This window comes from Aeromonas sp. 603079 (genome assembly GCF_049172135.1).
Taxonomy (GTDB): Bacteria; Pseudomonadota; Gammaproteobacteria; order Enterobacterales; family Aeromonadaceae; genus Aeromonas; species Aeromonas veronii.
Genome location: NZ_JAAKPX010000017.1, coordinates 1 through 115,343, shown reverse-complemented (window position 1 = coordinate 115,343; position 115,343 = coordinate 1). Strand labels below are relative to the sequence as shown.

The window sequence follows — 115,343 nt, the reverse complement described above, 5'->3', positions numbered from 1 at the left end:
TGTGCTTCAAGGTATCGATGCGAATGGCGTCAACCCCCATGTCGAGGTACTGGCGGATGGCGCCGTTGAGGTAGTCCTTGACGTTCTGGTTGCCGGTGGCGAGATCGATGCAATCCCCCGCCATGTGTTTGCGCTGCAGGGCGAGCGGGCTCTCCCAGTCACCGCCTGACATGAAACCGTCCAGGTGATACCAGGCGGGATCCAGGGTCTGGGCGTCGATGCCGAAGAAGCGGTTGGGGTTGTAGCCAGCACTCGGCACGGTGGCGCCTGTCTTGGGGTCCACCAGAGGCTGGGTGCCCGCCGGATCGGACTGGCAGCGGGCCTTGTACCAGTCGGGAGCCACCGGGTTGTCGTCGTCACAGCGGTTGGCGCTAGCGTAGTCCCCGAGGTTGCCCTGATAGGGGCCGTTGTTGATGAGCCCCTGGCTCGACCCCGCCGGTACGTAGTATTTGACGGGCAGGCGATCGATCCAGGTCTTGCCGCGCAGGCCGTACTGGCTCGAGTGGTTGAGCACCACATCCTGGATCACCTTGAGCCCCTTGGCGTGGGCCGCCTGGATGAACTCCCGGTAACCCGCCCCCGACGACTCCAGACGGGGATCGACCCGGTAGAAGTCGTAGGCGTGGTAGCCGTGGTAGTCGAGGCCGGAGCGGTTCTCCACCGGTGGCGTCACCCAGATGGCGGTGAAGCCGAGATCCTTGATGTAGTCGATCTTGGCGATCAAGCCCTTGAAGTCGCCGCGCCAATGGGGATCCCCCGCTTTGTAGCGATCCCGGTTATGGTAGTTGTTGCTGGGATCGCCATCATAGAAGCGGGCGGTCAGCAGGAAGTAGATGCTCTCGGCACGAAAATCGCCGCTCGCCACACCCTGCTCGCCGATACGGTACTCGAAGCGCTGCTCGCGCTGATTGCCGCTGGCGTCAATGGCAAGGGTGCGGATCACCAGATCGGTGCCGCTCCCCTTGTCGCTCGCCACCAAGGGCTGGCCTGCATAGCGGGCCGACGCAGTGGTGGGCTGGCTGCCGTCCGTGGTGAAATGCACGGCGGGGGCGCTGTCCTGATCGTCGCTCACCCCCAGGGTGATGGACTGGCTGTCCAGATAACTCCCCGGGGCCGGGGTGGCCGTCACCGTGGGGGCCTGCAGATCGGCCCCGGCCAGCGTCTCCACCTCGATGGCCTTGCGCAGGCTGTCAAAGCAGATGCGATAGCGGGTGTTGGCGCTAACCAGGTAATCCTGGGCCGGATACGCCTCGGTCCAGTCCCCCTTGTGGTCAATCTTGAAGCGGGGGTTGTTACTGCCAAAGGCCTGCTCGGTGCAGAAGGTGGTACCATCCTCGATGGTCATGGGGGTGAGCCCCCAGTTGTTGGTCGTGCCCCGGAAGTACCAGCTGTCGCTGCTCTGTCCTGCCCCAACCACCACGCTCACGCTGCTGCTGCCCTTGGCGCCCTGATCGTCGGTGACCGTGAGGCCATAGGTGAAGGTGCCGGTCTGGGTGGTGCTGACGACGATGCTCTCCGTGGTCTCGCCGCTGCTCCACAGATAGCTCGTGATCTGGCCGTCGGGATCCGTAGAGTCGCTGCCGCTCAAGGTCAGTGACGCCCCCTGGGTCACATTCACCGTGCTCCCCGGGGTGATGACCGCGAGCGGCGGCTGGTTGTCATCCCCAAGGGGGGTGATGCTGTAGACCAGGGTCTGGTCGTTGACCTGGATGCGCACCGTACCCACGGCGTTCCAGAAGATGTCGCCGCCACTTTTCTCCAGCACGCCGTCGCCGTTGCTGTCGCCAAAGTTGACGGCCCAGTCGCCAGCCTGATCAAACTTGAGGCGCTGGCTCGCCTTGCCATCCATGTAGGCTTCCACCTGCCACAGGTGATCCCCTACCAGAGTCATGGGGAGGCTTGCCCAGCCGTTGAAGGTGCCGCGTACGTTGAGTTGCGGCAAGGTGCTGGCAAACCCCGAGGCCTCGCAACTGGCCACCGCCGTCGCGCTCACCGCCTGAGTGCTGGCGTTGATGCGGATCTGGTACGCCGTGTTGGCATTGACCCCGTAGTCGGCCGCCGGGTAGCTCTGCTGCCAGTTGCCGTACCTGTCTATCTTGAAGCGCGGTCCGCCGCTGGCATCCCCGCTCACGAAGCGCTGGCAGGTATCAAAATTGACGCCGTCCGTCGACGTCATGGCGGTCGCCGCCCATCCATTCGCGGTGCCCCGGAAGAACCACTCCGCCGCCGACGTCGGCGCCGTGATCAGGGTTCCCAACAATCCGGCCGCGAGTATCCATCTAGCCATTGATAGTCCTTTATTTTCATTGTTTTGTGTGTGATGCCGGTGTGCCCCGGCATTCCCCCATCCGCTACAGTCCCGCCTTCGGATGAGCCCGATCAGTCTAGAGTTCCCCATAACCAATTCATGGCGAATACGCGCAAAATGTGACCACCATCGACTTCGCTATTGGCTGTATGTGATTGATAGCGCTTTCATTTCCATGCAACACCGATTTGCAGGGAGGAGTGACCAACCTGATCCATTGACTCGGCGGACGAGGTGAAGTGGGGTAAGATGGCGACATTGTTTCTCTCCTCCGCCTTCGCTGGCGAGGAACCGTGCGCAGGAACCGCCTTGAACTATCGCAACGAATCCGGCCAAAACAGGCAACAGCAGGTCTTTACTGTCACCCGCCTCAACAGCGCCGTGCGCATGATCCTGGAGCAGGATCTGGGGCTGGTGTGGCTGACCGGCGAGCTCTCCAATCTGGCGATGCCAAGCTCCGGCCACTGGTATTTCTCGCTCAAGGACATGTCGGCGCAGGTGCGCTGCGCCATGTTCAAGGGCAACAACCGGCGGGTGGCGTTTCGCCCGCAGGATGGCATGCAGGTGCTGGTGCAGGCGCGGGTCTCCCTCTATGAGCCGCGCGGCGACTACCAGCTGATCATCGAATCAATGCAGCCGGCAGGCGACGGCGTGCTGGCGCTGCGCTTTGAAGAGCTCAAGCGCCGCCTCGGCGCCGAGGGGTTGTTTGACGAGAGTCGCAAGCGGCCGCTGCCCCGCGAACCGCGGGCGGTGGGCCTTATCACCTCCACCACCGGCGCGGCTTTGCACGATATGCTCACCGTGCTCAAGCGGCGTGCGCCGGATCTGCCGGTCTTTATCTACCCGACTCAGGTACAAGGCAGCGCTGCCATCAGCCAGATCGTCGCGGCGATCGCCAAAGCGAACCGGCGCGCCGAGGTGGATGTACTGATCGTTGGCCGTGGTGGCGGGTCGCTTGAAGATCTCTGGTGCTTTAACGAAGAGGCGGTGGCGCGTGCCATTGCCCACTCCGCCATACCTGTGGTGAGCGCGGTGGGCCACGAGGTGGATGTCACCATCAGCGACTTTGCCGCCGACTTGCGTGCCCCTACCCCGTCGGCTGCCGCCGAGCTGGTTGCGCCGGATCAGAGCGCCCGTGCCCAGCGTCTGGTTCACCTCAAGCAGCGGCTGCTGCAGGCGATGAGCCGCCAGCAGACCGCCGCCCGCCACGATTTCATCCTGCTGCAAAAGCGGCTCGACCATCAGGATCCGAAGCGGCGGCTGGAGCAGCAATCCCAGCGCCTCGACGAGCTCTCCACCCGTTTGCAGCAACTGCTGCGCCAGCGGTTGCATCAGGGGGAGCGGCGCCTTACCAACCTTGAGCTGCGCCTGCAGAGCAAGAGCCCGGAACGTTTGCTGGCCGTGGGCAAGCGCCGCCACCAGCTGGCCGAGGAGCGGCTCTATGCGCTGATTGCCAAACGCCAGGATCTGGCGAGCCACCGCCTCGCCATGCTCACCGCCCGCCTCGACGGGGTGAGCCCACTCGCGACGCTGGGGCGCGGTTACTCCATCACCCGTACTGCGCGTGGTGAAGTCATCAGCCGCGCCGATCAGGTCAACAGTGGCGATCAGCTCATCACCACCCTGGCACAAGGGAGCCTGCAGGTACGGGTCGAGGGAGTTATCAAAGACTCTGCGCAGTAGAACGGCTACATCAAACCACCAGCCAATCTGCCATTCAGCCCGGCAATCTGCCAAAAACAAAGGCCACCACCGCAAACACGGTGGTGGCCTTTTTAATCTCGGGTGCTTGCGCCTGCTCACCCCTTGGCGCGGCGAGCGACCAGGGTGAACTTGTAGTCATCGCTCTTGAAGAAGTTGCGACTGAACTCGAACACGGTGCCATCTTGCAAAAAACCGCGGGAGACCTTCTCGATAATGGGCTTGGCAGGGTCAATACCAAGCGCCTCCACCACCTGCGCCGAGGGGAGCACCGGAATGATCTCCTGCTCGCTGCGGTCAATCACCAACTGCTTCACCTCTTCGATGTAGTGGTACTTGGAGCCCTGCATCACCGCATAGCTGAGGTCGGGGAAGAGGGCGAGCGGCATCCAGGTCTCCTCCAGCGTCACTGCAATCTGGCGAATAAAGCGCACCCGCTTGACGTAGTAGACCAGCGCCCCCTCCAGCAGATTGAGCCGCTCGGCCAGCTCGCTGCTTGCCTTGATCACCTCGAAGGCGAGAATGTCGCTGTGGGTCTCGGCCGCCGGATCGGTCACCTTCTCATAGAGGCTGGTGAGCTGATAGATGTCGTAGTTCACCTTCTCCTGCCGCACATAGCTGCCGCTGCCCTGAATGCTCTCGATGACGTTGAGTTCGGTCAGCTGCTTGAGGGCCTGACGCACCGTCACCCGGCTCACCCCGAACTGCTCGCGCAGCTCGGCTTCGGTGGGCAGGGCATCGCCGGGGGCCAGCTCCCCTTGCGCAATCCACTGCTGGATGGTGTCGGCTATCTGGCGATACATGGGTTTTTTCGACACGAAAGGCCACCTCGTCGGCTCTGCGCCATGATAAATGGAAGAGGCGCCATTCTACCCCAGTTGCCCGGCAGACAAAACGGCTTGGCCCCATTTGACCTAACAAATCGCCTTGACCAAACAATACAAAAACAATACAAATAGCGAATTGTATGATACCACTCACAAAAATCAGTCGGCCGGTTTGTTAGCATCGCTGTCACTTTCACCATGACGGCTTGCTGGCAAGCCAACCTGACAGAGGATCATCATGAATCTGACCAGTCTTACCGGCCCCCATCTCATCACGCTGCAAACCCGGTTTGCCGATCGGGATGCGGCCATTCATGCCCTGGCTGATCGGCTCGATCAGGCCGGCAAGCTGCACGACAAGGCCGCCTTTCTGGCTGCGGTCATGGCCCGCGAGGCGCAGGGCCCCACCGCCCTTGGCGAAGGGCTGGCGGTACCCCACGGCAAGTGCGATGCGGTGCGTGAAGCAGCCTTTGCCGTCGCGACCCTGAGCGAGGAGCTGGGCTGGGAGGGGATCGACGGCCCCGAGCCGGTCAACCTGATCTTCATGCTGGCGATCCCAACCGATCAGGCGGGCTCCACCCATATGCAGCTGCTCACCACCCTCACCACTGCTCTGGTGGATGACGATACCCGCGAGGCGGTGCTGGCGGCTCAAAGTGCCGAGCAACTGATGGCGCTGCTTGATGGTGAAGGGGATAGCGGCAAGCAACCAGCAAAAGAATACAACCTAGATACAAATCAACCCACTGTGGTCTGTGTCACCGCCTGCCCGGCGGGGATCGCCCACACCTATATGGCTGCCGAGTATCTGGAAAAGGCGGGGCGCAAGCTGGGCATTCGGGTACTGGTCGAGAAGCAGGGTGCCAACGGCATCGAGGATCGCCTGCCGCAAGAAGCGCTCGATGCTGCCGTGGCCTGCATCTTCGCCGCAGAGGTGGCCATCAAGGAGCAGGAGCGTTTCGCTGGCATCCCCCGGATCGAGACGCCGGTGGCCGAGCCCATCCGCCATGCCGAGCGGATACTCAATGATGCGCTGGAAGCGGCCAAGGCCGGGCGCACCGCCCCGACGCCCAACCCCAGCCAGAGCGACGCGCAGACCGGCAAGAAGGTGAGCCTCAAGACCGAGCTCAAGCAGGCGCTGCTGAGCGGTATCTCCTTCGCCGTGCCGCTGATCGTGGCAGGCGGTACCGTGCTCGCCGTCTCTGTGCTGTTGGCCCAGATCTTCGGCCTGCAACATCTTTTTGATACCGAGAACTCCTGGCTCTGGATGTACCGTAAGCTGGGCGGCGGCATGCTGGGCACCCTGATGGTACCGGTGCTGGCGGCCTATACCGCCTATTCGCTGGCAGACAAACCGGCGCTGGGCCCGGGCTTTGCGGCGGGACTGGCCGCCAACATGATTGGCTCCGGCTTTCTCGGCGGCGTGGTCGGCGGCCTGATCGCCGGTTACCTGATGCGCTGGGTCAAGCAGCATGTGCGCCTGAGCCCCAACTTCAACGGCTTTCTTACCTTTTACCTCTATCCGGTGATCGGCACCCTGGTGGCGGGCAGCCTGATGCTGTTTGTCATCGGCCAGCCGGTAGCCTGGCTCAACAACAGCCTCACCGAGTGGCTCAACGGCCTCTCCGGCACCAATGCGCTGGTACTGGGCGCCCTGCTCGGCTTTATGTGCTCGTTTGACCTGGGTGGCCCGGTCAACAAGGCGGCCTACGCCTTCTGCCTCGGCGCCATGGCCAACGGGGTTTACGGCCCCTACGCCATCTTCGGCGCGGTCAAGATGGTCTCGGCCTTTACCGTCACTGCCTCCACCCTGCTGGCGCCACGCCTGTTCCAGACCTTCGAGATCGAGACCGGCAAGTCCACCTGGCTGCTGGGGCTGGCGGGGATCACCGAGGGCGCCATTCCGATGGCCATCGAAGATCCGATCCGGGTGATCGGCTCCTTCCTCGCAGGCTCGGTGGTCACCGGCGCCATGGTGGGAGCCATGGGGATTGGTCTCTCCACCCCGGGGGCTGGCATCTTCTCCCTCTTCCTGCTCCACGATGGCGGCCACGGTGCCCTGATGGCTGCCGCCGTCTGGCTCGGTGCAGCGCTGGTGGGCACCCTTATCTCCACTGTGGTGCTGATCGGCTGGCGCCGTCACGCCATGCAGCGCGGCACCTATCAGGTGGTCACCGCAGAGTAAGGCTCATCTTCACCACCACTTTTTCAACAGACTATTTTTCCGCACGGCAGGCAAAGGCCGCCGTGCGTCAGCAAAGGATCATTGTCATGACAGTTTCACGAGTTCACATCACGCCGCACATGCACTGGGATCGGGAGTGGTACTTCACCACCGAGGAGTCCCGCATCCTGCTGGTCAACAACATGGCGGAGATCCTGGCGCGGCTTGAATCCGACCCCGACTACAAGTTCTATGTGCTGGACGGCCAGACCGCAGTGCTGGAGGATTACTTCGCCATCCAGCCCGAGAACAAGGCCCGGGTGAAGGCGCTGGTGGAAGCGGGTAAGCTCATCATCGGCCCCTGGTACACCCAGACCGACACCATGCAGGTGAGCGGCGAGTCCATCCTGCGCAATCTGCTCTACGGGATGCGCGACTGCCTGAGCCTTGGCGAGCCGATGAAGATCGGTTATCTGCCCGACTCGTTCGGCATGTCCTCCCAACTGCCCCACATCTTCAACGGCTTCGGGATCGAGCGGGCCATGTTCTGGCGCGGCTGCTCCGAGCGCCACGGCACCGACAAGACCGAGTTCCTCTGGCAAAGCAACGATGGCAGCGAGGTGACCGCCCAGGTACTGCCGCTCGGCTACGCCATCGGCAAGTACCTGCCGGAAGACGAGGCGGGCCTGCGCAAGCGGCTCGAATCCTATTTCGAGGTGCTGGAGAAGGCCTCGGTGACCCAGGATATCCTGCTGCCCAACGGCCACGACCAGATGCCGCTGCAACAGAACATCTTCGCCATCATCGACAAGCTGCGTGAGATCTACCCCCAGCGTGAATTTCACATGAGCCGCTTCGAGCAGGTCTTCGAGCGCATCGAGGCGTGCCGCGATCAGCTGGCCACCCTCAAAGGGGAGTTCAACGACGGCAAATACATGCGGGTACACCGCACCATCTCCTCCACCCGGATGGACATCAAGCTGGCCCATGCCGCCATCGAGAACAAGATCGTCAACATCCTCGAGCCGCTGGCAAGCATCGCCTGGGCGCTCGGCTTTGAGTACCACCACGGGCTTTTGGAGAAGATGTGGAAGGAGATCATGAAGAACCACGCCCATGACAGCATCGGCTGCTGCTGCAGCGACAAGGTGCATCAGGAGGTGATGACCCGCTTCATTCTGGCCGACGACATGGCCGAGAACCTGATCCGCTTCTACATGCGCAAGATTGTCGACAACATGCCGGTGGCGTTGTGTGAAGACGGGGTACAGGTGGCCGACAAGCTCTGCCTGTTCAACCTGATGCCCTTCCCCCGTCAGGAGGTGATCAATACCAGCATCCGCATTCGCGCCCAATCCTTTGCCCTGAGCGATGAGGCGGGCCAGCCGGTCCCCTACTTCATCCGCGCCAGACGCGAGATTGACCCGGGACTGGTAGACAGACAGATCGTGCACTACGGCAACTACGACCCCTTTATGGAGTACGACATCCAGCTCTGCCATCCGCTGCCGGCCATGGGCTACTGCACCCTCCATATTGAGGGCAACCAGCCGGGAGTGGAGCAGCCGGTGACGGCCAGCGGCGAGCTGCTGGAGAACGATTTTTACCGCATCGCCCTCAACGACAACGGCACCTTGCAGATCCTGGACAAGCTGCGCGGCACTCGCTTTGATCAGGTGCTCACGCTGGAAGAGGGCTCCGATGATGGCGACGAATATGACTACTCGCCATCGCGGGACGAGTGGCTGCGTTACTCCACCGAGTTTGCGGTGACCCGTGAGGTCACCCATCAGGCGTGGCAGAGCATCGCCACCCTCAAGCTTCGCATGGCCTTGCCTGCCAACCTCGCCGAGCGGGCCAGCCGCCAGTGCAGCGGCCACCTTGATGTCACCTGCCGCATCACGCTTGCACATCAGAGTCCGCGCATCGACATCGAACTGGAGCTCGACAATCAGGTCGATGATCACCGGGTGCGGGTGCTGATCCCCACCCCCTTCCCGAGCGACACAGTGGTCTCCGACAACCAGTTTGGCTGCATTACCCGCCCCACCCGCGACAGCGCCATGGCGAACTGGGAGGCTGAAGGGTGGAAAGAGGCCCCCATTCCGGTCTGGCAGCTGATGAACTTCGTCGCCCTGCAAGATGGCAAGCAGGGGCTGGCGGTGCTGAGCGATGGCCTGCGCGAGTTTGAAGTGATCGGCGAACAGTGCGACACCCTGGCACTCACCCTGCTGCGCGGGGTCGGCGTACTCGGTAAAGAGGAGCTGTTGCTGCGCCCGGGTCGCCCCTCCGGCATCAAGCTGCCGACCCCGGACTCTCAGGTGCGCGGCAAGCTCAGCTGCCGTTTCAGCCTGCTGGCGTTTGCCGGCGATCACATCAGCGCCAACGTGATGCAGGCGGCACGCAGCTATCTCACTCCGGTGCGTTGCTACAACAAGATCCCGTTCGATGCCATGAAGCTCAACAAGGCAAGCTTCACCACCCCGCTCCACTTCAGCCTGCTCACCATGGACCCCTCCGGTCCGGTGCTGAGCGCCCTGAAAAAGGCAGAGGATGAAGAGGCGCTGGTGATCCGGGTCTACAACCCGAGCGAGCAGGCGCGGCTGGAGGGTGGCAAAGTGAGCTGCAAACACGCCCTGAACGACTGGCAAGCGGTGCGGATGGACGAGCAGCCCTTGCCCCTTGAACTGGCCGCTGGCGAATTTGGCGAGCTGGCGCCGTGCCACTCCCGCAGCGTACGCTTTCGGGTGGCTCGCGGCTAACCGCCGGTAACCCCCACAGCTAGCAACAGGCGGGGAAGAGTCATCCCCTCCCCGCCTGTTTATCCCTTCAAGCTGGCCTGCCCCGCTTGATAAAGGCATAAAAAAATCCCCGCCGATTGGCGGGGATTTTTTTATTGGGTTCTGCTTCATCCCGCGAGCGGGAGAGCACGCTTAGCTGGCCTTGCGCAGGATCTGCTCAAGGTAGTCGGCGAAGCGGTGACCGTGATGCTCCAGCAGTTTCGGGAACATGGAGATGGAGGTCATACCCGGGAAGGTATTGATTTCATTCAGCAGGATCTCCCCCTCCTCAGTCAGGAAGAAGTCGATGCGCGAGAGATGGGTCAGTTTCAGCTGACGGAACGCCTTGAGGGCATACTCGTGGATCGCATCGGCCTGCACCTGGGTCAACCCCTCGGCACGCAGTGCAGTCTCGGTATGGCTGGCGCTGCTGTACTTCTCTTCATAGGTGTAGAACTTGTCCTGCGGCACGCAGATCTCGCCCGGATAAGTCGCCACCAGCTCGTCACCATACTGGTAAACCGCCACTTCCAGCTCGCGCGGCTTGACCGCCTTCTCGATCAGAACCTGTTCGGAGTAACCGAAGGCGTCGGCAATGCCCTTTACCAGATCCGCTTCGTTGCTGGCGGAGTAGCAGCCAACGGAAGAACCCTGGGAGGCCGCCTTGATAAAGACCTTTCCCCACTTGGCCAGCGCAGCTTTGGCCTCGGCCAGCGCCGCCTCATTTTGCTCAGTCAGGAACAGGTACGGGGTGTTGGGAATGCCGATGGCGGAGAGCCACAGCTTGGTGCTGATCTTGTTGAAGCAGATCTTGCTCGCCTCGGCATCGCAACCGAGATAAGGCAATCCGGCCAGCTCGAGGAAGGATTGCAGATCGCCGGTCTCACCCGGGTAGCCGTGGATGCAGGGCACCACGTAATCCACCGGACGGGCCACGCTGTCAAACGAGAGCAGCTTGTCGAGCCCCAGCTTGCACTCGCGGCCATCGGCACTGAGCCAGCGATCGGCGAACATCTCGACGCGGGTCACTTCGACACCGGGCAGAAGGCCCAGTTGTTGCTCGAGGAAATTGGCGCTGCGCAGAGAAACCTCGTGCTCGGAGCCACCGCCGCCGCACAGCAGCAAGACATGCATGTTCTTCATTAGATGTGATCCCTTGGGAAAAGCGGCCTCGTCATGACCATTTGATAAGCCAACCACCATAAAAACCGGACGAAGCCAGATACGAACATAAGTGCGCGCCAGTGTAGCAAGGGAGATCAACCCTTGTCAGCTGATGGGAGACCCATGACCCCACTTCTTGCAGTGAAAAGTCTCCCCTGTGTCAAAATCGGGACACATTGCCCCTCAGCGCGGAGGATCGACCCTTCCCATGCCGTTGCCATTGACCCGAAACCAACCGGCAATGCTGTAGCGCTCGCGATTGGCAGGCAGCACCTCATGGGGAAACTCCTCGGAGAGAAACATGACCAGCCGCCCCCCCTTGGGGCTGACATCCATCAGAAACAGCTCCTTGTCGTCATACATGCGCAGCACTCCACCCGCTTCGGGCAGCCAGTCGTTGTTGAGGTAAAACACGGTGGTAAGACGGCGGTTGGAGCGACCGGCAAAGGCATCCCGATGGGTAGCGTAAAAATCCCCGCTGCGATAGCGGGCGAAGTGGGCCTCGTAGTCGAACAATCCCAGCATCAGCATCCGGTTGGCGGCAAGACGCAGGGACTCCATCCGGGCGAGGTAGTCAGCCACCGGCGCACCGAGGGAGGGCTCCAGCCAGTGGATCTGGTCACGGCGAATGTCGGGATTGCCCTGGTGCAGGGCGTCACGGCCGATCCCGGCCGGTTGCCATTCGCTTGGCAAACAGGCTTTGAGGGCATCCACCTCGGTGGCGGTCAAAAAATCATCCACTATCACCCATCCCCAGGTGTAAATGGCATCCATGGCAGCTTGATAGTCCAAGATTGGCTCACAATGAGTAGAAAGAGGGCGCTTTGTAGCGACTTACCGGCAAAGTCACAAACCGGTTTGCTTCTCTTGAGAAGTCCCAACATCAATACGCGAGTTGCTGACCGCCGCCCCGCATTTTTGTCGCCAGTTGTGATCCCGCGCTGCCATGGAGCGTATTGGCTGTCGAAACTGTGATGGCCCTTGCAATCAAGGGGACGGATCCTTGCTCTCACCTTGCCGTTAAAAGAGCCAACCGATACCGTAGCCACATCACCATCATGTCGTTAGGCTGGCGCTCATCGCCACAACCGACCTGACACCCCACGGATAACCACGAGAAGGATCTGCTTATGCCTCTGCCCGACCTTATTTTGCAACAACTGGATGGAAGCCCCTACCCGCTGACTCAACTGGCGGGCAAGGTGGTACTGGTGGTCAATGTGGCTAGCCGATGTGGCTTTACTCCTCAATACGAGGGGCTGGAAGCCCTCTATCGCGAGCTGGGGCCAGAGGGGTTGGTGATCCTGGGCTTCCCCTGCAACCAGTTCGGCAATCAGGAGCCGGGGGATGCGGACGAGATCGCTCGCTTCTGCTCTCTCGATTATCCGGTCAGCTTCCCCATCATGGCCAAGTGCGATGTCAACGGTGAACAGGCCCACCCCCTCTATCAATGGCTCAAGAAAGAGCAACCGGGGCTGCTGGGGCTCGAAAACGTCAAGTGGAACTTCACCAAGTTCCTGATCGACCGTGATGGCAAGGTGGTTGACCGCTTTGCTCCCACCACCAAGCCGGAGAGTCTGGTCACCCCCATCCGCGACCTACTCTGATTGCTTTTCGCGATACAAAAGAGCGGCCGGTACAACAGCTACTGCGCAGCGGCCGCTCTTTTGCTATATTACGCCCCCGTTATCATTTCCATATCGTGGCTGGCCCCAATACGCTGGCTGCCCGTTGAGCCAAAGGCTCATCTCAGGAGTTTCTCTCGAACATGTCATTCAACGAACTGGGTCTGTCCCCGCACATCCTGCGGGCCGTCAAGGAGCTGGGTTACGAACAGCCAACCCCCATCCAGCAGCAAGCCATTCCGGCTATTCTGGCTGGTCAGGATGTGCTCGGCGGTGCCCAGACAGGCACAGGCAAAACGGCCGGTTTCACCCTGCCGATGTTGCAGCGTCTGCTGGCCAACCATGGCCGCGGCCGACGTCAGGTGCGCGCCCTGGTGCTCACCCCGACCCGCGAACTGGCGGCACAGGTGGGCGAGAGCATCATAAAGTATGCCCACCACCTGCCGTTCAAGACTCTGATCGCCTATGGCGGTGTCAGCATCAAGCCCAATCTGGACGCCATCAAGCTGGGGGTGGACATTCTGGTCGCCACCCCGGGCCGTCTGCTGGATCTGCTGACCCAGGGCGCCCTGACCCTGAGCCAGCTGGAAGTGCTGGTGCTGGATGAAGCGGATCGCATGCTCGACATGGGATTTATCGTCGACATCCGCCGCATCATGAAGGCGCTGCCTGCAGAGCGGCAAACCCTGCTCTTCTCTGCCACCTTCTCAAACGACATCAAGGCGCTGGCGGATGACCTGCTGAACGACCCCACCCTGATCGAGGTGGACCCCAGCAATACTGCCGCCGAGCAGGTGACCCAGCGCATCATTCAGGTGGATCGGGAACGCCGCCGCGAGCTGCTCTCCCACATGATTGGCCGTGGCAACTGGCAGCGGGTGCTGGTGTTTGTTCGCACCAAGCAGATCGCCGACCGCCTCGCCCAGCAGATGCAAAAAGATGGCCTCAATACCGTGGCGATCCACGGTGACAAGAGCCAGGGTGCCCGCAACCGGGCGCTGGCCGATTTTCGCAGTGGCGAGGTGCGAGTGCTGGTAGCGACCGATATCGCCGCCCGCGGTCTCGATATCGATCAACTGCCCTACGTGATCAACTTTGAACTGCCCCAGATGGCGGAGGATTACATCCACCGTATCGGCCGTACCGGCCGCGCCGGTCGTGGCGGTGAGGCCATCTCGCTGGTCAGTCAGGACGAGCTGGGTCAGCTCAAGGCGATCGAAGCCCTGATCGGCCAATCCCTGTCCGTGGAGATCCTGGAAGGGTATGAGCCAAGTGGCAAGCCGAGTCGCCAGACTCTGCCGGGCAGCAAGCCGGTGCAGAACCCGCCTCGGGCTCGCGGTCATGCCAACGCCAAGAGCAGCAATGCCAAGGGCAAGCCAGCCGCGGGCAAGGGCAAAGCCAAAGGTGACGCCAGCCAAAATCCCGCCCAGTCTCCTCAAAACAAGTCCCGCAAGCGCGAAGTGGTGGGCGAGGATATCGGCTTTGCGCCGATGCGCCGCTTGCCCAAAGCAATGCGCGACAGCTATCAGGAGAGCAGCGACGAGTAAGCTCGCGCGACGCTGACTGCCAAGCCAAAAGAGGGAGCCTGCAAGGTTCCCTCTTTCGTTATGGATCGCTCGGAGCCATGCAAGTGCTCCGTGCAAATGCTCCGCTCGGGCTCAAACCAGCGAATGGCGTACCCCGGCAGTACCATGGCTGGGCGGCGCTGAACCATCGAGCGGATTGAGCTGCAGGAACTCGAACAAGCCAGCCTGCATATTGACGTTCCAGAAGCGTCCGGCGAGGGTGAGTTGCAACCGTGCGTTCTCGATCTCGGCCAGCCCGTGCTGCTGCCAGGCGGCAAAAAGCGGCATCAGATGGGTCAGCAAAGGCGTTGGCAGACGATCCAGCGCCAGCACGCCACTGTCGAGGGCGCCACGCAGCAGACCGTCCATCCTTGCATTGGGATTGCGCCCCATCACCATCCCGGGCGCCCGCTTGCCGCTGGCCAGCGCATCGTGCCAGGGGGCCAGATCCCGTCCATACATCAAGCCATGGCCAAGAATGTTGCCTCCTGCACCGGCGCCAAAGGGGAGGATCTCCGCACCGCGCTTGGCCATCTGGTTATAACGACTCTGCTCGGCCGGACTGCGCCGCCAGTGACTGCAAGAGAGGCGCTCCCAGCCGTGGGCTTCCAGTTGCGCCCCGCCATAGGCATACATGGCCGCCCGCTGCTGGCCATCGGCGAGCCAATCCAGGGTGCCCTTCTCCTGCGCCCGCTCCAGATTGGTGCCCTGCATGGCGATGAGCTGGTAGAGATCGACCCCGTGTACACCGCTCGCCATCACATCGCGGATATCCTGCTGCCACACGGCATCATCCTGACCGGGCAGACCAAAGATGAGATCCGCCACGATCACAGCCGCATCATCCCGGGTCAGCTCACCCAGACGGGTCAGCAAGGTCTCCCTGTCATCGAAACGGGCCGCCTGCTGACGCACCCGGGTATCAAAGCTCTGCACCCCGAATGAGAAGCGGTTGAAGCCCCCCGCCAGCGCCACCTGCCATTTCTCATCATCAAAGCCGTTGAGCCGCCCCTCCAGCGTCACCTCGGCATCCGCCGCCAGAGGAAAACGGCGGATCACGGCGGCCAGCATGGCCAGCTCGTCGGCGCTCATGTCGGTCGGCGTACCGCCCCCCACATAGACGGCTGAAAATGGCATGCTCTGCGCCAGCGGGGTGTCAGCCGCCTGCGCAAGGGAGGCGCACAAGGCGTTGACATAGCGGTTGATCCGCGCCGGATTGGCGCCATTTTCAAAGAAATTGCAGAAGCTGCAGCGCTTGCGGCAAAACGGAATATGGATGTAGAGGGCGCGCTCCTCAGCTTCACTCTCTCGCTGCCACCAGCTCTGCCAGCCAGCCTCATCCAGCGGGAAGGGGCGCATCCCTCCCCGACTGGCGTGGGCCGAGGTCTTGGCGCTAAAGGCAAACTTGAGGGGATCCGGCGAGGAGATACCGGTCATGGAAGGGGTCAGATTCATGGTGGTCACTATTTAGCAAATAATGACAATGATAACGATTATCGTTACTGGCATTTTGTTCTGGATCAACCCGCAGAGCCGTGCAGCTCGTCGAAGTCATTTTGGCAACCAGCATTACCGATCCGCTTAACAGATTATTTACTAAAGAGCGGTTATGGTGTGCCGATAGAGAACCATCATTCTTGCTCTCCTCGCCTACGCTCAGATGAAGCTGGAACAGATAAAACACAACAACGCATGGAACGCCCCGACTATGCATAACCTCTCCCTGAACTGGAAAATCTTTCTCCCTCTTGCGCTGGTCATCAGCACCACCTTTGGCCTCAGCTTCGAGCTCTCTGCCTGGCTGCAACGGGATCTCGCCATCCGGCTGGCAGAGGAGAAGGTTGAGAGCATGGCCAACACCTATATGGATCAGGTCAACGTGCTGATGATGACAGGTGGCATGGCCAACCGGCAGATAGTGCAGACCAAACTCAAGAGTGAAGCGGGCATTGTCGAGGCTCGTCTGATCCGCGCCCCGGCCGTCAGCAACCTGTTTGGCCCGGGTTTCCCGGACCAGAAAGCCCAGGACAGCTTCGACGAACGCGCCATCAATCAGGGGGAAACCATCCTGCAGCAACAGGGTAACCAGCTCACCCTGATCAAGCCATTCAAAGCCTACAAGGAGTATCGCGGTACCCAGTGCACCACCTGCCATCAAGTGCCTGAAGGCACTGTCATGGGAGCGGTGCGGATCAGTTACGATCTCAGCCATACCTTCGGCGAGATCCGCCACAACAACCTGATCCTGAGCGGCAGTCTGGCCCTTGTCTTCAGCCTCGGTTTCGGCCTGCTGTGGTGGGTATTGCAACGCTATGTAAAACACCCGCTGCGGCAACTGCAACGTACCATGCTCCAGATGGCCAAAGAGCGTAACCTCGCTATCCCCCTGCTCAACCAGAGTCAGGATGAGCTGGGCCAGATGACCCGTGCCGTCAATGAGATGGTGCAGGGCTTCAGGCACAGCCTGCAGGAAGTAGAAGGGGCGACCCATCAGCTCTATCAGGAGTCGAGCCAGATCCGTCAGGTGGCGACCCAGACAGAAAACTCGGCCCGTCAGCAAGAGTCGATGACCACTCAGGTTGCCGCCGCTGTAAGCGAGCTTGCGGCAAGCTCCCACGAAGTGCGCGAACATGCCCGCAAGAGCGCCGAGCTCTCCGCCCTCACCAATCAGGATGCCGCCAATACCAGCCGCCTCGCCCAGCACTCCATCATAGATATGGGCGAGATGTCGGCAGAAATTGATCGGGTGGATCAGGTGATCCAGCAACTCGATAGCCGCTGCCTCGCCGTTGACGGTGTGCTTGAGGTGATCAAGGGGATTGCCGATCAGACCAACCTGCTGGCCCTCAACGCCGCCATTGAAGCGGCCAGGGCCGGCGAGCAAGGCCGTGGCTTTGCGGTGGTAGCCGATGAAGTGCGGGCCCTCTCCAACCGTAGCCGTGCCGCCAGCGAGGAGATCTCCCAGATGATCGCCGCCCTGCAAAACGAGGCCCAAAGCGCCGTTGTGGTGATCGGGGATGCAAAAAGCAAAGCCGGTGAGAGCATCAGCAAGACAGAGGCGACCCTGGCGGCCATGCAAAACATCATTGGACGCATCGCCAGCATCAATGACCTCAACGCCCAGATGGCACAATCAGCAGAAGAGCAGGACAGGGTCTGCAGCGAAGTGGATCACGCGGTCAGCGACATTCGCAATACGTCCAATGACACTCTGGGTCAGGCCCATGCCGCCAACCTCGCCAGTATCCAGCTGGTCGAGCAGTGTCAAAAACTGGAGGCCTTGCTGAAAACCTACCGCTGGTAATCCAGCCAATGGCAACAAGCGCGCTCCCGAGTCGCGCTTGTTGCCGCAAACTACCCTTGATGGGCGGTGTCGAGCATTCATCAATCCTCTTCAGCACATAGCATGTGTGCTTCATCTCCCTTGGCAACATAGCCTCAACAGTCATCCCACCAGGGATCCAGCAAGGTGAGCTGCTGGCGGTCGAGATCGAGCGCTACCTCGATGCCCAGCGGCAGCGTCAGCATGGGGTGGGTATGGGCGCAGTCAAACTCCGCCAGAATGGAGAAGCTCGGCTCCCCCACCACCTCCAGCAGGATATCGAGGGGGCGCTTGCCGCTACCCTGATCGTTGAACAACTCGTGCTTGCCGAGGATAAGCGCGCCGATCCGATCAAACACCCCGCATAGCTTGAGGTGGGCAAAGGAGCGCTCCAGCGTCTCGGCAGATTTCAGGCTGTCCTCGAGCAGCAAAATGTCGCCGCACTCGATGGCTGGCATATAGGGAGAGCCCCAGATCCCCGCCATGGTGTTGAGGTTGCCGCCCATCAGCCGTCCCTCAACCCGGCCTGAGCCCACCGAGATCAGCCGATTGGGCTGGCACTGCTTGGCCCGGGTTTGGTTCTCCCAATCCAGCCGTTCATCGCTCCACTGCGCTGGCGTAGGCAGCGTGCAGGGGACGCCAGCTTCATCGGCCAATGCAATCTGCAAAAAACTGGCCAGCGTCTCATCCACCAGCGGCGGCAACTCGCCAAAGGAGGCCACCAGCGCCGGGCCATAAAAGGTAACCAGGCCAGTTTGAGCATGGATGCCGAGCAGCAGCGCCGTCACATCGGAGTAGCCGACGATGATCTTGGGGTCGCGCTTGAGCGCATCAAAATCGAGGTAAGGGAGCAGGGAGTTGGAGTTGCTGCCACCAATCACCGACATGATGCAGCGTACTTCTGGGTCGCGAATAAGGGCGTTGAGCTCCTCGGCCCGCGCGGCAATGGAGCCGGAGCGCCAGTGATCCTGCTGGCCGGTGAGGCTGCCCGCCTTGAGCCTAAAGCCCTGCCCCTCAAGAAAGGCTTTTGCGCGGGCAAAACGGTTGGGTGCCCAGGCGGTCGCCGCGCTGGAGGGGGAGTAAAAAGCGATGGTATCGCCACGTTGGAGCAGCGGGGGAACCAATAACGTCATGACACACTCATCCTTGCCAATATCCAGCCATCACAGAGTCGTTGAGACTCCTACACAATCCCTTTGATCACAACGGGTTTATCACCATCGTTTAGAAATACAAAACACTTGATTCATTATTAACAGATATTCTAAACACCATCCCCTTCCTAGAATGACCTCATTGCGATGGCCAACCCCGGTTGGTTGTCAGAATGGTCGGCCTGACAGCCCGGACATTCTCTTTCCCACTTTTTCTCTCTGACTTATCAATGAGGTGCCTGTCATGAACAAAAACGCATCCCCCAGCGCATTGGTTGTAGAAGGCGGTGCCATGCGCGGCATATTTGCCAGCGGCGTGCTGGATGCGTTTATCGAGCATGACTATCGCCCCTTTGACTTCGCCATCGGCGTCTCGGCGGGAGCTACCAACTTGCTGGCTTATCTCGCCAGCCAGCATGGCCGCAGCCACGAGATCCTGACCAAACTGGCGTGCAGCCAGCAGTTTATGGATCCCCTGCGCTTTGCCAAGGGGGGCAATCTGGTGGATATCCACTGGCTGTGGAACACCAGCTGTCGCAAGTATCCCCTCGACATTCACGCCTACCGGGAGACCGGCATCCCCTTCTATGCGGTGGTGACCAATACCCTGACCGGCAAGGCGGAGTACATCCGGGTAAAGCCGGAGAACATGAACGAGGTGCTGCCCGCCAGCTGCGCCATTCCCCTCGCCTCCCACGAATACCCGGAGGTACACGGGGTACCGATGACAGATGGGGGGGTGGCCGACTCCATCCCGGTGATCGAAGCCTACCGCCGCGGTGCCCGTCACCTGACGGTGATCCTCTCCGAGCCCCTTGGCTATCGGCTCAAGCCGATGCCTTTCCCCTGGATGATCCGTACCCTGCTCAAGACCCGCCCCGCGCTGGCACAGGCGCTGGAGCAGCGGGATCGCAGCTACAACGAGGCGCTCGATTTTATCGCCAATCCGCCGGAGGACTGCCAGATCGAGGTGATCGCCCCGGCTGACTACTTCCCCGTTTCCCGTTTTACCCGCGATATCAACAAGCTGGAGATGGGATACGTGATGGGCAAGTGCGCAGGCTATCAGGCCGCCCTGCTCAATTGATAAGGGTTTTACAGGCATGACCCGACCTGCCGCGACGCACGCGCCGCCAACACAATAACAATCGGGTCAGTTGAGCAACATGAGTCATAAAAACAGACCGTGGCGAGGCAAGCGCGGCCAGAACCGGTGCCAGACATCCTGACCGGCCCGCTCCTCATCCCTATGCCAGGGCATCTCACCCTCATACAAGGTGTTTATTTATGTCGTTTCTTCTCACCCATCCCGCGCTGGCGCAGCTGTTCGAGCGGCTGCTGCCCGATTACCGGATCATGGCGCCCGCGGCCGAATATCGGGGCGGCCGCTTCTCCGACACCGACAACGTCACCTACCACAGCATCCGCCATCCGGCCGAGCTGGTGTGGCAGGAGAAGTCCCACTTCTCCCCGAAAGAGGTGGTGCTCCCCATCACCCAGACCCTGTTCCACTTCGACAATCTGGAGCTGCGCGAATCAAAGGTGGAGGCCAAGCCCACCCTGCTGTTCTTGCGCAGCTGTGATATCCACGCTCTGCACAGGCTGGATCAGGTCTACCTGAAAAACGGCCAGAACAGCGACGTCTACTACGCCAGACTGTGCAGCAAGCTCAAGCTGGTACTGCTGGAGTGCCGCGAGAGCTTCGAGAACTGCTTCTGCGTCTCCATGGGCAGCAACGAGACCCAGGACTACGCCGCCGCCATTCGTCTGAGCGATGAGGGTGCCCGTATTGAGGTGAAGGATCCCGAGCTGCTCGGCTACTTTGCCGAACTGGGTGAATCCGATGACTTCACCCCGGAATTTGTCCAGAGCAACCCGGTCAAGGTACGCACCCCGGACAGCGTCTGTGACGACCCCCAGCGGATCCGCCAGATCCTCACAGCTCATCCGGTCTGGGCCGAGTACGACAGCCGCTGCATCGGCTGTGGCCGCTGCACCACCTCCTGCCCGACCTGCAGCTGCTATAGCGTGCACGACCTCACCTATGCGGAGAATCCCCAGCAGGGTGAGCGCCGTCGCCAATGGGCTAGCTGTATGGTGGATGGCTTCAGCGACATGGCCGGTGGCCACGGTTTTCGCGCCAAACATGGCGAGCGCCTGCGTTATCGCGCCCTGCACAAGGTCAACGACTACAAGGCCCGTCAGGGAGAGGAGCACATGTGCGTCGGCTGCGGCCGCTGCGACGATCGCTGCCCTCACTACATCTCCTTTAGCAACATCATCAACAAGATGGCCGATGTGGTCGAACAGACCATCGCAGCCGACAACGCGCAGGGGGCGAACTGATATGTGCCAGTGCCAGCAAACCGCAACAGCAGAACCGCAGCAGGACGTGGTCGAAAACCGCCTGCTGCCCAAGGCCTACACCATTCTGGCCATCGAGCGCCACACCGAGCTGGAGTGGAACTTTCGGGTCTCCCGCGACTTTGATGTCCACTACGGCCAGTTTGTGGAGATCTCCCTGCCCACCGTTGGCGAGGCGCCCATTTCGGTCTCCGACTATGGCGATGGCTATGTGGATCTGTTGATCCGCAAGGTCGGCAAGGTAACCGATGCGCTGTTTGCCCTCGATGTGGGCGACAAGGTGTGGATGCGCGGCGTCCACGGCAACGGCTATCCGCTGGAGACCTACCGCAACCAGCACCTCATCGTGGTGGCGGGCGGTACCGGCGTCGCCCCGGTCAAGGGGCTGCTGCGCCGCTTCAGCAAACATCCGGAAGAGGTGAAATCCCTCGACATGATCCTCGGCTTCAAGAACGAGCAGGCGGTGCTCTATCGCCACGAGATGCCGCTCTGGGCCGAGCAGCAGAACCTCATCGTCACCCTGGACGAGGGCAAGGAGAGCGAGCAGTTTCGCATTGGCCGGGTCACCGACTACATCGACCAGCTGGATCTCGCTGACAAGGAGGATATCCAGGTGATAGTGGTTGGCCCCCCCATCATGATCCGCTTCGTAGTGCTCGCCTTCCTCGAGCGGGGCATCCCCAAGGATCGCATCTGGGTCGACTACGAACGCCGCATGGCCTGCGCCGTGGGCAAATGCGGCCACTGCCGGATGGGCGACACCTATATCTGCGTGGATGGACCTGTCTTTCGTTTTGACCAGGCCCAGCATCTGATCGACTGAGGAAGAACACCATGAGTCTCGATATCGACATCATCAAGGCCCGCGCCAAGAACGAATACCGCCTCTCCAAGGTGCGCGGCGAAGCGATGATCAGCGTACGCATTCCCGGCGGGATCATGCCCGCCCACCTGCTGGCGGTGGCCCAGCAGATCGCTGAACAGTATGGCAACGGCCTGATCCACCTCACCACCCGCCAGAAGCTGGCGATGCCCGGCATCAAGTATCAGGACATGGACAAGGTCAACGCCGCCCTCGAACCCTTTATCAAGGAGATCGAGGTGGAGACCTGCGGCATCGAGGTAGAGGACACAACAGCCGGTTACCAGACCATCGGCGGACGCAACATCGTTGCCTGTCAGGGCAATACCATCTGCCAGAAGGGCAATATCGACTGCACCGGGCTGGCCCAGCGGATGGAGAAACACCTCTACCCCAACCCCTATCACCTCAAGATGGTGATCGCCGGCTGCCCCAACGACTGCGCCAAGGCCAACATGGCCGACTTCGGCATCCTCGGCATCGCCAAAATCCACTTCAATGCCGAGCGCTGCATCGGCTGCGGCGCATGCGTCAAGGCATGCAGCCACCACGCGGTGGATTGCCTCGCCATCAAGCATGGCAAGGCGGTCAAGGAGGAGAGCAAGTGCATCGGCTGTGGCGAGTGCGTGTTGGCCTGCCCGACCCTTGCCTGGCAGCGGGATCCCAAGCAGCTCTACATGGTCAAGCTGGGGGGACGCACCAGCAAGAAGACTCCCCGTACCGGCAAGCTTTTCCTCAACTGGGTCACCGAAGAGGTGCTGCACGCGGTGATCAAGAACCTTTTCGAGTTCGAGGCCGAGATGCTGGATGGCAAACCCATCTACCTGCACATGGGTCACCTTATCGACCGGGCCGGTTATCACAAGTTCAAGGAGCGGGTGCTGCGCGGCGTCACCCTCAACCCGGAAGCCATGGTCGCTGACCGCATCTTCTGGGCCGAAGATCAGTACGTCGCCAACATGCACGTCAAAGCGCTGCAATAGGAAAAACCTCGTTTGGGGAAGCGTGATCAAGTGGCCGACACCGGTGGGGATCTGTCGTTGGCCCGGGCGAAGATCACCCTTCCCCTTTTTTATTCCCGTCGGGGGATCTTTCCCCCAACCATCCGGGTACGTCACGGCGCACCCTGCTATCTCGCCCGGCGCGGCATTGCGAACGGGCCAGCATCCGGAGCCTGTTATGGACTTTCTCCCTCTCTTCTGTCAGCTGCAAAACAAGCCGGTCCTGATCGTCGGCGGCGGTGAGGTGGCGGTGCGCAAGGCGCGTCTGCTGCTCGATACCAAGGCGAAGATCACCATTAATGCCCCCCATCTGGAACCCCAGCTGATGAGCTGGGCCGAGCAGGGTCGCCTGACCGTCTGCGCCGCCGATTTTCATCCCGAACTGCTCGATGGCAAGTGGCTGGTGATCGCCGCCACCAACCAGCAAGAGGTCAACCAGCAAGTCTTCAACGAGGCGAACCTGCGCCAGATCTTCTGCAATGTGGTGGACTCTCCGGCCCACTGCAGCGCCATCATGCCCGCCATCATCGACCGCTCGCCGCTGATGGTGGCCATCTCCAGCGCAGGCGCGGCGCCGGTTCTAAGCCGCCAGCTGCGGGAAAAACTCGAAGCCATGCTGCCGCAACACCTCGGCCAACTCGCTACCCTGGCGGGCAAGCTGCGTGAGCGGGTCAAGGCCATTCCTGACAAACTGGCCCGCCGCCGTTTCTGGGAGCGGCTCTTTAGCCATGAGCGACTGGCATGCCAACTGGCCCGCGGCCAGCAGCAAGCTGCCGAACAGAGCGTCGCCGAGCTACTCGATGAGCAACAGCAGAGCAAGGGAAGCGTAACCCTGGTGGGCGCAGGCCCCGGCGATGCGGGACTGCTTACCCTAAGCGGTCTGCAACAGTTGCAGCAGGCGGATGTGGTGGTCTATGACCGACTGGTCTCGCAGGAGGTATTGGCGCTTGTTCGCCGGGATGCCGAGCGGATCTTTGTTGGCAAGGAGGCGGGCCGCCACTGTGTGCCCCAGCAGGCGATCAACCAGCTGTTGCTGGAACAAGCGCAGCTGGGCAAACAGGTGGTGCGGCTCAAGGGGGGCGATCCCTTTATCTTTGGCCGGGGTGGCGAGGAGCTGGAAACCCTGGCCGAGGCGGGCATCCCCTTCTCGGTGGTACCGGGCATTACGGCAGCCTCAGGCTGCGCCGCCTACAGCGGCATTCCCCTCACCCACCGCGACCATGCCCAGCGGGTGCAGTTCATCACCGGCCACGACAAGGAGGGCAATATCGCCCAGGAGTGGTCAGCGCTGGCGGCCCCACGCCAGACCCTGGTGTTCTACATGGGGCTGGCCCACGCCACCCGCATTCAGGATGCGCTGCAAACCCACGGCATGCCCGGCCACACCCCGGTGGCGCTGGTGGAGCAAGGCACCCAGCTCAGTCAGCGGGTGGTGCGCGGCGAGCTGCAGCAATTGGCCGAACTGGCCCGTCAGGTGAAGAGCCCGAGTCTCATCATTATCGGCTCGGTGGTCACTCTGGCCGACCAGCTCGACTGGTATGGCAACGACAGAAATTGATCAATAAACGAGAAGGGCCGACAACCGGGTTGTCGGCCCTTGGGCAGCCAGCAGTTATCCACTTTATCCGTGACCCTGCCTGCGACGGCAGTTGTCGGCAACCCTTGCGTGGCGCATCACACCAGCACGGCAGTACCACTGATGCTGACCATCAGCATGCTGCCGTTTTGCCCCACCACTTCGTAGTCGATATCGATACCGACCACCGCATTGGCGCCAAGGGCGGCAGCGCGCTCTTTCAGCTCATCGAAGGCGATGTCGCGGGCACGGGCCAGCTCTTTTTCATAGGCGCCGGAGCGGCCGCCGATGATGTCGCGGATCCCGGCAAAGAGATCCTTGAAAATGTTGGCGCCGAGAATGGCTTCGCCAACCACGATGCCGCGGTATTCACGAATGGTTTTGCCTTCCAGCGTGGGGGTCGTCGAGAGGATCATCTTGAACTCCTGTGAGTAGCAGAAGGCCCCAGACTACCCCAACTGACAGCAAATCCCAACCGGGTGGTGGCCTGTACGACGCCGTCATTAAAAATCACGACGGTCAGATAAAAAACACCGCGCACGGGGCGCGGTGTTTGTTTCAGAGGGCCATTGCAAACGGCAACGCCATTACGGGTTGTAGGAGACCACCGAGCCACTGAGGCCGGTCATCTGGGAGATCCGTCCCTGCATCCCCTGCAGTTTGGCCTTGGAGACATCCGGCCCGATAAAGACACGGTTGAGCTGACCCTGCACCGGTGTGCGCGGCGAGGTGTGGGCAGAGTAGCCCGCCGCCCGCAGCTTGCTCACCAGCGCGTTGACGCTGTCGACGTTCTTGAAGGCGCCAAGCTGAAGGATCCAGCTGCCCTGCGCCGGTGCCGCAGCAGGCGCGGGAGTGGTCGGCTGGGTCATCTTGCTTTCAATCAGATCGTCGAGGGACTTGATCTGACCCGCCTGCGGTTTGGTCGGTGCGGGTGCCTTGGCCACTTCAACCGGTTTGGCTGGCGTCGGCTTGGGTGCTGGCTTTGGCGGTTCGACCGGTTTTTTGGCCACCACTTCCGGCTTGGGCTGTGGCTTGGGTTGGGCATTCTGTTGCGGCTGAACCGGTGCCGGTGCGGCAGGGGTTGTCGCCAGCTGCGCACCGTTGCCCTGACCGGCGAGGGTCATGGGGTCAGCCACCTCTTCCACTTGCCACTGCTGGGCCGCAGAGGCCTGTTGCTGGCTGGCCAGATGATCGGCGGGCAGGCTGCTGGCTGCCGAGACCTGCAGCGCAGGCTTGGCAGGCTCCAGCTCGGGGCGCAGCGGGATCTTGGCAAAGGCCTCCTCCTTTTGTGCCAGCTTGTGACCATCCAGCAAGTCCGGCAGGAAAATAACAACCAGGGCCACCAGGATGACGGTGCCCACCAGACGGTTTTGAAACTTCGAGGCCAAGTTGAATCCTACCTTTACGTAACTCAATATGCGATTTGGCTCCCCGCCAAAGGGCTGGGGAGCCGGGGTGTGGCCTAGACGGCGACACCCGCCAGAATGTCGGCGACAGTGTAAAACGAACCAAACACAATGACCATATCGTCCGGACTCGATGCGGCCAACGCTGCCTGATAAGCGGCGCTGACATCATCAAACTCCCTGGCAGGCCCCTTGCCCTCCCCCAGCGCCGCAGCCAGTTGCGCAGCGGTGGCGGCGCGCGGGCCGGTGAGGCTGGCCAGATACCACTCGCCGATCAGACCGTCGAGCTCAGCAAGTGACCCCGCCATGTCCTTGTCTTTGAGCATGCCGACCACGGCACGGCGCACACCCGTGCAGGGCATCTTACGCAATTGCGCGGCCAGATAGGCTGCCGAATGGGGATTGTGGGCCACATCGACGATCACCAGCGGCGCACTTTGCAACTGCTGCATCCGGCCAGCCAGCCGGGCATTGGCAAGCCCGTCACGAATGGCGGACTCCGGCAGCGGCAAGCCGAGGGATTCCAGCGCCGCCAGCACGGTCACCGCGTTCATCAGCGGCAGCGCCGGTTTTGGCAGATCCCGCCACTGGTTGAGGCCGTGATAATCCCAACCGCTCTCGTGCTCATCACCACGAAAATCGAGACCGACCTGACGCAGGTTGGCGCCAAGACGCTGGGCTTCGCTCGCGATAGTCGCAGGTGGATTGGGCTCACCGCTGATGGCGGGTTTGCCGGCGCGATAGACCCCAGCCTTCTCCACCGCCACGGCTTCACGGGTATCACCCAGCCAGTCGCAGTGATCGAGGGCAATGGAGGTGATCATCGCCACATCGGACTCCACCACATTGGTGGCGTCGAGCCGGCCACCCAACCCCACCTCCAGCAGCAGCACATCGGGCGCGGCGCGGCGAAACAGCCACAGCCCAGCCAGTGTCGCGAACTCGAAGAAAGTGAGGGCAATCTCGCCGCGAGCCGCTTCCACTTCGGCAAAGGCGGCGCAGTGATCGCTGTCGGCCAGTTCGGCCCCGTTGATCCGCACCCGCTCGGTAAAGCGCAGCAGATGGGGAGAGGAGTAGACGCCGACCTTATAGCCTGCGGCCATCAGAATGCTGGCCGCCATGGCACAGCTGGAGCCCTTGCCGTTGGTACCCGCCACCGTGATCACCTTGAACGGCAGTTGGGTCAGCCCCATACGCCGGGCAACGGCACCGACCCGATCCAGACCCATGTCGATATTGACCGGATGGATCTGCTCCAAATAAGAAAGCCAGTCGACAAGCGACCGGCTTTGGGATTGTTGCATGTTTGAACTCATCTTCACTCTTCGATGACGTGAGTATTCAGCATTTTGGCGAGCAGGCTGGCCAGACGGTTACGCATGTCGCGACGATCGATAATCAGGTCGATGGCCCCCTTCTCCAGCAGGAATTCGGAGCGCTGGAAGCCTTCCGGCAGTTTCTCGCGTACGGTCTGCTCGATAACGCGCGGGCCGGCAAAACCGATCAGCGCCTTGGGCTCGCCCACGTTGATGTCACCCAGCATCGCCAGACTGGCGGAGACCCCCCCCATGGTGGGGTCGGTCAGCACAGAGATAAAGGGCAGGCCAGCCTTGGAGAGTCGGTCTAGCGCCGCGCTGGTCTTGGCCATCTGCATCAGGGAGAAGAGGGCTTCCTGCATGCGGGCACCACCAGAAGTGGAGAAACAGACCAGACCGCGGCCCTCCTTGATGCACTCCTCGACAGCGCGCACGAAGCGGGCACCGACCACGGAGGACATGGAGCCACCGATAAAGGAGAACTCAAAGGAACAGGCGACAACCGGCACCCCTTTGAGGGTCCCTTTCATGACCACCAGCGCATCTTTTTCTCCTGTCGCTTTCTGGGCGGCAGACAAACGATCCTTGTAGCGCTTGGAATCCTTGAATTTCAGTACATCCTGCGGCTCCAGCTCGGCACCGATCTCGGTACGACCCTGCTCGTCGAGGAAACTCTCGAGACGGGCGCGAGCGCTGATGCGCATATGATGATCACACTTGGGGCACACTTCGAGGTTGCGCTCCAACTCTGCCCGGTAGAGCACCTGTTCACAAGCACTGCACTTGGTCCACACCCCTTCCGGAATGTTGTGACGACGGGGTGCAGTGATCTTGCTCTTGGGAAGAATCTTCTCAAGCCAGCTCATGGAATTCCTTAATGCTTTTGTGCCTGACAAAACGCATCGAGCCTAGATTGTTCAATGACTTAATAGCTCGATGGCAACAAATGACGGGTCATTAAACCACAATTTTTCGGGCGCAGTTACTAAAAACTGGTCGTACCCGGTGCCGAGTCCGGCAGCCACAGCGGGCCGAGCGGCAACTGCGGCAGAGCAAACTCGGCCGGGTAATCCACGTCGACCAGATAGAGGCCACCGGCCTTGGCGGTCGGCCCGGCCAGATTGCGATCCTTGGCAGCCAGCACCTCGGCAATCCACTCCACCGGTTTGAGCCCCTGCCCCACCAGCAGCAGGGAGCCGGTGATATTGCGCACCATGTGGTGCAGGAAGGCGTTGGCCTTGATGTCGAGCACGATGTAGGGGCCGGAGCGGCTGACGCACAGATGGGTCACATTGCGCCACGGGGTGTTGGATTGGCAGGCAACGGCACGGAAGGTGCTGAAGTCGTGCTCCCCCAGCAGGCTCTGGCCCGCCTGGTGCATCAACTCGGCATCGATGGTCTCGTGGTAGTGACTGACGCCACTGCCGAGGATCGCCGGACGGAAGTTGTGGTTGTAGATGACGTAGCGGTAGCGACGGGCGGTGGCGCTGAAGCGGGCGTGGAACGTTTCGTCCACCTCCTTGACCCAGCGCACGGCGATATCCGGCGGCAGGTTGGAGTTGAGCCCCAGGGTCCAGGCCCCTTCGGCACGGTTCGCCTCGGTATCGAAGTGGATCACCTGGCCGGTCGCATGGACGCCGGCATCGGTGCGCCCGGCACACTGGATGGAGACAGGGTGGTTGGCGATCCGGCTGATGGCCTTCTCCAACTCCTCCTGCACGCTGATCACTTCACGCTGACGCTGCCAACCGAAATACCGGCTGCCGTCATATTCAATACCTAGGGCAATTCGCATGGATAAACTTGTCTTGTTGTGAAACGCAGTGAAAGAAACGGGGCGGATTATACGCGCTCAACTCGAAAAGTCCCACAAACCGCCTGATTGGCTTGCATGGGCGGAGAATTCACCCTGTGCAAATTGCCATGAAGAAGGGGGCAGCCAATGGCTGCCCCCTTCTTGCTGATCCCGCAACAGGGACAATTTTACCCCAACCGCTTGAGCAGTTTTTCTGCCTCGGCACGCTGATGCTCGGTGCCCTGCTCTGCCGCTTCTTGCAGCAGCTCGCGGGCGCTATCCTTGTCGTCGATCTCGAGGTAGGCGCGGGCCAGATCCAGCTTGGCCCCCACACCGCCGTCATCGGCATCCACATCAAAGCCGGTGGATTCAGGCAACACCTCGGGGAAACCATCGAGCCCCACGTCCAGCGAGAGACCCTGATAGGGCTCCTGCTCCGGCGCGGTGGCATCCGCATCGGCCAGCAGCTTGTCGATCTCGACGTAACCGCTTGCCTGGGCCTGTTCCCTTGGCTGCAATTCTGCCGGATGAGACTCCACTTCGGTAAAGGCATCCTCGAAATCGGAGAGCGCCAGTTCGTTGGGATCCCACTCAAGATCGAGCTCGGTCTCCTTGCCTTTGGTTGGCTCAAGCCCCAACTCGGCCAACATATCATCAGCCGAACCATCCACGCTCAAGTCGATGGCATTATTGCCCTCGCCCGCAGCCGGTTTATCCAGCTCATTTTCAAAATCACCCAGATCAAAACTGGCCAGATCATCAGCAGCCGTACTCTTGCTGCTTGCACTCAACTCCGGTTCCAGATCAGCCGAAAGATCCGCATCCAGCTCGGCAAACAGGGCTGCCTGCAGCTCCTCTTCGCTCATGAGCTCATCAGCATCCCTGGACTTGGGATTGAACTCGCTGGCCAGATCCATGTCGGGTTCATTGGCCAACGCGACAGGCTCATCCAGCGAGAGATCGAGATCCGGCACCAGATCCGGGTCACGACTGGCTGACTGGGCAGCCATTCGCTCCGGCTCGAAACCTTGCAGATCGATCTCACCATCGTCGCTGAAAACCAGATCAACATCCGGCTTTTTAGCCGGTTCATCTGGCTCGACCGGCATAAAGCCATCAGGGGTATTGAGATCCGGCACCGGGCGTACCGGCTCGTTGTCGGTCACATCGACACTCAGCAGATCGTCAAACTCGCTCTGCTCCTGATCCATCATCATGGCGGTGGACTCGGAGAGGCTCTTCTCCTGCTCCTCCAGCTCGCGACGGGCACGGGCCCGCAGCCACAGGGTCACCAGCGCCAATACCAGCAGCACCGGCAGCAGGATGATCATGGCAAGGTTGAGCGGTGAGGAGAGCAGCTCCATCAGCCAGTGCTGCTTGGGTTCAGGCTCTGCCACCACGGGGGGGACAGGTCTGGCCTTCAGCTCGGCGAGCTCTTTTTGCAGCGCGGTCTGATCCTGCAACTGGGCCTTTAGGGTCTCGACCTCTTCGGTCAGGGATTGCAGACGCAGCTTGAGCCTGTGGTTCATCTCGGTCACCTGACCGAGCTGGGCATTGGCATCTTCCAGTGCCAGCGCCATCTCGGTGGCCGGTTTGCCCACCGGTTTTTCCAGATCGGAAGGCAGAGGTGCCGGTGTGGTGCTTGCTGCGGCGCTCGTCGCCGGGACTGGGGCCACCGCCTCTTTTGGCGCAGGCTCGCTCGCCTTGACAACATCTTTGGTTTCAGCAGACGGTTGCGGTGCTACGACAGGAGCAGGAATGGGTGCCGCTTTTGCCGCAGGCAAGGGAGCTGGCGCGGTTTTCACCGGTTCGGCTTTGGCAGTCTCAACCTTCACGGGCTTGGCCGCTGGTTTGGCGCCATGGGCATGCTTCTCGGCGAGATACTTGGGACTCAGCCCCTTCCAGCTGGCGTTGTCACTGCGGAATCTGGCTCGCGCCTGGGCATCGGTGATGACGCTCGCTTCAGCCACGGTCGGCAGCAGGATGCGTGACCCCACCAGAATGTGGTTGATATTGCCATCGGCAAAACTGCGGGGGTTTTTCTCGTAGATCGCCACCATGGTCTGGTAGACGCTGACACTACTGGAGGGACGATATTTGCTCGCCAGACTCCAGAGGGTATCGGTTGGACGAACAGGGCCATAACTACCGGCATTGGCCGTGACCTGACGTACCACAGGCTGGGCGGTTGCACGTACCGGTTGCGCCAGCGGCTGGGAATTGACGGCGGGAGGTGCGGGCTCGTCAGGGCCTTTTAGCTCGACAAAAAAAGGCTCCCGCGCAGCGTCTTCAGCCTGGACGGAGCCCAGCAGACCCAATGCGAGTAGCGTTGCCAATGTTATGCGGGAATGTCCCATATTCGTTCCTTCGTATGACGGCCCTATCACATTGAAAAATCTGGATAGTTACCCCAAAACAGTCGGTTCAATATAAATCAGGCTCGCGTCGCAAGCCAGTAGTCCGACACATTTAGCACCCGACTTGACTCTGAGTGTAGGAAAAAACTTAATCAGTTGATATCGCAACAGAATCTTGATGTAGCGGAGTGCGGCATGGGTCACACCCCCGATCTATCACAGTCCGGATGGGCAGCACTCCCTGCTGCCCATCTGTGGCAGATGTCTAGCCTTACAGATAGTCGCGAACCAGCAGCTCGGCAATCTGTACACTGTTGGTTGCCGCGCCCTTACGAACGTTATCGGCCACGATCCACATATTGATACCACTCGGGTGAGAAATATCCTGACGCACCCGACCCACCAGCACCTCATCCTTGCCGGTTGCGTCGCGCACCGGGGTCGGATAATCCCCTTCGTCATCAAACAGGGTCACGCCCGGCGCACTGCGCAGCAGATCCTTGACCTGTTCGGCATCGAGCGGCTGGTGCAGTTCGACGTGTACCGCCTCGGCGTGGCCGTAGAAAACCGGCACCCGCACGCAAGTCGGGTTCACGGCTATGCTGGCATCCCCCAGGATCTTCTGGGTTTCCCACACCATCTTCATCTCTTCACGGGTGTAGCCGTTGTCGGTGAAGCTGTCGATCTGCGGGATCAGGTTAAAGGCGATCTGCTGCGGATAGAGGGTGGGCTCTACCGGACGACCGTTGAGCAGATGAGCGGTCTGGCCTGCCAGCTCGCTGATCCCCTCTTTGCCGGAGCCTGACACGGATTGATAGGTAGCCACATTGATACGGGCAATGCCCACTTCATCGTGCAGCGGCTTCAACGCCACCAGCATCTGGATAGTGGAGCAGTTGGGGTTGGCGATGATGTTGCGATTGCGAAAATCGGCCAGCGCATTCGGGTTCACTTCCGGGATAACCAGCGGGATATCTTCGTCGTAACGGAAGCAGGAGGTGTTGTCGATGACGATGCAGCCGTGCTCGGCAGCAATTGGCGCCCACTTGGCAGAAACCTCGGCACCGGCGGAGAAGAGTGCGATCTGCACCTGGCTCCAGTCAAACTCCTCCACATCGAGGATCTCGAGGTTCTTGCCGCCAAAACGCACGGTATCACCGGCACTGCGGCTGGAGGCCAGCGGATAGAGGGTCGCCACCGGGAATTCACGCTCTTCCAGGATCTCGATCATCGCCTGACCCACGGCGCCACTGGCACCCAATACCGCTACGTTAAACTGCTGGCTCATTCTGTTCTCCTCTGATAATGCTGCAATGGCGCCGGCTGGCGCCATGGTCGACAGGCTCACGCGCTGCGAGATGACGCTGCCAGATATGGCTGAACCGCCGCAATAGCATCTGCGCCAGCTCAGTAAAAAAGGGGATTGGTGTGGCCAGCTCGGCTCACCCCTTCCGGTTATCTTCCAGCTCTTGATCCCCGATTCAGGGACGTGACCGCGCAAATCCCAACGCACCGAGATCCTGACTGGCAAACGCGCCCTCGATCTGCAGGGAGGATAGTTCACGGCGCTCGGGATAATGTTTGCGCTGCTCGTCAAAGCTGCCGGACAGGCCGAGTCGGGCCCGGAAACGGGCATCATCGCGACGCACGTCGTAAACCAGATGCACCAGCTGCTTGATCAGCGCCTGATCCGGTGCGCGGCCCGGCACCACCACCTGCACATCGGGGGCAGGCAACAGCCGACTCAAATCCTGACGAGGCTGGCGCCCCAGCTGCTGGCAGAGCGCCTGATAGAGCATCCAGGTACCGCGAGCCTTCCCCTCCAGGCTGTAACCGGCGATATGGGGGGTGGCAATCTCGGTATGGGGCACCAGCGCTGCCAGTGGCTCGGGCTCGTTCTCCCACACATCCATCACCAGTCGCAAAGGCGCATCGCCCAACTGACGCGCCAGCAGGGCCCGGTTATCCCACACCTCGCCACGGGATGCGTTGATCAGGATCTGCCCGGCAGGGCGCGCGGCAATCTGTTCGGCATCCAGCAGATGGTAGGTGGCATCCTGCCCTTCACGGGTAATGGGCACATGGAAGCTGACGATATCGGCGCCAAGAGCGGTCTGATAATCGACAAAGCCCGCATCGGGGGTATTACGCGCCTTGGGTGGATCGCAGCGCAGTACCCGCATGCCGAGCGCTTCGGCCTTGCCAGCCACACACTCGCCGGTATTGCCCGCGCCAATCACCGCCAAAGTCATGGCCGAGAGCTCGAGTTCGTAACGCTCCGCCAGCACCAGCAGGGCTGAGAGCACATAATCCCCCACCGAATACTTGTTGCAACCGGGGGCGCTGAAGAAGGGAATATTGCGGCTTGCCAGCAACGCCTTGTCCACATGGTCGGTGCCTATGGTGGCGGTGCCGACAAACCCGAGTTTGGGGCTGGTCGCCAGCAAATCGCCATTGACGCGGGTGACCGAACGCACCAGCAGCACATCGGCATCCAGCAGATCGCGGGCCTGCATCTGCCGTCCGGGCAAGGGGATCACCTCGCCAAATTCGGCAAACAGCTCCACGGCATGGGGCATATTCTCATCAACGACTATCTTCATCGGGCTCTCTTTGGTCACAACCGCCACGGGGGCGCCATTCTAGCGCAAAGCCGCCTGAGATTTCAGCCTGTGATGCAATCCGGCGCGAAACGGGACCACATTGCGCGGCAGCCGCTCCATCCGCCCGCTCAAACAGAGGATATCGCCACAAATGTGTAAGCAGAGGTAACAAACGTGCTGCTCGGCTTTGTCCGGGCATGTCACGGTGGCACAATGCCCCTCTTTTTTCGCGATCGCCCATACCCACCATGCCGCCACACGCTCCGCCGCTCCCAATGTCAACCGCCTCACTCACCCGCAGTCAGGTGCTTGGCTTCACAGCCCTGTTAATCCTGCCCCTGTTACTACTCGCCACATTGCCCTGGCAGCCTTTTCTGACCGGTTCACTTCAATCAGGCTGGCTATGGTGGTCATACGCCCTCACCCGCATGGTCGATATTCCCGGGATCGGGGTCAGTGGCGCCCTCTTGCTGTTGCTGACCCGCTACAAACTCAAACTGGAGCTGTCCCCCTTCATTGCACTGGGGTGTGCGCTGGCAGCCCTGCTCGCCAGCGACTGGGTGCTCAAGAGCCTGATCAAACACCTGACCGAAGAGCCCAGACCCTATCTGCTCTGGCTTGAGAGTCAGTCGCTGATCCCGGCCATCAAGCACTTCTACGCCAGTAGCATCAATGTGCGCAGTGAACAGGTTCATGCCGCCAGCCAGTTGCTGGCCCTTCCAGAATGGCTCGGCCACCACTGGCAAAAGGAGGTCAATTACGCCTTCCCCTCCGGCCACAGCATCGCCGCCATCAGTCTGGCCCAGTTCTTCGGCCTGATCTGGCTGGCCCGCGCCCCGGCTGGCGTCTGGCTGCTACCACTGTGGGCCTTGGGGGTTGGCCTGTCGCGCATGGTACTCGGCATGCACTGGCCGGTGGATGTGCTGGCCAGTGCCCTGCTTGGCACTGTCACAGCGCTGATTGCCGCTCGCTGGTGGCTGCACAGATACTGAAGCCTGCGCCATCCTGCAGCGGCTTCCTGTAATGGGATGGGAGGACAAGCCTGTGCTTTTTTGCCATAATGCCGCCTCATTTTATCCCGACCGAGATCCCATGACCGACGCAGTTCATACCCTCAAGGGCCGTTTTCGTGGTTTTTACCCCGTCGTCATCGATGTTGAAACAGCCGGGTTCAACGCCAAGACCGATGCCCTGCTCGAAATCGCGGCTTACACCCTGAAAATGGATGAGCAGGGCTGGCTCGTTCCCGATCACATATTCCACTTTCATGTCGAGCCCTTCGAAGGGGCCAACCTGGAAAAGGCCGCGCTGGAGTTCACCGGCATCGACCCCTACAACCCGTTGCGTGGCGCTGTCTCGGAAAAAGAGGCGCTGACCGAGATCTTCAAGGGGATCCGCAAGGGGATGAAGGAGCAGGATTGCGGCCGCGCCATCATAGTGGCCCACAACGCCACCTTTGATCACGGCTTCGTGATGGCTGCCGCCGAGCGCGCTGGCCTCAAGCGCAATCCGTTCCACCCGTTTGCCACCTTCGACACCGCTGCTCTCTCCGGATTGGCGCTGGGGCAGACCGTGCTGGCCAAAGCGTGCCAGAGCGCCCGCATCCCGTTTGACAATAAAGAGGCGCACTCTGCCCTCTATGACACCGAACGCACCACAGAGCTGTTCTGTCATATCGTTAACCGCTGGAAGAGCATGGGGGGTTGGCCGCCTGCGCATCCGGATGATGACACAACCGATGCCCCTACCGATGATGAGGGACAAGAATAAACGGATGAAGGCTGCCACTGGCAGCCTTCGCTTTTTGGGGAAGTGATTGATTGCACAGCGCACCGGAAATCGCTATCAAGGTCACTATCCACCGCTGCGCACGGGACACACGGAGTCAAGTAGGTCACAAACCCTCAGGTTGAGCAACCTTGTGCCACATGCTGCTGCAATATGAGGGGTTTGACTGATTTTTTTCTCGACATTTGTCACATTTTTCGCAAACTAACTCCCCTTCACATGACAGACAGCAATAACAAACTATAAGGAAATCAAATGAATCCAGTTGTTATCGCAGTCGGGCTGATGCTAGTGCTCAGTCTGCTGCGGATCAATGTGGTGGTCTCGCTGGCGCTGGGTGCCATTGCGGGCGGTCTGGTGGGCGGGTTGTCGTTGACAGATACCCTCACCACCTTCAGCGGTGGCCTGGGCGGTGGCGCCGAGATTGCCCTCTCCTACGCCATGCTGGGCGCCTTTGCAGTTGCCATCTCCCGCTCCGGGATCACCGACCTGCTGGCCCGCAAGGTGATCAGCCAGTTGGGCAAGGATGCCAGCTCGACCCGCATCATGTGGGTCAAAACCCTGCTGCTCTCTTCCGTGCTGGCCGTGGCTATCTCGTCCCAGAACCTGATCCCGGTTCACATCGCTTTTATTCCCATCCTGATCCCGCCGCTGCTGCATGTGATGGCGCAGATGCAGATCGACCGTCGTCAGGTGGCCTGTGTCATCACCTTTGGCCTGACCGCCACCTATATGGTGCTGCCGGTCGGCTTTGGTGGCATCTTCCTGAATAACATTCTGGCCAAGAACCTGATCGATAACGGCGTGCCCATCACCACCAGCCAGATCCCGCTGGCGATGGCCATTCCGGTTGCCGGTATGGTACTGGGCCTGCTGATTGCGGTATTCATCAGCTATCGCAAACCGCGCCAGTACGATCTGGCCAAGATCCTGGATGCCGAGCCCGAAGCGGTCGAGCTCAACCTCACCCACATCTGGGTGGCCCTGCTGGCCATTGGCGTAGCGCTGGGGCTGCAACTGATGACCAACAGCATCGTACTGGGTGCGCTAGCCGGTTTTGTCATCTTCACCTGCGGCGGCGTCATCAAGTTTCGCGAAAGCCAGGATGCCTTCACCCAGGGGGTGCGGATGATGTCGCTGATCGGCTTCATCATGATCTCCGCCGCCGGTTTTGCCGCTGTGATGAAGGCGACCCACGGGGTCGACTCTCTGGTTCAGGTGGTCGCCTCCGGCATCGGTCAGCACAAGGGGATCGCCGCCTTCCTGATGCTGCTGGTTGGCCTGCTCATCACCATGGGGATCGGCTCCTCCTTCTCCACCGTGCCCATCATCGCTACCATCTATGTGCCGCTCTGTCTGCAGCTCGGCTTCTCACCGATGGCGATCATCGCCCTGGTCGGTACCGCAGGCGCGCTGGGGGATGCGGGTTCACCTGCATCTGATTCAACTCTGGGCCCCACCTCCGGCCTCAACGCCGATGGCCAGCATGACCATATCTGGGACAGCGTGGTGCCCACCTTTATTCACTACAACATCCCGCTGGTGATCTTCGGCTGGATTGCCGCCATGGTGCTCTGATAGCCACTCTGGCATCGAACCATGCTCTGCAAAATACGAAACAAGAAGGCGACCTTATGGTCGCCTTCTTTATAAGCACGTTCACCTAATCACTAGGACATGGTCCCGAGAGGAGAAGCTCTTTATTGGGCGACATGGATTCCCGGATCTGGATGATTGCGCACTGCTTGTTTCGCTCCTTGCTCTTATGGGATCAGTCTCTAGCCACAGATGCCATAACAGCACTCAGCACCCCCAGCGTTGTGCGCCACACCCGTTGCCACATACCACGCCGATTAATTGCTCAGCGATTGGATATCATTTTGAAAAACTGATACTTAACTAGCTACACTAGCGATTATCACCATACAGGGACGTGTAAAAAATGAGCTTGATTGGCTTGGTGCTGGCGTTGATCGCCATCCTTGGCGGCAACATGATCGAGGGGGGGCACCCCAGTGCACTGCTCGATCTGCCCGCATTCCTCATTGTGATCGGTGGCACCATAGGTGCTGCGCTGACCCAGTTCCCTTTCTCCGTCGTCGGCAGCACCATGAAGCGTTTCAAATGGCTGCTCTCCCCCCTCAAGCTCGATATGCATGAACAGGCCCAGTTGCTGGAGACCCTGGCAGGCAACGCCCGCCGCAGCGGCATGCTGGCGCTGGAAGGGATGATCGACGAGATCAAGGATCCTTTCCTGAAGAAAGGGGTGCAGATGATGGTTGATGGTTACGAAAAGACCAAGATACACGAGGTGCTGGAGAACGAGATCGAGTTCGAGCAGGAAGATCTCGAACAGACGGTCAAATTCTACGAAGCCATGGGCGGCTACTGCCCGACCATGGGGATCGTCGGCGCGGTGTTTGGCCTGATCCACGCCATGGGTCTGCTGGATGCCCCCGACAAGCTGGGCGGCGCCATCGCCGTGGCCTTTATCGCCACTATCTACGGGGTATCCGCCGCCAACCTGATCTTCTTGCCGTTCGGCAACCGTTACAAAGGGTTTGCCCACCAGATCCGCCACTACAAGGAGATGACCCTGACCGGCATTCTCTGCATCGTGGATGGCGAGTCCCAGGCACGCCTGCAAGTTACCCTCGAACCTTATCTGGGAGGTCACGGTGGCGAAAAAGAAAAAGGCTGAAGCACCGGAGAACCATGAACGCTGGCTGGTCTCCTATGCCGATTTCATGACCCTGCTGTTCGCCCTGTTTGTGGTGCTCTACTCCTTTGCCATGGCCAAACAGTCCGAAACCCGGGTGCTTATCCAGGGCTTTATCGAGTCGCTGGGTAAAATCGGCCTCATCTCCCCGCCTGCCGGCTCCCCCTTGATGCAGGGGGGCACAGGGATTCTCGAGCCAGAATCAAAAACTACGCCGAGCAGCCCGAAAGAGGAGACAGTGCTGGAGAAAGATGCCCCCATGGCGGCATCGGACCCCTTCAACGAGACCATAGGTGCCTCGGAAAAACCGAGCGCCACCGAAGCCTGGCCCCACAAGACCCAGGAGCAGGAGTGGGTGCAGGTGACCAAGCAGAAGCTGGAGCAGCAGCTAAAGGCCCAGATTGAATCGAAGGATCTGGAGGTCGAGCAGCTTGGCAGTCAGCTGGTGATCCGCATCGGCGAGAAGGCGCTGTTTCCCGCCGATTCGGCGTTCCTGCAGCCCCAGTTCATCCCGCTGGTCAACAAGATCGCCGGCATTTTGGCCAACATCCCGGGGCAGGTAGTGGTCACCGGTCATACCGACAACTCCCAGGCGCCGGTGGAGCTCTATCGCAACAACTGGGAGCTCTCGGTGCTGCGGGCCTCTTCCATCGTGCAGACCATGCTGACCAACCCCCAGCTGGATGCCAGACGAGTCATCGCTCAGGGTGTTGCCGACACCCAACCCCGCTTTGCCAATGACACCCCCGAACATCGCCAGGCGAACCGCCGGGTCGATATCACCCTCTCCCAAGGCAAGGCAGCAGAAGAGTCGCTGCAACTGCTCAAGCCCTGATCCCCCCGCTCCCGCTTCGCGCGGGAGTTTCTTTTTAAAAACAAATAAATCAATAATATCAACACCATAAGATCTTAATGATAATGATTGCCATTTATTGTCAAGTGGTCAGGCCTCTGCAATAATGCCGCCCCTCAGGCTTAAATAAAAACAATTATCATTATGAACAAACTGCTTCAGGCATGGCCGGCACTCCTGTGTGCCTCCGCTGGCGCGGCCTATCTTCCCTCTGTGGAGAAGGCTCGCAGCGACGACACCATCATTGTCACCGGGCAACGGGTACAACAGAAACTCTCCGATGTTTCCGGCTCCATCACCGTCATCACCCAGGAAGAGCTGGACCGTCAGGTCGCCAGCGAGCTGACTCATGTGTTTCGCAAGATCCCCGGTGTCTCGGTCACCGGCTCTGCCGGGCGACCGCAAAACATCAGCGTGCGCGGCATCGGTGGCAACCGTATCCTGCTGATCAAGGATGGGGTGCGCGTCAGCGACGGCTTTGGCGCCGACAACATCAATGACAAGGTGGGTCGCTTCAACTTCGATCTCGATGACATCAAGCAGATTGAGGTGGCCAAGGGGGCCGGCTCCTCCCTGCATGGCTCCGATGCCATCGGCGGCACCGTGGTGATGAATACCAAGCAGCCGGAAGATTATCTGCAACAGCAAGATAGCTATCTGGCGGCCAAAACCCTCTACGGTGGCGACAGCAACAAGAAGAAGCTCAGCATGACCGGCGCGGTGCGGGCACTGGAGAGCGAACATCTGTTGCGCCTCTCCGGCTGGCGTGGCAACGAAACCGCCAACTTTGAGGAGAACCGCATTCCGGCGGATCTGGATGGCACGAGCGCCTCCACCAGCAGCCGCCTCCCCCTCAATGCCCATCACGCTCTGCGGCTGGAGCTGGACTACTACGAGGATCACGCCAAACGCCAGATGGGCCCAAAGGCGGTGCCCCAACCCGATGGCAGCTGGGACGTGATCGGTTTTCAGGAAGATGGCGATCAGCGCACCCAGGGCGGCAAGTTCAGCTGGGAAGCCAGCGATCTGGGCATGGTCGATACCCTCAACTGGAGCCTGTTTGGCAATCAGTCCCGCAACGAGGCCAACCAGCGCCAGTTGCTGCGCAACGATGCCCTGAGCGGCTATCCCAGATATCGCAGCCAGCGCACCCTCTCCACGTTCGAGGAGCTGCGCCTTGGCAGCGAGCTGGAGTTGCAGAGCAAGCTGAGCACCGGCTCGCTAGATCACACCTTCAGCTACGGTGTGGAGCTGGAGCAGGCCAACCACGAGCGGCCGGTCAGCAATCTGACCCTGGAAGATGGCATCACCACCCAGGGACAGAAAGCCCCCTTCAGCAAGGCCGAAACCCGCCGCGATGGCATCTGGCTGAGCGATGTGATCGATCTGGGCAGCTGGCAGTTTACCCCGACCCTGCGCTTTGACCGCCAGCGCCTGCGCGCACCGGACAGCAATCTGGCCGAGAACCACAGCGACCACATCTCCCCCAGTGTGGCGGCCAGTTACCGCTTCAACGAAACATGGCGCAGCTGGCTCAGCTATGCCAACGGCTTCCGCGCCCCCGCTTACGATCAGGTGTACGGCAACATTCCTCACTACTTTGCCATGCCGCCGTTCGAGATCATTGCCAACCCCAACCTCAAGGAGGAGACCAGCCACAGCCTGGAGTGGGGATTGAATGGCCAAAGCGACAACTGGAGCGTCAAACCGGCCGTTTTCTACAACCGCTACTACAACTTCATCGACTGGCGCCAGACCGGTTTTCGCCTCGATGACGGTGTCTTCCTGCGCCAATATCGCAACGTTGCCAAAGCAGAAACCTGGGGCGCCGAGCTGGCCGCCAGCCTCTGGCTGAGCGACGAGTGGGAGCTTTCGACCAATCTGGCCTGGATGGATGGCAAGGATCACCGCGGTGAGCCGCTGCGCACCCAGACACCGCTGGAAGGCAACACCACCCTGCGCTGGCAGCAACTCGACTGGGGGGTAGAGCTCAGTGGCAACTATGCCGCCGCCATGACCAAGGTGCCCCAGTGCGCCAATGCGCAGACTGGCTACAACGGTGCCTGCCAGAGCAGCGCAGGCTGGTTCAGCCTGGATCTCACCGGCGACTGGCAGATCACCGAGGCGCTCAAGGTCAATGCCACCATCGGCAACCTGCTCGATACCCGCTACGTCCGCTATCAGGATGTGGCCGGACTCCCAGCTGGCAGCGACACCTCCCTCTACAGCCAGAGCGGCCGCTACCTGTCAGCCAGCCTTAGCTACCGTTTCGTGGGGATGTGATGAAGCATCATGCAATCATGGCGGCCCTGTTGGCCGCCCCGTTGGCGTGGGCGCAAGAGGCCCTGCCACCGCCGATCCCGTCCCAATCGCACCTGATTTCAGGCAATCCCGTACGCCAGGATCCCTACTTCTGGTTGCGGGACGAGAGCCGCAGCAACCCGGCCATTCTCGCCCTGCTCAAGCAGCAAAATCGCTGGAGCGAGCAGCAGCTCGCCGCGCAGCAGCCGCTGGAAGCAACATTGCGCGCCGAATTTGCCCGCCATCCGGCGGGGGAACCCGTGCCAGAGAACTGGCTTGTCCGCGGCGATCAGGCATGGCAGCTGCGCCCGGATGGCTCACTCTGGCAACGCCACGGTGGCAAGGTGCAGCAACGGCTTCCCGCCAGAGCGGGTGAGGGCTATTACGAAGCGGGCGGCTGGGCTCTGAGCCCGGATAACCGCACGCTGGCCATCGCCGAAGACAGGCGCGGCGATCTCGACTATCAGGTCACCCTGCTCGATCTCCAAAGCGGCAAGGCGCTGGCCAGTTTGGCGCAGCGCAGCGCCGATCTCGCCTGGTCACAAGATGGTCGCACCCTCTACACCATCGCCAACGAGCGCTACACCCTGCGCCCCTGGCAGCTGCGCGGCTGGCAGGATGGCCAGGAGCAGACTCTCTATGAGGAGCAGGATCCCGCCTGGCTGCTCAGCCTCTATCGCACCACGGATGGCCAACATCTGGTGTTGCAGGGCAACAACCACGACAGTTCGGAGCAGTACCTGCTCGACTCGGGCAAGCCGCAGCGGGTCAAACCCCGCCAGCGCGGGGTGGAATACTATCTGGACAGCCAATCCGGCTGGGTGATCAAGAGCAACCGGGAGGGGACGTTTGCCCTCTATTCAGCCAGCACGCCGCTCGGTGAGTGGCAGCGCCTCTGGCCCAGCGCCGGGGAAGATCTCGGCGATCCCGAAAAGTGGCGACTGTTTGATCGCCATCTGGTGGTGCAGTTTCGCCAGCAGGGGGAGGATTGGCTCGCCCTGCTCGATCGCAACGGCCATGAACGCCAGCGCCTGCCGCTGGCCAGTGGTGCCGGTACCGGCTGGCTGCAAGGAGAACATGACCCGGCCAGCGACCGCATTCTGGTGCGCAGTCAGGGCTTGAGTCAGCCCCCCGGCCAGCGCTGGCTGGATTTAAACAGCGGCCAGTGGATCAACGACCAGCACACCGCAGGCAATAAAGCATTGCCCTATCAGAGCGAGCGGCGCTGGATCACCTCTGCCGATGGCATCCGGGTGCCTGTCTCGCTGGTGTGGCGCAAGGATCTGGCCCCTCGCGCCGTACTGCTCTACGGCTATGGCGCCTATGGCACGCCGATGCGCCCCTACTACCAGAAAGAGCTGCTGAGCCTGCTGGATCGGGGCTTTGTCTACGCCATCGCCCATGTGCGCGGCGGCGGTATGCTGGGGCAGCAGTGGACCCGCGACGGACGGGGCATCCACAAGCAGAACGGCATCAGCGACTTTATCGCAGCCGGTCACGCCCTGCGCCACTGGTCGCCCGACTCTGCTCCTCTGCCCCTGTTTGCCATGGGGGGCAGCGCGGGGGGCACGCTGGTTGCTGCGGCCCTCAACCAGCAACCGACACTCTTTAGCGGCGCCGTGTTGCAGGTTCCCTTCGTCGATATGCTCGGCACCATGAGCGATCCGGCCCTCCCCTTGACCCGTCAGGAGTACCAGGAGTGGGGCAATCCGGCCAAGCCCGCAGAGTATCAGGCGATGCGTCGCATCAGCCCCTACGACAACCTGCACCGCGCCCCCTACCCGCCCCTGCTGGTCACTACCGCCCTGCACGACAGCCAGGTGCCCTACTGGGAGCCAGTCAAGTGGCTGGCCCGCCTGCGGGAACACAGCACGGGCTCCGGCCCCTACCTGCTGCTGACCGAACTGGAGGGAGGCCACCGCGCCGGTGGTGGCGATCGGGCTCGTGAATTTGCCTTCTTGTTGCATCTGGCGGGGATCAATCAATGACCCTGCCGCTGATTGGGAGTACCACTATGAAACCCCTGTTGCCCGCCCTCTTGCTGGGGCTGGCTGGCTTTTCCACTCAGGCCGCCGAACTGCGTTTTGTCGAACAGGACGCCCCGGCCGATACCCGCCTCTGGCTCGAACAGCAGCTCGGCGTCACCCTGAGTGATGCCCCGGCCTATCAGCGCCAAGGCAAGCTGGGCCACTATCTGCATTATAGCCAGCAGCTCAATGGCGCACCGATCGCCGGCCTGATGGCCGCCGTCAGTCTCGATGAGCAGGGTCGCCCGTGGCGCCTTTATCACAATACCCGGCTGATGCAGGCACAGGCGGCTCCATGTGATGAAGCAAGCCGCGCCGGGGTGGATGCCTATACCGCCACGCTGGATGGTACGGTGTGGAAATTCGCTGGCAGTGACGAAGCCCAGCCCTGGTACTGGCAGGATGGCGACACACTGACTGCGGCCTGGCGCCTGCTGGCGGTGGAAAGCCAGCCGGGCAACAGCAAGAGCAGCCACTGGCAACTGTTTGTCACCTGCGATGGCAGCGCCCTGCTGGGGCGCACGCTGCAAGAGGCCAACACCCGTGCCGAAGCGATCCCGTTGGCAGGGGAAGCGGCCACGGTGCAGGCCCGCATCTTTGCCCTCGACCCACGCACCCAGCTGCAAGATGGCAACCTGCTGTGGCGCCACGATCTGGTGCTGGACAACGGGGCCTACCGCACCGTCCCGCTCACGGTACAAAAGGTGGATGACACCTACCAGCTAAATGGCCCACGCGCCCGGGTCGTGGATGGCACGGCGCCGGAAACTGCCCCCTTTAGCAGCCCTGATGCCGATGGCTTCCAGCTGGATCACCAGCAGCCCGCCTTCCTCGATATCAATGGCTACTACCATCTGGATCTGGCCCAGCGCCATGTGGAATCCCTTGGCTACCCGACGCTGATGGGCGGCCCCCTGGCCATCGATACCGATGCCGGGGAGCAGGACAACTCTCTCTATGACCCCTTCCTGCGCCGGTTGGAAATTGGCCGGATAGGGGTACCCGATGCGGAAGATCCCATGGTGATCTGGCACGAGTTTGGCCATGCGGTGCAGCACCATATCCTGCCCGACATGGGAGAAGAGGGTGACTGGGGCGCCATCGGCGAGGGCTTTAGCGACTATCTGGCCGCCAGCTGGCGCCAGCGTAGTCCAGAGGCTCGCCAGTTCGAGCCTTTCATGGTCTTCAACTGGGATGCCAGGATCAGCGGCCGGACGCCCCGTCAGCTCGATGATCTGCGGGCGCGCTATCATCCGGGCTTCCTCTATCCGGCTCACCTCACCATCAACGGCAGCAACGGCGACCAGCTGTGGGGCACTCCGCTCTTCACCGCGCTGCGCCAGGCCGTTGAACAGTATGGCGAGGTAGCCCGTGACGAGTTCGATACCCTGCTGATTGAATCCCACTTCGGCCTCGGCCCGCAGGTGCGGATGCCCCAGCTGGCGCGGGTCACCGTGGATACCGCCAACCGCCTCTATCCGGATCGCAGTTATGGCAAGCTGCTGGAGCAGGCCTTCCGCCACCACGCCCTGCTGCCCACTCCCATTGCGGCCCGCCTTGCCGATGACAGCTACCTGCTGCCCGGGGAGAAAAAGAGCCTCGCCATCGAATTGACCAACCAGAGCGGCCGCCCCCTGACCGTGGCTGACGCCAACCTGCTCCCGAGCAAGGGGCTCATGGGTGACGATCACTGGCAAGGAGAGCTCAACGCCGATGGCACCGCCCGCTGGACCCTGCCGCTGGAAGCGGCGAGCAACCTGACCTGTGGCGAGGCAGTCACCTTGCCGCTGCAGTTCCAGCTCACCCTGCCCAGCCCCACCGAGCGCCAGACCCGCCTTGACCTGCAACTGCCGATCGGTGAACCGCTCTGGCAGCGGGCCATCGGCCAGGGTGGCCAGATCAAGGATGCGGTGAGCGATGAACGGCACGGCCTTTCCCGCTTCACTCTCACCCTGCCCGAGAGCAAGGCCCGCATCGACAGCGGATTCGTGGTTGCCCTCGATCTGGAGCACAGCAAGCTGGAGCAGCTGGAGATCTGGCTCACCTCCCCTTACGGTACCCGGATCAGCCTGTGGAACAAGGGTTACGCCAGCCATACCCGGCTCAAGGGGGAGTTCCCCCGTGAACTGGTACCGTTCGAATCGCTGGATAAGCTGCACGGCGAACCGCTCGCTGGCCGCTGGCTGCTGGAGATCAACGACACCAGCGCCGGTGACACCGGTCAGTTGCGCAACTGGCGTGTAGCCCAGCAAGTCGGCGCCCGCTGCGACAAGGATGAAGCCCTGCCCAACACCGGCATCATTCCCCTTGAGCAGGATGAAGGGGGTGGCGGCACGACTTCCCCCCTGCTGCTGTTGCTGGCCCTCTGGCCCCGCCTCTGGCGCCGGAGCACCCCGCGCCGTTGAATCCTGTACCACGGGGGTTACCGCCCCCGTGAACCTGTGACCGAATCAAGGAATGTGAAGTGAAACCATCCGTACTGGTTATTGCAACCCTCTCAGCCCTGCTCAGCGCCTGTGGCGGCGGGGAAGATAACGCACCACTGGCGATCCCGGACTACCGGGTCGATGTCGCTCTGCCGACTGCCGGTACCCTGTGCGCCGATCTGGATCAGAACTGGCAATGTGATCCCGCCGATCCTGCCGTCAGCGGCGAAGGAGCTGTGGCCCTGGTCAGCCGTTCGGCCAACATCGTCAACTCGCCCCTGCTTTTCGTACCGAGGAGCGGAGGCCTGCTACTGGCACATCCGGCCGCCAAAGGGGATCCACAACGGCTGCAACCGACCCTGCTCAGTACCCTGTGGCAGAGCCGCATTGCCGAAGGGGTGGCCGCCGATCGCGCACTGGCGCAGCTGCTGGCCGATCTCGCGCCGCTGCAACCGGGCAGCGATCGCGCGGCCCTCGCGGGTCTCGGCCAGTTTGATCAGGCGCTGCAGCAGGTGGCGATCAGCTTGCAACAACAGGCCCGCACACGCCTTGCCACCGCCAAGGAGACCCAGTTGCTCACCACCAGCTATCGCGCCATCAGCCTGATGCTGGCGCAATTGGCTCAGGAGTGGCAGCGCAACGGCCAGTTTGCCGAAGAGACCCAAAGCGAGCTGCTGACCCTGCTGGTGCAGCAGCAGCCACGCAACCTGCTGACCGTCACCGGCGTCACCACCTTCAGCGATGGCAACGACCCGCTGCTGGAACAGGAACCCGCCGACTATCCGGGACAAGATGCCAGCTGGAATCGCACTCGTCCCCAGCTTGCCTATCGCAAACTCGATGATCGCGGTCAGGCGCTCCCTGACAACGCGCCGAGCTGGCAGTGCGTCAAGGATCTCAATACCGGTCTGGTGTGGGAGGTCAAATCGGACGATCCCTTGAGTCCGGCCTGGAAAAGCAGACCCTTTGCCTATGAGGATGAGCAGTTCAAGGCAACCGCAGGCGAGCAGCAAGCGGCCTACCAGCATATTCATAAGAGGATCGAACAGCTCACCGCCGAAGGAGATCTGGCGGCCCTCGCCCGGGCACAGGCGCTGACCACCATGCTGACCACCCGCGCGTATCAGCAGTGGCTCAATGGCGAGCAGCGCTGCGGCATCAGCCAGTGGCGGCTGCCCACCATGGGTGAGCTGATGTCACTGATGCACTACGGCAGCCTGGCCAAGGACCCGCTGGGTCAACGCATCATCGTGGATACCCGTTACTTCCCGGATATCGCCTCCTCGGAAGATGACACCTACCATGGCTACTACTGGAGCGCCACCAGCAACACCGCCCAGCGCTTCTCCGGTGGCCCCATCAGCAAACGCACAGTCCTGCTCCTGGGAGAAGATGCGGGCACCACCTATCCCGCGCTGGTGCAGCAAGATACCTATATCGAGCTGATGCAGGTACGACTGGTCGCCACTTCCCAATAATCCGAGGAATATCATGAGCCTTTATCGCTTTTCGTTCGCCATGCTGGCACTGCTGGCCCCCCTGGCCCACGGTGCTGCCATTTGTGATGACACCATGGATCGCACCGCCCCCTCTGCCCGTTTTCTTGACCATGGCAACGGCACCGTCACGGATCAACACACCGGCCTCACCTGGATGCGCTGCAAACTGGGGCAGACATGGAGTGGCAGCAGTTGCCTGGGGGAACCGACCGTTTACTACTGGCAGCAGGGGCTGCAAGTGGCGGAGCGGATCCGCAGTGACAGCAGCCATGCTCTCTATCACTTCGGCGGTATCAGCCAGTGGCGTCTGCCCGACATCAAGGAGCTGGCGACCCTGGTCGAGCATGCCTGCTACAAGCCCTCTCTCAATGAAGCCATTTTCCCGCGCGCCATGGCAGGGGACGGTAAAGAGGTCAATGAGGGTTATGTCTATCTGATGAGCAGCACGGTAACCTCCGCCAATGGTCAGCGGGCGTATCTGGATATCACCTCGGGAGATATCGGTCTTCGCTCCATTGGCGCCTACCCGGATCAGGTCTTGCTGGTCGCCAATAAACCCTGACCACCCCACGCTCGAAACCGGAACGCGATGACAGGAGAGGCTTGAAAGCCTCTCTTTTTATTGCTCTTGCCGCCCCCCTATCTCACCCGCCATCACGCTCTTCTCCCGCCTGTGCCCCCTGCCCGCGATACCGACCTGATCCGGCTTCGCCCGCGGCATTTACCCCTTTCAGGTGATAACGAGGAGCAGCTCTCTGCGCTTTCCAGGCCTTTCTCGCCCGCCATAACCAGCAAAAAAGTGCGCTTCTTAACAAAATTTAATTACCGGTTAACCGATTAATAATTAACCCGTAAAAATGACATGTAAATCAGTGCGAAAGTGTCATAATGCGTAACATTATTGTTAAGTCGCTTGATTAATTTGGTTAGGAAAAACCTCTATGTTTGCTGATATTTCTGCTCAACATTGGGCTTTTGCCATTTATGTCATCGGTGCCATCACCATCTGTCTGGTGATGATAGGCCTCGCCGCCCTGCTGGGAGGTCGCGCCTACGGCCGCACCAAGAACAAGCCATTTGAATCTGGTGTCGACTCGGTCGGCAGTGCCCGCCTGCGTTTTTCCGCCAAGTTCTATCTGGTCGCCATGTTCTTCGTCATCTTCGACGTCGAGGCGCTCTACCTGTTTGCCTGGTCTGTCTCCGTGCGGGAGAGTGGCTGGGTCGGCTTTATTGAAGCCACCATTTTCATCGGACTGCTGCTTATCGGCCTGATCTACCTCTGGCGCATCGGCGCACTGGACTGGTCACCGCGCAAACCGCAGCTGAACAACAAAAACAGTGATTGAACCACAGACCCTTTCCTTGAGGTTGCACCATGAAGTACACCCTGACCCGGATTGACCCGGATGCACCCGTTGAGCGCTACCCCCAGGAGCAGCGCCAGACCGTCGATGACCCACTGGCGCAAGAAGCGACGCGCGGCATCATGATGGGCCGCCTCGAGGAGGTGCTGCAAGACACAGTCAACTGGGGCCGCAAAAACTCCCTCTGGCCTTACAACTTCGGCATCTCCTGCTGCTACGTGGAGATGTGTACCGCCTTCACCTCCCCCCATGATGTGGCCCGCTTCGGCGCCGAAGTTATCCGCGCTTCGCCCCGTCAGGCCGATTTCATGGTGATTGCAGGGACTCCCTTCATCAAGATGGCGCCAGTCATCCAGCGCCTGTATGAACAGCTGCTCGAACCCAAGTGGGTGATCTCCATGGGGGCCTGTGCCAACTCAGGCGGCATGTATGACATCTATTCCGTGGTGCAGGGGGTGGACAAGTTCCTGCCGGTCGACGTCTACATTCCGGGTTGCCCGCCCCGTCCCGAAGCCTTTTTGCAAGCCCTGATGCTGCTGCAGGACTCCATCGGCAAAGAACGCCGCCCCCTCTCCTGGGTGGTGGGCGATCAGGGGATCTACCGTCCCCAGATGCAGGCCGAAAAAGAGCGCAAGCGCGGCGAACGGATCAATGTGACCAACCTGCGCACGCCGGATGAGATCTGACCATGAAACTGACTCGTGATTTTCCCAGCAATTACGCCATGGCCCAGTGGCAGCCCAGCGACCACAAGGATGCCAAAGTCATTGGCGAACTGTTTGCCCACTTCGGGGCCGAGCACTTCACCGTGCAGACCACGCGCACCGGCGTGCCGGTGGTCTGGCTTCCCCGCGAACTGCTTCAGGATGTGATGGGCTTTTTGCGCAAGGTGCCCTCCCCGTTTGTGATGCTGTTTGATCTCAGCGCCACCGATGAGCGGCTGCGCAGCCATCGCGACGGTCTGCCCCAGAGCGATTTCACCGTCTTCTATCACCTCATCTCCATCGACCGTAACGCCGATGTGATGTTGAAAGTGGCGCTGGCCGAAAGTGACCTGCATCTGCCCACCATCACCAACCACTTCCCCAATGCCAACTGGTACGAGCGTGAAGTGTGGGATCTGATGGGCATCACCTTCGATGGCCACCCCCATCTGACCCGCATCATGATGCCCAAGAGCTGGCAGGGTCACCCGCTGCGCAAGGATTACCCGGCGCGCGCCACCGAATTCGATCCCTTCATGCTCGATGCCGCCAAACAGGACATGGAGCAGGAGAACCTGCTGTTCAAACCGGAAGAGTGGGGCCTGGCCCGCGGCAACGAGAATGAGGACTACATGTTCCTCAACCTCGGCCCCAACCACCCCTCTGCCCACGGTGCCTTCCGGTTGGTGTTGCAGCTCGATGGCGAGGAGATCCGCAACTGCGTGCCTGATATCGGCTATCACCATCGTGGTGCCGAGAAGATGGGCGAGCGCCAATCCTGGCACAGCTACATCCCCTATACCGACCGGGTCGAGTATCTGGGCGGGGTGATGAACAACCTCCCCTATGTGCTGGCGGTCGAGAAGCTGGCCGGTATCAAGGTGCCACAGCGGGTCGACATGATCCGGGTGATGATGGCGGAGCTGTTTCGCATCCAGAGCCACCTCTTGTTCCTCGGGACCTATATCCAGGACGTGGGGGCCATGACCCCGGTCTTCTTCACCTTCACCGATCGGCAGAAGATCTACACCATCATCGAAGCGATCACCGGTGCCCGCATGCACCCGGCCTGGTTCCGCATCGGCGGTGTGGCCCACGACCTGCCGAAGGGATGGCAACGGCTGGTGCAGGACAACCTGCTGAGCTGGCTGCCCAAGCGGCTGATGGATTACGAAAAAGCGGCGATGCGCAACAGCATACTGCGGGGTCGAACCATAGGGGTATCGGCCTACACCACCGAGCAGGCGTTGTCCTGGGGTACCACGGGGGCCGGATTGCGCGCCACCGGCCTCAACTTCGACGTACGCAAATGGCGTCCCTACTCCGGTTACGATCAGTTCGACTTTGAAGTGCCGGTCGGCAGCAATGGCGATGCCTACGACAGAGCCACCGTGCGGATCGAGGAGATCCGCCAGAGCATGTCGATCATCGAGCAGTGCATGAAAAACATGCCGGAGGGTCCCTTCAAGGCGGATCACCCCCTCACCACGCCGCCGCCCAAAGAGCGCACGCTGCAACACATCGAGACCCTGATCAACCACTTCCTGCAAGTGTCGTGGGGCCCGGTGATGCCCGCAGCCGAGTCGTTCCAGATGATTGAGGCGACCAAGGGGATCAACAGTTATTACCTGACCAGCGACGGCTCCACCATGAGCTACCGGACCCGGATCCGCACCCCGAGCTTTGCTCACCTGCAGCAGATCCCCTCGGTGATCAAGGGCAGCATGGTGTCGGACCTCATCGTCTATCTGGGCAGTATCGATTTTGTTATGTCGGATGTGGACCGTTAAGTGATCCGCCCTCCCGGTCATGGCCGGGAATCGGGATCGCCGAACGAGCAGTAAAAGGACAAGCCACCAAAGGTCAAGTCATGAGCCAGCAATGTCAGTGTCACAATAATCAGACCCCACAGGGGCAAGGGGCATGCAGCAGCAAACAGGACGACTTCGTTCTGAGCCAGGCTGAACGCGATGCCATCGAACACGAGAAACACCATTACGAAGATCCCCGCGCCGCCAGCATCGAAGCGCTCAAGATCGTGCAGCAGGCTAGAGGCTGGGTCCCCGACGGCGCCATTCACGCCATCGCGGCCCAGCTCGGCATTCCCGCCAGCGATGTGGAGGGGGTTGCTACCTTCTATAGCCAGATCTTCCGCCAGCCGGTGGGGCGCCACATCATCCGCGTCTGCGACAGCATGGTCTGCTACATCAATGGCCATGAAGAGCTGATGGCCGGTCTCAAGGAGGTGATGAACCTCGGCCCCGGTCAAACCACCCCGGATGGCCGCTTCACCCTGCTGCCGGTCTGCTGTCTTGGCAACTGCGACAAGGGGCCAGCGATCATGATCGATGACGACACCTATGGCGGCCTCGATCCGGTGACCTTGCTGAAAACGCTGGAGGCTTACCCATGAGCCTGCCGCAGAACAAGATCCTCGCCTCTCTTGGCACCGCCAACCGCGCGGCACGCGCCGCCGAGACCCACCCGCTCACCTGGCGGCTGCGGGATGACGGCCAGCCGGTGTGGCTGGAGGAGTATCAGGCCAAACAGGGGTATGACGCCGCCCGCAAGGCGCTCGGCCAGATGAGCCCGGACGAGATTGTCAGTACCGTCAAGGATGCCGGTCTCAAGGGGCGCGGCGGTGCGGGCTTCCCCACTGGCGTGAAGTGGGGGCTGATGCCCAAAGACGAGAGCATGAACATCCGTTACCTGCTCTGCAACGCCGACGAGATGGAGCCCAACACCTGGAAAGATCGCCTGCTAATGGAGCAACTGCCCCATCTGCTGATCGAGGGGATGATTATCAGTGCCCGGGCGCTCAAGGCCTATCGCGGCTATATCTTCCTGCGCGGCGAGTATGTCGATGCTGCCATCCACCTGCGCCGTGCGGTGGAAGAGGCCAAGGCCGCCGGTCTGCTGGGCAAGAACATTCTGGGGTCCGGTTTTGACTTCGAGCTGTTCGTCCACACCGGCGCCGGCCGCTACATCTGTGGCGAAGAGACGGCCCTTATCAACTCGCTGGAAGGGCGCCGCGCCAACCCGCGCGCCAAGCCCCCCTTCCCCGCCGTTTCCGGCGTCTGGGGCAAACCCACCTGCGTCAACAACGTCGAAACCCTCTGCAACGTGCCTGCCATTATCGGCAACGGAGTCGCCTGGTATCACGGGCTGGCGCTGCCGGGCTCGGAAGATCACGGCACCAAGCTGATGGGCTTCTCTGGCAAGGTGAACAACCCGGGCGTCTGGGAGCTGCCGTTTGGCATCACCGCCCGCGAGCTGTTTGAAAATTACGCCGGCGGCATGAAGAGCGGCTATCGCCTGAAAGCGTGGCAACCGGGCGGTGCGGGCACCGGCTTCCTGCTGCCGGAGCACCTCGATGCCCAGATGTATACCGCCGGTATCGGCAAGGTAGGTACCCGGATGGGGACCGGCCTCGCCATGGCGGTGGATGACTCCATCAGCATGGTCTCCCTGCTGCGCAACATGGAGGAGTTCTTCGCCCGCGAGTCGTGTGGCTGGTGCACGCCCTGCCGCGACGGCCTGCCCTGGAGCGTTAAGCTGCTGCGGGCACTGGAGCGTGGCGAGGGGCAATCCGGCGATCTGGCGACCCTGGAGCAACTCTGCAGTTTCCTTGGCCCGGGCAAGACCTTCTGCGCCCACGCACCGGGCGCCGTCGAGCCGCTGGCCAGCGCCATCAAATATTTCCGCTCCGAATTCGAGGCCGGGATCAAAGGCAGCGGTGATAACCGCAAGCCGGTCAAAGGGATCCAGCCCAATCTGCTGGGCGAGCGCTGGTAACGACACCACAGATTTCACAAAACAGGTTTCAGGGAAGTTGTATGGCAACCATTTATGTAGACGGCAAAGAGTACGAGGTAGACGGAGCAGATAACCTGCTGCAAGCCTGTCTGTCGCTGGGTCTGGACGTCCCCTATTTCTGCTGGCATCCGGCGCTGGGTAGCGTTGGCGCCTGCCGCCAGTGTGCGGTGAAACAGTATCAGAATGCCGATGACAAACGCGGCCGTCTGGTCATGTCCTGCATGACCCCGGCCACCGATGGCAGCTACATCGCCATTGAGGATGAAGAGGCCAAAGAGTTTCGCAAGAGCGTGGTGGAGTGGCTGATGACCAACCACCCCCACGACTGCCCGGTGTGTGAAGAGGGCGGCGCCTGCCACCTGCAGGACATGACGGTGATGACCGGCCACAACAGCCGTCGCTACCGCTTCACCAAACGCACCCACCAGAATCAGGAGCTGGGCCCCTTCATCGGTCACGAGATGAACCGCTGCATCGCCTGCTACCGCTGCGTCCGTTACTACAAGGATTATGCCGGTGGCGAGGATCTCGGGGTCTACGGTGCCCACGACAACGTCTATTTCGGGCGGGTCGAGGATGGCACCCTGGAGAGCGAATTTTCCGGCAACCTGGTGGAGGTCTGCCCCACCGGCGTCTTCACCGACAAGACCCACTCCGAGCGCTACAACCGCAAGTGGGACATGCAATTTGCCCCCAGCATCTGCCAGCAATGTTCCGTGGGCTGCAACATCAGCCCGGGTGAGCGTTATGGCGAGCTGCGCCGCATCGAAAACCGCTTCCACGGCAGCGTCAACCACTACTTCCTCTGTGACCGTGGCCGCTTTGGCTATGGCTACGTCAATCTGGCGGACCGCCCGCGCCAACCGCTGCTCAAAGATGGCAACAACCAGCTGACCATCACGGTCGATGGCGCCCTCAACCGCGCCGCAGATGCCCTGCGCAGTGCCCGCGGCCTCATCGGCATCGGCTCGCCCCGCGCCTCGCTGGAGAGCAACTTTGCCCTGCGCGCGCTGGTGGGTGAAGCCAACTTCTACGCAGGCGTCGAGCAGGCCGAATGGGCCTGTCAGCTGAAGATGCTGCAGATCCTGCAACAGGGCGGCGTGCCGACCCCGAGCCTGCGGGACATGGAAGAGGCTGACGCAGTGCTGGTACTGGGTGAAGATGTCACCATGAGCGCCGCTCGTATCGCGTTGGCGCTGCGCCAAGCCGTCAAGGGCAAGGCCCGCGATCTGGCCCGCAAGATGAAGGTCGATCTGTGGCAAGTCGCCGCCGTTCAGACCCTGGGTCAAAACGAGCGCTACCCGCTGCTCATCACCAGCCTCGACACCACCCGTCTGGACGATGTGGCGACCGACAAGCTGCACGCCCCCTATGCTGATCAGGCGCGCCTTGGCTTTGCCATCGCCAATCTGCTTGACCCGAGTGCACCGGCCGTGAGCGACCTCTGCCCCGAACAGCAGGCACTAGCGGCTCGCTGGGCCGAGCTGCTCGGCAACGCCAAGAAGCCGCTCATCATTGCAGGCTCCACCTCCCGCGATGTGGCGCTGCTTGAGGCGGCCAGCAACATTGCCCGCGCCCTGAAAGGCCGTGGACAGAATGCCAGCATCGCGCTGGTTGGCCAGGAGGCCAACTCACTGGGTCTGGCCATGCTGGGCGCCCAAACCTTGTCAGACAAGCCGCTCGAAGCCGCCCTTGCACGTATCGAGTCAGAAGAGGGGTTGGCGCTGGTCACCCTGGAGAACGATCTCTACCGCCGCGCGCCGCGCAACCGGGTGGATGCGGCGCTGGCACGGCTGCAGCACCTGCTGGTCATCGACCATCAGGCGACCCCGACCGCCAACAAGGCAGACCTGGTGCTGCCAGCGGCCAGTTTTGCCGAAGCCGATGGCACCCTGGTGAACATGGAAGGGCGCGCCCAGCGCTTCTTCCAGGTCTATGCGCCCGCCTTCTACAACGCCGATATTCAGGTGCGTGAAGGGTGGCGCTGGCTGGCGGCGCTGCAAGGGGCGATCGAACGCAAGCCGCTGCGCTGGCAGAACTTCGACCAGGTCAACCATGACTGTGCCACCAGCAATCCGCTGCTGGCTACCATGCTGGAAGCGGCGCCCAACGCAGGCTTGCGGATCCGTGGCATGCGACTGGCCCGTGAGCCACACCGCTACAGTGGTCGCACCTCCATGCTGGCGGATCAGAACGTCAGCGAGCCGCGGGTAGCGCAAGATCCCGACTCCCCCTTCAACTTCTCCATGGAAGGGTATGCCGGAGCCCGTCAGCCGCTGCCGCAAGTACCGTTCGCCTGGGCACCGGGCTGGAACTCTCCCTCCGCCTGGAACAAGTTCCAGGATGAAGTGGGTGGCAAACTGCGTGCTGGCGATCCGGGTCGCCGTCTGCTGGAAGCAACAGACCCGCAGGCAGAAGGCAAGGAGCTGCTCGGCTGGTTCACCACCATCCCCGCCCCCTTCAAGGCCGCAGAGGCGCTGCAAGTGGTCAATTATGCCCAGCTGTTTGGCGGCGAGGAGCTCTCCGCTCGCAGCCCGGTCATTCAGGCCCGGATGAACGAACCCGAGCTGGTGCTCAATCCCCTTGATGCGCAGCGTCTGGCTCTCCACGGGGGCAGTCAGGTCTCCTTCTCCTGGGGCGGTAGCCACTGGCAACTGCGTCTGCGGCTTAGCGAGCAGCTGAGCGCCGGTCTGGTGGGGCTCCCCCTTGGGGTGAACGGCCTGCCGACGGCCCTGCAACAATCCTCAATCACTAACCTGCAGGAGGTGATCGCATGAGCGAGTCGCTGATCGATCTGTTGCTGGAGGTGGGCAAGGCACTGATCGTGCTGGTGGGGATCGTGGGGGCTGGTGCCTTCATGAGCTTCATCGAGCGCCGTCTGCTGGCCCTGTGGCAGGATCGCTACGGCCCCAACCGGGTGGGGCCGTTTGGTCTGCTCCAGCTGGCCGCCGACATGATCAAGATGTTCTTCAAGGAGGACTGGATCCCGCCGTTCGCTGATCGGCGGATCTTTATCCTGGCCCCCATCATCGCCTTCACTGCCTTTATTCTGGCGTTTGCGGTGGTGCCCATCACCCCCACCTGGGGCGTGGCTGATCTCAATGTGGGGCTGCTCTACATCCTGGCCATCGCGGGGCTGGCGGTCTATGCGGTACTGTTCGCCGGCTGGTCGAGCAACAACAAATACTCATTGCTCGGCAGCTTGCGCGCCTCGGCCCAGACCCTCTCCTACGAGGTGTTTCTCGGGCTATCCCTGATGGGGATTGTGATCCAGACCGGCAGTTTCAACCTGCGGGATATCGTCGAGGCACAGGCAGACTTGTGGAACGTGGTGCCCCAGATTTTGGGCTTTGTCACCTTCCTGTTTGCCGGTGTCGCCGTCACCCACCGTCACCCGTTCGATCAGCCGGAAGCCGAGCAGGAGCTCGCCGACGGCTATCACATCGAGTATGCGGGGATGAAGTGGGGTCTCTTCTTCGTGGGCGAATATATCGGCATCGTGCTGATCTCCTCGCTCATCGTGACCCTCTTCTTCGGTGGCTGGCACGGCCCCTGGCTGCCCCCCTTCATCTGGTTTGCCCTGAAGACCGCCTGTTTCATGGTGTTCTTCATCCTGCTGCGGGCCTCCCTGCCTCGCCCGCGCTTTGACCAGGTGATGTCGTTTGGCTGGAAAGTCTGCTTGCCGCTGACTCTGATCAATATGCTGGTCACCGCGGCAGTTGTACTGATAAGTACGCAGTGAGGCACTCAATATGAAAATTGTAAGCATTATTCAGGGTGTCGGCACCCAGTTACGCAGTCTGGCCATGGTCTTCTCCCATGCCTGGCGGCCCCGTGAAACCCTCAACTATCCGGAGCAGGCAGTCTATGCCGCCCCCCGCTACCGCGGTCGCATCGTGCTGACCCGTGACCCCGACGGGGACGAGCGTTGCGTAGCCTGCAACCTCTGCGCAGTTGCCTGCCCGGTCGGCTGCATCTCGCTGCAAAAATCCGAGCGGGATGATGGCCGCTGGTATCCGGAGTTCTTTCGCATCAACTTCTCTCGCTGCATCTTCTGCGGCCTGTGTGAAGAGGCTTGCCCCACCACCGCCATCCAGCTGACACCGGATTTCGAGATGGGTGAGTATCGCCGCCAGGATCTGGTGTACGAGAAGGAAGATCTGCTGATCAGCGGGCCCGGCAAATACCCGGACTACAACTTCTATCGCATGAGCGGGATGGCCATCGACGGCAAGCCGAAAGGGGATGCCGAAAACGAAGCCAAGCCCATCGATGTCAAGAGCCTGCTGCCCTGAGGAGTCAATCATGGAACTGGCATTTTATGCCTCGGCCCTGGTGGCCATTTACAGCACGCTGCGGGTGATCAGCACCAGCAATCCCATGCATGCGCTGCTCAATCTCATCATCTCCCTCATCGCCGTGGCCATGATCTTCTTCTGCCTGGGTGCCGCCTTTGCGGGCGCCCTGCAGGTGATCGTCTACGCCGGCGCCATCATGGTGCTGTTCGTGTTCGTGGTGATGATGCTGAACCTGGGGAGTGCCCAGGCACAGGAGAAAAAGTGGCTCACCCCCATGACCTGGGGGGGCCCAGCCCTGCTCTCGCTGATCCTGCTGGGCTTTCTGGCCCACGGTATTCTCGGGGTGACCGGGGGCCTGCTCGGAGTGACCGAGGTGACCGCCAAGCAGGTGGGTGTCGAGCTCTTTGGCCCCTATGTGCTAGCGGTGGAGCTTGCCTCCATCCTGCTGCTGGCGGGTCTGGTAACCGCCTATCACCTGGGTCGGGAAGAGAAGAGCGGTGAAGTGCTCTCGGTCCCGCGCTCTGCTTCCCGCTCTGCACAAGAAGGAGGTCAGCAATGAATGGAATCCCTATGGAGCACGGCCTCCTGCTGGCCGCGGTGCTCTTCTGCATCGGCTTGTGCGGTCTGCTGATCCGCCGCAACCTGCTCTACATCTTGATGAGTATCGAGATCATGATGAATGCCTCGGCACTGGCGTTTGTGGTGGCGGGTAGCCGCTGGGCCCAGGCCGATGGCCAGATCATGTATATCCTGGTGATTTCTCTGGCGGCAGCGGAGGCCAGTATCGGCCTTGCCCTGTTACTGCTGCTCTATCGTCGTTACCACACCCTGAACGTGGACACTGTGAGCGAGATGCGCGGATGAGCCTCTTATATCTGACTTTTCTATTTCCGCTGCTGGGATGGCTGGTGCTGGCCTTCTCCCTCGGCCGGTTTGGCGAGCGTACCTCGGCGCTGATCGGGGTGGGCTCCATTGGCCTGTCGGCCCTCACTACCCTGTGGGTGGGCATCGACTTTCTGGGCAACCCGCCCGAGGGGGGCGTCTATGTCCAGCGCCTGTGGCAATGGATGGCGGTGGGCAACTTTACCCCGAGCTTCTCGCTGGCACTTGATGGCCTGTCGCTGACCATGCTGGGGGTGGTGACCGGGGTCGGTTTCTTTATCCACCTGTTCGCCTCCTGGTATATGCGTGGAGAAGAGGGTTACTCCCGCTTCTTCACCTACACCAACCTCTTTATCGCCAGCATGCTGTTTCTGGTGCTGGCCGATGACCTGCTGTTTGTCTACCTCGGCTGGGAAGGGGTAGGGCTGTGCAGCTATCTGCTGATCGGCTTCTACTACAAGGATCGCAACAATGGCGCGGCGGCCCTCAAGGCATTTGTCGTGACCCGTGTGGGCGATGTCTTCCTCGCCATCGGCCTGTTTATCCTCTATCGGGAACTGGGCACCCTCAATATCCACGAGCTGCTGGTGCGCGCACCGGTCCTGTTTGCCGAGGGCTCCCCTGCCCTGTCGCTGGCCTGCCTGATGCTCCTAGGTGGCGCGGTCGGCAAATCGGCCCAGCTGCCGCTGCAAACCTGGCTGGCGGACGCGATGGCAGGCCCGACCCCGGTCTCAGCGCTGATCCACGCCGCCACCATGGTGACCGCCGGTGTCTACCTGATTGCCCGTACCCACGGCCTGTTCCTGCTGGCGCCAGAGATCCTCCATCTGGTCGGGCTGGTTGGCGCCATCACCCTAGTGCTGGCAGGCTTTGCCGCGCTGGTTCAGACCGATATCAAGCGGATCCTTGCCTACTCCACCATGAGCCAGATTGGCTACATGTTTCTGGCTCTCGGTGTCGGCGCATGGGAAGGGGCCATCTTCCACCTGATGACCCACGCCTTCTTCAAGGCGCTGCTGTTCCTCTCCGCCGGTGCAGTTATCGTTGCCTGCCACCATGAGCAGAACATCTTCAAGATGGGTGGCCTGCGCAAGAGTTTGCCGCTGGTCTATGCCTGCTTCCTGGTGGGTGGCTCGGCGCTGGCGGCGTTGCCGCTGGTCACCTCCGGTTTCTACAGTAAGGACGCCATCCTGTGGCAAGTAGAGGCCTCTGGCCAAAGCGCGCTGCTGTGGGCCGGTCTGGCGGGGGCATTCCTCACCTCGCTCTATACCTTCCGGCTGATCTTTATCGCCTTCCATGGCAAAGAGCAGACCAAAGCCCATGCGGGCCACGGTCTGGCTCACCACCTGCCGCTTCAGGTGCTGCTGGTGCTCTCCACCGGCATAGGCGCGCTGATCACTCCACCGCTGGCAGGCGTACTGCCCGCAGGCCCGGGAGATCATATCGAAGAGGGGCGCCATGCACTGGAGGTTGCCTCCGGCATCATCGCCATTGCGGGCATCGCGCTGGCCGCGTTTCTGTTCCTTGGTGAGCGCCGTCTGGCCACCTCCATTGCCAACAGCGCGCCGGGCCGCCTGCTCAGCACCCTCTGGTTCAACGCCTGGGGCTTTGACTGGCTCTATGATCAGCTGTGGGTCAAGCCCTATCTGCTGGCGACCCGTCTGGTCGGGCAGGATCCGCTGGACTGGATGATGGGCCTGCCCGCCTGGCTTGCCCTGCGTGGCAACCAGCTGCTGGCCTGGACCGTGACCGGCAAGTTGCGCTGGTATGCCGCCTCCATGGGGATCGGCGCCGTGCTGGTGCTGGCGCTGTTGCTGCTGGGGTAACGCGATGAACAACCGGACGATCATACAGCCAGGCTGTTTGCTCTCACTGATGGAACAGGGAGCGCAATCTCATATGAACTTGAACGAGAGCTGATACCGTGACCTTACTCTGGATCTTGCTAATTCCTTTTATCGGCGGCTTGCTCTGCTGGCAGATGGAGCGTCTCGGCGGGCAGTTTGTCCGCTGGGTAGCCCTACTCTCCATGAGCGCCAGCCTGCTGTTCTCCTGTGCCATCTGGCTAAGTGGTGACTTCTCCCTTGCCACCACGGGTCTCGACAGCGCGGGCGTCACCGGTGCTGCCTCCGCCTGGGCCGCCGAGTGGCGCCTGCCGTGGATCCCCCGCTTCGGCATCTCTTTGCATCTGGCGGTGGATGGTTTGTCGCTCCTGATGGTGATCCTCACCTGCTTTATCGGGGTACTGGCCATTCTCTGTTCGTGGAAAGAGATCGTGCAACGCATCGGCTTCTTCCACCTCAACCTGCTCTGGATCCTGGGCGGCGTGCTCGGGGTCTTTATGGCGCTGGACCTGTTCCTCTTCTTCTTCTTCTGGGAGATGATGCTGGTCCCCATGTACTTCCTGATTGCGCTCTGGGGCCACTCGGTCACTGACGGCAAATCACGGATCAACGCCGCAACCAAGTTCTTCATCTACACCCAGGTGAGCGGCCTTATCATGCTGGTGGCCATCATCGGGCTGGTGCTGACCCACCAGCATGCCACCGGAGTCTTCACCTTCAACTATCTGGAGCTGCTCAATACCCCGATGAGCAAGGGCGTTCAGTGGCTGCTGATGCTGGGATTCTTTATCGCCTTCGCGGTCAAGATGCCACTGGTACCGCTGCACGGCTGGCTGCCGGATGCCCACAGTCAGGCGCCGACCGCAGGTTCGGTGGATCTCGCCGGTATTTTGCTCAAAACCGCCGCCTACGGTCTGCTGCGCTTTGCCCTGCCGCTCTTCCCGGAGGCCTCCGCCGAATTTGCTCCCTACGCTATGGTGCTGGGTCTTGTCGGCATCGTGTATGGCGCCATCGTGGCCTTTGCCCAGACCGACATCAAACGGCTGGTAGCCTACACCAGCATCTCCCACATGGGCTTTGTGATGATCGCCATCTACTCGGGGAGCGAGCTGGCCCTGCAGGGCGCCGTGGTGCAGATGATCGCCCACGGTCTCTCCGCTGCCGGCCTCTTTATCCTCTGCGGTCAGCTCTACGAGCGGTTACACACCCGGGATTTGCGCCAGATGGGCGGCCTGTGGGGACGCCTGCGCTATCTGCCCGGCGTTATGCTCTTCTTCTCGGTAGCGTCGCTTGGCATGCCGGGCACCGGCAACTTTGTCGGCGAGTTCCTGATCCTGGTCGGCAGCTTCCAGGTTGCCCCTGTCATCACGGCAGTCGCCACCTTCGGTCTGGTACTGGCCTCGGTCTACTCCCTCATCATGTTGCAGCGCGCCTGCTTTGGCCCCGCCAAGGATGAGAGCATGCTCAAGGGGCTGGATCGCCGCGAGCTGACCATGATGATGGTGATCGCAGGCCTGCTGGTTCTGCTTGGCCTCTATCCCCAACCCGTGATTGACACCGCCAGCAGCAGCCTTATCAACGTGCTGCACTGGTATCTGCTGCCGACTGCTGGAGCCCTGCAATGACTTTCTCCGCTTCCCAACTGCTGGCACTGCTTCCCCTGCTGTTGACCACCGGGGCCATGGCGGCCCTGATGCTGGCCATCGCCTGGCGCCGCTGTGTCACCACCGCCTTTACCGTGACCATTGTTGGCCTCAACCTTGCTCTGTTCTCGCTGCCCATCGTGATGGCGCAAGGGGATCAGGGGGTCACCCCGCTGCTGCAAGTGGACAGTTACGCCGTCTTCTACATGGGACTGGTGCTCATCGGCGCCCTGGCCACCTGCACCTTCGGTCAATCGTGGCTGAAAGCCTACCCGGACAACCGGGAGGAGTTCTTCCTGCTGCTGCTGATCGCCACTGCCGGTGGTCTGGTGCTGGCCTGCTCCCGTCACCTCGCCTCTCTCTTTATCGGGATCGAGATGCTGACCCTGCCGATGTTCGGTCTGGTGGGTTACGCCTACCGCGAGCGCCACTCGCTGGAAGCCGCGGTGAAATACATGGTGCTCTCTGCCGCCGCCACCGCCTTCCTGTTGTTTGGCATGGCGCTGCTCTACGCGCAGGCTGGCAGCCTGAGCTTTGCCGCCCTGGGGCAGACCCTGGCCGAGAGCCCGGCTCACCACCCGCTGCTGATGGGCGGTTTGGGGTTAATGCTGGTCGGCTTTGCCTTTAAACTCTCCCTGGCCCCCTTCCACCTCTGGACCCCGGATGTCTACGAAGGTGCCCCGGCACCGGTCGCCACCTTCCTCGCCACCGTCAGCAAGGTGGCGGTCTTTGCCGTGCTGCTGCGCTTCTATCTGGCGGTACCGGCGGCGAGCGATCCCATGATCCACTGGCTGCTGGCAGCCATGGCGGTCATCTCCATCCTGGTCGGCAACCTGCTGGCCCTGGTGCAGACCAACGTCAAACGGATGCTGGGTTACTCCTCCATCTCCCACTTCGGTTACCTGCTGGCGGTAATCGTGGCGAGCCGATTCGGCCAGATGCCGGTGGAAGCAGCCGGGGTCTACCTGCTGATGTATCTGTTCACCAGCCTCGGCGCCTTTGGCGTCGTCAGCATGATGTCGAGCCCCTATCGCGGCAAGGATGCCGACTCCCTGCACAGCTATCGCGGTCTGTTCTGGAAGCGTCCTTACCTCACAGCAGTGCTGACGGTGATGATGTTGTCACTCGCGGGCATCCCGATGACCCTCGGCTTTATCGGCAAGTTCTACCTCATCGGCGTCACCGTCGAGGCGCAGCTCTGGTGGCTCTCCGGTGCCATCGTGCTCGGCAGCGCACTGGGTCTCTACTACTACCTCAAGGTGATGGTGACCCTCTATCTGCGCGAACCGGGCATGCAGCAGCGCGATGCCAGCGCCGACTGGGCGCTCTCCTCCGGTGGTGTGGTGGTGCTGCTCTCTGCAGCGCTGGTGGTGTTGCTGGGGCTCTATCCCCAGCCGGTCATCAGTCTGGTACAAGGGTTCCAGCAGGTGGTGTTGCAGTAACCCGGCTCATTTCCCTTCAAAACCGGCCCATGTGGCCGGTTTCTTTTTTATGTGGATTGCCTGCTGGCAGAGACCCTTTTGTGTTGGCATCTCACACCCCGTGCAGCCGTTGGTCTCGTCCGGTATTCATCCAACCCCCTTGCTGATATATTGATGACTGGCAGGAATGGAGTTCCGAGCGATGATGCAGCCTACTTTTCATCAATTTGATGCGCATCCACTGGCCGATGCATTGCTTCCCTATGAGGGGCAACGACTCGATGTGTTGCTAGCCGAGCGGGATGCCGCACGCGTTGCCGATCTGCAGCAGCAGTGTCAGCGCCTCAACATTCAACTCTGCGGCGCCATCTTTCCACGCCTTGTCAGTCGGCACGGTTTCCACGAAAGGGGGGCTTGGCTGTTGCCCCGACCAGCATCCCACAATCCTCTGCTGCTCTCGCTCTCCCCTACAGCCAGTGCCGATACACTGGCCGATATCATCTGCGAGCAGTTGGCGTCCCGACTGGCAGAATGGCCGGACACCGAGAAGGTTCCCACCCTCTTTCTCACCTTTGACGCCATGCTCCCCAATATTGCAACCCTGCTCGAGGGGATCTATCTAAGGCTGGCGGACAGGGTCAACTATGCGGGTGTCAATGCAGGTAGCGGCCAGTTCACAGCCATGCCCTGCCTGTTTGACACCCAGAGATTGCTGGGGCATGGGGTCAGCTGTGCACTGCTCTCCCCCCACAGTCCCCCCTTGCTGGAGCACGGCTATCAACTCACTGCCCAGCCCATGCTCGCCACCAGCAGTGAAGGCAACAAGATCTCCTTTATCGACTGGGAGCCGGCTTTTAGCCGCTATCAATCCCTGATCCGGCAACAGTTCCAGCAAAACCTCACACCAGAGCAGTTCTATCGGTACGGTGTACATTTGCCCTTGGGGTTGCTGCGAGCCAATGGCGATGTGATCGTGCGGATCCCGGTCGCCGTTACCGACGACGGTGCCCTGCTCTGCGTCGGAGAGGTGCCTGACCACAGTATTCTCACACTGCTGAAAGCCCCGGAAAGCCCCACAGAGCACGCTGTCGAACTGGCCGAAAAGCTCGGCCGGCACGGTACACCCGAGCGCCTCGAGATCTATTACTGCGCCGGCCGTCAGCAGCACTTCTGCGAACAGAGCACCCTGGAGCTGGAGACCCTCTTTAGCCACAGCGGAGCCCACGAGCTGGTCGGGGCCCTCTCTCTTGGCGAGATAGGAAGTGTAAGGCCGGGGGATTACCCGCTCTTTCACAACGGTGCCATCCTCTGTCTCAGCGAGGGTTAGCAATGAATAACGATCACGCCATGGCCATTGTCTGCGATCTCGCCCTCTGCATCGGTCGGGAGGTCACACTCGATGCCCTGCTCACCAAAGTGTTGCAGCGCTTTATGTTTCACTGTGCCACACCGGTTGGTGTGGTATTGCAGCAGCAACGGGAAGGATATGAGCTGCTCAAGGTCATTGGTGATGATCAGCTATCCCGGCACAGTGGCTCGCTGCTCTCCTTGCCTGCCTGGATTGTTGAAGGTGACCAATGTGCGCTGCAAACGACCTTGCCTCTCCCCAGTGGCCGACCGTACCACTTTGCCTATCGGCTCAGGGTTGACGGGGGATATCTCATCTTGCTGCTGGCCCCCCAACCCCAGCAGCACACAGTGCCGGTCTGCCATCTGTTCAGCCCGGTGCTCGGTAATCTGGCGCGCGCCATCCAGTTGTGCAAGGACAGCGAACAGCTCGCCAGGCGCCAGCAGGCCGAGCTGGTCGACATGCAGCGCCTCAACGAATCCCTGCTCAAGGCCATTCCCATCCCGGTGTTCTACAAGGATGTCGAAGGGCGCTTTCTCAGCTGCAACCCGGCCTTTACCCAGGTCACCGGGATCAGCAAGGCCGAGCTGCAGGGGAAGCGGGTGGACGAAATCCTGCCCCCGGAGATGGCGGACGAATATACCCAAAGGGACATGGAGGTGCTGCGCAGCAGGCAGCCGCAATATTTTGAACACACGCTGTTTGATCGCAGCGGCCACCGCTACCAGGTGCTCAACTTCAAGGATCTCTTCTATGACCATCAGGGCGAGGTGGCCGGAATCATAGGGGCACTGGTCGACATCACCCATATCAAGGAAAGCGAGCAGCGCCAGCGCACCCTGCTGTTTCAGACCATCGCGGCCCTCTCCTCCGCGATTGCCCACAAAGATCCGGTCACGGCAGGACACGAACGGCGCGTGCATGATCTCGCGCTGGCTATAGGTCAACAGCTGCAACTGCCGCAAGAGCAGCTGGATGGATTGGGTCTTGCGGCCATGGTGCATAACATCGGCCTGCTGCAGATCCCGGCGGAGATCCTCACACGCCCGCGGGAACTGAGGCCGGTTGAGTTCGAACTGATCAAACAGCATCCGGACACTGGCCGCGAGATCCTGCAACAGATTGACTTCCCCTGGCCCATCACCACCATAGTGATGCAGCACCATGAAAATCTCGATGGTAGCGGCTACCCACAAGGGCTACAGGGGGATGCGATCTCGCTGGAGGCGAGGATTATACGGGTCGCCGACTCCCTGGCCGCCATGACGGCCCACCGTCCGTTCCGGCGCGCCCTCTCTCTCACCGATGCGTTCGCCGAGCTGACGCGCTATGCCGGTGTGCATTACGACGAACAGGTGGTCGATGCCTGTTTCGCCGTCTGGCAAGCGGGCTACCGCTTTACTACCACCTGACTCTGGTTGCACCAAGATGATGTTAAAAGATCTACCGCCATCCATTCAGCCACCGGGCGTCAGCTCTCACCCCACCGCAGCCCTGCTCCATCAGGTGATGGAACAGCTGCCCTATCGCGTCCTGTTGAAAGATACCCGTTCACACTTCATCGCCTGCAACCGACTGCTGGCCGACGATCTGGCCCTCACCCCGGCCGAACTGGTTGGCAAGTGCGATGCCGATTTTTTCCCGGCCGAGCTGGCCCAACGCTACCGGGATGACGATCTCCAGGTCATGGCCAGCGGCACAACCCGGCATCACGAAGAACCCTATCTGAAAGGGGGTGAAGACCGCTGGCTCAGTACCACCAAGTTTCCCCTGTACGATGAGCTGGGCAAGGTGATCGGTGTCGCTGTCTTTTTCGAAGATATCACCGACCAGAAACAGCAGCAGGAGCGTCTCCAGCAATATACCTGGACGCTGGAAGCAATAACCCGCGCCCACCATGCCATGCTCAAGCAGGGGGATGAACAGACACTACTGCAGGAGATCTGTGATGCCATCACTTTCGATGGCCGTTTTCCCCTGGTGACCGTACTGCAGACCGCTGATCAGAACAGAGTACAGATCCTGGCGCAGGCAGGTCAGGCCGTCTGGTTTGCCAGCGATAACTGGCTCACCCGGGACGCAGCCCTGATCAGTGCAATCAGTTCAGGAGAGATGCGCAACGAAGCACTTGGCACCGAACTGGTCCACCACTCCGCCACCTTGAGGGGACGGCTGCTGCTGCCATTGCAGTGGCAAGCCACTGTGCCAGGCGGACTGCTTATTCACAGCACGCAGGCCAGAGCCTTCACCGATGAGGAGGTGCATCTCTTCAACGGACTGGCCGACTACCTGACCTATGGCCTGCAGGCACGTCGAACCCAGCAGGCCTATCTTGCCGCCCAGCGTGAAAAAGCCATGCATGCCCGCCAACTGGAGCTGGCCCTAGAGGATGCGCTGGGAGCCATCGCTGCCGTGCTGGAACAACGCGATCCCTACACCGCCGGACACCAGAAGCATGTCGCTACCCTGGCGCTGGCCATCGGCCGAGAACTGGGGTTGGGTGATAAACCGCTACGCGGTCTCTATCTGGGCGCCATGGTGCACGATATCGGCAAAATCCAGGTCCCTGTCGAGATCCTCACCAAACCGGGCAAACTGACCCCCCAGGAGTTCAATCTGGTCAAGGAGCATCCGACAGCGGGTTATCTGGTGCTCAAGGATATCGCCCTGCCCTGGCCCATAGCCCGGATGATCCACCAGCACCACGAGTATCTCGACGGTTCCGGCTATCCATCAGGGTTAAAAGGCGAGCAGATCCTGCTGGAAGCGCGCATTCTCACGGTCGCCGATATAGTGGAGTCCATGTCATCGGATCGTCCCTACCGTGCTGCCCTGGGGATTGCGCAGGCCCGAACCCATATCATGGCCATGCGGGGAGTCCAGCTGGATGAAGCCGTGGTCGATGCCTGTCTGCGTATTCTGGATCGGGGAGAGTTTACCCCTCATGAACTTGGCCACGGCCAAACCTGATCGACAGAGCCCATATTGAAAAACCGGCCAAATTTGGCCGGTTTCTGTTTTTATGCGCTGGCGCAGTCGCGATTAACCCAGACGAACCCGGGCGTTGCGGAACATCCGCATCCAGGCGCCGTCCTCGCCCCAGTTGTCGGGGTGCCAGGAGTTGGCCACGGTGCGGAACACCCGCTCCGGGTGCGGCATCATGATGGTGGCGCGTCCATCGGTGGTGGTCACGGCGGTGATACCATCCGGCGAGCCATTCGGGTTGGCCGGGTACTGCTCGGTCACGCTACCACGGTTGTCGACAAAACGCAGCCCTACCAGACCGCTCTGCTGCAGTGCGCTCAGGTGAGCGGCATCGCGCACCTCGACACGCCCTTCCCCGTGGGAGACGGCAATGGGCATCACCGAGCCTGCCATGCCGGCGAAGAAGGCGGACGGGGACTCCTGCACTTCCACCAGGCTGAAGCGCGCCTCGAAGCGCTCGGAGCGGTTGCGCACAAAGCGCGGCCAGAGATTGGCACCCGGGATGAGATCCCGCAGGTTGGACATCATCTGGCAACCGTTGCAGACGCCCAGCGACAAGGTATCGCCGCGTTCGAAGAAGCGCTGGAACTGCTCGCGGGCGTTGTCGTTGAACAGGATGGACTTGGCCCAGCCTTCGCCCGCCCCCAGCACGTCACCGTAGGAGAAGCCGCCACAGGCCACCAGGGTCTGGAACTCCTCCAGCTTGATGCGACCGGAAAGAATGTCGCTCATATGGACATCGACCGCCGCGAAACCGGCACGATCGAACGCCGCCGCCATCTCCACATGGGAGTTGACACCCTGCTCGCGCAGCACGGCCAGACGGGGGGAGACCCCACGGGCAATGTAAGGTGCGGCCACATCTTCGGCCGGGTTGAAGCTGAGCTTGGCCTGCAAGCCCGGATCGGTGGCGTCCTGACGGGCCGCGTGCTCCTGATCTGCGCACTCGGGGTTGTCGCGCAGGCGCTGCATCTGCCAGCTGGTCTCGCCCCAGATGGTGCGAAGGGCGGTGCGGCTGGCGCGATAGACCTCCTGACCGCTCCGCTGCAGGGTGATGAGATCCCCTTCGCGCACGGTACCGAGCACATGGGAGCAAGCCGCCAGGCCGTGACCGGCCAGCAGGGTCATCACAGTCTCTTTGTCTTCACGACGCACCTGGATGACGGCGCCCAGCTCTTCATTGAACAGCGCCTGCAGCAGCTCGCCACCGATGCGATCAAGCTGGATGTCGAGGCCGCAGTGACCGGCAAACGCCATCTCGGTCAGGGTGACGAACAGGCCGCCGTCGGAGCGGTCGTGATAGGCGATCAGTTTGCGATCAGCCACCAGTGCCTGAATGGCGTTGAAGAAGCCTTTGAGCTGGACCGGATTGTCGAGATCCGGCGCCTTGTCACCCAGCTGGCGATAGACCTGCGCCAGTGCCGAGGCGCCGAGGCGCTGCTTGCCATTGCCAAGGTCGACGAGGATAAGGTCGGTTTCACCGAGATCGGTACGCAGCTGTGGCGTGACGGTGTTGCGCACATCCTCGACCCGGGCAAAGGCGGAGATGAGCAGGGAGAGCGGCGAGGTGACGCTGTGCTCCTTGCCATCCTGCTGCCAGCGGGTCTTCATGGACATGGAGTCCTTGCCCACAGGAATGGTGATGCCAAGGGCCGGACAGAGCTCCTCACCTACCGCTTTGACCGCCTCATAGAGACCGGCATCTTCCCCCGGGTGACCGGCAGCGGCCATCCAGTTGGCGGAGAGCTTGACCCGCTTCAGCGACCCGATATGAGCCGGCGCCAGGTTGGTGAGCGCTTCCGCCACCGCCATGCGGGCAGAGGCGGCGTGGGAGAGCAGCGCCACCGGGGTACGCTCGCCCATCGACATGGCTTCGCCGTGATAGCTGTCGTAGGTCGCAGCGGTGACGGCGCAATCGGCCACCGGGATCTGCCAGGGGCCAACCATCTGGTCGCGATTGACCAGACCGGTCACGCTGCGATCGCCGATGGTGATAAGGAAGGACTTCTCCGCCACGGTCGGCAGACGCAGAACCCGTTCGGCCGCGTCACTCAAAGTGATGCCATCGAGCTGGAGCGCTTTGCCTTGTGCAGGCAGAGTCACCACGTCGCGGTGCATCTTGGGCGCCTTGCCGAGCAGCACATCCAGCGGCAGATCGATGGGCTGGTTGTCAAAGTGGCTGTCAGAGAGGGTCAGATGCTTCTCTTCGGTCGCGGTGCCGATGACGGCATAGGGTGCGCGCTCGCGCTCGCACAGCGCCTTGAACAGCGGCAGCTTGTCCTGCGCTACCGCCAGCACGTAACGCTCCTGGGATTCGTTGCACCAGATCTCCAGCGGGCTCATGCCCGGCTCGTCGCTCTGGATGGCGCGCAGATCGAAACGACCGCCACGCTCACCGTCGTTGACCAGCTCCGGCATGGCGTTGGAGAGACCACCCGCCCCCACGTCGTGGATAAAGACGATAGGGTTGTCGTCACCCAGCTGCCAGCAGCGATCGATCACCTCCTGGCAACGGCGCTCCATCTCGGGGTTGTCACGCTGCACCGAGGCAAAGTCGAGATCTTCGGCTGACTGGCCGGAGGCCATGGAGGATGCGGCACCACCGCCCAGACCGATGTTCATCGCCGGGCCGCCCAGCACGATCAGCGCCGCGCCGACCGGGATATCCCCTTTCTGGACATGTTCGGTGCGGATGTTGCCGATGCCGCCTGCCAGCATGATGGGCTTGTGGTAGCCACGCACCTCGACGCCATTGTGGCTCGGCACCTCCTCTTCGAAGGTACGGAAGTAGCCGAGAATGGCCGGACGGCCGAACTCGTTGTTAAACGCGGCGCCGCCGAGCGGCCCCTCTTGCATGATGTCAAAGGCGCTGACAATGCGGCTCGGCTTGCCGAAATCCTGCTCCCAGGGCTGCTCGAAGCCGGGAATGCGCAGGTTGGAGACGGAGAAACCGACCAGACCCGCCTTGGGCTTGGCACCGCGACCGGTGGCTCCCTCGTCGCGGATTTCGCCGCCGGAGCCGGTGGCTGCCCCCGGGAACGGGGAGATGGCGGTCGGGTGGTTGTGGGTCTCCACCTTCATCAGGATGTCGACCTGTTCCTGGTGATACTGGTATTCGCCGTTGGCCGGGCTCGGGAAGAAGCGGCCACCCTGGCTCCCTTCCATCACGGCAGCGTTGTCTTTATAGGCAGAGAGGACATGATCCGGCGTCTGCTCGAAGGTGTTTTTGATCATCTTGAACAGCGACTTGGGCTGCTGTTCGCCATCGATGGTCCAGTCGGCATTGAAGATCTTGTGACGGCAGTGTTCGGAGTTCGCCTGGGCGAACATGTAGAGCTCGATGTCGTTGGGGTTGCGACCCAACTTGGTGAAGTTCTCCACCAGATAGTCGATTTCGTCGTCGGCCAGCGCCAGACCGAGCGCCACGTTGGCTTCGGCCAAGGCTGCACGACCACCGCCCAGCACATCCACCTGGGTGAAGGGGCGCGGCTCGTGGTGAGCAAACAGGGCGGCAGCTTCGCTCATCTCGGCAAACACCACTTCCATCATCCGATCATGGAGCACGGCGGCAATGGCGCTGCGCTGGGCGGCACTCAACTCACCCTGCCCCTTGATGGTCAGGTAATAGGCAATACCACGCTCCAGCCGCTTGACCTGTTTCAGGCCGCAATTGTGGGCGATGTCGGTTGCTTTGGAAGACCAGGGGGAGATAGTGCCGGGGCGGGGGGTAACAAGAAACAGCTGACCGCTGGGGGTGTGTTCGGGGATGGTCGGGCCGTAGCGCAAGAGCTGGCCCAAGGTCGCTCGCTCGGGGGGAGAGAGGGGGCTTGTCAGCTCGGCAAAGTGCACGTATTCGGCATAGACATCCTCTATCTCTACTCCGCTCTCTACTCCACTCTCGTTTCTCATCTGTGCGAAGCGTTGCAGCAGTTTTTGGACACGAAAATCAGACAGTGCTGGGGCACCACGCAAGATATCCATATGACCTTTCTCACCAAGTTTTAAAGTGGGGGGGAATTGAGACGCGCGTATTATAGGGATCTGGCTCACAGCGGACAAACGTTTTTCTCACTTCGTGCAGTGTGACTCTGCGCACACTCTCTGGTATAAAGGTGCCTCTTTTTTGACAAATGCCGATTTTTTCAACAAAGGTACTCACCTACTTGCGCTGCATTTTTCGACTGTTTATCGGGCTGTTGTTGACGCTGACGCTGGTTGGCTGCGACTTCTATAGCCCCTCCAGCCAGCTGGAGCAGATCCGCCAGCGAGGCGAGATCCGGGTTGGCACCATCTATGGTCCCACCTCCTATTACCAGCGTGACGACCTCGCCCAGGGGTTCGATTACGAGCTGGCGCAAAATTATGCCGACTGGTTGGGGGTGAAACTCACCATCATCCCGGTCGACACCACTGACCAACTGGTCACCCTGCTGAAAAAGGGCAAACTCGATCTGGCGGCTGCCGCCATCATGGTCACCCCCGAACGGCGCGAGCTGTTTCGCTTCGGCCCGGGCTTCTACCAGGTCTCCCCCAAACTGGTCTACCGCAACGGCAAACCCAAGCCGGCCTCATTGAACGATATCAAGGGCAAGCTGGTGGTGGCCGCCGGCTCCACCGGTGAAGATCTGCTCAAAGAGATGAGCAAAGAGAATCCGAAACTAGCCTGGAGCACCAGCGACAACGCCGATGTGGAGGAGCTGCTCAAGCAGGTGGTGGATGGCAAGATTGACTACACGGTGGTGCAGGATACCGTGCTGGCCCGTACCCAGCGCTACTACCCGGAGCTCACCGAGGGGCTGACCCTGGCCCAGAAGCAGACCGTTGCCTGGGCCATGAGCAAGCTGCCCGATGACAGCCTCTATGCCAGCGTGATCGACTTCTTCGGTCAGCGCTTTATGGATGGTGCCATCGCCAAGCTGGACGAGAAGTACTTCGGCCACGTGCAGAACTTCGACTTTGTCGATACCCGTACCTTCCTCAAGCGCGCCAAGAGCCTGCTGCCCAAGTACCAGCCGCTGTTCCAGACTCACGCCAAGAATATCGACTGGCGTCTGCTCGCCGCCATCAGCTATCAGGAGTCCCACTGGGACCCGCAGGCCCGCTCTTACACCGGCGTGCGCGGCATGATGATGCTGACCGAGCCCACCGCCAAGGCGATGGGAGTCAACGACCGGCTTCATCCGGAAGAGAGCATCAAAGGTGGCTCCCTCTATCTGCAACAGATGATGGAGAAGGTGCCGGATTCGGTGCCCGATGACGAGAAGGTGTGGTTTGCCCTCACCGCCTACAACATAGGTTACGGCCACATGATGGACGCCCGCCGCCTGACCAAAGAGCTCGGCAAGAATCCTGACGCCTGGAGCGACGTGAAAGAGGTGCTGCCGCTGCTACAGCAAGCGCGCTGGCACCGCAAGGTACGTTACGGCTATGCCCGTGGCAGCGAGGCGCGCAACTATGTCAACAACGTGCGCCAGTATTACCAGAGTCTGCTCTGGCTCGACAACGAGCAGCAGAAGGCACATCAGCGGGAGAGTCTCGACAACGACAGCGAGCCCGAGCTGGCCGAGCGCCCCACCGCCATCGCCGAAGTGGTCAATCAGATCACCATGCGCTAACCAGCCATTATTCGGCTGTTTTCACGCAAACTTCTCTGTTACCATCGATTCACATCGGAGCCTATCCGAAATCGCATTGTTTTCATTATGTTGAGAGATTAAATAACAGCAATTTCGGATGGGCTCCATCAATGACCCAAGGCCGGGATGGCCAACTGAGTTGGGAGGAGACCAAGATGCAAAAACGTAGAAAAATCAGTCTGGTCAGAAAAGCGAAGTGCAGCTGGAGCCCCAGACGCAAACTCAAGCTTAATGACATCAAGCGCAACCTGTGGCGCAGAAATCGATCCTATACCCTGCTTATTGCAGAGCACACAGCATAAACCCGGCATTCGCCGGGTTTTTTATCTTCTTTCTCACCTGAATACTGTCTTACACCAGCGCCGCCTTGAACTGTACCGACCGCTTGGAGATCAGCGAGTTGCAGTGGTTGCAGAAGTAATCCACCGCGCCGCACGCCTTGAGACGCTCCAGCTCCTGCTGGCAGGTGGGGCAGATGGCAGTAACCCGAACAGGGGCCTGGCACTGGCCACAGGTTTGCTCCTTGCTGCGGGTATCCAGTTCAGCCTGGCATGACGGGCAAAGCAGGGCTTCCATAATCAACTCCTCGAAAAGTGGATCTGCCATGGTCTTGTTCCATGGCAGATCCCCCTCCCCTTATTCCTCACCTTAACATGGCGAGGATAACAAAGCGGCTGCCAGTGAGGGCAGCCGCAAGGACTTATTTCTTCTTCATCTTCAGCAGGCGTTTGCGCTGACGTTCCTGACTCAAGGTCATGGTGTTCTTCTTGCCTTCAAACGGGTTGACCGACTCCTGGAACTCGACCCGGATCGGCGAGCCCATGATCTTGAGGGACTTGCGGAAGTAGTTGATCAGATACCGCTTGTAGGAGTCCGGTAAGTCGTTCAGCTGGTTGCCGTGGATCACGATGCGCGGCGGGTTGTAGCCACCGGCGTGGGCATACTTGAGCTTGACGCGGCGACCGTTGACCATCGGCGGCTGGTGATCTTCCTGCGCCATCTGCATGATGCGGGTCAGCATGGCCGTGCTGGTACGACGGGTGGCGGACTGGTAAGCCTCCTGAATGGATTCAAACAGATGGCCGACACCACTGCCGTGCAGGGCGGAGATGAAGTGGACGCGAGCGAAGTCGATGAAGCCCAAGCGACGATCCAGCTCGTTCTTCACATCCTCTTTCACCTTCTGATCCAGACCATCCCACTTGTTCACCACCAGCACCACGGAGCGACCGGCGTGGAGCACATAGCCAAGGATGCTCAAGTCCTGATCGGTGATGGTCTCCTGGGCGTCGATCACCAGCAGGCAGACGTTGGCATCTTCGATGGCTTTCAGGGTCTTGATAACGGAGAACTTCTCCACCGTCTCGTGCACCTTGCCACGACGACGTACACCGGCGGTGTCGATAACCACATACTTCTGCTCGTCACGCTCCATCGGAATGTAAACGGAGTCACGGGTGGTGCCGGGCATGTCATAGACGATGACCCGATCTTCACCCAGCATACGGTTGGTCAGGGTAGATTTACCGACGTTGGGACGACCAACGATGGCGAACTTGATGGGCAGGTCGGCAAACGGGGTCTCCTTGGTGTCCTCTTTGGTATCGAGTTCACCGGCAGCCACCATGCGCAGCAGGGCTTCTTCGTCGAAGTCCTCCTCTTCCTCATCCTGCGCATCTTCATCGGTAGCGGCGTCGACCAGGGTCTCCAGATGGGGAGCCAGGGCCAGTTCCAGCAGGCTCAGCACGCCACGACCGTGGGCGGCCGCGATCTGGTAGACCTCGCCCAGCGCCAGACCGTAGAACTCGGAGACCGCGGAATCACCGTCGATACCGTCGGTCTTGTTGGCCACCAGAAATACCTTCTTGTGGGCCTTGCGCAAGTGCTCGGCGATGGCTTGATCCGCCGCGGTCAGACCGGCACGGGCATCCACCATGAACAGCACGACGTCCGCTTCTTCGATGGCCAGCAGGGATTGCTCGGCCATCTTCAGCTCGATCCCCTCTTCGGTGCCATCGATACCGCCGGTATCGACCACGATAAATTCCAGCTCGCCCAACTTCGCCTGACCGTATTTACGGTCCCGGGTCAGACCGGGAAAATCGGCAACCAGGGCATCCCGAGTACGGGTCAAGCGGTTAAACAGGGTGGATTTCCCCACGTTGGGGCGGCCCACCAGGGCTACTACAGGAGTCATAAAAGCCTCATTCTCAAGACGACAAAGGCTCCGGGTCCGAAGACCAGGAGCCGGATATTCACATTATCGGACGATCAAGGACGCTTGAGGGCGTACAACTTGCCGTCACGGCTCTGCACATACAGGGTCTCGCCATCCACCAGCGGGGCGGCATAGAGACCACTGCTATCGAGCTGCTGCATCGCCTTGATGGTACCGTCGGTACGATCAAGCCAATACAGGTATCCTTCCACATCACCCACCACCACATAGTCACCGAAGATGACTGGTGCAGTGACGGTACGATTTTCCAGCTGGGTGTTGGACCACAGCTCCAGACCGTTGCGACGGTCGATGGCAAACAGATGGCTGCGGCTGTCGGTCAGCACGATGGCATTGCCAGTCATCGCCAGATCGCGATAGCCGGAATACTTGCGCTTCCACACTTCATCGCCGGTCATCAGTTTGCGCGCCATCAGCTGACCGTTGTAGGCGATGGCGTAGAGCTCATCACCGGCAATCAGCGGGCTGGCATCGACGTCAACCATACGGTCCAGCTCGGTGGCACCGCGCGGATCAGCCACCTTGGACTGGCGCACCGGCTGGCCGTTGCTCAGCAGGGCGATGCCCACCTTGCCATCGGCACGACCGTAAATCACGGCGCCGTTGGTGATCACCGGTGCACCGGCACTGCGCAGGGTCAGCGGCGGCTGCTCTTCGGAGAGCGACCACTGCATCTTGCCTTCATCAGTGTCGAGGGCGATCAGGCGACCGGAGGTGGTCAACACCACCACGCGGCCATCTTCCACTGCGGGGCTTGCCACCACTTCGCCGGGCACATTGGTCTGCCACAGCACTTCGCCATTCTCTTCGTTCAGGGCGTAGACCACCCCGTTCTCGGAGCCGAGGAACAGCTTGCCGTAACGGGAAACCAGGCCGCCGGAGAGGCGGGCGCTGCGCTTGTCGGCGTTGACCGGCAGGTCGGCCAGATCGACGGTCCAGAGGCGATCACCACTGGCACGGTCAAAGGCGCTGACATCGCCGTCGCGGGCCGCCGCGTAGATGCGATCCTCTTCCACCACCGGATTGAGCTGGGAGTAGAAGTCACCGATGCCATCACCCACATTAGATGACCATGCGGTGTCGGCTGTGAAGGCAGATTCAACCTTGGGCAGCGGCGCCATCGGGTTGAGATCCTCTTCGGAACTGAACAGGGAGCACCCCTGCAGAGCGAAGGAGACCGCAGCCCCCAGCGCCACCATCTTGAATAGATTACGCATCCGGTGCCTCACCAGTCGCAACGGCCGGCAGGGCCAGATCGTCCATTTTTAGCTTGAGCTCGGCGCTACCCTGCAGGCCGCCGGCATCCGCCGCCGCCTGATAGGCATCACGAGCCTCTTCGGTCTTGCCCTGCTTCTGCAGCACATCACCACGGGCTTCGGCTACCTGCGCCTTGAAGGCCTCATTCTGGATGGTCGCCAGCTTGGCCAGTGCTTCATCTGCCTTGCCCTGATCATTCAGCACACGGGCCAGACGCAGCGCCGCGATGGGACGAATGCTCTCGTCACCCGTGGTCGCCACCAGCTCCAGCTGCTCGGCAGCCAGATCCAGCTTGCCCGCCTTGACGGCAGCGGCAGCCAGTTGCAACGCGGCCAGTTCACCGTAGGAGTCACCCTTGTTGGCGGTGACAAACTGCTGTGCCTGCTCGAAACCGGCGGCATCGCCCTTGGCCAGCTGCTCAATCACCTGGTTGTAAGAGTGGGAGGAGGCCTCCATGGTCTCTTGCTGGTGCTGGTTGTAATAGCGCCAGCCGAACAGACCGACCAGACCGATCACGGTACCGGCAATCACCGAGGTTCCGTTCTCTTTCCACCACTCCTTGATAACCTCAACCTGTTGTTCTTCGGTGGTATAGACTTCCACAGCTTACTCTCCTTTGGCTGCCAGCAGGGCAATGGCGGCGTCAACCTTGACGGTCTGTTGCTCGGCCTGACCACGCAGATATTTGATAGTGATCTCCCCGTTTTGCACCTCGGTTTCACCAAGGATCAGGGCGATTGCCGCGCCGCTCTTGTCGGCACGTTTGAGTTGTTTCTTGAAGTTGCCACCACCGCAGTGGCTCATGAGGCGCAGGTCCGGCAGAGCATCACGCAGACGCTCGGCCAGCTGGAAGCCAGCCTGCTCGGTCCCCTCGCCCACCATCGCCAGATAGACATCCACCGCCGGGCGGATATCGGCGTTGAGCTCGAGGGTTTCCAGCATCAGCACCAGACGCTCCATGCCCATGGCAAAGCCCACGGCCGGGGTCGGTTGACCGCCCAGCTGCTCCACCAGACCATCGTAGCGGCCACCGGCACAGACGGTACCCTGGGCACCCAGACTGCTGGTGACCCACTCGAACACGGTCAGGTTGTAGTAGTCAAGACCACGTACCAGACGCTCGTTCACTTCGTATTTGATACCGGCAGACTCGAGCAGGCGCTTGAGCCCCTCGAAGTGGGCCAGGCTCTCTTCGCCCAGATGGTCGAACAGACGCGGGGCCCCCGCCAGAATGGCCTGTACCTTTTCATCCTTGGAGTCGAGCACCCGCAGCGGGTTGCTGTACATGCGGCGCTGGCTCTCTTCGTCCAGCTGATCCTTGTACTGCTCCAGATAGGCCACCAGCGCATCGCGGTAAGCGGCACGCTCAGCGCTCTGGCCCAGGGTGTTGAGCTGCAGGGTGACATGCTCGCTGATGCCAAACAGACGCCACAGGCGGTGGGTCAGCATGATCAGCTCGGCGTCAATGTCCGGCCCGTTGATGCCAAACAGCTCGACACCGAACTGATGGAACTGGCGGTAACGGCCCTTCTGGGGACGCTCGTGACGGAACATGGGGCCCATGTACCACATCCGGCGTTCCTGGTTATAGAGCAGACCGTGCTCGATACCGGCACGGACGCAGCTGGCGGTCCCTTCCGGACGCAGGCTCAAGCTGTCGCCGTTACGGTCTTCAAAGGTGTACATCTCTTTTTCGACCACGTCGGTCACTTCACCGATGGCGCGCTTGAACAGATGAGTCTGCTCGACAATCGGCATGCGCACTTCGCTGTAGCCATAGCTGGCAACGACCTGGCGCAGGATCTGTTCAACCTTCTGCCATACCGGGCTCTGCTCCGGCAGGCAATCATTCATACCGCGAATAGCTTGGATCTGTTTTGCCACGTTGATACTCGAGAAAAAGAGGTAAAATTTGGCCGCATTATAGGGATTTTCCCCCCCAAGGTAAAATCAGGGAATCCGGATGCGGGATTTAAAATCAGTCACCTGGAAAAAGGGCCACCCAATGTGGCCCTGTTTCGCTTACTCCTTGTCCATCGGGATCCGGTTGGCGGGATCCAGCATGGCGGCGCGGGCGCGAATGCGGCGCTCCAGAGTTGGAATGAGATCCTTGTTGTCGAGCCGATCGACCCGCAGGCCCCCTTCATAGAAGGCACTCTTGTTGGCGGCACCCGCCAGACCAAGGTCGGAGACCAGTGCTTCGCCCGGGCCATTCACCACACAGCCGATGATGGAAACATCCATCGGGGTGATGATGTCTTCGAGCCGCTCTTCCAGCGCATTGACGGTAGCGATCACATCGAACTCCTGCCGTGAGCAGGATGGGCAAGCGATAAAGTTGATGCCACGGGAGCGAATACGCAGAGATTTGAGGATATCGAAACCGACCTTTACCTCCTCCACCGGATCCGCCGCCAGCGAGATACGCAGGGTATCGCCGATGCCGTCGGTGAGCAGCATGCCCAGACCAATGGCAGACTTCACCGCGCCGGCACGGAAACCGCCCGCTTCGGTGATGCCAAGGTGCAGCGGCTGCTCGATCTGCTTGGCCAGCAGGCGATAGGCACCGACGGCCAGGAACACATCGGAGGCCTTGACACTCACCTTGAAGTCCTGAAAGTCGAGGCGATCGAGGTAGTCCACGTGACGCATGGCGGACTCTACCAGCGCTTCGGGGGTCGGCTCGCCGTACTTCTCCTGGATATCTTTCTCCAGCGACCCGCCATTGACCCCGATACGGATCGGGATATTGAGGTCGCGCGCGCAATCGACCACAGATCGCACCCGCTGCTCGTTGCCGATGTTGCCCGGGTTGATACGCAGGCAGTCGGCACCGTACTCGGCCACTTTCAGGGCGATGCGATAGTCGAAGTGGATATCGGCAACGATGGGGATGCGGGTCTGCTGTTTGATCAGCCGGAAGGCTTCCGCCGCTTCCATGGTGGGCACGGAGACACGGACGATATCGGCACCGACCCGCTCGATCCGCTGGATCTGCTCGATGGTGGCGGCGACATCTGTGGTCTTGGTGTTGGTCATGGTCTGCACGGTAATGGGGGCATCGCCCCCAACCGGTACATTACCAACCATGATCTGTCTGGATTTACGACGAATGATGGGTGATTCGTGAGAAGACATGGGAAACAGATTACTCCTGCGGCAGTGAGAAGCGGGCTGTACGACCGTTGTTGTAACGGCTCATATCAAACGACTGACCCTTGTAGTCAAGCTTGACGGCCATGGGCGCGCCAATGATGAACTTCAGGGGCTCGGCGCCTTCCAGCACCAGCTCGTCGTTGGCCTTCTTCAGACCACTGAACAGGGTCTTGCCGTTGGCATCCTTCACATCCAGCCAGCAATCGGCGGTGAAGCTCATCTTCAGTTGCGGCGCAGTCGCCGGATCAACGACAGCCTCTTCAGATTCGGTGCCATTGGCGCCGGATACCGCAGCATCGGTCGCAGTGCCGACAGCCGCGCTGACATCGGTCGGGGCAACAGCCGCAGAAGCAGGCGCCAGGGTAGCAGTCGCATCGGAGACCACCGCGGGGGCAGTCACGTCAGTGGCGGCAGGTGCGATGGCAGCGCCTTCCACCGGAGCTGTGTTGATCGCATCGGGCGGCGTGATTGCAGGTTCAGCCGGAGTCGAACTGGTCGCACTCATCTCGGTGGCTGCCAGCGCTTCATCACCGGCGGAGCGGCGTGAAGTACTCTGCCACCACCAGGCGACCGAGAGCGCAATCAGCACCAGAATAACCAGCCAGGTGACTACCTTGAGCCGACTGTCGTTGACTTGCTGGCGAGAGCGACGGGAGAAGCTCTGCATGTCGATATTGTCGGGAGGAGTCAGACCCAGCTTGTCGTAAGCGGCCAGAATGGTCTCTTCCGGGATCCCGACCAACTTGGCATAGGTACGCAGATAGCCCCGAATAAAGGTATGGGACGTATGTTTGTCGTAGGTATCCGATTCGATGGCGGCGATCAGGGTCAGACGAAGGTGAATGCGGGACGCAACCTGTTCTCGTGTCCAGCCAAGCTGTTCACGGGCATTGCGCAGCAGCTGGCCTGGACCTGCTGCCTGGGAGTCGTCTTGTTGGAAATCGTGTGGCTGTTCAATAGTCATTGGCTAAATAACGCTTGGCTTGTTGCGAAGTGGGATATTGCCTTACCAGCTCAGTCCCGAATTGGTGAAGTAATGCCGGCTTGTCCATTGCCTGTGCCAATCTGAGTCTCAACCAGAGACTCTCCTCATTCTCGTCTGACACATCGGCAAAACGGGCGAGGTAGGACTGCACATCAGGCAGCTTGCCATCTTTCATGGAAAGCTCAGCCAAGTCCAGCAATAACCTTGGATTGCCAGGATTATACCCCAAGGCCAGGAGATAGTACTCGGTTGCTTTATCATTTCTGCGATTTTGCAGGGCACAAAGTGCCGCATTTTCATAGGTATCGGCAATCTTCACATAGCCTGGTTGAATAACAGCCTGGTTGAATGCCTTGTCTGCCTCATCATAACGGCCACGATCACAGAGGAAGGCGCCATAGTTGTTCATTGCGTCAGCATTGGACGGATCCATGGTAAGGGCGTTCTTGTAATGCTCTTCAGCCGCCTTGAAATCCCCCACCCTCTGGTAGAAGTAGGCAAAACCGATCTGCACCTGAGGATTGGAGGGGTCATACTGGAGGGCGCGATCAAGATTGAACTTGGCCTGCTCGGCATTGCCCTGACGCAGGTACTGGATACCCAGGTCGAGGCGGGTTTGGGCAGCCGCCTTGAGGTCAGGACCCACTTCACGCTGGGTCGAGTTCTGGCCAGCGTAAGTGGTCTCGGTCACACAGCCTGGCAGCGCGCAGAGCGCTGCCACTACGATCAATGTACGTGTATCCATTCCCTGTCTATACAATGGCTTAGCATTTAAACCATTTTGACGGAAATCCCATCCTGTTGCATCCGATTTTTGATAGTTCGCTTGGTACGGTCAATCACGTCACCCACCAGCTGACCACAGGCGGCATCAATGTCATCACCACGGGTCTTGCGGACAATCACGGTGAAACCGTACTCCATCAGCACCTTGGAGAAGCGATCGATACGGCTATTGCTCGGCTTGCCATAAGGGTTGCCCGGGAAGGGGTTGAACGGGATCAGGTTGATCTTGCTCGGAGTATCCTTGAGCACCTTGGCCAGCTCGTGAGCATGCTGCATATCGTCATTGATATGATCGAGCAGCACATATTCGACGGTCACCCGACCACCGTTGGCATTGGATTTGGCCAGGTAACGACGGACACCGGCGAGGAACTCCTCGATGTTGTACTTGTCGTTGATCGGCATGATCTCTGAACGCAACTTGTCGTTCGGGGCGTGCAGGGAGATAGCCAGCGCCACGTCGATCTGGTCACCCAGCTTGTCCAGCGCAGGTACCACGCCAGAGGTGGAGATGGTCACCCGGCGCTTGGAGATGCCAAAGCCGTAGTCATCCATCATCAGACGCATGGCGGGCACCACGTTGGCGAGATTGAGCAGCGGCTCGCCCATCCCCATCATCACCACGTTGGTGATGGGACGCTTGCCACCGACCACGCGGGCCGCACGCCACACCTGACCGATGATCTCGGAGACTTTCAGATTGCGGTTGAAGCCTTGTTGAGCCGTGGAGCAGAACTTGCACTCCAGCGCACAGCCAACTTGAGAGGAGACGCAGAGGGTCGCGCGGTCATCTTCCGGGATGTAGACGGTCTCTACCTCCTGATCGCCCACCTGCAGAGCCCACTTGATGGTGCCATCGGCAGAGCGCTGCTCGCGGCTGATCTCGGGCGCCTTGATCTCGGCGATCGCCTTGAGGCGCTCTTTGAGCACCTTGTTGACGTTGGTCATCTGATCGAAATCATCACACCCAAAGTGATAGATCCACTTCATGACCTGATCTGCCCGGAATGGCTTCTCGCCCAGTTCGACGAAAAAGGCACGCATGGCATCCCGATCAAGATCCAGCAGGTTGATTTTTGTTTCGCTCATCAATGGCCTCAGTTCAAACACTTCATCAATTATTGGCTGACGACGTCAGGGGGCGGCATTGTACAAATAATGGGTCTGGCTTTCCACCTGGAGAATAGAGGGATATTGCGTAAACGGCGAAAACAACAAAGGGAGCCGAGGCTCCCTTGGGTCATCATCCACAAAAATCAGCCGCGCGGGCAGATCTCGTTGTCAGAGAAGAAGTAGGCAATTTCGCGGGCAGCGGATGCAGGTGCATCGGAGCCATGCACTGCGTTGCGATCGATGCTCTCGGCATAACAGGCACGCAAGGTACCAGCCAGCGCCTCTTTCGGGTTGGTAGCGCCCATGATCTCGCGATTGCGACGGATGGCGTCTTCCCCTTCCAGCACCTGCACCATGACAGGGCCAGAGGTCATGAAGCTGACCAGATTGTCATAAAAAGGCTTGCCCTGATGCTCGGCATAGAAACCGGCAGCCTGTTCACTGCTCATGTGAAGCATTTTGGATGCCACCACTTTCAAGCCTGCACTTTCGAAACGGCTATAGATGGCACCGATCAGGTTCTTGCTGACAGCATCCGGTTTGACGATAGAGAAGGTACGTTCGATGGCCATTGATATCTTTCCTTAACTACAGAGTTTTATTGTTAGAATCCATGTTCGCTGGCGATTATACGTAAACAAAAACCGGAAAAACACACAAACAAGCAACTTTTTATTAAACATCACTCCCTTGCAATCAACATCCACACTCATCTTGACCGAGCAGAGCCGGAAAATATGTGCGCTTGCGCACGATAGTTACCTTAAGCCGCCAAAACCCCATCTTTTGTTCACAATTCGAACAGCATGAAAAAGGCACCCGAAGGTGCCTTGTCTCGCCTATTTGGCTTCCGCCAGCAAGGCCCGCGCTATGGTGCGCATCCCCAGGGTATTGGCCCCCGGCGCCCAGAGGGCATCGCCGTTGTCACTGAAGCAGGCGGCCAGATCGATATGCAACCAGCCCATCCCTTCGTTGGCAACGAAACGGGAGAGGAAACCCGCCGCGTTGGAGGCGCCACCCGGCCCGCCCCCCTTCACCGGACGGCTGTTGGCCGTGTCGGCGTAATGGGAAGGGCACTGCTGGCGGTGCCAGGGCTCCAGCGGCAGCGGCCAGGCTGGCTCATGCTCGGCATCGGCATAGGTCATGGCCCGGCTTACCAGCCCTTTATCGAGGCCAAACAGGGCATTGTAGAGCCCGCGCAGCATAGCCAGCGCCAGCGCACCGGTGACAATCGCCGCACCACCCATGTCGCACTTCATGGTGAGCATCCCCTCGGAGCTCTTCATGGAGTAGCCGCCGGAGTCAAAGGTGATCCCCTTGCCCACCAGCGCTGCCGCTACCGGCGCCTTGGGGTCACGCCCCGGGTTGAAGTCGAGCTCCAGCAATACCGGTTCGCGCGCACTGCCGCGGCCCACCTGATAGAGGCCGACCCAGCCCGCCTGTTGCAGCGCTTCGCCTTTCAAAATGCGATGACTCACCTTGTCCGGCGCCAGCTCGGTAATAAAGGAGGCAGCTTCCACCGCCAGCTCCAGCGGGCCCAACTGCTCCGGGGTGGCATTGGTCATCTCGCGCACCCAGCGGCCGCAGAGCCAACGCGCTTCCAGCTCCTCTCTGTCCTCTTCCGAGGACATGGCCCACTGCAGTTGCACCTCCGCCTTGGGGGTTTGCAGCCCTTGGGCAAAAGCCCACTGCTGTTCACGCTCCCAGTGACCAGCCAGGGTCACTTTCTGGATCCCCTGCTGGCAGAGGCGACGGGCCGCCTGCTGGATATCGAGCAGCGGATTGGCCGTCACCAGATGGATCACCATGCCGTCGGCACGGTGAGAGAGCAGCGCCCCCTCCCCCCACTCGGCCGGTGCAAATTCACGACTTAACCAGACATTCATGCGGTCACCTCCTGCAGCCAGCGTGCGATGGTGCGCAGACCGTGCCCCTTGGCACCGGTCGCCCAGAGATCGTTGCCCGATTTCTGATAGGAGGCCGCCAGATCCAGGTGCACCCAACCCTTACCCTCATCACGTACGAAACGGGAAAGGAACGCAGCAGCCGTGGTGGCACCGGCCGTGCCTTCTGCCGAGGCGACGTTGCCCAGATCGGCAAAGGCCGAGGTGAGCTGGCTGGCATGCCAGGGCTCCAGCGGCAGCGCCCACGCCTGTTCATTTTCCACCTTGGCGGCGGCCAGCGCACGCTGCTGTTCGGTCTCATCGAGGGCAAACACCGCATTGTAGTCGCGCCCCAGCGCCATCTTGGCGGCGCCGGTCAGGGTGGCTGCGTCAAGGATATAAGGCGCACCGCTGTCGGAGGCCGCCATCAGGCCATCGGCCAGCACCAGACGACCTTCCGCATCGGTATTCTGGATCTCGACCGAGATGCCGTTCTTGTAGGTGAGGATGTCGCCTAGCTTGAAGGCGTGGCCGGAGACTAGGTTCTCGGCGCAGCAGAGAATGAGCTTCACCCGCTGGTTCAGACCGCGGCTGATAGCCAACGCCAGCGCGCCGGTCACCATGGCCGCGCCGCCCATATCGGACTTCATCGGCAGCATGTTGTCAGAGGACTTCATGGAGTAGCCACCGGAATCAAAAGTGATCCCCTTGCCCACCAGCGCCGCCACCACGGGTGCATTGCGATCACCGGTCGGGTTGTAGTCGAGCTCCAGCAGCACAGGCTCGCGCTCGCTGCCACGGCCAACCGACCAGATCCCGATATGGCCGGACTCGCGCAGCGCTTCACCGGCGGTGATGCGGGCAGTAACCTGATCCCCGGCCAGACCACGAATGAGCAACAGGGCCGATTCCGCCAGACTCATGGGGTAGATCTCTTCCGGACAGCCATTGGTGATGTCACGTACCCAGCGAGCCGCCTTGAGCAGCGCATCCAGTTCACGGGCTTCCGCGTCTCTCTGCTGGCCAAAATCCAGTTCACGCGATCCCTTGGCGGCGTAGAACCCCTGGGCGAACGCGTAGCGACGCTCCAGATCCCAGCCTTCACCGACCAGCGTCACCCGCTTGATCCCGCTCGATTCGAGGCGACGGGCGGCGCGCTGAACGGTGCGCAGAACATCCTTCTGCTGACCGGCGGCACCAAGATGGATCAGTGCCTCGTCGCCATTGAAACTGAGCTGGGCGCCCTCGCCCCAATAGGCGGCCGCAGCCTGGGTGGATAACACTACCTTCATCATGTCAGCCATCGTGTTTGCTTCCTTTTTACTGGCACTATGTATAAGCACTCTTTATAGGAAAGAGCTTATTGGCAAAGAGAGAATAACGAATACAAAAAAGGCCGTGCCCCCGAGGGTCACGGCCTTCCACCATATCACTGAAGCACCACAGGATGCTGCACGTGCAATTCACTCATGTGTAATTAATGGCGTTCAGAGGCAAGGTTCAGGGTGTACTTGGGCAGTTCCACCACCAGATCCTCGTCCGCCAGTTTTGCCTGGCAACTGAGACGGGATTCCGGCTCCAGCCCCCACGCCTTGTCCAGCATGTCGTCTTCCAGCTCGTCGCTTGGCTCGAGCGAGTCAAAGCCCTCGCGCACCACGCAGTGGCAGGTAGTGCAGGCACAGGATTTCTCGCAAGCGTGCTCGATTTCGATACCGTTGCGCAGCGCCACATCCAGAATGGTCTCGCCGCTTTGCCCCTCGAGGGCGGCGCCATCCGGACAGAGTACGGGATGAGGAAGAATGATCAGTTTTGGCATATTACACCTTGTTGACGTTTTGTCCGGTCAGCACCTTGCGGATGGAGGCGTCCATCCGGCGGGCTGCAAACTCGCTACTGACAGCATCGGCTGCCTCAATGGCTTCTTTGATTTGATGGGTTGCGCCGCTGTTGCGCATGGTCAGCAGATGGGCGATGGCGGCATCAATCTCGGCACGCTCGGCAGCATTGAGCAGGGCATCGCCATCGGCGGCCAGCGCCGCATTGAGACTCTCGACCACCCGGTCGGCTTCAACCTGCTGCTCGGCCAGCATGCGGGCATCCATATCCTGCTGGGCATTCTCGATGGAGGCACTCAGCATGTTGAGGATATCCTGCTCCGCCAGCCCGTAAGAGGGCTTGACCTGGATCTCGGCCTGCACGCCGGAGGATTTCTCCATGGCGCTGACCGAGAGCAGACCATCCGCATCCACCTGGAAGGTGACGCGAATATGGGCGGCGCCGGCTGCCATCGGCGGAATACCGGTCAGGGTAAAGCGGGCCAGGGAGCGGCAATCGGCCACCAACTCGCGTTCCCCCTGTACCACGTGAATGGCCATGGCGCTCTGACCATCCTTGAAGGTGGTGAACTCCTGGGCGCGGGCAACCGGGATGGTAGTGTTGCGCGGGATCACCTTCTCGGCGAGGCCACCCATGGTCTCCAGACCCAGCGACAAGGGGATAACGTCCAGCAGCAGCATCTCGGCATCGGGCTTGTTGCCCACCAGAATATCGGCCTGGATGGCTGCGCCAATGGCGACCACCTTGTCCGGATCGATGCTGGTCAGCGGCGTACGCTGGAAGAACTCGCCCACCAGTTCACGCACCAGCGGCACCCGGGTGGAGCCACCGACCATCACCACTTCCAGCACTTCCACCTGCTCGAGACCGGCATCGCGCAGGGCGCGGCGACAAGCCAGCAAGGTCCGTTTCACCAGCGGGGTGATGAGTTCATCAAACTGGCTACGGCTCACTGAACCCTGCCAGCTAGCAAAGGTGCACGCCACCTGCTCGGCATCGGTCAGGCCGTGTTTGACGGCAGCGGCCACATCCAGCAGCTCGCGCTGCAGATGGGCATCCAGCTCACCGGAGAGGCCCGCTTGCTCCTTGATCCAGTCCGCCAGCAGGTGATCAAAATCATCACCGCCGAGGGCCGAATCGCCGCCGGTCGCCATCACTTCGAACACACCGCGGTGCAGACGCAGGATAGAGATATCGAAAGTACCGCCCCCCAGATCGTAAACCGCGATCACCCCTTCCTGACCGGAGTCAAGGCCATAGGCAATCGCGGCCGCGGTCGGCTCGTTGAGCAAACGCAGCACGTGCAGACCGGCCAGACGGGCCGCATCCTTGGTGCCCTGACGCTGGGCATCATCGAAATAGGCGGGCACGGTAATGACCACGCCATCGAGATCGCCCCCGAGTGTCTGGGCGCCACGCTCGGCCAGCTTTTTGAGAATTTCGGCCGAGACCTGTACCGGATTGACCAGCCCCTGACGGGTTTGCAGTTGCGGCATGCCATTGTCGGCAGCGATGAACTGGTAGGGCTGCTGGCGGGTATCGATATCGGCCAGCGCCTTGCCCATCATCCGTTTGACCGAGACGATGGTGTTGTGAGGATCGAGCGCCGCTTCGCGCTTGGCATCAATCCCCACTCGAATGGCCTCGCTTTGATAGTGCACCACTGACGGGAGCAGGTCGCGCCCTTGCTCATCGCAAAGGGTATCAGCGTGACCACTGCGAACCGCAGCGACGAGAGAGTTGGTGGTGCCGAGATCGATGCCGACGGCACGTTTGTGCTGATGAGGAACAGCGCTCTGGCCGGGTTCGGCGATTTGCAGTAATGCCATGGGTAATGAAACTTCCAGCGTTAAAGGATCAAGACTCGAGAAGCGAGTCTTCGAATCGTTCCAGCTCTTCAAGGAGCTTGTCGACAAACTTGAGTTTGCGAACGCAATCAGCGGCAACGAGATCTCTGCCGGCGGCAAGAGACTCGGTCAGCTGCTGCATCAACATCTGGTGATCATGCCTGATCTCGCAGCGAAAATCCTTGATGGTGCGCTCAGGGTCGGCGTCATCTTTCAGATCGGCCAGACGCTCGCGCCACTCCAGCTGCTGCATCAGAAACGCGGTATCTTGCAGAGTCTGCTGTTCACCACGGATATCGGTGCCACGCAGGGAGAGCAGATATTCGGCACGGCGCAGCGGCGCCTTGAGGGTGGTGAATGCTTCGTTGATCTGGGCGGCACGTTGCACCGCAGCCAGCTGCTCCCGTTCGGGGGCGGTGGCAAAACGATCAGGATGGAATTGGGTTTGCAGCTGGCGGTAGGTATCAGCCAACTGACGGGTATCGAGCTCGAAGCCTTCAACCAGCCCAAACAGCTCGAAATGATTCATGCAAACCTCTTGGAAACGTTCGCCACAACCTCACTCGCCCCTGGCAAATGAGATGTGGTTGAACGGGTCATGGGCAACCCGCTCAACCACAGACGAAGGATCATTGACGTCAAACAGCTCAGACACTGAAGCTTTCGCCGCAACTACACTCGCCTTTGGCGCATGAGAAGGTATTGTTGAACTACGCATATCTGACCCGTTCAACAACAGACGAAAGATCATTCACGTCAAACATCTCAGACACTGAAGCTTTCGCCACAACCACACTCGCCTTTGGCATTGGGATTGTTGAACTGGAAGCCCTCGTTGAGGCCCTCCTTGACGAAATCCAGCTCGGTGCCATCCAGATGGATCAGGCTCTTGGCATCGACAATAATCTTGACGCCCTGCTGCTCGAACACCTGATCCTCATCGGTCAGTTCGTCAACGAACTCAAGCACGTAGGCCAGACCGGAGCAGCCGGTGGTTTTGACGCCGAGGCGCAGGCCAATGCCCTTGCCCCGGTTAGCCAGAAAAGAGGAAACCCGTGCCGCGGCGGCATCTGTCATGGTAATAGCCATACTGCTCTCCGGCGCTTAGAGACCTTTCTTCTGCTTGTAATCGGCGATGGCGGCCTTGATGGCGTCCTCGGCCAGAATGGAGCAGTGGATCTTCACCGGTGGCAGGGCCAGCTCTTCGGCGATATCGGTGTTCTTGATGCCAGCCGCTTCATCCAGGGTCTTGCCCTTGACCCATTCGGTCACCAAGGAGCTGGAGGCGATGGCAGAACCGCAGCCGTAGGTCTTGAACTTGGCATCTTCGATGATGCCTTCGTCGCTGATCTTCAGTTGCAGCTTCATCACGTCGCCACAGGCGGGTGCACCGACCATGCCGGTTGCAACGCTGGGATCATTCTTGTCAAAACCACCGACGTTGCGAGGATTCTCGTAGTGGTCGATTACTTTTTCACTGTAAGCCATATCTCACTCCTGCTAATTCTGTTGCTCACTGACCAGATAGATCAGTGATGAGCCCATTCGACCGTGTTCAGATCGACGCCGTCTTTGTACATCTCCCACAGGGGGGACATCTCGCGCAGACGACCGATGGAGTCACGAATAAGCTTGACCGCGTAGTCAATCTCTTCCTCGGTGGTGAAGCGACCCATGCTGAAACGGATGGAGCTGTGTGCCAGCTCGTCGTTCAGACCCAGTGCGCGCAGCACATAGGAAGGTTCCAGGCTGGCGGAGGTACAGGCCGAACCGGAAGAGACCGCCAAATCTTTCAGCGCCATGATGAGGGATTCCCCTTCCACATAGGCAAAGCTGACGTTGAGGTTACCCGGAACACGTTGCTCCAGATCGCCATTGATGTAGACGGCTTCAATATCCTTGATGCCATTCCACAGACGCTGGCGCAGAGCCAAGATGCGCTCGCCTTCACTCACCATCTCTTCTTTGGCGATGCGGAAAGCTTCGCCCATCCCGACGATCTGGTGGGTCGGCAGAGTACCGGAACGCATGCCGCGCTCATGGCCGCCACCGTGCATCTGGGCTTCCAGACGAACGCGGGGTTTACGGCGAACAAACAGTGCACCGATCCCTTTCGGACCATACACCTTGTGCGCAGAGACGGAGAGCAGGTCCACTTTCAGTGCTTCCACATCTACCGGGATCTTGCCCACACTCTGAACGGCATCCACGTGCAGCAGGATCTTGCGGGAACGGCACAACTCGCCGATGGCAGCAATGTTCTGAACCACGCCGATTTCGTTGTTCACATGCATGATGCTGACCAGGATGGTGTCATCACGCATGGCATTCTCGATCATCTCGATAGTGAACAGGCCGTTGGGCATCGGCTCAAGATAGGTCACCTCGAACCCTTCACGCTCCAGCTGGCGACAGGTATCGAGCACCGCCTTGTGTTCGGTCTTGGAGGTGATGATGTGCTTGCCCTTGCTGGCATAGAAGTGGGCAACACCCTTGATGGCCAGGTTATTGGATTCGGTCGCACCGGAAGTGAAGACGATCTCGCGGGGATCGGCACCGATCAGATCTGCCACTTGATTACGGGCCAGATCCACCGCCTCTTCGGCTTGCCAGCCAAAGCGGTGAGAACGGGAAGCCGGATTGCCGAACAGGCCATCCATGGTGAGACACTGCATCATTTTTTCTGCGACACGCGGGTCCACCGGACAGGTTGCCGAATAATCAAGGTAAATAGGCAGTTTCATGTTTTTCTCCGTCACAGTCCGGGTCATACAGAGTCCCGCTGTGGAAAGCACGTTTATAGTTGGACTTTCAAGCTCACATCGCCGTGTTCTGCCCGATCAACCAGGGACAACACGGTCTTCATTTGTTCATCTTGCTTGCCGGCAATGCGGCGCACATCGGCCTGGCGTACCAGCTCGGCCAGCGTGATATCCCCGAGGAAACTGGAGATCCGCTCACTCAGATCACGCCACAGGGAGTGCGTCAGACACTGGGTACCGCCGTGGCAGCCGCCCTTGCCGAGACACTTGGTGGCATCGACCGACTCATCGACCGCGGTGATCACCTGACCAACCGAAATCTCGCCTGGGGCCAACCCGAGGCGATAACCACCACCCGGGCCACGCACGCTGCTCACCAGACCATGTTTGCGCAGGCGGGCAAAGAGCTGCTCGAGATAGGACAACGAGATGCCCTGGCGCTCGGAAATATCGGCAAGGGGGACGGGCCCCTGCTCTGCATGCAGCGCCACGTCGAGCATGGCGGTTACAGCGTAACGTCCTTTTGAAGTCAGTCTCATGTGCCTTACCGTCTTGCGAAGCAATTTAATGGGGCACATGGTCACATACCCGACCAAATCAGTCAAGTATATGGTTGAGTAAATCAGTCGGATTAATCCGGTACGCGCGCTTTCTGCACCGAGGTCAGAATACCGCGCAGAATGTTGAGCTCCGCCGCTTCCGGCCGAGCCCGATTGAACAGGCGACGCAGCTTGCTCATTACATGACCCGGATGGTCATCGGCAATAAAACCGGTCTTCATCAGGGTTTGTTCCAGGTGCTGATAGAACCCTTCCAGCTGGGCGGCACTCGGATAGGCCATCTCATCTTCAGGCTCGGCGGCCTGCCCCTGCAGCCAGCGCATCCGCACTTCGTAACAGAGGGTCTGCACCGCCATGGCCAGATTGAGAGAGCTGTAATCAGGATTGGCCGGAATGGCCACGTGGTAGTGGCACTTTTGCAATTCGTCGTTGGTGAGACCGGTGCGTTCACGGCCAAACACCAGCGCGACCGGGTGCTGCATCCCCTCAACCACCGACTTTTCGCCGGCCTCACGGGGATCGAGCATGGGCCAGCTCAGGGTTCGAGAACGGGCGCTGGTGCCAATCACCAGACCACAATCGGCGATCGCGTCATCCAGAGTCGGGACGATACGGGCATTGGCAAGCACATCGCTGGCACCAGCCGCCAGGGCGAAGGCATTGTCATCCGGCAAGGCTTGCGGATCAACCAATACCAGCTGGGCCAACCCCATGGTCTTCATGGCGCGTGCCGCAGACCCCATGTTGCCGGTATGAGAGGTGTTTACCAAAACGATACGAATCTGATCCAACATGCCCAGTCATTCTTCAGTCAAAAATGGCGCGCAATTGTAACATAAGAGAACACCATGTTGGCACCGTAAAAGCCGAGCCATTTCAGAACAAAACCACCTGTTTGTATAACAAACCAGCATGAGGGAAGCGAGAGGGGGGGACTAAACTTGATGGATATCCGATAAACGGCACAGGAGACACAACGCCATGCTTCCTCCCTTTATCTATGAGAGATTGCCCAGCCTCTACCTGCTGGCAGCCATTGCCATTATTACGTTGAGTGAACAGCCCCTGCTCTGGTTTGCTGGCGCCTTGCTGTTTATCGCCGGAGCGGTGACCTGGATGATGCGCTCCAGCTACCGACGTACCGATCTGATTATCTTTCCGAGCAAACGCTGGCTACAGCCGGAGTGGCTGTATGAAGCGCAACCCTTTATCTGGCTGGCTGCGGGGCTGGCCATGTCACAGCTGCCCGCCCCTGCGGCACTCATCGCCTTGGTGCCCTGTCTGTGGGCCTGTCGTTGCCTCTGGGCACGGCACCATTATCGTCGCCATGCCCATGGGGTGATTGTCCACTTAAGACGGGATCCCGCCCGGCGCCGTCCGCACCGGAGCCTGCGCTGACTCGGTACGGGCGCGTTCGATAAACGTCGCCAGATCCATCAGGGGATACTTCATCAGGCTTGGCAAGCCATCGAGATCCAGACTGTCCATCAAGTTTTTCACCTCAAGACCCAGTTCGGTATCCCCTTCTATCTTCAGCTTGCGCTGGAAAAAAAGCGAATCCGGATCCTCTTTGCGACCAGCGATGAGGATCAGGTCGTTGGCGGTACCGCTGAAGCAGACATCGGCCTTGTCACACTCGCGAGCTACCACCAGCTGGCCATTCTGCTCACTGATAAACCAGCACAGCTCCAGATCAGAGACTTCGACTTTCAGCCACTTGTCTGCCAGAAACTCGAAATCGCCATCTTCGATAGCCTCTTTGAATACCCGGGCCAGCAAACTCTCCATCAGCTGCTTTTGCAGATTGAAGGGAACCAGCTTGAGGGGATGGCGCAAGAAGCGCGGAGCCTGTTCGACCAGGCGGCGTTGCAGTTGTTGAAACACGATAGACTCCCTTTTTTTGCGCATTCAAACACAGGGAGAGTGGCAAGATCCTGTTGGAAATCAAACTTGTGCAGGGTTACCTCAAGAAGGGTAAAGCCACATAAAGCTGCCTCAGGTCAAAAAGCGGGAGTGCATGGCTGCATACAATCAGGGCTCGTTTGCCCTTCATATGCACTCTCGGAGCGTACCAATGGAATTACTCTGTCCGGCAGGCAGTTTGCCGGCACTGAAAACCGCCGTGGATAACGGGGCCGATGCCGTTTATATCGGTTTCAAGGATGACACCAATGCACGCCACTTTGCCGGTCTCAACTTTACCGACAGCAAACTGGAGAAGGCGGTAGATTATGTGCATCAACATGGTCGCAAGCTGCATATTGCCATCAATACCTTTGCCCATCCCGGGGCCGATACTCGATGGAAACAGGCGGTTGATCGCGGGGTGGCCCTCGGCGCCGATGCGTTAATCATCGCCGATCTCGCCGTGCTGGAATATGCCAGCCGCCACTACCCCAAGATGGAACTCCATGTCTCGGTGCAGGCCAGCGCCACCAATGCCGCCGCCATTCGCTTCTATCAGCAGCAATTCAATGTCACACGGGTGGTGCTGCCCCGGGTGCTCTCCATGCATCAGGTCAAGCAGCTGGCCCGCGAGACCGATGTTGGCCTTGAGGTATTCGCCTTTGGCAGCCTCTGCATCATGGCCGAGGGGCGCTGCTATCTCTCTTCCTACATGACTGGCGAGAGCCCCAACACCGTCGGCGCCTGCTCACCGGCCAAGTTCGTCCGTTGGGAAGAGACCCCGAATGGCCTCGAGTCGCGACTCAACGAAGTGCTGATCGACCGCTATGGCCCGGGCGAAAATGCTGGTTACCCGACCCTGTGCAAGGGGCGTTTCGACGTGGATGGCCAGACCTACCACGCGCTGGAAGAGCCCACCAGTCTCAACACTCTGGGTCTCTTGCCCGAGCTGTTCAAGACCGGGATCCAGTCGGTCAAGATTGAAGGGCGCCAACGCAGCCCTGCTTATGTGGAGCAAGTGACCCGGGTCTGGCGTGCGGCCATCGATGCCTATCAGGCCAATCCCGAAGCCTATCAGGTCAAAGCCGAGTGGGATGCCCAGCTCGCACGCGTCTCCGAAGGTAGCCAGACTACCCTCGGCGCCTACCATCGTCAGTGGCAATAAGGAGTCCACCCATGCAATTTTCTCTCGGGCCCCTGCTCTTCTACTGGCCCAAGGCCGATACCGAAGCCTTTTACCATGCCGCCGCCGACAGTCAGGCCGACATCATCTATCTTGGGGAGACCGTTTGCAGCAAGCGGCGCGAACTCAAAGTCGATGACTGGATTGCACTGGCCCGTCAGGTGGCCAACTCCGGCAAGCAGGTGGTGCTCTCGACCCTCGCCCTTATCTCCGCCCCTTCCGAGCTCAAGGAGGTGAAGCGGCTGGTCGACAATGGCGATCTTATGGTCGAAGCCAACGATCTCGGTACGGTGCAACTCGCCAGGGAGGCAGGGATCCCCTTCGTCTGTGGTCCCGCCATCAACGCCTATAACGCCGATGTGCTGCGCATGTTGCTCAAACAGGGGATGAAACGCTGGGTCATGCCGGTGGAGCTCTCCCGTGACTGGCTGATCCAGCTCAATCAGGATCTGGGTCCCCTGCGCGACCAATTTGAGGTGGAGGTGTTTGCCTACGGCCATCTGCCGCTCGCCTATTCGGCGCGCTGCTTCACCGCCCGCTCCCTCGACAAGCCCAAGGACAACTGCGAGCTCGCCTGCATCAACTACCCCACCGGACGACTGGCCAACAGCCGCGAGGGGGAGCGGGTGTTCAATCTCAACGGGATCCAGACCCAGTCCGGCTACTGCTACAACCTGGGTAACGAGCTGGCTGGTATGGAAGGTCTGGTAGATGTGGTCAGGCTTTCGCCGCAAGGGATGGAGACGCTGGAGATGCTGGCCCGCTTCAAAGCCAACCGGCAGGGCCAGGCTCCCCTCTCCTTGCAGCAAGGAAGCGATTGCAACGGCTACTGGCGCCAGATCCCCGGTATGAGCCTGGTGGAATAAGCCCAAGGGCAAAACATAAGATAATAGCGATCAAAAGGGGGCCATTAGGCCCCCCTTTCTAATCACTCATGTCGATAGTGACTTACTTGGCGCCATGCTGCTCCGCCAGATAGAGCCAGGTATCGACCACTGTATCGGGGTTGAGCGACACCGAGTCAATCCCCTGCTCCACCAGCCAGGCGGCAAAGTCAGGGTGATCGGATGGCCCCTGACCGCAGATCCCCACGTACTTGCCCGCCTTGCGCGCGGCCTGAATCGCCATCGACAGCAGTGCCTTGACCGCCTCGTTGCGCTCGTCGAACAGGTGGGCAATCAGCCCCGAGTCCCGATCCAGCCCAAGGGTGAGCTGGGTCATGTCATTGGAGCCGATGGAGAAGCCATCCACGTGCTCGAGGAACTTGTTTGCCAAGAGGGCATTGCTCGGGATCTCGCACATCATGATCACCTTGAGCCCCCGCTCGCCGCGGCGCAGACCGTTCTCGGCCAGGATGTCGATCACCTGCTCCGCCTCGCCCACGGTGCGCACGAAGGGGATCATCACCTCGACGTTGGTCAACCCCATCACATCGCGCACCCGCTTGATCGCCTCGCACTCGAGGGCAAAGCAGGGGCGGAAGCTATCGGCGATGTAGCGGGATGCGCCACGAAAACCGATCATCGGGTTCTCCTCGTGGGGCTCGTAGCCACGACCGCCCACCAGATTGGCGTACTCGTTGGACTTGAAGTCCGACATCCGCACGATCACCCGCTCCGGCCAGAACGCAGCGCCCAGAGTGGCGATCCCCTCGGTCAACTTGGCCACGTAGAACTCACGCGGGCTGTCGTAACCGGCGATCATCTTGCCGATGGTGGCCTTGAGCTCTGGGGTTTGCTGGTCAAACTCCAGCAGTGCCTTGGGGTGCACCCCGATCATCCGGTTGATGATGAATTCAAGGCGTGCCAGCCCCACCCCGGCGTTGGGCAACTGGGCAAAGTCGAAAGCGCGGTCCGGGTTGCCGACGTTCATCATGATCTTGATGGGCAGGCGCGGCATATTGCCCACCTCGGTCACCGCCACATCGAAGTCCAGCTCGCCGTCATAGATAAAACCGGTATCCCCTTCCGCGCAGGAGACGGTGATAAGCTGGCCAGCCTCGATGCTATCGGTGGCATTGCCACAGCCTACTACCGCCGGAATGCCCAGCTCGCGGGCGATGATGGCGGCGTGACAGGTACGGCCGCCCCGGTTGGTGACGATGGCGGAGGCCCGCTTCATGATGGGCTCCCAGTCCGGGTCGGTCATGTCGGTGACCAGCACGTCGCCGGGCTGTACTTCGTCCATCTGACTGATGGAGGAGATGACCCGCGCCGGGCCCGCGCCAATCTTGTGACCGATGGCCCGCCCCTCGATCAGCACCTTGCCCGCTTGCTTGAGGGCAAAACGCTCGAGGGTGTTGGCCTCCTGGCGGCTGCGCACGGTTTCCGGGCGTGCCTGCACGATGTAGAGCTGGCCATCCTGCCCATCCTTGGCCCACTCGATGTCCATCGGGCGGCCATAGTGCTGCTCGATGATAAGGGCCTGTTTCGCCAGCGCCATCACCTCCTCATCGCTGATGCAGAAGCGGCTGCGCTCGGCCTCATTGGTGTCGACAATCTTCACCTGACGGCCGTGACCGGCATCGTCAGAGTAGGTCATCTTGATAAGCTTGGAGCCGAGGGTCTTGCGCACCACCGCCGGGCGGCCCCCCTTGAGAGTCGGCTTGTGCACATAGAATTCATCCGGGTTGACCGCCCCCTGCACCACCATCTCGCCAAGACCATGGGCGCCGGTGATAAAGACCACGTCGTTGAAGCCGGACTCGGTATCCAGAGTAAACATGACGCCGGAGGCGGCGAGATCCGAGCGCACCATCCGCTGCACCCCTGCCGAGAGGGCAACACCCTTGTGGTCGTAGCCCTGATGCACCCGATAGGAGATGGCGCGATCGTTGAACAGGGAAGCAAACACATGCTTGACCGCCGTCATGACGGCATCGATGCCACGTACGTTGAGGAAGGTCTCCTGCTGACCGGCAAAGGAGGCGTCCGGCATATCCTCGGCGGTGGCGGAGGAGCGCACCGCAAACGAGGCCTCGACACCGGCACTCAACTTTTCATAGGCAACCCGGATAGCCTGCTCCAGCTCGGGCTGGAACGGGGCTTCGATCACCCAATCGCGGATCTGCTGACCGGCCCGGTTGAGGGCGGCGATATCGTCCACGTCGAGATTGTCGAGCAGATGGTGGATCTTGCCGTTGAGGCCGCTTGACTCCAGAAACTCGTTAAACGCAAAGGCGGTGGTGGCAAAGCCCCCCGGCACGGATACACCGGCGCCAGAGAGGTTGCTGATCATCTCGCCAAGGGATGCGTTCTTGCCGCCAACTCGTTCTACGTCCTGCATTCCGAGTTGTTCGTACCAGAGCACGTACTGTTGCACTTGGATGTCTCCAGGTTGGTGGGCACCGGTGCCATAGCACCTCGTGCGCCCGATTTAATCGATGAGGTTATGGGTAAGTCAGGTGCGTTATTGTCTGTTTCTTTTGTTGCCAACGACCATGAAAACGTTTTCCACTGATTTTCAAAAAAATCCCCGAGCAAGAGTTGGGGATGGTCGAATGACCGGAACATTCTACAATGGCGACACAAAAAGATAACGATTCAGGTTTGCAAGCCACTTCACAACTTGGGCACAGCAGACCGGTTGACAAAACTGGTATGGTTTCGGGAGATACTTCTCACCCCTTACCCCATGCGACCCCACCCGCGGTATCACAGGAGCCCTACGTGCACACCGTATTTTATGTTTCAGACGGCACCGCCATCACCGCCGAAGTGTTCGGCCACGCGGTACTGAGCCAGTTTCCGCTGGCCTTCGAGCAGATCACTATCCCCTTTGTGGAGACACTGGAGAAAGCCCGTCAGGTACGGATGCGGATCGACGAGCAGTTTCGCCAGACCGGGGTACGCCCCATTCTGTTTCACACCATCGTCGACCCGCTGGTACGGGAAGAGGTACTGAAATCGGAGGCGTGCGGCCACGACTTTCTCAATACCTTCGTCAGCCCGCTGGAGCAGGAGCTGGGGGTCAAAGCCGAGCCCCGCCTCCACCGCACCCACGGCATGGAGAACCGCAAGCTCTATGACGATCGCATCGAGGCGGTCAACTTCGCACTTGCCAACGACGATGGCATCACCACCAGGGAGTACGATGAGGCGGACATCATCCTGATCGGGGTCTCCCGCTGCGGCAAGACCCCCACCAGCCTCTATCTGGCGCTGCAGTTCGGCATTCGTGCCGCCAACTACCCCTTTATCGAGCAGGACATGGGCATGCTGGAGCTGCCCGCCCCCCTCAAGGCCAACCGTCACAAGCTGTTTGGCCTCACTATAGCGCCGCAGCGGCTGCACGAGATCCGTAACCAGCGCCGTGCCAACAGCCGCTACTCCTCCATCGAACAGTGCGAGCAGGAGCTGGCCTGCGTGGAGCGACTGTTTCGCCAGGAGGCGATCCGCTTCCTCGATACCAGCTCCCACTCGGTGGAGGAGATCAGCGCCAAGGTCCTCGAGGCAACCGGTCTGCGCCGCCAGCTCTGTTAAGCCAGCTTGACAGCTATCGGCATCAACAAAAGATAAAAATTACAGTGTCGCGGCGAAAGTCAGCTGTGGCGAACTGCAATTCACATAGATGACAGTGAAAAGCGTGGATAAAAAAGGGATAAGCACCACAAATGCTTATCCCTCTTCTTGTCGACCTTGGCGTTGTGCCCTTGTCACCTGCTGCCAGTTAGCCGCTATTCGATTCCGTTCTGCTGCGCTCGGCAAACACCCAGCGTTAACTAACGATTGAGCTCAGGGTTGTTCATCAACCGGGCATAGAAGGCCAGCAAACCGTGGCGCAGGCGAACCCGCTCCGCCAGCCAGCCGCCAACGAGCGCCCCCGTTACCCCACCCACCAGCAACAGCGACTGCCAGTAGTGCAGCAACTCCTGATCACCGAGTAACAGCCAACCCAGCAACATAATCGCGGCCACCAGCAACAACAGCGGACTGGCGGCAATCCCTAACCAGAGCGCCACCAGTACACCCTGGGCAACCCCTTGTTGCAGCACGCTTTCGCGCTCTCTGTACTCCAACTCCCTGCACTCTTCCCTGTACTCTCGCTTGTTTGGCATCATTTGCATCCATTTGTGGCCTGGCACCACAAAAGCACACCAACAATACAAAATGTCAATAAAACAGAATTCGATTGCGCAAACATCAACCAGAAACTGCCAAGAAGCCTCTTCAGATCATGAAAAAGCTGCCTTTGGTACAAAACACGGCCATTAGAGATGGAAAACAGGTGCATTCATGGCGGACTATCACTATTCTGCTTCGGTTGCCAGCCAACACTAAAAATTGAAAATGGCATGTCGTAACGAAATAAATACAGCTTTCGTCAGGTTTTGGCTACGCACTGCGGCCTGCTCAGGATGAGCCCAACACCGACCAGAGACAACAGAGACGTAAGGACAGACCCATGGATTTGAAACAAGACGGTGAGGATCTGAAGCGCGGCCTTAAAAACCGCCACATTCAGTTGATTGCTTTGGGCGGTGCCATCGGCACCGGCCTCTTTCTGGGCATTGCCCAAACCATCAAGATGGCAGGCCCCTCAGTCCTGCTGGGGTATGCCATCGGCGGCTTTATCGCCTTCCTGATCATGCGCCAGCTCGGTGAAATGGTGGTTGAAGAGCCGGTAGCTGGCTCCTTCAGCCACTTTGCCTACAAATACTGGGGCGAGTTTGCCGGTTTTGCGTCCGGCTGGAACTACTGGGTGCTCTACGTGCTGGTGAGCATGGCCGAGCTGACCGCAGTGGGCATCTATGTCCAGTACTGGTGGCCCGAGATCCCGACCTGGATGTCGGCAGCCTTCTTCTTCGTGCTGATCAACGCCATCAACCTCTCCAACGTCAAAGCGTTTGGCGAGATGGAGTTCTGGTTCGCCATCATCAAGGTGGTCGCCATCATCGGCATGATTGGCTTTGGTGGCTATCTGCTCCTCTCCGGTGCCGGCGGACCCGAGGCAAGCGTCACCAACCTGTGGGCACAAGGGGGCTTCTTCCCCAACGGCATCAGCGGTCTGGTGATGGCGATGGCGGTGATCATGTTCTCCTTCGGCGGTCTGGAGCTGGTGGGTATTACCGCCGCCGAAGCGGACAACCCCGAGAAGAGCATTCCCAAGGCCACCAATCAGGTGATCTACCGCATCCTCATCTTCTACATCGGCGCCCTGGCTATCCTGATGTCCCTCTATCCGTGGGGTAAAGTGGTGGAAGGCGGCAGCCCGTTCGTGATGATTTTCCACGCTCTGGACAGCAATCTGGTCGCCACCGTACTCAACATCGTGGTACTGACGGCGGCACTGTCGGTCTACAACAGCTGCGTCTACTGCAACAGCCGGATGCTGTTCGGTCTGGCCAAGCAGGGCAACGGCCCGAAAGCCCTGCTCAAGACCAACAAGAGCGGCGTGCCACTGGTTGCCCTCTCGGTCTCGGCCATCGCCACCCTGCTCTGCGTGCTGATCAACTACCTGATGCCGGGCAAGGCGTTCGGCCTGCTGATGGCGCTGGTGGTCTCCGCACTGGTGATCAACTGGGCGATGATCAGCCTCGCGCACCTCAATTTCCGCAAGGCCAAGGTCGCAGAGGGTGTCCAGCCCAAGTTCAAGGCGTTCTGGTACCCCTTCGGCAACTATCTCTGCCTCGCGTTCATGGCCGGTATTCTGGTGATCATGTATATGACCCCGGATTTTCGCATCTCGGTCGAACTGATCCCCGCCTGGCTGGTGGTACTGGGTATTGGCTTTGTCATCAAGCGCAAGGGACAGGCACAAAGCAAGGTTGCAGCCAATCTGGGTTAATGCCCGCAGCTGAGAAAAACAATGCAAAACGCCGATCGCATGATCGGCGTTTTTTTATTGCGCACAGCGCAACTGACAGCACGACTAGCAGCCGTAGCCCTCAGGAAGGCAGATCTTGCCGATGCTCTGGGCTGTTGACGCAACACTCATCGCGGAAAAAGGCGATGATCTCCTCCAGCACCGCGTATTGAGAGACGCAAAGCAGGGTGCGACTCTCCCGGTTTTGCTTCACCAGCCCCACCGAGACCAGCGCCGCGATATGGTGGCTGAGGGTGGAAGCGGGGATCACCAGCTGCTTTTGCAGCTCACCCACCGGCAGCCCCTGCTCTCCCGCCTTGACCAGATGCTTGAAGATAAACAGCCGGGTCGGATGACCCAGCTCTTTCAATGCCTTGGCGACCTCTTCCAGTTGCATCTCTGCGCCCTCCACGAATTTGATATTTCGATAATACCAGAAATATCTTGACCGACCATTTATTTCGATTATTTTGGAAATATAGAAACCAAGTGAGGGTACGACAATGAATGAGTGGTTAACCATGCTGACCGATGCAGCCCAGATGTTCCTGTTTCTGGCTGTCGAGCTGTCGGTGCTGTTTCTGGTCATTAGCGCCGGGGTCAGCCTGATCCGTCAGAAGATCCCCGACGGGAAGATCCAGCGGATGCTGGGGGCGAGACATGGCAAGGGCTATCTGCTCTCGGCCCTGCTCGGTGCCGTCACCCCCTTTTGCAGCTGCTCCACCATCCCCATGCTGAGAGGGCTGCTCTCGGCCAAGGCTGGCTTTGGCCCCACTCTCACCTTCCTGTTTATCTCGCCACTGCTGAACCCCATCATCGTCGGCTTGATGTGGGCCACCTTTGGCTGGAAAGTGACCCTGCTCTACGCCGTGATCGCCGCCAGCGTCTCCGTCATGGCGAGTATGCTGCTCGACAGATTGGGGTTCGAGCGCCATGTCATCGACCCCAAAGAGGCCACCCCCTCTTGCGGTAGCGGCTGTGGCCCGGCGACCCGCGCCACCACTCAAGCACATTGCAGTGACAACCAACGCAGTGCCATTCGCGCAATCAAACCCCTCAACGGGGCAGCGTGCTGCCCGACACCGCAACCAGAGATAGCAGAACAGTCCACCCTCTCCTGCTGCGGCGATGGCACGGCAGCCCTGACCAGAGCACCACAGCTCCCCACCGCCTTGGTCAAAGCTCGCATTGATGCCTGGCAGCAGTTCAATGCGGTATTACCCTTCCTGCTGCTGGGAGTGCTTATCGGCTCGTTTATTTACGGTTTTATTCCAGCCGAGTGGATCGCCGCCCATGCTGGCGCCGACAACCCGCTGGCCATCCCCTTCAGCGCCATCGTCGGGATCCCGCTCTACATCCGTGCCGAGGCCGTGATCCCGCTGGCGTCGGTACTGCTGGGCAAAGGGATGGGGATGGGCGCCGTCATGGCGCTGATCATCGGCAGTGCCGGCGCCAGCCTGACCGAGGTGATCCTGCTCAAATCCATGTTCAGAACCCCGATGATTGCGTCCTTCCTTACCGTGATCCTCGGCATGGCGATCCTGATGGGCTACCTGACGCAACTGCTGTTTTAAACCACCCATTTTTAAGCAGGCAGAGTGTTAAGCCAGCTGAGTGTGAAACCATCAGGCTTCACATAGACAAAACGCCGATCAACAGATCGGCGTTTTGCATGTTCTGTATGACAATCTGCAACCGGCGTTACAGATATTGCCCGACGATGGGGAGCAGACCCTCGACGTCACGGACGATATGGTCGGGTTGGTGTTCCCAGCGCTCCGGGGTCGCGCGGCTCTGCTCGCCAAGCGCCCCTTGCAAATGACGGGCAAACTGCACATCCGCTTCATGGTCACCGATATAGATCAGCGACTCGCACCAGGCTGGGCCGAAGATAGACTCCAGACATTTGAGGTCACCGAAAGGATGAGGTTTTTGCTGCACTCCGGGCACGTCATCATAGCCGACCACAGCCTTGAACCGGCTGTTCACGCCATGCAGTTCAAGCACCCGGAGAAGGTTTTTTAGGCGTTTTTCGAACAAATGCCATGGGAAATGGCAGAGAAATGGTCAATCACCGCCTCCAGCCCCGCAAAAAACCGCACCTCGGTCCGGTTCATCTCCTGATGCTTGGCCCACAGACTGCCAGCCAGCACCATCTCGTCCCGCGACAAACCGTAGTAATCCCTATAGAGATCCTGCCAGTTCTTGGCGGCGTGATTGGCATGGTGATACTCCGCTTCGCTGCGCAGATAACGAGGTAACTGATCGCCGGTCAGATGGGGGGCGACTTCAGCCAGGATCTGCTTGGCGATATCGATATTCTGCGGCACCGAATTGACCAGGGTGCCGTCATAATTCCATAAAATCGCCCCCAACTTAATTGCCTTACCTGTATCGCTGCGTGGCTATAAGTCATGCGATGTTACTTGGCTTGCGTCCCCCGCCAAACCGTTGCGATGGAAGATGTGTAGATGCCCCTGCTAGGCGCAGAACAGTTAATGAGCAACAACACAATAAAATGAGCAGCCTCTGCCATACTCAGACGATGTATTCCGTTATGGTAAAACCGGAGCCTGATCATGGTAACCAACACACCTCACACTAGAGATACCGAAGTTGAATTTACCGACAACGTCCAGTTGGTATCGACCACCGATCTCAAAGGGGACATCACCTACGCCAATCCGGCGTTTTGTCAGGTGGCAGGCTATAGCCTTGAAGAGATGCTGGGACAACATCACAACCTGGTACGCCACCCAGACATGCCCAAGGCGGCATTCGCCGATCTCTGGGCCCATCTAAAAGCGGGCAAGCCGTGGCGGGGCATAGTCAAAAACCGCTGCAAGGATGGTAGCTATTACTGGGTTGATGCCTATGTCACCCCGATCTATGAAGATGGCAAGATGGTGGGTTACCAATCCGTTCGTTGCCGACCCTCCGTAGAGCACAAAGCGCGTGCCAACAAGATGTACAAAACCCTTAAGGCACGCGAAACCGGCTCCGCCATTCACATGGGGCAGCGCCTGCTCACTCCGGCCATCATGACCATACCCCTGCTGCTGCTCAGCGTGATCAGCGCGCTCTGGCTGCTCACACCACTGCAGGCGCTCTGGATCATCATTCCCCTATTGGCCACCCTCTGGTTCAACCGTAATGCGCTCTTCCTCACACCGCGATTCTTGCAACAGCTTGAGCAGGACTACGACAGCATCAGCCGCCTGATCTTCTCGGGGGATGCCCCCCACAGCATTGCCGATTTCCATATCAAGCTCTGGCAAGCCAGAATCCGTACCGTGCTGGGAAGAGTCGATGACACCACACTCTCGCTCAATGCCATGGCCAACAATTTGAGTGGTTCGGCCGCACTGGCCAGCAGGGATATCTCCTCACAGGATATGCAAATTCAGCAAGTCGCCACCGCAGTTACCCAGATGGCATCAGCTGCCGAAGAGATCAGCCGCAATATTCAGGACAGCAACCAGCAGATCGAAGAGGCGCGCAACCATTGCATCACCACCAGCAATCAGCTTTCCGATGCGGGAGAAGAGATGTCGGCACTGGCTACCCAGGCAGAGCAGGCCTTCCAGTCAGCCGTCGAGCTGGCGAGCGAGTCCGAACGGATCGGCAGCATCATGAGTGAAATTCGCGGGATTGCGGATCAAACCAACCTGCTGGCACTCAATGCCTCCATTGAAGCAGCGCGGGCGGGCGATCAGGGACGCGGCTTTGCAGTGGTGGCTGACGAGGTACGCAGCCTGTCGACCAGAACCCATAGAGCAACAGAGCAGATCCAGAGCAGCATTGGTCATATCCAGCAAACCCTCGGGGGATGGAAAGAGATGATGCATCTCAATGTGACCAGAACCAATGATTGCCTCGCAACCACTCGGGCAAGCACCGGCAACCTGAATCAGGTCGTGATCGAAATAGACAAGGTCTCTGATTTTTCCAATCAAGTTTCCGCTGCAGCGACCCAGCAGCAAGCGGTGATCGAGGAGATCTGTCGTAATATCAATCAGATATCCTCACTTTCTCACGATAACAGCCTCAAAATCGATCAGGTCAGTAAAACCAGTGCCAACTTGCAGAGCAAAGCGAGCCAGCTCAAGGACCTAAGCCGGACATTCGGATAGCAGCATGCAGATAAAGTCCATGTAAACGAAGGGCCACCCGTCTGGGTGGCCCTGTTGTTTATACGGCTTAACTGTTGCTCCTGGACGCTACTTACTTGGCGTAATCCTCGGTCGGAATGCAGGAGCAGAACAGGTTGCGATCGCCGTAGACGTCGTCGATACGGTTGACCGACGGCCAAAGCTTGGCGGCGCGCACGGCCTCCGACGGGAACACCGCCTCGGCGCGGCTGTAGCCACGGGACCACTCAGCGTCCATCACGTCATCCTGGGTGTGCGGGGCATGGACCAGCGGGTTGTCGGTGAGACTCCACTGCCCGTCCTGCACCTTGGCAATCTCGGCGCGGATGGAAGTCATCGCCTCGACGAAACGGTCCAGCTCGCGCTTGGACTCTGACTCGGTCGGCTCGACCATCAGGGTACCCGCTACCGGGAAGCTCATGGTCGGCGCGTGGAAGCCGTAGTCCATCAACCGCTTGGCCACGTCCATCTCGCTGATGCCAGAGGCTTCTTTGAGCGGGCGGATATCCAGGATGCACTCGTGAGCCACCCGACCGTTGCGCCCGGAGTAGAGCACGGGGAAGGATTCACCCAGCTTCTTGGCCAGGTAGTTGGCGTTGAGGATGGCCACCTGAGTGGATTTCTTCAGCCCCTCGTCCCCCAGCATGGCGATGTACATCCAGCTGATGGGCAGGATGCTGGCCGAGCCGAACGGTGCCGCCGACACGGCGCCGTTGTTGCGGCTCTCCTTGTCGGTCTTGACCACGGCGTGACCGGCCACGAACGGCGCCAGGTGTTTCTTCACGCCGATGGGGCCCATGCCCGGGCCGCCACCGCCGTGAGGAATGGCGAAGGTCTTGTGCAGGTTGAGGTGGGATACGTCCGCCCCGATAAAGCCCGGAGCAGTGAGGCCCACCTGGGCGTTCATGTTGGCGCCGTCCAGATAGACCTGACCACCGTGCTGGTGAACGATGTCGCACACCTCCTTGATGGTCTCCTCGTACACCCCGTGGGTGGAGGGGTAGGTCACCATCAGACAGGAGAGCTGATCACCCGCCTCGGCGGCCTTGGCGCGCAAGTCGTCCAGATCCACGTTGCCCGACTTGTCACAGGCGGTGACGATGACCCGCAGGCCCGCCATCTGGGCGGAGGCCGGGTTGGTACCGTGCGCGGACGCCGGAATGAGGCAGATGTCGCGATGCCCCTCGCCGCGGGACTCGTGGTACTTCTTGATGGCGAGCAGGCCGGCGTATTCGCCCTGGGCACCGGAGTTGGGCTGCATGCAGACCGCATCGTAACCGGTCACCTTCACCAGCCAGTTTTCAAGGTCGGCCAGCAGCAGCTGATAGCCTTTGGCCTGGGCCAGCGGGGCGAACGGGTGCAGCTTGCCAAACTCGGGCCAGGTCACCGGGATCATCTCGGCGGTGGCGTTGAGCTTCATGGTGCAGGAGCCCAGGGAGATCATGGCGTAGTTGAGGGCCAGATCCTTGGCTTCGAGACGGTGGATGTAGCGCAGCATCTCGGTCTCGGAGTGGTACTTGTTGAACACCTCGTGGGTCAGCACGGCGTCGGTGCGCAGCAGATCCTGCGGGATGGCGTGATGGGCCTGGGCCGCCTGGTCGAGGGCCTCGATGTCCAGGCCGTGGCCTGTGCCCAGGAACAGTTCAAACAGCTCGGCCACATCGCCACGGGTGGTGGTTTCAGAGAGGGACACGCCCACCGCGCCGTCCAGATCCGCACGCAGGTTGATGCCGAGCCCCTCGGCCTTGGCGATCAACGCAGCCTTGTCGGCAGTCTGCACGGTCAGGGTATCGAACCAACTGGCATGCTTGAGGGACACGCCCTTGGCCTTGAGGCCGAGCGCCAGAATGGTGGTCAGACGGTGCACGCGGGAGGCGATGGTTTTCAGTCCCACCGGGCCGTGGTAGACGGCGTAGAAGCTCGCCATGTTGGCCAGCAGCACCTGAGCGGTACAGATGTTGGAGTTGGCCTTCTCGCGGCGGATATGCTGCTCACGGGTCTGCATCGCCATGCGCAGCGCGGCCTTGCCGCGGGCATCCTTGGAGACACCGATGATGCGGCCCGGCATGGAGCGCTTGTAGGCATCGCGAGTGGCGAAGAAGGCGGCGTGCGGGCCACCGTAGCCCATGGGTACGCCGAAGCGCTGGGCCGAGCCCAGCACCACGTCGGCACCCAGCTCGCCCGGGGATTTGAGCAGCAGCAGGGAGAGCAGGTCGGCGCTGACACAGGCCAGCCCTTTCTGGGCTTGTACGGCAGCAATCAGGGCCCGCAAGTCTTTCACTTCACCCGTGGTGGTGGGGTACTGGAACAGGGCGCCGAACACCTCTTCGGCGCAGGCCTGTGCGGCCGGGCCGACGGCCACGTCAAAACCGAAGTGAACCGCTCGCTCCTTGACCACGTCGATCACCTGCGGGTGCACGTCGTCGGCCACGAAGAAGAGGTTGGCTTTGGACTTGGCCATCCGCTTGGCCAGCGCCATCGCCTCGGCGGCGGCGGTTGCCTCATCCAGCAGGGAGGCACTGGCCAGATCCATGCCGGTCAAGTCCAGGGTCAGCTGCTGGAAGTTGAGTAGGGCTTCGAGACGGCCCTGCGCCAGCTCGGGCTGGTACGGGGTGTAGGCGGTATACCAGCCCGGGTTTTCCAGCACGTTGCGCAAGATGACGTGGGGCACGTGGGTATCGTGATAGCCCATGCCGATGTAGCTCTTGGCGACCTTGTTCTGAGCCGCATAGCCCTTGAGCTTGGCCAGCGCTTCCACCTCGGTCATGGAGGCGCCAATGCCGAGCGGACCCGGCCGGCGAATGGCGGCGGGGACAGTCTGCTCAATCAGATCATCCAGGCTCTCGGCGCCCACCACGGCCAGCAGGGCGCGCAGATCTTCCTCACCCGGCCCGATGTGACGGCGGATGAAATCGGTTTTTTGCTCGAGTTCAAACAGTGACTGGGTCATTTCCCTATTTCCTGATAAATAAGTCCTGGCATGACATCCTGATAACCAAGACCTGATGTTCCTGATCGTCGGTTGATACCGACTCCACTCATGTTCTGGGTCCCGCAGACAGGGGGCGGCACCGGATGCTGCGGCAGCATCGAGAGGGGATCGCCTAGTTGCGAACCGGCCTGTTTACCCCTAGGCTCCTAGGCTGGCAAACGGCAGGCGCGGACGACTTCACCCTTCCACCGGCCGGTGCTTGCCCGGCTGGCGGTCATACAAAGGGGCCCTGCTGTGTTGGCAGGGCCCGGGGGCATTACTCTTCGTCCACCACGTTCTGGTAGCCTTCGGCATCCAGCAGGTTGGCCAGCTCGCTCTCGTCATCGAGCTTGATGCGGAACAGCCAGCCAGCGCTGTAGGGGTCGGAGTTGACCAGCTCGGGGCTCCCTTCCAGCTCTTCGTTGACGGCGATGATCTCGCCGCTCACCGGGCTGTAGATATCGGAGGCCGCCTTGACCGACTCGGCCACGGCGCAGTCGTCACCGGCACTGACCTGCTTGCCCACTTCCGGCAGCTCGACAAACACCATGTCACCCAGCAGCTCCTGGGCGTGCTCGGTGATACCGACCACGGCCTCGCCGTTGGCTTCAACACGGATCCACTCGTGGGAAGTGGCATATTTCAGTTCGCTCGGGATATGGCTCATTTGTGCTTCCTTTGATCTTTGAGTCGCGTTTAAAAACGAATATGAAAAGGGATGGGGGAGGCACTGCCCTCCCCCAAAACGGTATTAAACCAGCTTCTGGCCGTTACGGACGAAAGCGGGCTTGGTGACCTTCACGGTGACCAGCTTCTTGCGGATCTCCACCTCGGCCAGCTCACCGATATCGCGGGGCACCCGCGCCAGGGCAATACTGTAGCCCAGGGTGGGGGAGAAAGAGCCGGAGGTGATCACACCTTCCCGCTTCTCACCGTTTGCCGCGGTGAAGGTAACCGGCATGCCGGCACGCAGCACCCCTTTCTCTTCCATCACCAGACCCACCAGCTTGGGCTGATTGCCCGCCGCTTTCTGCGCTTCCAGCACGTCGCGGCCGATGAAGTTGCGATCGCTCGGCTCCCAGGCGATGGTCCAGGCCATGTTGGCGGCGAGTGGAGAGATTGACTCGTCCATATCCTGACCGTAGAGGTTCATCCCCGCCTCGAGGCGCAGGGTATCGCGAGCACCGAGACCACACGGGGCCACGCCGTTATCCAGCAGCGCTTGCCACAGCTCGCAGGCTTTCTCTTGCGGCACCACGATTTCATAACCATCTTCGCCGGTGTAGCCGGTAGTGGCGATAAAGAGATCGCCAGCCTGCACGCCGAAGAAGGGTTTCATCCCCACCACGGCGGTACGCTGAGCGGCGCTCAGCACAGCAGCAGCCTTGACCTTGGCGTTGGGGCCCTGCACCGCAATCATCGCCAGCTCAGGACGCTCGGTTACTGTGATATCGAAATCGATGGCGTGATGGCGGATCCAGGCCAGATCCTTCTCGCGGGTAGCGGAGTTGACCACCAGCCGGTAGAAGGTATCGGTCAGGTAATAGGTGATGAGGTCATCGATCACGCCGCCTTCCGGATTGAGCATGCCGCTGTAGAGGGCCTTGCCGGGGACAGTGAGTTTGGCCACGTCGTTGGCCAGCAGGTGTTGCAGAAAGGCTTTGACCCGTTCGCCGGTCAAATCGACGATGGTCATGTGGGAGACATCGAACATACCGGCATCGCTGCGCACCGCGTGGTGCTCTTCCAGCTGGGAGCCGTAGTTGATGGGCATTTCCCAACCGTGGAAGTCCACCATCTTGGCGCCGGCTTCCAGGTGTTTGGGATGCAGTACAGTAGTCTGGATCATCGCATTCTTTCCTTAGCAAAAAGCCTTTTCGCTTTGGCGACCACCCTTGCGACCCGCGCCACCGCTCTGACTGCACTGCGTGCAACAAAAAGCGACCGGATCCAAAAGTGTGTGCTCGCTCCTGCCCTTGCCAGGCAAGAGGGATTCCTTGAACGGAGCGGATTATATGACAAGCAGGCGAGCGTGCCGCTCAAAAAAAACTAATCCCCTCCCGTAAAACTGACTCCAGACACTAAGATAAATGCAGTGATAAAAACAGCCATAAGCCGACTCATGCGAGATTAAATTTTGATTTTTACCGTTTCGTCACAATTTGCAGAAAAACGTTTCGCTCCAGAGCAAAATTAAAGGCTGACACCCAAAACGGGTCATCAGCCTTGTCGGATTACTTTTGTTGTCAAAAACGGCGAGTAATATTAGTTTTTTTCACCCTTGGCCTGCATGGCACTGCCCTTGGTCGCAGCAACAGCCCAGTCAGGACGGGCCAATGCGGGCAACTCTCCCTCCAGCCCCATGGCAGCGCGGATCACCCCCTCCTTGAAGGGCGTCAGCAGATTGGCCGCGCGCAATCCCACGCCCCGCACCAGCTTCTTGAGCGGGTTGGCCCCGCTGAACAACCGCTTGAGCCCTTCCATCGCCGCCAGCATGCGAGCCGCCTCGCTCTTGCGCCAGCGCTCGTAACTGCGCAGGTTGGCGAGCAGGCCGATATCCTCGCCCGCGGCATGATTTTGCAAGATCTGCTCCGCCAGCGCGGCAGCATCCAGCAGGCCAAGGTTGACCCCCTGCCCCGCCAGCGGGTGGATGGTGTGGGCAGCATCTCCCACCAGCACCAACCGCTCGCGAGCAAAATCGCGGGCATAGCGGGCGGTAAGAGGAATCGCGCTGCGCGGCCCCTCCACCTTGCACAGACCGAGCCGGGCATCGAAGGCGGTGGTGAGCTGGCGGTTGAACTGCTCGTCGTCACAGGCGCAGAGCACCTCGGCACGAGCCGCAGGCAGCGACCAGACGATGGAGCAGAGGTTCTCCTTCCACAGCGGCAAAAAGGCGAGCGGGCCATCCGGGGTGAAGATCTGGCGAGCAACCGCTTCATGGGGTTCGGCGCAGCGCACCGTCGCCACCAGGGCGTGGTGGCCATAATCCCAACTGGTGAGCGGGATATCAGCCTGACGGCGTACCCAGGAGTGGGCGCCATCGGCGGCAACTACCAGTTTGGCAGAGATGGCCTGACCATCTTCAAGGAGCAGCAAGGCGCCCGCCGGGCCGCTCTGCAGGCTCTTGGCTCTGGCGGGGGTCAGCAGCTGGATATTGCTGGCACCTTCAATCGCCTCAAGCAGCGCCAGCTGGATCACCCGATTCTCGACGATGTGGCCGAGGTTGGCCTGACGCAGGCTGGCGGCATCGAAGTCGATATGGCCGAAACTGTCCTGCTCCCACACCGCCATCTTGTCGTAGGTCTGCAGGCGGCGCGCTTCAATGCCGTCCCAGGCGCCGACATGGCGCAGGATCTGCTGGCTGGCCAGACTCAGGGCACTGACCCGATTATCGGCCACCTCCCCCAGCTGCGGATCGGGCAGTTGTCCCTCCACCACCAGCACCTTGAGGGCGCTATGTTTCAAGGCCGCAGCGAGCCCAAGCCCTACCATGCCGCCACCGACAATCACCACATCCACATTTTGCATCTGCATCATCTCATCCTTTCAGGGCTGACCGGCTGGCCAGCGAGGGGACGCCCGCAGGCATCACCTCTTTATTCAATAGGTTTTGATCAACGAATGGCGGTCACCATCTTCCGGTCAACAGGTTCCACTCAACAAGTGCTGGCTAGTTGCCGCACACATCGGCGACAAAGCCCAGGGTGCGCGAGGCAAGCGGCGCCTTGAGGCACGGGAATCGCCACATTAGGGTGAGCGCCAGATTGCGCCCCGCCACCAGCGGGTCGTGACCATTGGAGAAGAGCTGGGCCAGCGAGGAGGTGAGCCAGACAGTCTGCGCCTGATCGCGCTGACGCTGCTGCCAGTAGCCGCTCAGCACCTTGAAGCTACCGATATCCTCCCCCTCTGCCAACGTCTTGGCTACGGCGCCGGTAAGCAGGTCCAGATCCCGCATCCCGAGGTTGAAGCCCTGTCCGGCAATCGGGTGCAGCGCGTGGGCGGCATTACCGACCAGCACGGTGCGCTGGGCCAGCGGGTAGTCGCAGGCGGTCAGAATGAGCGGATAGACATTACGCACGCCACATCGCTCGAAGCGACCGAGCCGCCAGCCAAAGGCCTGCTGCAGACGGGCAAGAAACGCCTCCTCATCGAGGGCCATCAGCTCATCCACCTCATGCTGCCCGACGCTCCATACCAGCGAGGAGAGCCCATCCTGCATCGGCAACAGGGCCAGCGGCCCCCCTTCGGTAAAACGCTCGAAGGCGCGTCCCTCAGGGTCTTGCGCCGTTTTGACCGTGGCGATGATGGCGTGCTGCTCAAAGTCGTGGCGGGTCACCGGCAACTTGAAGTGCTGACGCACAAAGGAGTTGCCGCCGTCTGCCGCCACCAGCAGGCGGGTCTCAATCTGTTCACCGCTCTCGAGGGTGAGGGTCACCTTCTCCTCATCGGGCGCAATCTCACTCACCCGAGCCGGACAGCAGACCCGGATATTGGGAGAGGCCGCCATCGCCCGTTGCAGCTCATGACCGGCAGCTGCCAGCTCGATCACCTGGCCCAGCGCGGGCAGACCGTATTCAGCGGCCGACAGGCGAGCCTGACCGAAGTGGCCCCGATCCGAGACATGAATCTGGGTAATGGGAGCGCAATGGGGGGCAAATAGCGGCCAGAGTCCGCGTCGCAACAGCGCATCACAGGTACCGGCCGAGAGCGCAATGGCGCGGGCGTCGAACCCTGAATGGGTGTGCTGTTCGGGGACGCTTGCCTCCAGCAGCAGGATCTCGAGGGGGGAGCCATCGGATCGAAGCAGGGCTGCCAGCGAGAGGGCCAGCAAGGCACCGCTCATTCCACCGCCGACCAGGGTGACATCGACCTGTCGCACATCAGATTGAGACATAAGCAGAGAGGAAGAAGTGAAAAAGGTTGCCTCATGCTATCACAAAGCCGCTGGCCGAATGCGAGGTCACCGGCAAAAAACCGGTTGCGCCTCACAGGGTTAGCCACCACAAGGGAATAAAAAAGAGCGCCATCAGGCGCTCTTGCAGATTCAGTAAGGGTCGCGTTGACCCGCACCTCAATGCAGGGTCGGCGGCGCGCTCGGGGTATCGGGGCGCTTGCCAAACTCTTCGAAGGCCATCATGACCCCCAGTTTGACGTGTTCGTAGAGCACCAGGAAGGAGGCTTCGTTCTCGTCATCTTCCTGATCGAACTCGGCAGAGACCTGAGTGATGCTGGCGATATCCTGGATCATCTCCTGCAACTCTTCCGACGCGCGCGACAACTCCTGCTGCACCACGCCGAAACCGGCCAGAAACGCCTGTGACCAGTCCACCAGCGAATCGATGCGCTCGTCGAGGGGAGCATCATCACTTGGCAGCAGCAGCTCGACGCCCTTCTGGGCCATCAAGCTCTCGACCACATTGTGATAAAGATCGGTCATCACCTGGCGCACCGGGGCCGGCAGGCCGAAACCGTCGTTCACCAGATCGTTGAAATGGGGCACCCAACTCTTGTCGTCCAGTGCCACACCGCCGCACACCAGACCGCAGATCACACCATGGGCCTCTACTGCGCTGGCCATCAGCTCATGTTGTTCCATGATGTCGGCCACTGCCGCATATTTAAGGGGGTTCGTTTTGCTCATCGAGGATCCGCTCAAAGTTCAGTCAAATTTGCAGAATTAATGGTCAGGATCCTAGCATTCTCCCTCTTGCAGAGCCAGCAAGGCCTTGAAACTTATGCATCTGCGCTATATAGTCCCGCCCAGTTGTCCACGTGGATAAAGGCGGAAATCAGCTCCGCCGTATTGAGGAAGGCATGAGCACAGAGGCCGTAGAAATCGTCATTTTGGGACGTCCCTACAAGGTATCCTGTCCCTTGGGACAGCAGGATGCCCTGCGCCAGGCCGCCGAGCAGCTGACCGACAAGTTGATCGACCTGCGTCAACGCTCCAAAGTCTCCAGCAACGAGCAATTGGCTATCATGGCGGCGCTCAATTTCTGTCATGAGCTCTGCCTTGAAAAAGAGAAGAACCACCAATACTCTGAGACCATGGACAAGCGGATCAAGATGCTGCAGCGCACCATCGAAGCGGCCCTGATCGAGCACGGACAATATGGTGATGCCAGCGAAGAGGGGCAACAGCCCTAATCGCAAACCGTTTTAAAATTCCCTGGGATGTTTGTCAGCCGGTTCAAGTCCCCGAGCCGATATTCATACCAAACAGGGGATCTGCCTTCTGGCTATTGCGCATGCTCGGCACGACCGAGAAGCCTGCGGTCAGATCCGATCCCCGCCTTGAACCGACGGTTCAAGGGCCCAAACCGGCAACGGCATCTCGGGGTACCAACAGTAAAAGCCCGTCACCAACGTGACGGGCTTTTTCTTGGCTATGTCCCAATTACGTGTTGCATGGGGCGCCCCAGGGCCTCATACAAACACACTTTGATATTTACGCCTTTTCC

At 60.4% G+C, this 115,343-nt stretch carries 94 protein-coding genes and 1 other RNA gene (1 of these 95 running past the window's edge); 48 read left to right on the top strand and 47 right to left on the bottom strand.

Annotated elements, in window-relative coordinates:
• On the bottom strand, window positions 1-2,287 hold the 5' portion of the coding sequence (locus tag G5287_RS14145; RefSeq protein ID WP_421231478.1) for an alpha-amylase family glycosyl hydrolase. 920 nt of this gene lie to the left of the window's left edge; 2,287 of the gene's 3,207 nt are visible here — the first part of the coding sequence; the start codon lies at window positions 2,285-2,287; its stop codon lies off the left edge, out of view.
• Between the two features lie 330 nt (window positions 2,288-2,617).
• Here G5287_RS14145 and xseA point away from each other — a divergent pair, with 330 nt between their 5' ends.
• Window positions 2,618-3,991 (top strand): exodeoxyribonuclease VII large subunit, encoded by a 1,374-nt coding sequence (gene xseA / locus G5287_RS14140; protein ID WP_421231483.1) that lies wholly within the window; start codon window positions 2,618-2,620, stop codon window positions 3,989-3,991.
• A 116-nt stretch (window positions 3,992-4,107) separates the two neighbouring features.
• Here the strand turns inward: xseA and G5287_RS14135 are convergent, their stop codons facing one another.
• A complete protein-coding gene (locus G5287_RS14135) occupies window positions 4,108-4,827 on the bottom strand; it encodes a GntR family transcriptional regulator (protein WP_005337027.1) in 720 nt (239 codons plus the stop codon).
• Between the two features lie 247 nt (window positions 4,828-5,074).
• Between G5287_RS14135 and mngA the strand changes: the two genes are divergently transcribed.
• Both mngA and mngB read left to right on the top strand, forming a co-directional pair.
• Complete coding sequence (mngA, locus tag G5287_RS14130; protein WP_421231477.1) at window positions 5,075-7,021, top strand: PTS 2-O-a-mannosyl-D-glycerate transporter subunit IIABC; 1,947 nt, start codon at window positions 5,075-5,077, stop codon at window positions 7,019-7,021.
• Between the two features lie 86 nt (window positions 7,022-7,107).
• Window positions 7,108-9,762, top strand: coding sequence for a mannosylglycerate hydrolase (gene mngB / locus G5287_RS14125; protein ID WP_421231476.1), 2,655 nt, complete (start codon window positions 7,108-7,110; stop codon window positions 9,760-9,762).
• 171 nt (window positions 9,763-9,933) lie between these two features.
• Here the strand turns inward: mngB and G5287_RS14120 are convergent, their stop codons facing one another.
• A complete protein-coding gene (locus G5287_RS14120; RefSeq protein ID WP_421172197.1) occupies window positions 9,934-10,923 on the bottom strand; it encodes a D-alanine--D-alanine ligase in 990 nt (329 codons plus the stop codon).
• 204 nt (window positions 10,924-11,127) lie between these two features.
• Window positions 11,128-11,736, bottom strand: a complete 609-nt coding sequence (locus G5287_RS14115; RefSeq protein WP_421231475.1) for a 2OG-Fe(II) oxygenase — start codon at window positions 11,734-11,736, stop codon at window positions 11,128-11,130.
• 338 nt (window positions 11,737-12,074) lie between these two features.
• Here G5287_RS14115 and G5287_RS14110 point away from each other — a divergent pair, with 338 nt between their 5' ends.
• Window positions 12,075-12,551, top strand: a complete 477-nt coding sequence (locus tag G5287_RS14110) for a glutathione peroxidase (RefSeq protein ID WP_421231474.1) — start codon at window positions 12,075-12,077, stop codon at window positions 12,549-12,551.
• Between the two features lie 161 nt (window positions 12,552-12,712).
• Entirely contained in the window at window positions 12,713-14,116 is a 1,404-nt protein-coding gene (locus G5287_RS14105) for a DEAD/DEAH box helicase (protein ID WP_421231473.1), read from the top strand.
• Window positions 14,117-14,227: 111 nt separating this feature from the next.
• Here the strand turns inward: G5287_RS14105 and hutW are convergent, their stop codons facing one another.
• On the bottom strand, window positions 14,228-15,589 hold the full coding sequence (gene hutW, locus G5287_RS14100) for a heme anaerobic degradation radical SAM methyltransferase ChuW/HutW (RefSeq protein WP_421231472.1): 1,362 nt from the start codon (window positions 15,587-15,589) through the stop codon (window positions 14,228-14,230).
• Window positions 15,590-15,842: 253 nt separating this feature from the next.
• On the opposite strand from hutW, the gene G5287_RS14095 reads away from it, so the two are divergent.
• Entirely contained in the window at window positions 15,843-17,438 is a 1,596-nt protein-coding gene (locus tag G5287_RS14095; RefSeq protein WP_421231471.1) for a methyl-accepting chemotaxis protein, read from the top strand.
• Window positions 17,439-17,572: 134 nt separating this feature from the next.
• On the opposite strand, the gene G5287_RS14090 is transcribed toward G5287_RS14095, so the two are convergent.
• A complete protein-coding gene (locus tag G5287_RS14090) occupies window positions 17,573-18,589 on the bottom strand; it encodes a S66 family peptidase (protein WP_421231470.1) in 1,017 nt (338 codons plus the stop codon).
• 265 nt (window positions 18,590-18,854) lie between these two features.
• Here G5287_RS14090 and G5287_RS14085 point away from each other — a divergent pair, with 265 nt between their 5' ends.
• From G5287_RS14085 to cysG, 5 genes are all read left to right on the top strand, one after another.
• Window positions 18,855-19,697, top strand: coding sequence for a patatin-like phospholipase family protein (locus G5287_RS14085; protein WP_005333746.1), 843 nt, complete (start codon window positions 18,855-18,857; stop codon window positions 19,695-19,697).
• Window positions 19,698-19,897: 200 nt separating this feature from the next.
• The gene (asrA, locus tag G5287_RS14080) at window positions 19,898-20,956 is read left to right on the top strand and encodes an anaerobic sulfite reductase subunit AsrA (protein ID WP_421231469.1); all 1,059 of its coding nucleotides are present in this window, start codon (window positions 19,898-19,900) and stop codon (window positions 20,954-20,956) included.
• Between the two features lies 1 nt (window position 20,957).
• Window positions 20,958-21,797, top strand: coding sequence for an anaerobic sulfite reductase subunit AsrB (gene asrB, locus G5287_RS14075; protein WP_021229668.1), 840 nt, complete (start codon window positions 20,958-20,960; stop codon window positions 21,795-21,797).
• 11 nt (window positions 21,798-21,808) lie between these two features.
• Window positions 21,809-22,819 (top strand): sulfite reductase subunit C, encoded by a 1,011-nt coding sequence (asrC, locus tag G5287_RS14070; RefSeq protein ID WP_421231468.1) that lies wholly within the window; start codon window positions 21,809-21,811, stop codon window positions 22,817-22,819.
• Between the two features lie 196 nt (window positions 22,820-23,015).
• Window positions 23,016-24,395, top strand: a complete 1,380-nt coding sequence (cysG, locus tag G5287_RS14065; RefSeq protein ID WP_421231467.1) for a siroheme synthase CysG — start codon at window positions 23,016-23,018, stop codon at window positions 24,393-24,395.
• Between the two features lie 116 nt (window positions 24,396-24,511).
• On the opposite strand, the gene G5287_RS14060 is transcribed toward cysG, so the two are convergent.
• The 8 genes from G5287_RS14060 to G5287_RS14025 all read right to left on the bottom strand — a co-directional run bounded on the left by G5287_RS14060 (window position 24,512) and on the right by G5287_RS14025 (window position 33,890).
• Window positions 24,512-24,829 carry a heavy metal-binding domain-containing protein gene (locus tag G5287_RS14060; RefSeq protein WP_216953896.1) on the bottom strand — a complete coding sequence of 106 codons (318 nt, stop codon included), beginning with the start codon at window positions 24,827-24,829 and terminating at the stop codon, window positions 24,512-24,514.
• Window positions 24,830-25,000: 171 nt separating this feature from the next.
• Window positions 25,001-25,801, bottom strand: a complete 801-nt coding sequence (gene dedD / locus G5287_RS14055; RefSeq protein WP_421231466.1) for a cell division protein DedD — start codon at window positions 25,799-25,801, stop codon at window positions 25,001-25,003.
• A 74-nt stretch (window positions 25,802-25,875) separates the two neighbouring features.
• A complete protein-coding gene (folC, locus tag G5287_RS14050) occupies window positions 25,876-27,135 on the bottom strand; it encodes a bifunctional tetrahydrofolate synthase/dihydrofolate synthase (RefSeq protein WP_266133884.1) in 1,260 nt (419 codons plus the stop codon).
• 2 nt (window positions 27,136-27,137) lie between these two features.
• On the bottom strand, window positions 27,138-28,001 hold the full coding sequence (gene accD / locus G5287_RS14045; RefSeq protein ID WP_005344944.1) for an acetyl-CoA carboxylase, carboxyltransferase subunit beta: 864 nt from the start codon (window positions 27,999-28,001) through the stop codon (window positions 27,138-27,140).
• 119 nt (window positions 28,002-28,120) lie between these two features.
• Window positions 28,121-28,930, bottom strand: a complete 810-nt coding sequence (gene truA / locus G5287_RS14040; protein ID WP_216953903.1) for a tRNA pseudouridine(38-40) synthase TruA — start codon at window positions 28,928-28,930, stop codon at window positions 28,121-28,123.
• 188 nt (window positions 28,931-29,118) lie between these two features.
• Complete coding sequence (locus tag G5287_RS14035) at window positions 29,119-31,287, bottom strand: FimV/HubP family polar landmark protein (RefSeq protein WP_421231465.1); 2,169 nt, start codon at window positions 31,285-31,287, stop codon at window positions 29,119-29,121.
• A gap of 271 nt (window positions 31,288-31,558) precedes the next feature.
• A complete protein-coding gene (locus tag G5287_RS14030) occupies window positions 31,559-32,575 on the bottom strand; it encodes an aspartate-semialdehyde dehydrogenase (RefSeq protein ID WP_421231464.1) in 1,017 nt (338 codons plus the stop codon).
• A gap of 193 nt (window positions 32,576-32,768) precedes the next feature.
• A complete protein-coding gene (locus tag G5287_RS14025) occupies window positions 32,769-33,890 on the bottom strand; it encodes a 4-phosphoerythronate dehydrogenase (protein WP_421231463.1) in 1,122 nt (373 codons plus the stop codon).
• Between the two features lie 248 nt (window positions 33,891-34,138).
• Here G5287_RS14025 and G5287_RS14020 point away from each other — a divergent pair, with 248 nt between their 5' ends.
• From G5287_RS14020 to G5287_RS13895, 26 genes are all read left to right on the top strand, one after another.
• Window positions 34,139-34,882, top strand: coding sequence for a phosphatase PAP2 family protein (locus G5287_RS14020; RefSeq protein WP_421231462.1), 744 nt, complete (start codon window positions 34,139-34,141; stop codon window positions 34,880-34,882).
• 100 nt (window positions 34,883-34,982) lie between these two features.
• Window positions 34,983-35,660 carry a ribonuclease T gene (gene rnt, locus G5287_RS14015; RefSeq protein WP_216953912.1) on the top strand — a complete coding sequence of 226 codons (678 nt, stop codon included), beginning with the start codon at window positions 34,983-34,985 and terminating at the stop codon, window positions 35,658-35,660.
• Between the two features lie 273 nt (window positions 35,661-35,933).
• Complete coding sequence (locus tag G5287_RS14010) at window positions 35,934-37,256, top strand: Na+/H+ antiporter family protein (protein ID WP_005344933.1); 1,323 nt, start codon at window positions 35,934-35,936, stop codon at window positions 37,254-37,256.
• A gap of 364 nt (window positions 37,257-37,620) precedes the next feature.
• Window positions 37,621-38,379, top strand: a complete 759-nt coding sequence (locus G5287_RS14005) for a flagellar motor protein (RefSeq protein WP_040067282.1) — start codon at window positions 37,621-37,623, stop codon at window positions 38,377-38,379.
• Entirely contained in the window at window positions 38,357-39,232 is an 876-nt protein-coding gene (locus G5287_RS14000; RefSeq protein ID WP_005351126.1) for a flagellar motor protein MotB, read from the top strand. The genes G5287_RS14005 and G5287_RS14000 overlap by 23 nt, the downstream gene beginning before the upstream one ends.
• A 162-nt stretch (window positions 39,233-39,394) precedes the next feature.
• Window positions 39,395-41,533 carry a TonB-dependent hemoglobin/transferrin/lactoferrin family receptor gene (locus G5287_RS13995; RefSeq protein WP_421231461.1) on the top strand — a complete coding sequence of 713 codons (2,139 nt, stop codon included), beginning with the start codon at window positions 39,395-39,397 and terminating at the stop codon, window positions 41,531-41,533.
• Window positions 41,533-43,539, top strand: a complete 2,007-nt coding sequence (locus G5287_RS13990; RefSeq protein WP_421231460.1) for a prolyl oligopeptidase family serine peptidase — start codon at window positions 41,533-41,535, stop codon at window positions 43,537-43,539. The genes G5287_RS13995 and G5287_RS13990 overlap by 1 nt, the downstream gene beginning before the upstream one ends.
• Window positions 43,536-45,983 (top strand): proprotein convertase P-domain-containing protein, encoded by a 2,448-nt coding sequence (locus G5287_RS13985; protein WP_421231459.1) that lies wholly within the window; start codon window positions 43,536-43,538, stop codon window positions 45,981-45,983. The genes G5287_RS13990 and G5287_RS13985 overlap by 4 nt, the downstream gene beginning before the upstream one ends.
• A gap of 59 nt (window positions 45,984-46,042) precedes the next feature.
• Window positions 46,043-47,482, top strand: coding sequence for a DUF1566 domain-containing protein (locus G5287_RS13980; protein ID WP_421231458.1), 1,440 nt, complete (start codon window positions 46,043-46,045; stop codon window positions 47,480-47,482).
• Window positions 47,483-47,495: 13 nt separating this feature from the next.
• Entirely contained in the window at window positions 47,496-48,065 is a 570-nt protein-coding gene (locus tag G5287_RS13975; protein ID WP_216978575.1) for a DUF1566 domain-containing protein, read from the top strand.
• Window positions 48,066-48,444: 379 nt separating this feature from the next.
• Window positions 48,445-48,849 carry an NADH-quinone oxidoreductase subunit A gene (locus G5287_RS13970; protein ID WP_005344919.1) on the top strand — a complete coding sequence of 135 codons (405 nt, stop codon included), beginning with the start codon at window positions 48,445-48,447 and terminating at the stop codon, window positions 48,847-48,849.
• A gap of 29 nt (window positions 48,850-48,878) precedes the next feature.
• Complete coding sequence (locus tag G5287_RS13965; RefSeq protein WP_005344917.1) at window positions 48,879-49,553, top strand: NuoB/complex I 20 kDa subunit family protein; 675 nt, start codon at window positions 48,879-48,881, stop codon at window positions 49,551-49,553.
• 2 nt (window positions 49,554-49,555) lie between these two features.
• Window positions 49,556-51,361: an NADH-quinone oxidoreductase subunit C/D gene (nuoC, locus tag G5287_RS13960; RefSeq protein ID WP_206901672.1), complete on the top strand. Its 1,806-nt coding sequence runs from the start codon at window positions 49,556-49,558 to the stop codon at window positions 51,359-51,361.
• A gap of 80 nt (window positions 51,362-51,441) precedes the next feature.
• Entirely contained in the window at window positions 51,442-51,984 is a 543-nt protein-coding gene (gene nuoE, locus G5287_RS13955; protein WP_270817113.1) for an NADH-quinone oxidoreductase subunit NuoE, read from the top strand.
• Entirely contained in the window at window positions 51,981-53,366 is a 1,386-nt protein-coding gene (gene nuoF / locus G5287_RS13950) for an NADH-quinone oxidoreductase subunit NuoF (RefSeq protein WP_421231457.1), read from the top strand. The genes nuoE and nuoF overlap by 4 nt, the downstream gene beginning before the upstream one ends.
• 41 nt (window positions 53,367-53,407) lie before the next feature.
• Window positions 53,408-56,164: an NADH-quinone oxidoreductase subunit NuoG gene (gene nuoG / locus G5287_RS13945; RefSeq protein WP_421231456.1), complete on the top strand. Its 2,757-nt coding sequence runs from the start codon at window positions 53,408-53,410 to the stop codon at window positions 56,162-56,164.
• Entirely contained in the window at window positions 56,161-57,129 is a 969-nt protein-coding gene (gene nuoH / locus G5287_RS13940) for an NADH-quinone oxidoreductase subunit NuoH (protein WP_005337244.1), read from the top strand. Before nuoG ends, nuoH begins: the two co-directional genes overlap by 4 nt.
• 10 nt (window positions 57,130-57,139) lie before the next feature.
• Complete coding sequence (gene nuoI / locus G5287_RS13935) at window positions 57,140-57,682, top strand: NADH-quinone oxidoreductase subunit NuoI (RefSeq protein ID WP_005351100.1); 543 nt, start codon at window positions 57,140-57,142, stop codon at window positions 57,680-57,682.
• A gap of 10 nt (window positions 57,683-57,692) precedes the next feature.
• Window positions 57,693-58,244 (top strand): NADH-quinone oxidoreductase subunit J, encoded by a 552-nt coding sequence (gene nuoJ, locus G5287_RS13930; protein ID WP_335812715.1) that lies wholly within the window; start codon window positions 57,693-57,695, stop codon window positions 58,242-58,244.
• Entirely contained in the window at window positions 58,241-58,549 is a 309-nt protein-coding gene (gene nuoK / locus G5287_RS13925; RefSeq protein ID WP_005337247.1) for an NADH-quinone oxidoreductase subunit NuoK, read from the top strand. The genes nuoJ and nuoK overlap by 4 nt, the downstream gene beginning before the upstream one ends.
• Window positions 58,546-60,393, top strand: coding sequence for an NADH-quinone oxidoreductase subunit L (gene nuoL / locus G5287_RS13920; protein ID WP_421231455.1), 1,848 nt, complete (start codon window positions 58,546-58,548; stop codon window positions 60,391-60,393). The genes nuoK and nuoL overlap by 4 nt, the downstream gene beginning before the upstream one ends.
• A gap of 98 nt (window positions 60,394-60,491) precedes the next feature.
• Window positions 60,492-62,036 carry an NADH-quinone oxidoreductase subunit M gene (gene nuoM / locus G5287_RS13915; protein WP_421231454.1) on the top strand — a complete coding sequence of 515 codons (1,545 nt, stop codon included), beginning with the start codon at window positions 60,492-60,494 and terminating at the stop codon, window positions 62,034-62,036.
• Entirely contained in the window at window positions 62,033-63,496 is a 1,464-nt protein-coding gene (nuoN, locus tag G5287_RS13910; protein ID WP_227340747.1) for an NADH-quinone oxidoreductase subunit NuoN, read from the top strand. The genes nuoM and nuoN overlap by 4 nt, the downstream gene beginning before the upstream one ends.
• A 181-nt stretch (window positions 63,497-63,677) precedes the next feature.
• A complete protein-coding gene (locus G5287_RS13905) occupies window positions 63,678-64,802 on the top strand; it encodes an FIST signal transduction protein (protein WP_421231453.1) in 1,125 nt (374 codons plus the stop codon).
• A 2-nt stretch (window positions 64,803-64,804) separates the two neighbouring features.
• Entirely contained in the window at window positions 64,805-66,235 is a 1,431-nt protein-coding gene (locus G5287_RS13900) for an HD domain-containing phosphohydrolase (RefSeq protein WP_421231452.1), read from the top strand.
• Between the two features lie 16 nt (window positions 66,236-66,251).
• Entirely contained in the window at window positions 66,252-67,793 is a 1,542-nt protein-coding gene (locus G5287_RS13895) for an HD domain-containing phosphohydrolase (protein ID WP_254203392.1), read from the top strand.
• Window positions 67,794-67,865: 72 nt separating this feature from the next.
• On the opposite strand, the gene purL is transcribed toward G5287_RS13895, so the two are convergent.
• Complete coding sequence (gene purL / locus G5287_RS13890) at window positions 67,866-71,789, bottom strand: phosphoribosylformylglycinamidine synthase (protein ID WP_421231451.1); 3,924 nt, start codon at window positions 71,787-71,789, stop codon at window positions 67,866-67,868.
• A 149-nt stretch (window positions 71,790-71,938) separates the two neighbouring features.
• On the opposite strand from purL, the gene mltF reads away from it, so the two are divergent.
• Window positions 71,939-73,423, top strand: coding sequence for a membrane-bound lytic murein transglycosylase MltF (gene mltF / locus G5287_RS13885; RefSeq protein ID WP_005344877.1), 1,485 nt, complete (start codon window positions 71,939-71,941; stop codon window positions 73,421-73,423).
• 372 nt (window positions 73,424-73,795) lie between these two features.
• Here mltF and G5287_RS13880 read toward each other — a convergent pair whose 3' ends face one another.
• The 20 genes from G5287_RS13880 to trmJ all read right to left on the bottom strand — a co-directional run bounded on the left by G5287_RS13880 (window position 73,796) and on the right by trmJ (window position 92,662).
• Window positions 73,796-74,020 (bottom strand): zinc ribbon domain-containing protein, encoded by a 225-nt coding sequence (locus G5287_RS13880; protein ID WP_005333789.1) that lies wholly within the window; start codon window positions 74,018-74,020, stop codon window positions 73,796-73,798.
• A 124-nt stretch (window positions 74,021-74,144) separates the two neighbouring features.
• Window positions 74,145-75,641 (bottom strand): ribosome biogenesis GTPase Der, encoded by a 1,497-nt coding sequence (der, locus tag G5287_RS13875; protein ID WP_043823902.1) that lies wholly within the window; start codon window positions 75,639-75,641, stop codon window positions 74,145-74,147.
• A 74-nt stretch (window positions 75,642-75,715) separates the two neighbouring features.
• Window positions 75,716-76,900 carry an outer membrane protein assembly factor BamB gene (gene bamB, locus G5287_RS13870; RefSeq protein WP_421231450.1) on the bottom strand — a complete coding sequence of 395 codons (1,185 nt, stop codon included), beginning with the start codon at window positions 76,898-76,900 and terminating at the stop codon, window positions 75,716-75,718.
• A complete protein-coding gene (locus G5287_RS13865; RefSeq protein ID WP_021229680.1) occupies window positions 76,893-77,543 on the bottom strand; it encodes a YfgM family protein in 651 nt (216 codons plus the stop codon). The genes bamB and G5287_RS13865 overlap by 8 nt, the downstream gene beginning before the upstream one ends.
• A gap of 3 nt (window positions 77,544-77,546) precedes the next feature.
• Entirely contained in the window at window positions 77,547-78,824 is a 1,278-nt protein-coding gene (gene hisS, locus G5287_RS13860; protein ID WP_005344864.1) for a histidine--tRNA ligase, read from the bottom strand.
• Between the two features lie 138 nt (window positions 78,825-78,962).
• Entirely contained in the window at window positions 78,963-80,078 is a 1,116-nt protein-coding gene (gene ispG / locus G5287_RS13855; protein WP_227340754.1) for a flavodoxin-dependent (E)-4-hydroxy-3-methylbut-2-enyl-diphosphate synthase, read from the bottom strand.
• Window positions 80,079-80,088: 10 nt separating this feature from the next.
• Window positions 80,089-81,060, bottom strand: coding sequence for a cytoskeleton protein RodZ (gene rodZ, locus G5287_RS13850; protein WP_421172219.1), 972 nt, complete (start codon window positions 81,058-81,060; stop codon window positions 80,089-80,091).
• Window positions 81,050-81,841, bottom strand: a complete 792-nt coding sequence (gene tapF / locus G5287_RS13845) for a PilW family type IVa pilus biogenesis/stability lipoprotein TapF (protein ID WP_421172220.1) — start codon at window positions 81,839-81,841, stop codon at window positions 81,050-81,052. The genes rodZ and tapF overlap by 11 nt, the downstream gene beginning before the upstream one ends.
• Before the next feature lie 11 nt (window positions 81,842-81,852).
• Window positions 81,853-82,956 (bottom strand): bifunctional tRNA (adenosine(37)-C2)-methyltransferase TrmG/ribosomal RNA large subunit methyltransferase RlmN, encoded by a 1,104-nt coding sequence (locus G5287_RS13840; protein WP_005344856.1) that lies wholly within the window; start codon window positions 82,954-82,956, stop codon window positions 81,853-81,855.
• A gap of 167 nt (window positions 82,957-83,123) precedes the next feature.
• Window positions 83,124-83,552: a nucleoside-diphosphate kinase gene (gene ndk, locus G5287_RS13835; RefSeq protein WP_005333805.1), complete on the bottom strand. Its 429-nt coding sequence runs from the start codon at window positions 83,550-83,552 to the stop codon at window positions 83,124-83,126.
• A gap of 267 nt (window positions 83,553-83,819) precedes the next feature.
• A complete protein-coding gene (locus G5287_RS13830; protein WP_421231449.1) occupies window positions 83,820-84,866 on the bottom strand; it encodes an aminopeptidase PepB in 1,047 nt (348 codons plus the stop codon).
• Window positions 84,863-86,167, bottom strand: a complete 1,305-nt coding sequence (gene pepB, locus G5287_RS13825; protein WP_421231448.1) for an aminopeptidase PepB — start codon at window positions 86,165-86,167, stop codon at window positions 84,863-84,865. The genes G5287_RS13830 and pepB overlap by 4 nt, the downstream gene beginning before the upstream one ends.
• A 173-nt stretch (window positions 86,168-86,340) precedes the next feature.
• On the bottom strand, window positions 86,341-86,679 hold the full coding sequence (fdx, locus tag G5287_RS13820) for an ISC system 2Fe-2S type ferredoxin (protein WP_005333808.1): 339 nt from the start codon (window positions 86,677-86,679) through the stop codon (window positions 86,341-86,343).
• A gap of 1 nt (window position 86,680) precedes the next feature.
• Window positions 86,681-88,528, bottom strand: a complete 1,848-nt coding sequence (hscA, locus tag G5287_RS13815; protein ID WP_421231447.1) for a Fe-S protein assembly chaperone HscA — start codon at window positions 88,526-88,528, stop codon at window positions 86,681-86,683.
• Between the two features lie 28 nt (window positions 88,529-88,556).
• On the bottom strand, window positions 88,557-89,075 hold the full coding sequence (gene hscB / locus G5287_RS13810) for a co-chaperone HscB (RefSeq protein WP_206877820.1): 519 nt from the start codon (window positions 89,073-89,075) through the stop codon (window positions 88,557-88,559).
• 236 nt (window positions 89,076-89,311) lie between these two features.
• Window positions 89,312-89,635: an iron-sulfur cluster assembly protein IscA gene (iscA, locus tag G5287_RS13805; protein ID WP_005333812.1), complete on the bottom strand. Its 324-nt coding sequence runs from the start codon at window positions 89,633-89,635 to the stop codon at window positions 89,312-89,314.
• Window positions 89,636-89,650: 15 nt separating this feature from the next.
• Window positions 89,651-90,034, bottom strand: a complete 384-nt coding sequence (gene iscU / locus G5287_RS13800; RefSeq protein ID WP_005333813.1) for a Fe-S cluster assembly scaffold IscU — start codon at window positions 90,032-90,034, stop codon at window positions 89,651-89,653.
• Window positions 90,035-90,075: 41 nt separating this feature from the next.
• Window positions 90,076-91,290 (bottom strand): IscS subfamily cysteine desulfurase, encoded by a 1,215-nt coding sequence (locus G5287_RS13795; protein ID WP_013723838.1) that lies wholly within the window; start codon window positions 91,288-91,290, stop codon window positions 90,076-90,078.
• A gap of 53 nt (window positions 91,291-91,343) precedes the next feature.
• Window positions 91,344-91,847 carry a Fe-S cluster assembly transcriptional regulator IscR gene (iscR, locus tag G5287_RS13790; protein WP_026035025.1) on the bottom strand — a complete coding sequence of 168 codons (504 nt, stop codon included), beginning with the start codon at window positions 91,845-91,847 and terminating at the stop codon, window positions 91,344-91,346.
• 92 nt (window positions 91,848-91,939) lie between these two features.
• Window positions 91,940-92,662, bottom strand: coding sequence for a tRNA (cytosine(32)/uridine(32)-2'-O)-methyltransferase TrmJ (trmJ, locus tag G5287_RS13785; protein WP_216978557.1), 723 nt, complete (start codon window positions 92,660-92,662; stop codon window positions 91,940-91,942).
• A gap of 187 nt (window positions 92,663-92,849) precedes the next feature.
• Between trmJ and G5287_RS13780 the strand changes: the two genes are divergently transcribed.
• On the top strand, window positions 92,850-93,266 hold the full coding sequence (locus tag G5287_RS13780; protein ID WP_167569481.1) for a hypothetical protein: 417 nt from the start codon (window positions 92,850-92,852) through the stop codon (window positions 93,264-93,266).
• On the opposite strand, the gene ubiT is transcribed toward G5287_RS13780, so the two are convergent.
• Window positions 93,219-93,752 carry a ubiquinone anaerobic biosynthesis accessory factor UbiT gene (gene ubiT, locus G5287_RS13775; RefSeq protein WP_076491774.1) on the bottom strand — a complete coding sequence of 178 codons (534 nt, stop codon included), beginning with the start codon at window positions 93,750-93,752 and terminating at the stop codon, window positions 93,219-93,221. The two genes, G5287_RS13780 and ubiT, sit on opposite strands and share 48 nt — an antisense overlap.
• Window positions 93,753-93,942: 190 nt before the next feature.
• Here ubiT and ubiU point away from each other — a divergent pair, with 190 nt between their 5' ends.
• Entirely contained in the window at window positions 93,943-94,938 is a 996-nt protein-coding gene (ubiU, locus tag G5287_RS13770) for a ubiquinone anaerobic biosynthesis protein UbiU (RefSeq protein ID WP_216978556.1), read from the top strand.
• A gap of 11 nt (window positions 94,939-94,949) precedes the next feature.
• Window positions 94,950-95,822 (top strand): U32 family peptidase, encoded by an 873-nt coding sequence (locus G5287_RS13765; RefSeq protein WP_216978555.1) that lies wholly within the window; start codon window positions 94,950-94,952, stop codon window positions 95,820-95,822.
• Between the two features lie 82 nt (window positions 95,823-95,904).
• On the opposite strand, the gene ppsA is transcribed toward G5287_RS13765, so the two are convergent.
• Window positions 95,905-98,277: a phosphoenolpyruvate synthase gene (ppsA, locus tag G5287_RS13760; protein ID WP_227340759.1), complete on the bottom strand. Its 2,373-nt coding sequence runs from the start codon at window positions 98,275-98,277 to the stop codon at window positions 95,905-95,907.
• A 347-nt stretch (window positions 98,278-98,624) separates the two neighbouring features.
• Here ppsA and ppsR point away from each other — a divergent pair, with 347 nt between their 5' ends.
• Complete coding sequence (ppsR, locus tag G5287_RS13755) at window positions 98,625-99,437, top strand: posphoenolpyruvate synthetase regulatory kinase/phosphorylase PpsR (RefSeq protein ID WP_005333888.1); 813 nt, start codon at window positions 98,625-98,627, stop codon at window positions 99,435-99,437.
• A gap of 239 nt (window positions 99,438-99,676) precedes the next feature.
• Here the strand turns inward: ppsR and G5287_RS13750 are convergent, their stop codons facing one another.
• Entirely contained in the window at window positions 99,677-99,973 is a 297-nt protein-coding gene (locus G5287_RS13750; RefSeq protein ID WP_266133859.1) for a hypothetical protein, read from the bottom strand.
• 386 nt (window positions 99,974-100,359) lie between these two features.
• Between G5287_RS13750 and G5287_RS13745 the strand changes: the two genes are divergently transcribed.
• Window positions 100,360-101,742: an amino acid permease gene (locus G5287_RS13745; protein ID WP_421231446.1), complete on the top strand. Its 1,383-nt coding sequence runs from the start codon at window positions 100,360-100,362 to the stop codon at window positions 101,740-101,742.
• A 100-nt stretch (window positions 101,743-101,842) separates the two neighbouring features.
• Here the strand turns inward: G5287_RS13745 and G5287_RS13740 are convergent, their stop codons facing one another.
• Window positions 101,843-102,157: an ArsR/SmtB family transcription factor gene (locus G5287_RS13740; RefSeq protein WP_179902034.1), complete on the bottom strand. Its 315-nt coding sequence runs from the start codon at window positions 102,155-102,157 to the stop codon at window positions 101,843-101,845.
• Window positions 102,158-102,263: 106 nt separating this feature from the next.
• Between G5287_RS13740 and G5287_RS13735 the strand changes: the two genes are divergently transcribed.
• Window positions 102,264-103,334, top strand: a complete 1,071-nt coding sequence (locus tag G5287_RS13735; protein ID WP_421231445.1) for a permease — start codon at window positions 102,264-102,266, stop codon at window positions 103,332-103,334.
• A gap of 127 nt (window positions 103,335-103,461) precedes the next feature.
• Here G5287_RS13735 and G5287_RS13730 read toward each other — a convergent pair whose 3' ends face one another.
• On the bottom strand, window positions 103,462-103,749 hold the full coding sequence (locus G5287_RS13730; RefSeq protein ID WP_421231444.1) for an HAD family hydrolase: 288 nt from the start codon (window positions 103,747-103,749) through the stop codon (window positions 103,462-103,464).
• A gap of 32 nt (window positions 103,750-103,781) precedes the next feature.
• Window positions 103,782-104,135 carry an HAD family hydrolase gene (locus G5287_RS13725; protein WP_227340764.1) on the bottom strand — a complete coding sequence of 118 codons (354 nt, stop codon included), beginning with the start codon at window positions 104,133-104,135 and terminating at the stop codon, window positions 103,782-103,784.
• 204 nt (window positions 104,136-104,339) lie between these two features.
• On the opposite strand from G5287_RS13725, the gene G5287_RS13720 reads away from it, so the two are divergent.
• Window positions 104,340-105,893 (top strand): methyl-accepting chemotaxis protein, encoded by a 1,554-nt coding sequence (locus tag G5287_RS13720; RefSeq protein WP_227340765.1) that lies wholly within the window; start codon window positions 104,340-104,342, stop codon window positions 105,891-105,893.
• 91 nt (window positions 105,894-105,984) lie between these two features.
• On the opposite strand, the gene gcvP is transcribed toward G5287_RS13720, so the two are convergent.
• The 3 genes from gcvP to gcvT all read right to left on the bottom strand — a co-directional run bounded on the left by gcvP (window position 105,985) and on the right by gcvT (window position 110,731).
• Window positions 105,985-108,861, bottom strand: a complete 2,877-nt coding sequence (gene gcvP / locus G5287_RS13715) for an aminomethyl-transferring glycine dehydrogenase (protein ID WP_227340766.1) — start codon at window positions 108,859-108,861, stop codon at window positions 105,985-105,987.
• A gap of 298 nt (window positions 108,862-109,159) precedes the next feature.
• The gene (gene gcvH / locus G5287_RS13710) at window positions 109,160-109,549 is read right to left on the bottom strand and encodes a glycine cleavage system protein GcvH (protein ID WP_005333898.1); all 390 of its coding nucleotides are present in this window, start codon (window positions 109,547-109,549) and stop codon (window positions 109,160-109,162) included.
• Between the two features lie 84 nt (window positions 109,550-109,633).
• A complete protein-coding gene (gene gcvT / locus G5287_RS13705) occupies window positions 109,634-110,731 on the bottom strand; it encodes a glycine cleavage system aminomethyltransferase GcvT (protein ID WP_075115155.1) in 1,098 nt (365 codons plus the stop codon).
• On the opposite strand from gcvT, the gene G5287_RS13700 reads away from it, so the two are divergent.
• Complete coding sequence (locus G5287_RS13700) at window positions 110,708-110,935, top strand: hypothetical protein (RefSeq protein ID WP_041915404.1); 228 nt, start codon at window positions 110,708-110,710, stop codon at window positions 110,933-110,935. The two genes, gcvT and G5287_RS13700, sit on opposite strands and share 24 nt — an antisense overlap.
• Window positions 110,936-111,147: 212 nt before the next feature.
• On the opposite strand, the gene G5287_RS13695 is transcribed toward G5287_RS13700, so the two are convergent.
• From G5287_RS13695 to G5287_RS13685, 3 genes are all read right to left on the bottom strand, one after another.
• Window positions 111,148-112,416 carry an FAD-dependent 2-octaprenylphenol hydroxylase gene (locus G5287_RS13695; protein WP_227343070.1) on the bottom strand — a complete coding sequence of 423 codons (1,269 nt, stop codon included), beginning with the start codon at window positions 112,414-112,416 and terminating at the stop codon, window positions 111,148-111,150.
• A gap of 136 nt (window positions 112,417-112,552) precedes the next feature.
• Window positions 112,553-113,776 (bottom strand): 2-octaprenyl-6-methoxyphenyl hydroxylase, encoded by a 1,224-nt coding sequence (gene ubiH / locus G5287_RS13690; protein ID WP_421231443.1) that lies wholly within the window; start codon window positions 113,774-113,776, stop codon window positions 112,553-112,555.
• Between the two features lie 177 nt (window positions 113,777-113,953).
• Window positions 113,954-114,523 (bottom strand): UPF0149 family protein, encoded by a 570-nt coding sequence (locus G5287_RS13685; protein ID WP_005346580.1) that lies wholly within the window; start codon window positions 114,521-114,523, stop codon window positions 113,954-113,956.
• A 173-nt stretch (window positions 114,524-114,696) separates the two neighbouring features.
• Between G5287_RS13685 and zapA the strand changes: the two genes are divergently transcribed.
• Entirely contained in the window at window positions 114,697-115,029 is a 333-nt protein-coding gene (gene zapA, locus G5287_RS13680; protein WP_167558254.1) for a cell division protein ZapA, read from the top strand.
• Window positions 115,030-115,045: 16 nt separating this feature from the next.
• A non-coding RNA gene (ssrS, locus tag G5287_RS13675) (6S RNA) lies at window positions 115,046-115,227 on the top strand.
• Window positions 115,228-115,343 lie beyond the last annotated feature (116 nt).

What these genes read in the sequence shown, in the direction of transcription:
- G5287_RS13990 (WP_421231460.1), top strand. Translation starts at nt 41,533, where the DNA reads ATGAAGCATCATGCAATCATGGCGGCCCTGTTGGCCGCCCCGTTGGCG.
- ubiU (WP_216978556.1), top strand. Translation starts at nt 93,943, where the DNA reads ATGGAATTACTCTGTCCGGCAGGCAGTTTGCCGGCACTGAAAACCGCC.
- trmJ (WP_216978557.1), bottom strand. Translation starts at nt 92,662, where the DNA reads ATGTTGGATCAGATTCGTATCGTTTTGGTAAACACCTCTCATACCGGC.
- G5287_RS13880 (WP_005333789.1), bottom strand. Translation starts at nt 74,020, where the DNA reads ATGGAAGCCCTGCTTTGCCCGTCATGCCAGGCTGAACTGGATACCCGC.
- rnt (WP_216953912.1), top strand. Translation starts at nt 34,983, where the DNA reads ATGACCGACGCAGTTCATACCCTCAAGGGCCGTTTTCGTGGTTTTTAC.
- G5287_RS14110 (WP_421231474.1), top strand. Translation starts at nt 12,075, where the DNA reads ATGCCTCTGCCCGACCTTATTTTGCAACAACTGGATGGAAGCCCCTAC.
- G5287_RS13745 (WP_421231446.1), top strand. Translation starts at nt 100,360, where the DNA reads ATGGATTTGAAACAAGACGGTGAGGATCTGAAGCGCGGCCTTAAAAAC.
- G5287_RS13970 (WP_005344919.1), top strand. Translation starts at nt 48,445, where the DNA reads ATGTTTGCTGATATTTCTGCTCAACATTGGGCTTTTGCCATTTATGTC.
- G5287_RS13985 (WP_421231459.1), top strand. Translation starts at nt 43,536, where the DNA reads ATGACCCTGCCGCTGATTGGGAGTACCACTATGAAACCCCTGTTGCCC.
- iscU (WP_005333813.1), bottom strand. Translation starts at nt 90,034, where the DNA reads ATGGCTTACAGTGAAAAAGTAATCGACCACTACGAGAATCCTCGCAAC.
- G5287_RS13700 (WP_041915404.1), top strand. Translation starts at nt 110,708, where the DNA reads ATGCAGTACAGTAGTCTGGATCATCGCATTCTTTCCTTAGCAAAAAGC.
- folC (WP_266133884.1), bottom strand. Translation starts at nt 27,135, where the DNA reads ATGAGTTCAAACATGCAACAATCCCAAAGCCGGTCGCTTGTCGACTGG.
- rodZ (WP_421172219.1), bottom strand. Translation starts at nt 81,060, where the DNA reads ATGACTATTGAACAGCCACACGATTTCCAACAAGACGACTCCCAGGCA.
- G5287_RS14095 (WP_421231471.1), top strand. Translation starts at nt 15,843, where the DNA reads ATGCATAACCTCTCCCTGAACTGGAAAATCTTTCTCCCTCTTGCGCTG.
- nuoF (WP_421231457.1), top strand. Translation starts at nt 51,981, where the DNA reads ATGAGCCTGCCGCAGAACAAGATCCTCGCCTCTCTTGGCACCGCCAAC.
- G5287_RS13840 (WP_005344856.1), bottom strand. Translation starts at nt 82,956, where the DNA reads ATGAGCGAAACAAAAATCAACCTGCTGGATCTTGATCGGGATGCCATG.
- der (WP_043823902.1), bottom strand. Translation starts at nt 75,641, where the DNA reads ATGACTCCTGTAGTAGCCCTGGTGGGCCGCCCCAACGTGGGGAAATCC.
- nuoI (WP_005351100.1), top strand. Translation starts at nt 57,140, where the DNA reads ATGAAAATTGTAAGCATTATTCAGGGTGTCGGCACCCAGTTACGCAGT.
- G5287_RS13735 (WP_421231445.1), top strand. Translation starts at nt 102,264, where the DNA reads ATGAATGAGTGGTTAACCATGCTGACCGATGCAGCCCAGATGTTCCTG.
- G5287_RS14090 (WP_421231470.1), bottom strand. Translation starts at nt 18,589, where the DNA reads ATGACGTTATTGGTTCCCCCGCTGCTCCAACGTGGCGATACCATCGCT.
- G5287_RS14105 (WP_421231473.1), top strand. Translation starts at nt 12,713, where the DNA reads ATGTCATTCAACGAACTGGGTCTGTCCCCGCACATCCTGCGGGCCGTC.
- nuoC (WP_206901672.1), top strand. Translation starts at nt 49,556, where the DNA reads ATGAAACTGACTCGTGATTTTCCCAGCAATTACGCCATGGCCCAGTGG.
- nuoL (WP_421231455.1), top strand. Translation starts at nt 58,546, where the DNA reads ATGAGCCTCTTATATCTGACTTTTCTATTTCCGCTGCTGGGATGGCTG.
- nuoH (WP_005337244.1), top strand. Translation starts at nt 56,161, where the DNA reads ATGAGCGAGTCGCTGATCGATCTGTTGCTGGAGGTGGGCAAGGCACTG.
- hutW (WP_421231472.1), bottom strand. Translation starts at nt 15,589, where the DNA reads ATGAATCTGACCCCTTCCATGACCGGTATCTCCTCGCCGGATCCCCTC.
- G5287_RS14120 (WP_421172197.1), bottom strand. Translation starts at nt 10,923, where the DNA reads ATGAAGAACATGCATGTCTTGCTGCTGTGCGGCGGCGGTGGCTCCGAG.
- G5287_RS13695 (WP_227343070.1), bottom strand. Translation starts at nt 112,416, where the DNA reads ATGCAGATGCAAAATGTGGATGTGGTGATTGTCGGTGGCGGCATGGTA.
- zapA (WP_167558254.1), top strand. Translation starts at nt 114,697, where the DNA reads ATGAGCACAGAGGCCGTAGAAATCGTCATTTTGGGACGTCCCTACAAG.
- pepB (WP_421231448.1), bottom strand. Translation starts at nt 86,167, where the DNA reads ATGGCTGACATGATGAAGGTAGTGTTATCCACCCAGGCTGCGGCCGCC.
- G5287_RS13905 (WP_421231453.1), top strand. Translation starts at nt 63,678, where the DNA reads ATGATGCAGCCTACTTTTCATCAATTTGATGCGCATCCACTGGCCGAT.
- ispG (WP_227340754.1), bottom strand. Translation starts at nt 80,078, where the DNA reads ATGTCTTCTCACGAATCACCCATCATTCGTCGTAAATCCAGACAGATC.
- gcvT (WP_075115155.1), bottom strand. Translation starts at nt 110,731, where the DNA reads ATGATCCAGACTACTGTACTGCATCCCAAACACCTGGAAGCCGGCGCC.
- G5287_RS13740 (WP_179902034.1), bottom strand. Translation starts at nt 102,157, where the DNA reads ATGCAACTGGAAGAGGTCGCCAAGGCATTGAAAGAGCTGGGTCATCCG.
- G5287_RS13975 (WP_216978575.1), top strand. Translation starts at nt 47,496, where the DNA reads ATGAGCCTTTATCGCTTTTCGTTCGCCATGCTGGCACTGCTGGCCCCC.
- cysG (WP_421231467.1), top strand. Translation starts at nt 23,016, where the DNA reads ATGGACTTTCTCCCTCTCTTCTGTCAGCTGCAAAACAAGCCGGTCCTG.
- accD (WP_005344944.1), bottom strand. Translation starts at nt 28,001, where the DNA reads ATGAGCTGGCTTGAGAAGATTCTTCCCAAGAGCAAGATCACTGCACCC.
- G5287_RS13780 (WP_167569481.1), top strand. Translation starts at nt 92,850, where the DNA reads ATGCTTCCTCCCTTTATCTATGAGAGATTGCCCAGCCTCTACCTGCTG.
- ubiH (WP_421231443.1), bottom strand. Translation starts at nt 113,776, where the DNA reads ATGTCTCAATCTGATGTGCGACAGGTCGATGTCACCCTGGTCGGCGGT.
- G5287_RS14025 (WP_421231463.1), bottom strand. Translation starts at nt 33,890, where the DNA reads ATGAAGATAGTCGTTGATGAGAATATGCCCCATGCCGTGGAGCTGTTT.
- G5287_RS13995 (WP_421231461.1), top strand. Translation starts at nt 39,395, where the DNA reads ATGAACAAACTGCTTCAGGCATGGCCGGCACTCCTGTGTGCCTCCGCT.
- G5287_RS14085 (WP_005333746.1), top strand. Translation starts at nt 18,855, where the DNA reads ATGAACAAAAACGCATCCCCCAGCGCATTGGTTGTAGAAGGCGGTGCC.
- G5287_RS14035 (WP_421231465.1), bottom strand. Translation starts at nt 31,287, where the DNA reads ATGGGACATTCCCGCATAACATTGGCAACGCTACTCGCATTGGGTCTG.
- hscA (WP_421231447.1), bottom strand. Translation starts at nt 88,528, where the DNA reads ATGGCATTACTGCAAATCGCCGAACCCGGCCAGAGCGCTGTTCCTCAT.
- G5287_RS13895 (WP_254203392.1), top strand. Translation starts at nt 66,252, where the DNA reads ATGATGTTAAAAGATCTACCGCCATCCATTCAGCCACCGGGCGTCAGC.
- nuoG (WP_421231456.1), top strand. Translation starts at nt 53,408, where the DNA reads ATGGCAACCATTTATGTAGACGGCAAAGAGTACGAGGTAGACGGAGCA.
- purL (WP_421231451.1), bottom strand. Translation starts at nt 71,789, where the DNA reads ATGGATATCTTGCGTGGTGCCCCAGCACTGTCTGATTTTCGTGTCCAA.
- mltF (WP_005344877.1), top strand. Translation starts at nt 71,939, where the DNA reads ATGCCGATTTTTTCAACAAAGGTACTCACCTACTTGCGCTGCATTTTT.
- G5287_RS13685 (WP_005346580.1), bottom strand. Translation starts at nt 114,523, where the DNA reads ATGAGCAAAACGAACCCCCTTAAATATGCGGCAGTGGCCGACATCATG.
- gcvP (WP_227340766.1), bottom strand. Translation starts at nt 108,861, where the DNA reads ATGACCCAGTCACTGTTTGAACTCGAGCAAAAAACCGATTTCATCCGC.
- fdx (WP_005333808.1), bottom strand. Translation starts at nt 86,679, where the DNA reads ATGCCAAAACTGATCATTCTTCCTCATCCCGTACTCTGTCCGGATGGC.
- bamB (WP_421231450.1), bottom strand. Translation starts at nt 76,900, where the DNA reads ATGCGTAATCTATTCAAGATGGTGGCGCTGGGGGCTGCGGTCTCCTTC.
- truA (WP_216953903.1), bottom strand. Translation starts at nt 28,930, where the DNA reads ATGCGAATTGCCCTAGGTATTGAATATGACGGCAGCCGGTATTTCGGT.
- hscB (WP_206877820.1), bottom strand. Translation starts at nt 89,075, where the DNA reads ATGAATCATTTCGAGCTGTTTGGGCTGGTTGAAGGCTTCGAGCTCGAT.
- asrA (WP_421231469.1), top strand. Translation starts at nt 19,898, where the DNA reads ATGTCGTTTCTTCTCACCCATCCCGCGCTGGCGCAGCTGTTCGAGCGG.
- nuoE (WP_270817113.1), top strand. Translation starts at nt 51,442, where the DNA reads ATGAGCCAGCAATGTCAGTGTCACAATAATCAGACCCCACAGGGGCAA.
- G5287_RS13900 (WP_421231452.1), top strand. Translation starts at nt 64,805, where the DNA reads ATGAATAACGATCACGCCATGGCCATTGTCTGCGATCTCGCCCTCTGC.
- iscA (WP_005333812.1), bottom strand. Translation starts at nt 89,635, where the DNA reads ATGGCTATTACCATGACAGATGCCGCCGCGGCACGGGTTTCCTCTTTT.
- asrB (WP_021229668.1), top strand. Translation starts at nt 20,958, where the DNA reads ATGTGCCAGTGCCAGCAAACCGCAACAGCAGAACCGCAGCAGGACGTG.
- gcvH (WP_005333898.1), bottom strand. Translation starts at nt 109,549, where the DNA reads ATGAGCCATATCCCGAGCGAACTGAAATATGCCACTTCCCACGAGTGG.
- asrC (WP_421231468.1), top strand. Translation starts at nt 21,809, where the DNA reads ATGAGTCTCGATATCGACATCATCAAGGCCCGCGCCAAGAACGAATAC.
- iscR (WP_026035025.1), bottom strand. Translation starts at nt 91,847, where the DNA reads ATGAGACTGACTTCAAAAGGACGTTACGCTGTAACCGCCATGCTCGAC.
- G5287_RS13720 (WP_227340765.1), top strand. Translation starts at nt 104,340, where the DNA reads ATGGTAACCAACACACCTCACACTAGAGATACCGAAGTTGAATTTACC.
- G5287_RS13965 (WP_005344917.1), top strand. Translation starts at nt 48,879, where the DNA reads ATGAAGTACACCCTGACCCGGATTGACCCGGATGCACCCGTTGAGCGC.
- mngA (WP_421231477.1), top strand. Translation starts at nt 5,075, where the DNA reads ATGAATCTGACCAGTCTTACCGGCCCCCATCTCATCACGCTGCAAACC.
- nuoN (WP_227340747.1), top strand. Translation starts at nt 62,033, where the DNA reads ATGACTTTCTCCGCTTCCCAACTGCTGGCACTGCTTCCCCTGCTGTTG.
- G5287_RS14020 (WP_421231462.1), top strand. Translation starts at nt 34,139, where the DNA reads ATGCCGCCACACGCTCCGCCGCTCCCAATGTCAACCGCCTCACTCACC.
- G5287_RS13765 (WP_216978555.1), top strand. Translation starts at nt 94,950, where the DNA reads ATGCAATTTTCTCTCGGGCCCCTGCTCTTCTACTGGCCCAAGGCCGAT.
- nuoK (WP_005337247.1), top strand. Translation starts at nt 58,241, where the DNA reads ATGAATGGAATCCCTATGGAGCACGGCCTCCTGCTGGCCGCGGTGCTC.
- ndk (WP_005333805.1), bottom strand. Translation starts at nt 83,552, where the DNA reads ATGGCCATCGAACGTACCTTCTCTATCGTCAAACCGGATGCTGTCAGC.
- G5287_RS14060 (WP_216953896.1), bottom strand. Translation starts at nt 24,829, where the DNA reads ATGATCCTCTCGACGACCCCCACGCTGGAAGGCAAAACCATTCGTGAA.
- G5287_RS13830 (WP_421231449.1), bottom strand. Translation starts at nt 84,866, where the DNA reads ATGAATGTCTGGTTAAGTCGTGAATTTGCACCGGCCGAGTGGGGGGAG.
- G5287_RS14030 (WP_421231464.1), bottom strand. Translation starts at nt 32,575, where the DNA reads ATGAGCCAGCAGTTTAACGTAGCGGTATTGGGTGCCAGTGGCGCCGTG.
- nuoJ (WP_335812715.1), top strand. Translation starts at nt 57,693, where the DNA reads ATGGAACTGGCATTTTATGCCTCGGCCCTGGTGGCCATTTACAGCACG.
- mngB (WP_421231476.1), top strand. Translation starts at nt 7,108, where the DNA reads ATGACAGTTTCACGAGTTCACATCACGCCGCACATGCACTGGGATCGG.
- G5287_RS13795 (WP_013723838.1), bottom strand. Translation starts at nt 91,290, where the DNA reads ATGAAACTGCCTATTTACCTTGATTATTCGGCAACCTGTCCGGTGGAC.
- G5287_RS14005 (WP_040067282.1), top strand. Translation starts at nt 37,621, where the DNA reads ATGAGCTTGATTGGCTTGGTGCTGGCGTTGATCGCCATCCTTGGCGGC.
- G5287_RS14010 (WP_005344933.1), top strand. Translation starts at nt 35,934, where the DNA reads ATGAATCCAGTTGTTATCGCAGTCGGGCTGATGCTAGTGCTCAGTCTG.